General features: G+C 64.0%; 88 protein-coding genes and 3 pseudogenes (1 of these 91 cut by a window edge). 36 read left to right on the top strand and 55 right to left on the bottom strand.

Annotated features, from left to right (window positions below; genetic code table 11):
• Positions 1 to 10 precede the first annotated feature (10 nt).
• The 16 genes and pseudogenes from AC1DEK_RS23840 to AC1DEK_RS23765 form a co-directional block, all read right to left on the bottom strand.
• Positions 11 to 977 (bottom strand): annotated as a pseudogene (locus AC1DEK_RS23840) (IS30 family transposase).
• A 558-nt stretch (positions 978 to 1,535) separates the two neighbouring features.
• The gene (locus AC1DEK_RS23835) at positions 1,536 to 2,090 is read right to left on the bottom strand and encodes a hypothetical protein (protein WP_478127769.1); all 555 of its coding nucleotides are present in this window, start codon (positions 2,088 to 2,090) and stop codon (positions 1,536 to 1,538) included.
• 148 nt (positions 2,091 to 2,238) lie between these two features.
• Positions 2,239 to 2,484 carry a hypothetical protein gene (locus tag AC1DEK_RS23830; RefSeq protein ID WP_478127768.1) on the bottom strand — a complete coding sequence of 82 codons (246 nt, stop codon included), beginning with the start codon at positions 2,482 to 2,484 and terminating at the stop codon, positions 2,239 to 2,241.
• 25 nt (positions 2,485 to 2,509) lie between these two features.
• A complete protein-coding gene (locus AC1DEK_RS23825) occupies positions 2,510 to 2,638 on the bottom strand; it encodes a hypothetical protein (protein WP_478127767.1) in 129 nt (42 codons plus the stop codon).
• Positions 2,639 to 2,761: 123 nt separating this feature from the next.
• Complete coding sequence (locus tag AC1DEK_RS23820) at positions 2,762 to 4,198, bottom strand: DUF1254 domain-containing protein (RefSeq protein WP_478127766.1); 1,437 nt, start codon at positions 4,196 to 4,198, stop codon at positions 2,762 to 2,764.
• 263 nt (positions 4,199 to 4,461) lie between these two features.
• Positions 4,462 to 4,722: a hypothetical protein gene (locus AC1DEK_RS23815; RefSeq protein ID WP_478127765.1), complete on the bottom strand. Its 261-nt coding sequence runs from the start codon at positions 4,720 to 4,722 to the stop codon at positions 4,462 to 4,464.
• Positions 4,723 to 4,753: 31 nt separating this feature from the next.
• Entirely contained in the window at positions 4,754 to 5,353 is a 600-nt protein-coding gene (locus AC1DEK_RS23810) for a hypothetical protein (RefSeq protein ID WP_478127764.1), read from the bottom strand.
• Positions 5,354 to 5,365: 12 nt separating this feature from the next.
• On the bottom strand, positions 5,366 to 6,220 hold the full coding sequence (locus AC1DEK_RS23805) for a DUF2092 domain-containing protein (protein ID WP_478127763.1): 855 nt from the start codon (positions 6,218 to 6,220) through the stop codon (positions 5,366 to 5,368).
• Positions 6,221 to 6,303: 83 nt separating this feature from the next.
• A complete protein-coding gene (locus AC1DEK_RS23800; RefSeq protein WP_478127762.1) occupies positions 6,304 to 6,852 on the bottom strand; it encodes an OmpA/MotB family protein in 549 nt (182 codons plus the stop codon).
• 326 nt (positions 6,853 to 7,178) lie between these two features.
• A complete protein-coding gene (locus tag AC1DEK_RS23795) occupies positions 7,179 to 8,186 on the bottom strand; it encodes a YeiH family protein (protein ID WP_478127761.1) in 1,008 nt (335 codons plus the stop codon).
• Between the two features lie 7 nt (positions 8,187 to 8,193).
• A pseudogene (locus AC1DEK_RS23790) lies at positions 8,194 to 9,836 on the bottom strand (3-(methylthio)propionyl-CoA ligase).
• A gap of 14 nt (positions 9,837 to 9,850) precedes the next feature.
• Positions 9,851 to 9,985 (bottom strand): DUF1289 domain-containing protein, encoded by a 135-nt coding sequence (locus AC1DEK_RS23785; RefSeq protein ID WP_478127760.1) that lies wholly within the window; start codon positions 9,983 to 9,985, stop codon positions 9,851 to 9,853.
• A 91-nt stretch (positions 9,986 to 10,076) separates the two neighbouring features.
• The gene (locus tag AC1DEK_RS23780; protein WP_478127759.1) at positions 10,077 to 10,913 is read right to left on the bottom strand and encodes an SDR family NAD(P)-dependent oxidoreductase; all 837 of its coding nucleotides are present in this window, start codon (positions 10,911 to 10,913) and stop codon (positions 10,077 to 10,079) included.
• A gap of 27 nt (positions 10,914 to 10,940) precedes the next feature.
• Entirely contained in the window at positions 10,941 to 11,351 is a 411-nt protein-coding gene (locus AC1DEK_RS23775) for a carboxymuconolactone decarboxylase family protein (protein WP_478127758.1), read from the bottom strand.
• A gap of 55 nt (positions 11,352 to 11,406) precedes the next feature.
• On the bottom strand, positions 11,407 to 12,699 hold the full coding sequence (locus tag AC1DEK_RS23770; RefSeq protein WP_478127757.1) for an MFS transporter: 1,293 nt from the start codon (positions 12,697 to 12,699) through the stop codon (positions 11,407 to 11,409).
• 76 nt (positions 12,700 to 12,775) lie between these two features.
• Complete coding sequence (locus AC1DEK_RS23765; RefSeq protein ID WP_478127756.1) at positions 12,776 to 13,837, bottom strand: beta-keto acid cleavage family enzyme; 1,062 nt, start codon at positions 13,835 to 13,837, stop codon at positions 12,776 to 12,778.
• Positions 13,838 to 13,986: 149 nt separating this feature from the next.
• On the opposite strand from AC1DEK_RS23765, the gene AC1DEK_RS23760 reads away from it, so the two are divergent.
• The gene (locus tag AC1DEK_RS23760; protein ID WP_478127755.1) at positions 13,987 to 14,988 is read left to right on the top strand and encodes an AraC family transcriptional regulator; all 1,002 of its coding nucleotides are present in this window, start codon (positions 13,987 to 13,989) and stop codon (positions 14,986 to 14,988) included.
• Between the two features lie 268 nt (positions 14,989 to 15,256).
• On the opposite strand, the gene AC1DEK_RS23755 is transcribed toward AC1DEK_RS23760, so the two are convergent.
• From AC1DEK_RS23755 to AC1DEK_RS23715, 9 genes are all read right to left on the bottom strand, one after another.
• On the bottom strand, positions 15,257 to 15,379 hold the full coding sequence (locus AC1DEK_RS23755; RefSeq protein WP_478127754.1) for a hypothetical protein: 123 nt from the start codon (positions 15,377 to 15,379) through the stop codon (positions 15,257 to 15,259).
• Between the two features lie 166 nt (positions 15,380 to 15,545).
• Positions 15,546 to 15,857 (bottom strand): NIPSNAP family protein, encoded by a 312-nt coding sequence (locus AC1DEK_RS23750; RefSeq protein WP_478127753.1) that lies wholly within the window; start codon positions 15,855 to 15,857, stop codon positions 15,546 to 15,548.
• Between the two features lies 1 nt (position 15,858).
• Positions 15,859 to 16,587 (bottom strand): SDR family oxidoreductase, encoded by a 729-nt coding sequence (locus tag AC1DEK_RS23745; RefSeq protein ID WP_478127774.1) that lies wholly within the window; start codon positions 16,585 to 16,587, stop codon positions 15,859 to 15,861.
• Between the two features lie 28 nt (positions 16,588 to 16,615).
• Positions 16,616 to 17,545, bottom strand: coding sequence for a 3,5-dioxohexanoate:acetyl-CoA acetone transferase (gene kce / locus AC1DEK_RS23740; protein ID WP_478127752.1), 930 nt, complete (start codon positions 17,543 to 17,545; stop codon positions 16,616 to 16,618).
• A gap of 25 nt (positions 17,546 to 17,570) precedes the next feature.
• Positions 17,571 to 19,328 carry a CocE/NonD family hydrolase gene (locus AC1DEK_RS23735; protein ID WP_478127751.1) on the bottom strand — a complete coding sequence of 586 codons (1,758 nt, stop codon included), beginning with the start codon at positions 19,326 to 19,328 and terminating at the stop codon, positions 17,571 to 17,573.
• 33 nt (positions 19,329 to 19,361) lie between these two features.
• The gene (locus AC1DEK_RS23730) at positions 19,362 to 20,330 is read right to left on the bottom strand and encodes a Bug family tripartite tricarboxylate transporter substrate binding protein (protein ID WP_478127750.1); all 969 of its coding nucleotides are present in this window, start codon (positions 20,328 to 20,330) and stop codon (positions 19,362 to 19,364) included.
• A gap of 104 nt (positions 20,331 to 20,434) precedes the next feature.
• The gene (locus AC1DEK_RS23725) at positions 20,435 to 21,406 is read right to left on the bottom strand and encodes a LysR family transcriptional regulator (protein ID WP_478127749.1); all 972 of its coding nucleotides are present in this window, start codon (positions 21,404 to 21,406) and stop codon (positions 20,435 to 20,437) included.
• 145 nt (positions 21,407 to 21,551) lie between these two features.
• The gene (locus tag AC1DEK_RS23720) at positions 21,552 to 23,198 is read right to left on the bottom strand and encodes an acyl-CoA synthetase (protein ID WP_478127748.1); all 1,647 of its coding nucleotides are present in this window, start codon (positions 23,196 to 23,198) and stop codon (positions 21,552 to 21,554) included.
• A gap of 57 nt (positions 23,199 to 23,255) precedes the next feature.
• Positions 23,256 to 23,675: a DUF1330 domain-containing protein gene (locus tag AC1DEK_RS23715; RefSeq protein WP_478127747.1), complete on the bottom strand. Its 420-nt coding sequence runs from the start codon at positions 23,673 to 23,675 to the stop codon at positions 23,256 to 23,258.
• Positions 23,676 to 24,012: 337 nt separating this feature from the next.
• On the opposite strand from AC1DEK_RS23715, the gene AC1DEK_RS23710 reads away from it, so the two are divergent.
• Complete coding sequence (locus AC1DEK_RS23710; protein WP_478127776.1) at positions 24,013 to 24,405, top strand: hypothetical protein; 393 nt, start codon at positions 24,013 to 24,015, stop codon at positions 24,403 to 24,405.
• Positions 24,406 to 24,645: 240 nt separating this feature from the next.
• Here the strand turns inward: AC1DEK_RS23710 and AC1DEK_RS23705 are convergent, their stop codons facing one another.
• Genes AC1DEK_RS23705 through AC1DEK_RS23680 form a run of 6 tightly spaced genes read right to left on the bottom strand, consistent with a single transcriptional unit; the run spans position 24,646 to position 29,314 of the window.
• Complete coding sequence (locus AC1DEK_RS23705; protein WP_478127746.1) at positions 24,646 to 25,200, bottom strand: hypothetical protein; 555 nt, start codon at positions 25,198 to 25,200, stop codon at positions 24,646 to 24,648.
• Between the two features lie 28 nt (positions 25,201 to 25,228).
• A complete protein-coding gene (locus AC1DEK_RS23700; RefSeq protein WP_478127745.1) occupies positions 25,229 to 25,936 on the bottom strand; it encodes a DUF899 family protein in 708 nt (235 codons plus the stop codon).
• Between the two features lie 56 nt (positions 25,937 to 25,992).
• On the bottom strand, positions 25,993 to 27,243 hold the full coding sequence (locus AC1DEK_RS23695) for an NAD(P)/FAD-dependent oxidoreductase (RefSeq protein ID WP_478127744.1): 1,251 nt from the start codon (positions 27,241 to 27,243) through the stop codon (positions 25,993 to 25,995).
• Positions 27,240 to 27,557: a non-heme iron oxygenase ferredoxin subunit gene (locus AC1DEK_RS23690; RefSeq protein ID WP_478127743.1), complete on the bottom strand. Its 318-nt coding sequence runs from the start codon at positions 27,555 to 27,557 to the stop codon at positions 27,240 to 27,242. The genes AC1DEK_RS23695 and AC1DEK_RS23690 overlap by 4 nt, the downstream gene beginning before the upstream one ends.
• A 19-nt stretch (positions 27,558 to 27,576) precedes the next feature.
• Positions 27,577 to 28,047, bottom strand: a complete 471-nt coding sequence (locus AC1DEK_RS23685; RefSeq protein ID WP_478127742.1) for an aromatic-ring-hydroxylating dioxygenase subunit beta — start codon at positions 28,045 to 28,047, stop codon at positions 27,577 to 27,579.
• A 1-nt stretch (position 28,048) separates the two neighbouring features.
• On the bottom strand, positions 28,049 to 29,314 hold the full coding sequence (locus tag AC1DEK_RS23680; RefSeq protein ID WP_478127741.1) for an aromatic ring-hydroxylating dioxygenase subunit alpha: 1,266 nt from the start codon (positions 29,312 to 29,314) through the stop codon (positions 28,049 to 28,051).
• A gap of 127 nt (positions 29,315 to 29,441) precedes the next feature.
• On the opposite strand from AC1DEK_RS23680, the gene AC1DEK_RS23675 reads away from it, so the two are divergent.
• Positions 29,442 to 30,356 carry a LysR family transcriptional regulator gene (locus tag AC1DEK_RS23675; RefSeq protein ID WP_478127773.1) on the top strand — a complete coding sequence of 305 codons (915 nt, stop codon included), beginning with the start codon at positions 29,442 to 29,444 and terminating at the stop codon, positions 30,354 to 30,356.
• Positions 30,357 to 30,363: 7 nt separating this feature from the next.
• Here the strand turns inward: AC1DEK_RS23675 and AC1DEK_RS23670 are convergent, their stop codons facing one another.
• Both AC1DEK_RS23670 and AC1DEK_RS23665 read right to left on the bottom strand, forming a co-directional pair.
• Positions 30,364 to 31,473: an ABC transporter ATP-binding protein gene (locus tag AC1DEK_RS23670; RefSeq protein WP_478127740.1), complete on the bottom strand. Its 1,110-nt coding sequence runs from the start codon at positions 31,471 to 31,473 to the stop codon at positions 30,364 to 30,366.
• Positions 31,474 to 31,547: 74 nt separating this feature from the next.
• Complete coding sequence (locus AC1DEK_RS23665) at positions 31,548 to 32,300, bottom strand: FadR/GntR family transcriptional regulator (RefSeq protein WP_478127739.1); 753 nt, start codon at positions 32,298 to 32,300, stop codon at positions 31,548 to 31,550.
• Between the two features lie 148 nt (positions 32,301 to 32,448).
• On the opposite strand from AC1DEK_RS23665, the gene AC1DEK_RS23660 reads away from it, so the two are divergent.
• From AC1DEK_RS23660 to araD, 6 genes are read left to right on the top strand one after another with little or no spacing between them, the layout of a single operon-like run.
• The gene (locus AC1DEK_RS23660; protein WP_478127738.1) at positions 32,449 to 33,816 is read left to right on the top strand and encodes an ABC transporter substrate-binding protein; all 1,368 of its coding nucleotides are present in this window, start codon (positions 32,449 to 32,451) and stop codon (positions 33,814 to 33,816) included.
• A 16-nt stretch (positions 33,817 to 33,832) separates the two neighbouring features.
• On the top strand, positions 33,833 to 34,729 hold the full coding sequence (locus AC1DEK_RS23655) for a carbohydrate ABC transporter permease (RefSeq protein WP_478127737.1): 897 nt from the start codon (positions 33,833 to 33,835) through the stop codon (positions 34,727 to 34,729).
• On the top strand, positions 34,726 to 35,568 hold the full coding sequence (locus AC1DEK_RS23650; RefSeq protein WP_478127736.1) for a carbohydrate ABC transporter permease: 843 nt from the start codon (positions 34,726 to 34,728) through the stop codon (positions 35,566 to 35,568). Before AC1DEK_RS23655 ends, AC1DEK_RS23650 begins: the two co-directional genes overlap by 4 nt.
• Before the next feature lie 4 nt (positions 35,569 to 35,572).
• Complete coding sequence (locus tag AC1DEK_RS23645) at positions 35,573 to 36,373, top strand: shikimate dehydrogenase family protein (RefSeq protein ID WP_478127735.1); 801 nt, start codon at positions 35,573 to 35,575, stop codon at positions 36,371 to 36,373.
• A gap of 19 nt (positions 36,374 to 36,392) precedes the next feature.
• Positions 36,393 to 37,202 (top strand): HpcH/HpaI aldolase family protein, encoded by an 810-nt coding sequence (locus AC1DEK_RS23640; RefSeq protein WP_478127734.1) that lies wholly within the window; start codon positions 36,393 to 36,395, stop codon positions 37,200 to 37,202.
• Between the two features lie 24 nt (positions 37,203 to 37,226).
• Positions 37,227 to 38,990, top strand: coding sequence for an L-arabinonate dehydratase (araD, locus tag AC1DEK_RS23635; RefSeq protein ID WP_478127733.1), 1,764 nt, complete (start codon positions 37,227 to 37,229; stop codon positions 38,988 to 38,990).
• Between the two features lie 48 nt (positions 38,991 to 39,038).
• On the opposite strand, the gene AC1DEK_RS23630 is transcribed toward araD, so the two are convergent.
• Positions 39,039 to 40,208 (bottom strand): mandelate racemase/muconate lactonizing enzyme family protein, encoded by a 1,170-nt coding sequence (locus tag AC1DEK_RS23630; RefSeq protein WP_478127732.1) that lies wholly within the window; start codon positions 40,206 to 40,208, stop codon positions 39,039 to 39,041.
• A gap of 328 nt (positions 40,209 to 40,536) precedes the next feature.
• Here AC1DEK_RS23630 and AC1DEK_RS23625 point away from each other — a divergent pair, with 328 nt between their 5' ends.
• The 5 genes from AC1DEK_RS23625 (at position 40,537) to AC1DEK_RS23605 (ending at position 46,155) form a co-directional block, all read left to right on the top strand.
• Complete coding sequence (locus AC1DEK_RS23625; RefSeq protein WP_478127731.1) at positions 40,537 to 40,851, top strand: hypothetical protein; 315 nt, start codon at positions 40,537 to 40,539, stop codon at positions 40,849 to 40,851.
• Positions 40,852 to 41,444: 593 nt separating this feature from the next.
• Positions 41,445 to 42,092 (top strand): hypothetical protein, encoded by a 648-nt coding sequence (locus AC1DEK_RS23620; RefSeq protein WP_478127730.1) that lies wholly within the window; start codon positions 41,445 to 41,447, stop codon positions 42,090 to 42,092.
• A gap of 90 nt (positions 42,093 to 42,182) precedes the next feature.
• Positions 42,183 to 43,997, top strand: coding sequence for an L-lactate permease (locus AC1DEK_RS23615; RefSeq protein ID WP_478127729.1), 1,815 nt, complete (start codon positions 42,183 to 42,185; stop codon positions 43,995 to 43,997).
• Positions 43,998 to 44,227: 230 nt separating this feature from the next.
• Positions 44,228 to 44,824: an OmpA family protein gene (locus AC1DEK_RS23610; protein ID WP_478127728.1), complete on the top strand. Its 597-nt coding sequence runs from the start codon at positions 44,228 to 44,230 to the stop codon at positions 44,822 to 44,824.
• Positions 44,825 to 44,997: 173 nt separating this feature from the next.
• Complete coding sequence (locus tag AC1DEK_RS23605) at positions 44,998 to 46,155, top strand: serine hydrolase domain-containing protein (RefSeq protein WP_478127727.1); 1,158 nt, start codon at positions 44,998 to 45,000, stop codon at positions 46,153 to 46,155.
• A gap of 744 nt (positions 46,156 to 46,899) precedes the next feature.
• On the opposite strand, the gene AC1DEK_RS23600 is transcribed toward AC1DEK_RS23605, so the two are convergent.
• Entirely contained in the window at positions 46,900 to 47,181 is a 282-nt protein-coding gene (locus AC1DEK_RS23600) for a hypothetical protein (RefSeq protein ID WP_478127726.1), read from the bottom strand.
• 119 nt (positions 47,182 to 47,300) lie between these two features.
• A complete protein-coding gene (locus AC1DEK_RS23595; RefSeq protein ID WP_478127725.1) occupies positions 47,301 to 47,729 on the bottom strand; it encodes a hypothetical protein in 429 nt (142 codons plus the stop codon).
• Between the two features lie 177 nt (positions 47,730 to 47,906).
• Between AC1DEK_RS23595 and AC1DEK_RS23590 the strand changes: the two genes are divergently transcribed.
• Positions 47,907 to 49,061 (top strand): helix-turn-helix transcriptional regulator, encoded by a 1,155-nt coding sequence (locus AC1DEK_RS23590; RefSeq protein ID WP_478127724.1) that lies wholly within the window; start codon positions 47,907 to 47,909, stop codon positions 49,059 to 49,061.
• Positions 49,062 to 49,094: 33 nt separating this feature from the next.
• Here AC1DEK_RS23590 and AC1DEK_RS23585 read toward each other — a convergent pair whose 3' ends face one another.
• From AC1DEK_RS23585 to AC1DEK_RS23570, 4 genes are all read right to left on the bottom strand, one after another.
• Positions 49,095 to 49,901: a hypothetical protein gene (locus AC1DEK_RS23585; protein WP_478127723.1), complete on the bottom strand. Its 807-nt coding sequence runs from the start codon at positions 49,899 to 49,901 to the stop codon at positions 49,095 to 49,097.
• A 131-nt stretch (positions 49,902 to 50,032) separates the two neighbouring features.
• The gene (locus tag AC1DEK_RS23580; protein WP_478127722.1) at positions 50,033 to 50,494 is read right to left on the bottom strand and encodes a DUF2917 domain-containing protein; all 462 of its coding nucleotides are present in this window, start codon (positions 50,492 to 50,494) and stop codon (positions 50,033 to 50,035) included.
• An 85-nt stretch (positions 50,495 to 50,579) separates the two neighbouring features.
• The gene (locus tag AC1DEK_RS23575; RefSeq protein WP_478127721.1) at positions 50,580 to 50,780 is read right to left on the bottom strand and encodes a hypothetical protein; all 201 of its coding nucleotides are present in this window, start codon (positions 50,778 to 50,780) and stop codon (positions 50,580 to 50,582) included.
• A gap of 664 nt (positions 50,781 to 51,444) precedes the next feature.
• The gene (locus tag AC1DEK_RS23570; protein ID WP_478127720.1) at positions 51,445 to 52,158 is read right to left on the bottom strand and encodes a GntR family transcriptional regulator; all 714 of its coding nucleotides are present in this window, start codon (positions 52,156 to 52,158) and stop codon (positions 51,445 to 51,447) included.
• Between the two features lie 148 nt (positions 52,159 to 52,306).
• Between AC1DEK_RS23570 and AC1DEK_RS23565 the strand changes: the two genes are divergently transcribed.
• The 13 genes from AC1DEK_RS23565 to AC1DEK_RS23505 all read left to right on the top strand — a co-directional run bounded on the left by AC1DEK_RS23565 (position 52,307) and on the right by AC1DEK_RS23505 (position 63,171).
• Positions 52,307 to 53,155, top strand: coding sequence for an SDR family NAD(P)-dependent oxidoreductase (locus tag AC1DEK_RS23565; protein WP_478127719.1), 849 nt, complete (start codon positions 52,307 to 52,309; stop codon positions 53,153 to 53,155).
• 43 nt (positions 53,156 to 53,198) lie between these two features.
• Positions 53,199 to 54,407 (top strand): ABC transporter substrate-binding protein, encoded by a 1,209-nt coding sequence (locus tag AC1DEK_RS23560; protein WP_478127718.1) that lies wholly within the window; start codon positions 53,199 to 53,201, stop codon positions 54,405 to 54,407.
• Positions 54,408 to 54,458: 51 nt separating this feature from the next.
• A complete protein-coding gene (locus AC1DEK_RS23555) occupies positions 54,459 to 55,361 on the top strand; it encodes a branched-chain amino acid ABC transporter permease (RefSeq protein ID WP_478127717.1) in 903 nt (300 codons plus the stop codon).
• Positions 55,358 to 56,314, top strand: coding sequence for a branched-chain amino acid ABC transporter permease (locus AC1DEK_RS23550; RefSeq protein WP_478127716.1), 957 nt, complete (start codon positions 55,358 to 55,360; stop codon positions 56,312 to 56,314). The genes AC1DEK_RS23555 and AC1DEK_RS23550 overlap by 4 nt, the downstream gene beginning before the upstream one ends.
• On the top strand, positions 56,311 to 57,078 hold the full coding sequence (locus AC1DEK_RS23545) for an ABC transporter ATP-binding protein (protein ID WP_478127715.1): 768 nt from the start codon (positions 56,311 to 56,313) through the stop codon (positions 57,076 to 57,078). The genes AC1DEK_RS23550 and AC1DEK_RS23545 overlap by 4 nt, the downstream gene beginning before the upstream one ends.
• The gene (locus tag AC1DEK_RS23540) at positions 57,071 to 57,802 is read left to right on the top strand and encodes an ABC transporter ATP-binding protein (protein WP_478127714.1); all 732 of its coding nucleotides are present in this window, start codon (positions 57,071 to 57,073) and stop codon (positions 57,800 to 57,802) included. The genes AC1DEK_RS23545 and AC1DEK_RS23540 overlap by 8 nt, the downstream gene beginning before the upstream one ends.
• Positions 57,803 to 57,835: 33 nt before the next feature.
• A complete protein-coding gene (locus tag AC1DEK_RS23535; protein WP_478127713.1) occupies positions 57,836 to 58,588 on the top strand; it encodes an SDR family NAD(P)-dependent oxidoreductase in 753 nt (250 codons plus the stop codon).
• A gap of 16 nt (positions 58,589 to 58,604) precedes the next feature.
• Positions 58,605 to 59,342 carry an SDR family NAD(P)-dependent oxidoreductase gene (locus AC1DEK_RS23530; RefSeq protein WP_478127712.1) on the top strand — a complete coding sequence of 246 codons (738 nt, stop codon included), beginning with the start codon at positions 58,605 to 58,607 and terminating at the stop codon, positions 59,340 to 59,342.
• Positions 59,339 to 61,036, top strand: coding sequence for an FAD-dependent oxidoreductase (locus AC1DEK_RS23525; RefSeq protein ID WP_478127711.1), 1,698 nt, complete (start codon positions 59,339 to 59,341; stop codon positions 61,034 to 61,036). Before AC1DEK_RS23530 ends, AC1DEK_RS23525 begins: the two co-directional genes overlap by 4 nt.
• A gap of 28 nt (positions 61,037 to 61,064) precedes the next feature.
• Positions 61,065 to 61,673, top strand: a complete 609-nt coding sequence (locus AC1DEK_RS23520; RefSeq protein WP_478127710.1) for a glutathione S-transferase — start codon at positions 61,065 to 61,067, stop codon at positions 61,671 to 61,673.
• Positions 61,674 to 61,986: 313 nt separating this feature from the next.
• Complete coding sequence (locus AC1DEK_RS23515; RefSeq protein ID WP_478127709.1) at positions 61,987 to 62,454, top strand: low molecular weight phosphatase family protein; 468 nt, start codon at positions 61,987 to 61,989, stop codon at positions 62,452 to 62,454.
• A gap of 11 nt (positions 62,455 to 62,465) precedes the next feature.
• On the top strand, positions 62,466 to 62,741 hold the full coding sequence (locus tag AC1DEK_RS23510) for a DUF2164 domain-containing protein (RefSeq protein ID WP_478127708.1): 276 nt from the start codon (positions 62,466 to 62,468) through the stop codon (positions 62,739 to 62,741).
• Between the two features lie 22 nt (positions 62,742 to 62,763).
• A complete protein-coding gene (locus AC1DEK_RS23505; protein ID WP_478127772.1) occupies positions 62,764 to 63,171 on the top strand; it encodes a hypothetical protein in 408 nt (135 codons plus the stop codon).
• An 8-nt stretch (positions 63,172 to 63,179) separates the two neighbouring features.
• Here AC1DEK_RS23505 and AC1DEK_RS23500 read toward each other — a convergent pair whose 3' ends face one another.
• The 3 genes from AC1DEK_RS23500 to AC1DEK_RS23490 are packed head-to-tail and all read right to left on the bottom strand — an operon-like array spanning position 63,180 to position 66,750.
• Positions 63,180 to 64,523, bottom strand: a complete 1,344-nt coding sequence (locus AC1DEK_RS23500) for an NAD(P)/FAD-dependent oxidoreductase (protein WP_478127707.1) — start codon at positions 64,521 to 64,523, stop codon at positions 63,180 to 63,182.
• A gap of 27 nt (positions 64,524 to 64,550) precedes the next feature.
• The gene (locus AC1DEK_RS23495; RefSeq protein ID WP_478127706.1) at positions 64,551 to 65,792 is read right to left on the bottom strand and encodes a cation:proton antiporter domain-containing protein; all 1,242 of its coding nucleotides are present in this window, start codon (positions 65,790 to 65,792) and stop codon (positions 64,551 to 64,553) included.
• A gap of 58 nt (positions 65,793 to 65,850) precedes the next feature.
• Positions 65,851 to 66,750: a LysR family transcriptional regulator ArgP gene (locus AC1DEK_RS23490; protein WP_478127705.1), complete on the bottom strand. Its 900-nt coding sequence runs from the start codon at positions 66,748 to 66,750 to the stop codon at positions 65,851 to 65,853.
• 73 nt (positions 66,751 to 66,823) lie between these two features.
• Between AC1DEK_RS23490 and AC1DEK_RS23485 the strand changes: the two genes are divergently transcribed.
• From AC1DEK_RS23485 to AC1DEK_RS23475, 3 genes are all read left to right on the top strand, one after another.
• The gene (locus AC1DEK_RS23485; RefSeq protein ID WP_478127704.1) at positions 66,824 to 67,477 is read left to right on the top strand and encodes a LysE/ArgO family amino acid transporter; all 654 of its coding nucleotides are present in this window, start codon (positions 66,824 to 66,826) and stop codon (positions 67,475 to 67,477) included.
• 107 nt (positions 67,478 to 67,584) lie between these two features.
• On the top strand, positions 67,585 to 68,001 hold the full coding sequence (locus AC1DEK_RS23480) for a carboxypeptidase regulatory-like domain-containing protein (RefSeq protein WP_478127703.1): 417 nt from the start codon (positions 67,585 to 67,587) through the stop codon (positions 67,999 to 68,001).
• A 50-nt stretch (positions 68,002 to 68,051) separates the two neighbouring features.
• A complete protein-coding gene (locus AC1DEK_RS23475; RefSeq protein ID WP_478127702.1) occupies positions 68,052 to 68,363 on the top strand; it encodes a hypothetical protein in 312 nt (103 codons plus the stop codon).
• A gap of 34 nt (positions 68,364 to 68,397) precedes the next feature.
• Here AC1DEK_RS23475 and AC1DEK_RS23470 read toward each other — a convergent pair whose 3' ends face one another.
• Both AC1DEK_RS23470 and AC1DEK_RS23465 read right to left on the bottom strand, forming a co-directional pair.
• Positions 68,398 to 70,800, bottom strand: a complete 2,403-nt coding sequence (locus AC1DEK_RS23470; RefSeq protein WP_478127701.1) for a phosphocholine-specific phospholipase C — start codon at positions 70,798 to 70,800, stop codon at positions 68,398 to 68,400.
• A gap of 40 nt (positions 70,801 to 70,840) precedes the next feature.
• Positions 70,841 to 71,050, bottom strand: coding sequence for a hypothetical protein (locus AC1DEK_RS23465; RefSeq protein ID WP_478127700.1), 210 nt, complete (start codon positions 71,048 to 71,050; stop codon positions 70,841 to 70,843).
• Between the two features lie 221 nt (positions 71,051 to 71,271).
• Here AC1DEK_RS23465 and AC1DEK_RS23460 point away from each other — a divergent pair, with 221 nt between their 5' ends.
• Positions 71,272 to 72,831 (top strand): serine hydrolase domain-containing protein, encoded by a 1,560-nt coding sequence (locus AC1DEK_RS23460; protein WP_478127699.1) that lies wholly within the window; start codon positions 71,272 to 71,274, stop codon positions 72,829 to 72,831.
• A gap of 7 nt (positions 72,832 to 72,838) precedes the next feature.
• On the opposite strand, the gene AC1DEK_RS23455 is transcribed toward AC1DEK_RS23460, so the two are convergent.
• A complete protein-coding gene (locus tag AC1DEK_RS23455; protein ID WP_478127698.1) occupies positions 72,839 to 73,204 on the bottom strand; it encodes a hypothetical protein in 366 nt (121 codons plus the stop codon).
• A 251-nt stretch (positions 73,205 to 73,455) separates the two neighbouring features.
• Here AC1DEK_RS23455 and AC1DEK_RS23450 point away from each other — a divergent pair, with 251 nt between their 5' ends.
• Positions 73,456 to 73,833 (top strand): hypothetical protein, encoded by a 378-nt coding sequence (locus AC1DEK_RS23450; RefSeq protein ID WP_478127697.1) that lies wholly within the window; start codon positions 73,456 to 73,458, stop codon positions 73,831 to 73,833.
• A gap of 12 nt (positions 73,834 to 73,845) precedes the next feature.
• Here AC1DEK_RS23450 and AC1DEK_RS23445 read toward each other — a convergent pair whose 3' ends face one another.
• On the bottom strand, positions 73,846 to 74,331 hold the full coding sequence (locus AC1DEK_RS23445; RefSeq protein WP_478127696.1) for a hypothetical protein: 486 nt from the start codon (positions 74,329 to 74,331) through the stop codon (positions 73,846 to 73,848).
• 346 nt (positions 74,332 to 74,677) lie between these two features.
• Between AC1DEK_RS23445 and AC1DEK_RS23440 the strand changes: the two are divergent.
• Positions 74,678 to 74,767 (top strand): annotated as a pseudogene (locus AC1DEK_RS23440) (FAD-dependent monooxygenase); the annotation flags it as partial.
• Between the two features lie 83 nt (positions 74,768 to 74,850).
• On the opposite strand, the gene AC1DEK_RS23435 reads toward AC1DEK_RS23440, so the two are convergent.
• The 7 genes from AC1DEK_RS23435 to AC1DEK_RS23405 form a co-directional block, all read right to left on the bottom strand.
• A complete protein-coding gene (locus AC1DEK_RS23435) occupies positions 74,851 to 75,363 on the bottom strand; it encodes a tetratricopeptide repeat protein (protein WP_478127695.1) in 513 nt (170 codons plus the stop codon).
• Positions 75,364 to 75,391: 28 nt separating this feature from the next.
• Positions 75,392 to 76,558 (bottom strand): TIGR03118 family protein, encoded by a 1,167-nt coding sequence (locus AC1DEK_RS23430; RefSeq protein WP_478127694.1) that lies wholly within the window; start codon positions 76,556 to 76,558, stop codon positions 75,392 to 75,394.
• Between the two features lie 69 nt (positions 76,559 to 76,627).
• Entirely contained in the window at positions 76,628 to 77,320 is a 693-nt protein-coding gene (locus AC1DEK_RS23425; protein WP_478127693.1) for a TorF family putative porin, read from the bottom strand.
• A 1-nt stretch (position 77,321) separates the two neighbouring features.
• Positions 77,322 to 78,572 carry a S8 family peptidase gene (locus AC1DEK_RS23420; RefSeq protein ID WP_478127692.1) on the bottom strand — a complete coding sequence of 417 codons (1,251 nt, stop codon included), beginning with the start codon at positions 78,570 to 78,572 and terminating at the stop codon, positions 77,322 to 77,324.
• A complete protein-coding gene (locus AC1DEK_RS23415) occupies positions 78,569 to 79,261 on the bottom strand; it encodes an anti-sigma factor (RefSeq protein ID WP_478127691.1) in 693 nt (230 codons plus the stop codon). Before AC1DEK_RS23415 ends, AC1DEK_RS23420 begins: the two co-directional genes overlap by 4 nt.
• A complete protein-coding gene (locus AC1DEK_RS23410) occupies positions 79,258 to 79,863 on the bottom strand; it encodes an RNA polymerase sigma factor (RefSeq protein ID WP_478127690.1) in 606 nt (201 codons plus the stop codon). Before AC1DEK_RS23410 ends, AC1DEK_RS23415 begins: the two co-directional genes overlap by 4 nt.
• Before the next feature lie 165 nt (positions 79,864 to 80,028).
• Positions 80,029 to 81,822, bottom strand: coding sequence for a carboxylesterase/lipase family protein (locus tag AC1DEK_RS23405; RefSeq protein ID WP_478127689.1), 1,794 nt, complete (start codon positions 81,820 to 81,822; stop codon positions 80,029 to 80,031).
• Positions 81,823 to 81,992: 170 nt separating this feature from the next.
• Between AC1DEK_RS23405 and AC1DEK_RS23400 the strand changes: the two genes are divergently transcribed.
• Together AC1DEK_RS23400 and AC1DEK_RS23395 are read left to right on the top strand one after the other, a co-directional pair.
• Positions 81,993 to 84,776 carry an MGH1-like glycoside hydrolase domain-containing protein gene (locus AC1DEK_RS23400; RefSeq protein WP_478127688.1) on the top strand — a complete coding sequence of 928 codons (2,784 nt, stop codon included), beginning with the start codon at positions 81,993 to 81,995 and terminating at the stop codon, positions 84,774 to 84,776.
• Positions 84,777 to 84,780: 4 nt separating this feature from the next.
• Positions 84,781 to 86,262, top strand: a complete 1,482-nt coding sequence (locus AC1DEK_RS23395; protein WP_478127687.1) for an alpha-amylase family glycosyl hydrolase — start codon at positions 84,781 to 84,783, stop codon at positions 86,260 to 86,262.
• Positions 86,263 to 86,310: 48 nt separating this feature from the next.
• Here the strand turns inward: AC1DEK_RS23395 and AC1DEK_RS23390 are convergent, their stop codons facing one another.
• Positions 86,311 to 86,799, bottom strand: the 3' portion of a protein-coding gene (locus AC1DEK_RS23390) for a hypothetical protein (protein WP_478127686.1). It continues 180 nt past the right edge of the window; only the last 489 of its 669 coding nucleotides appear in the window; the start codon falls outside the window, past its right edge — the gene reads right to left on this strand; the stop codon is at positions 86,311 to 86,313.

Below are 86,799 nucleotides of genomic sequence, written 5' to 3'. Positions count from 1 at the left end.
GGCTGCGGATTCAACCGGTCGATGCAACACATTCGCTGAACATCTCAGCCGGTGTATGGAAACCGAGCGTCTTGCGCGGCCTCTCGTTCAATTGTCTCGCGATCGCGTTGAGTTGAAGCTGTGAGAACCCTGAGATGTCCATGCCCTTGGGCATGTACTGCCTGAGCAATCCATTCGTGTTCTCGTTGCTTCCGCGCTGCCATGGGTTCTGAGGATCGCAGAAGTACACCTGAATGTCGGTGGCCAACGTGAACTTCTTGTGAGCATGCATCTCCGTGCCTCTGTCCCAAGTCAGTGACTTGTAGAGTTCCTGGGGCAGTTTGCGGGCGTTCTTGACGAGCGCGTTGACGACAGTCTGAGAGTCCTTGCCATCCAGCTTGACCAACATCACATATCGCGTCTGACGCTCAACCAGCGTGGCGATCTGGCTGTTGGCGCTTCCAAAGAGCAAGTCGCCCTCCCAGTGGCCGGGAACTGCTCGATCTTCGACCGTGGCTGGCCGCTCGCTGATGGAGACGGCGTCGACGATTCTTCCGTGGACGTCTGTCTTCTGCGTGTACTGGCGTGAGCGGCGCATGCCCCGGGTGCGCCTGAGATGCTGCAGCAGCTCCTTCTTCAAGGCCCCGCGGGCTTGAATGAACAGGCTGCGGTAGATGGTCTCGTGGGACACGTGGGAGGTCTCGTCGCTCGGATAAGTATGCTTGAGCCAACCGGCAATCTGCTCCGGAGACCATTGCAGTCGAAGCTTCTCAGTGACGATGCGCGCCAGGTCCCGGTTCTCAACAAGTCTGCAGCGTTTGGGTCGACGAGCCCGATCCCAGGTCGCCTGATCGGCCTGGGTCGCTCGATAGCATCCCGGACCACCATTGCGCTTGATCTCACGGCTGATGCTGATGCAGGGTCCATCCCTGCCTCCATCGCTCCCACATCAATGCCTTCTGGCTGTCCGTGTAGTAGGTTCGCGTCCGGTAAGCCATCTGCAACACTCCTTCTGCCTACGGCAGTCATCAGTGGGTTGCATCGACCGGTTGAATCCGCAGCCAGAAGGATTCCTTCGCGAACGACTGCTCCCCGGCGGTCTGGTTGCATCAACAATTCGGCCGCAACAAGCTAAAGAGCTTCTCGCGGCAGCCTGTGAGCATGACCACGTTGCTGGCTGGAACAGCCCACGGCAGTGCACAGGACAACTGTTCAAGCAGCTCCCAGATGCTCTTAGAGGATCACTGCCCCGAGACCGATCAGCAGGATGCCGCCGACGGCCTCTGCCCAGCGACCTGCAAGGTGGCCGGGCAGACGTCCCACCATCCCACCCATCGTCACCATGCAAAGGGCGCCAAGCCGATCGCCCCCGCCACCGGCAGGATGTTTACGTCCAAGAAGGCCAAGACCACTCCCACTGCCCCACTCCCACCGCCATTGCCTATCCGCGTCCCTACGCGATGGAATCCACGCGGTACCTGATCGAAGCGGCCCTCAACCCGGCGTTGAGACCACCAGATCTTCGCGCGAGTTCGCGACCCTGAAACGGTCTCAACTCAATTCCTCAATCGCTGACTCCGCTCGAAGAGCAGCCGCAGTAGGCGTCCTTCCCCCAGCTCCCTGCTCACCTCGCGAAAGGCAAAAAACGGCACCAGAGACACGGACATGATGATCGCCAGCGAGACGATGCCCTTGAGGTGACCGCCCGCCAGTTCCGGGAAGCTCGCGGCCACCGTCTTGCCGGATGCGACACCGACGATGATGCTTTCAACGACGTGAAAAACTATTAACAGCAATGCGAAGGCAAGGCTCTTTTTGACGATAGTCGCGATTGGACGCGACTGCGGTCCTCCTTGCGCGAAGCGCAGGCCCTCGGCGAGCAGCATGATCTTGGAGAGAACCAACGCGTTGATGAGAGCGAACCCTTGCAAGCGAAAATTCTGATGCTCCTGTGCCAGGAGAATCGACTGGTGTAGCGCGAACAGACCGAACATGACCCAAAGGTAAACGAACATTGCCGTCCATTCTTGGAGTTCGTGCTTGACTTTCTGCTTGGCGATCTGCCTTCGCGAATCTGCAGGGCTACTTTTGGATCCCGATTCGTGTGCCATTGAGAGCTCCGGCAATATTTCTGAGACCATGGGCTAGTTCAAGTGGCGCGCCTCGATTTCTTCCGCAAAGATTGGCACGCCGAGATTGCACGCTTGCATGCACAACGCAGAGCTTCAACACCTCGGGACCTGCGGATTCGCGACGCGACTAGTAGCGCCTGCGAGCGACAGCAGCGCCGTTCGGTCCGACGCAACCGGCCCGAGCGACGCCGGCAGCGCAGGTGACATGTGGTTGCGCGGCCGGAACTGGCTTCTTGACGACTGCGGCGCCGTTGGGACCCGCGCAGCCGGCGCGATAGACACCGCGCACGCACTCCACGGCCATCGAACTCTGAGCTGCGAAACTCAGAAGGCCGGCCGCTGCAGTTGCGGCAAGAATGTGACGATTGATCATTGAAGGCTCCGATATGCGGATTGAACTAACCCGCTGAAATGCGCTGGTCGTGCCAGCACGAGAACCGTTTCTCCGCGAACCGCTGCGCAAGGGCGGACGACCACTTGTTGAAGGCGTCCTGCGAGTAGCTCCAGCTGGTGAAGGAGCTGTTCATCCAGGCTTCTGCCGCCGTGTTCGCACATCCATTCCCAAAGTCTTGTGCGGACACCGCGCAGGCGGCAGGCCCTTGGAGATGAGATAGCGCACCGGCCCTCGGTGAAGCGCAATGCGCGCTCTTCTAGCTGACCTTCTGGACCACCGGTGGCACCCATGTCTTGTTGAGGACGGAGGGTGCTCCGGATTTTGGCCAGTACATCCGCAGCATCGGAATGAACTCACCCTTCGGCGTGGGTAGCCAGTTGGCTTCCTTGTCTTTGCCGGGAGACTGGGTTTGGAAGTAGAGAGTCAGCGAGCCGTCCGGGTTGAAGGTGGGCTTGTCCCGCATGCTGGCCGTGAACTTGTTCAGCGGATTCGGCACGAACCACCAACCGCCATCGATCATGTACATCGTGATCGACCAGAAGCCGTTCACCGGCGGAGTTTGGCCCTTCGGGAAGGTGATCGTGTACTTGTTGTCACCCGTCAGCTTGTTGCCGTCGCCGTCAACGAAAGTGTAGGGGTAAACGGCGTCTTCCTGCAGGTTCGCCGGCCAGCCAAAGGCGGCCACGATGGCGCGCTTCAGGTAGTCGGTGCCGTAGACACCCAGCCCGGTCGTGATGGTCCAGCCATTGGCCTTGTGCCCCAGCTTATCCTGGTTCGCCTCGATCCGCGCGAAGCCTTGCTTGCCGGTGTCCTTGATCGCTGACTGCACCTCAGGGTCGAGCTTGCTCGTCTCGAAGGGCTTGCAGGGCTCGATCCCCAGCTTGGCCATCCGCGCCAGGATCGCCTTGTCTTGCGCAGCCGGCGGTGCGTCCTTGCACATCAGGGTAGCCATCCTGTTGAAGTAGGCCGAAGTGTCCATCGCATTGATGACTTCCTGCGGCTTGGCCTTCATGTCGTAGCCCGCGGTGGTGTCCACTGCAGGGGCTTGGTATGTGAAGGTCTTGCCCCACGCCGAAAGCGGCGTCAGCTTGTACTGCGCCTGCAGCTCGTTGACCGTCTTGTAGTCGGCATCGCTGCCATCGGCATAGGTGCGCCCGAGGATCACCATGTAGCGGGTCTCGGACTTGATCTGCTTCATGCCGGCTGGCACTGTGCCGTGCCAGCCAGGGCCGGTCAGCAGATAGTTGGCTGCCTTCTCGCCCGCATTGCGCGTGCCGGGGGTGTCGAAGTCCTTCATCCACAGGTCGGTCATCTCGAACAAGTAGAAGCGCTTGCCCATGTCGGGATGGCTGAACACCACCGGCTGGGAGACGTCGACCCAGGCGATTGAATACAAGGTGTCGGCGTTCGGTGCCGAGACGGCACGGTAGTCGGCCGGTGGGTAGCGTGGGACGTTGGTGAACTGCCCAAGCGGAGAGGTCAGGCCCTCAGCCTTGGGCACATTGCTCATCTGGATGCGCGTGACATCGGTCGTGAGCAGCGAATAGCCGTAAATGTAGGAATCCTGGGCGATCTGCTGGGCTTCCTTGACCGACATCTTCCCTGCGGCCTGCGCAGTGAAAGATGTCATGGTCAAGGCCGTCACGATGGCAACCCCTGTGCTCAACGACAAGGCGAGTGATTTCGACTTCATGGAACATCTCCTCTCAAGTGATAAAACGACCAACATATCGGGCCCGGAAGAGCCCGAGACTCATACTGTCTTCTCGGCGGCATGACGATCTCGCTATTTCGGGAACAAGAGCTGCGCCTGAAGACGCATCGCCCACCTCGGGGCGCACCGCTCCGACGCCCTAGATCCATTCGCCGGAATTCTTCGGCGAGAAGAAGGCGTTGTCTGGATATCCCCGAGGCCAAAAGTTGATCCTTCTCCGGGCGCAAAGGGCGGCTGCCAGATTAGCGGCGCGATGGTCGCGTGATGAGGTTCCAGTCCGAGTTGAGGCTGAAGGGCACCACGGGCTGGATGTTCAGCACGTTCTGCGTCTTCTCCTGCGGGCCGGTATCGAAGTTGGTGTTGAGTTGGAACGGCACGCTGATCAGGCTGGCGAGAGGGTTCTGCGCCGCCTTGGCGAGCTCCTCGTTGCTCGTCTGAGCGAACGTGGATGCAGAGGCTGCACAGGCCAGCGCGGCGACCAGCGCCATTCGATTGTTTTTCATTGCTGGTCATTCAAGGGCAGGGCACTCGTGCTCAAGGCGCGGGCACCACGCTGTAGTACACGCCGTTGGCGCCATAGGCCGGCCTGAACCAGGTGGTCCCGACCTGGTAGTAGCTGACGCCGTTTCGGTCGGCGATCACCGCCCCGGCCGGCAGCGTCGCGTAGCTGACACCGATCGGGTACGCCGCAGGCACGACGGGTCGTGCCGCCGCGGTGGCGATCGCTGCGCCCGCAGCCACACCGACGACGGCGCCCGTGGCTACCGCGCCCGCGCAGTTGTAGCAACCGGCGTGGTAATAGGGCACGGCCACCGGCGGGTGATAGGGCGCATAGCCTGCTTCGCCATAGGCGGGAGGCCGGTAGGCGCTGACGCCGCCGGCCGTGGTGTGCACCGCGCCCGCGCCGTAGGCGCCGGTGGTGGTACCGCCATACCGGTTGGTATGACTGGTTGCCCCGGCCCAGCTGTGCGTGGTGCTGCCGCCAAAGGCGTTTTCGTGGGTCGCGCCGCCAAAGCCGCCTTCGGAGTGGCCGCCGAAACGGTTGGCGCTGGCCCACGCGGCCGCCGGCGCGTGGAATCCCGCGGCCATCACGGCGAAGGCGAGGAGCGGGAGCAGGGTTTTTGTGATCTTCATGGCGAGCACTCCTTATTGCGCCACGGCGGCCTTGGCGGTATTGGCACGCGAGGCCTTGGCTTGTGCGGGTGCCTTCGGAGCGGCGAACTCGATGCGCCGGGCATTGGCCGCGTTGAGCGAGGCGAAGGCCTCGGAAGCGACCACCGGGTCCAGCTTCCAGTTGGATAGCTCCAGGTCATGGCGCAGGCCCAGCGGGTCGCCACGGAACACCGCGCGCATCCTGCGTGGCAGCTTATCGTCGGCGCCGATCCAGATCTGCATGAACATGCTGTCGTTTGCGACGGCCACGATGTCGGTGGTCGTGCCGCCGATCACCTTCGATTGGCCGACGTAGAAAGCTGTCGTAAGGTCCTGAGTGATGTTCTTGAAGGGATCCGCGCCGACCACATCGGCAAATGGAAAGTAAATTGCGGCGCTGTCGAAGGCGGACTTCAGCATGGCGTCGATGGTGGGGGGTGCGGGCGCGACGGCGACCAGGTTCTCGGCCGGCGCGAAGGCGGTCAGAGTCTTGCCGTCGTAGTAGTACTCCGCGGCGGGGCCGTCGCCGAGGGTGATGACGCGCAGCTTGTCGGGCCGCTGCACAAGCACCTCGGAGGACGTAGAGATCGCCAATGCGGGCCCGACGCTGCTTGGACTCTCGTAGGTGACGACGGCCGTGAAGGCCATCGACTTCGCAGCCGCCAAACTCACGCCCATCGCGCGCAGCAATTCCATCGCCTTGGGTTCCAATTGGGAAGCCGCTTGTGCATTGGCTGCGGACTTGGGAGATTTAGGAGCGCTGGCCTGCTGGGCGAACGACACCGCTGTAGCCAACGCCACTGCGGTCGCGAGAACGAGTTGGCCTGCTACGCATCGAAATCGATTCATTTGCTGACTCCTGTGTTGGACCGCCCCTAAGGCGGCCCTTGATCAAAGCTTGAGGCAGCGCCAGGCAGCAAGCCGCCGATTTGCTACGGCCGACTGGCTGCCGAGATCACGATCTCGACGCGGCGATTCTTCGCCTTGCCCTGCGCCGTGTCGTTGCTCGCCACCGGGCGAGCTTCTCCGAAGCCCTGGGCCGAGATCGTGGCGGGCGGCACGCCCTTGGAGGTGAGATAGCGCACCACGTTGTCCGCGCGCGCCGACGACAGTTCCAGATTGGAGGGGAAGCGCACCTTCAGCGTACCGCCGATCGGCACGTTGTCGGTGAAACCCTGCACGATGACCTGCTGGCCCGGCAGGTTCGACAGAGTCGGCGCGATCTTGCCCAGAGTCTCTTCGCCCGTCGCGTGGAGAGTCCAGCCTCCTTCGGGGAACAGGATGTCGTTCACCATCGTCACCTTGAGCTGGTTCTGCAACTGTGTGATCTGTGCCTGGTCGCTGCTCAGTTCGCTCGAGAGCTTGGTGTTGAGCGCCGCATAGGTGTCGGCCGTCTTCACTTCGGTGTTGTAAGACTGCTTGCTCACGCAACCCACCGCGAGCGTCGCGGCGCATAGCGCCAGAATGAATTTGGATGTCATTCCTTCCTCCGGGTCGAGCGCTCGCGCGGGATCACATACACCATGCGGCCCATCAGCCGTCGAGCAGGCTCTATTCTTGACACGACAACAACAAAAAACACATCCCGGCCGCCACTTAACTGCACGTACGTGGTCGCCCCGCGAAATTCATTTCTAGGCCGGGCCGCAAGGTGTCGTGGCCCGCAAGAATGCGAATGAAAGGGCTGCCCCGTTCGACGGCATGCCTCGATCTTCCGTGCTGACGACATGAGCCGCCGCCAAGCCGAGCATTGATTGCATTTGAGGGAAACCATTGTTGATCTGACGCGATCGAGCCGTCGATCGCGTCAAGACGCCCAGCGCAACATCGCGAGCACGAGCGCGATGAGAAACACAGTCTCGCCGACCATCAAGGCCACCGGCTTCAGCCCGACGGTGGCCAGGTCGCGCAGTTGCGTCTTCATGCCGATCGCCGCGATCGCCGTCACCAGGCACCATTGCGAAAGATCGCTGCCCAGCTTGGTCAGGCTTGCCGGAATCCAGCCGGTGCTGTTGATCGCGACCAGTGCCGCGAAGGCCACGGCAAACCAGGGCAACAACGGTGGCCGGGGGCCGCCGGCTCCCTTGCCGCGAGCGCGGGTGCACATCACCGCAAACACGATCACCGGCAGCAGCATCGCCACGCGCATGAGCTTGACAAGAGTCGCCACGTCGCCGGTTTCGCGCGACATGCTGTAGCCCGCGCCGACCACCTGCGCTACGTCGTGGATGGTGCCGCCGAGGAAAACACCCGCCGCACGCGGGTCGAGCTCAAGGAGGTGGGCCAGCATGGGGTAGACGATCATCGCCAGCGTCGACAGCGCCGACACGCCGACCACCGTGAACAGCGTGGCACGCTCCTTCCCCGGATGCGCGGGCAGTGCCGCTGCCAGCGCGAGCGCAGCCGATGCGCCGCAGATGGCCGTGGCGCCGCCGGTGAGCAGCCCGAACAGGCTCTGGAAGCCCATCAACTTCGCGACGACCATCGACACGGAGATCGTCACCACCACGGAGACCACCACCAGCAGCACCGGATGCCAGCCCAGGGCCGCGACCTGGCCAATGGTGATGCGAAGCCCGAGCAGCGCGACGCCGCACCGCAGCACCTCGCGCGCGGTGAACCCGATGCCGGCTCCGCAGGCACCGTCGCTCGACAGGAAGTTCATCGCCATGCCCAGGATCAGGGCGAACAACATGACGGGCGCGCCATAGTGCTGCGAGAGGAATGTCGCGGCGGCTGCCACTACCAGGCTGGCGAGTACGCCAGGGAAGAGCGTGCGGCCGCGCGTCGGCAACGCCGCGAGAGTCGAGATCATGGTGGGGTCAGGCCGCAGCCAGAAGGTGGTCCTGGAAAACGTCCCGAAGCTTGTTCTTCTGCACCTTGCCGGTCGGCCCGAGCGGAATGCTGTCCACGAAGACCACGTCATCCGGCGTCCACCACTTGGCGATCCTGCCGTCATAGAAAGCGAGAAGCTCCTCGCGCGTGAGTTCGCCACCCGGCTTGCGCACGACGATCAGCAGGGGGCGCTCGTCCCACTTGGGATGCTTCGCCGCGATGCACGCCGCCTGAGCGACCGCCGGATGGGCCAGCGCGATATTCTCCAGGTCGATCGAGCCTATCCACTCGCCCCCCGATTTGATCACGTCCTTGCTCCGATCGGTGATCTGCATGAATCCGTCCGCATCGATCGTCGCGACATCGCCGGTCGGGAACCAGCCATTGGCCTCGGCATCGATCTGCAGAGGATTGCCTTCTTCGTTCCTGAAGTAGTTGCGCACCACCCAGGGGCCGCGTACGAGCAGGTCGCCGGCGGTCGCTCCGTCCCAAGGCAACGCGCAGCCCTGCAAGTCGACGATCTTCATGTCGACACCGAACACCGCGCGGCCCTGCTTGGCTTGCACGGCGTGCCGGTCCTGCGGGGACATCGCCAGGTGCCTGGATTTCAAGGCGCCGACAGTCCCGAGCGGGCTCAGTTCGGTCATTCCCCAGGCGTGCAAGACGGCCACGCCATAGACGTCCTGGAACTTGCGCAGCATCGCGGGCGGGCAGGCCGCGCCGCCGATGATGGTGCGCTTCATGGTCGAGAATTCCAGGCCGTTCTGTTCGAGATGCGTCAGCAAGCCTTGCCATACCGTCGGGACCCCGGCGGAGAGCGTCACCCGTTCGGCTTCGAACAGGTCGTGCAGCGACTTGCCGTCCAGCCCGGGGCCCGGGAACACCAGCTTGGCGCCCACCATGCACGCGATGTACGGGATGCCCCATGCATTGACATGGAACATCGGCACCACGGGCAGGATCACGTCTCGCGCCGAGCAGTTCAGCGCATCGGGCAGGGCAGCGGCAAAGGTGTGCAGCAACGACGAGCGATGGGTGTACAGGACGCCCTTCGGGTTGCCGGTCGTGCCTGACGTGTAGCACAGCGTGCTCGCGGTGTCTTCGTCGAAGGTCGGCCACGCATAGGCGGTCGAACTCTGTTCGATCAAGTCTTCGTGGCACAGCAGGTTCGCAATGCCACTATCCTGCGGCATGTGCGCGCAGTCGGTCATGGCGACAAGGCCTTGACCGTCTTGCAGCGCCTGACAATGGCCTTGACCAGAGGCAGGAAGCTCAGGTCGAAGAAGATGTACTGGTCTTCCGCGTGATCGGCGATATAGACGACCTGGTCTTCGGGCAGGCGCGGATTGATGGTGTGCATCACTGCACCCATGCCGGAGATCCCGTAATACAGCTCCATGTGGCGATAGCCGTTCCATGCCAGCGTGCCGACGCGCTCGGACGCTTTCACACCCAGACTGGTGAGGACATTGGCCATCTGGCGCTCGCGGCGGTGACAGTCCCGGTAGGTGTAGCGATGGATGTCACCCTCGACCCGGCGCGACACGATCTCCGTATCGCCGTGATGCCGATCGGCGTGCACGATGAGTGAGGAGATCAGCAACTGCCTTTGCATCATCAAGCCGTTCATTGCTCGTTCCACTTTCAAGATGTTGGGTTGTTGGAGTCATGCCGTTGCGCCGGCTGGGTGCCGCGGCGGCGTTGGAGTTGTGTTGCGAGATCGATGCGCTGCGACACGCTCATCCGGTCCCAGTGGGCGATCTCGGTGAGCGTTCTCATGCACCCCTGGCAATACCGGGCGTTCAGGTCCATCCTGCAGATATTCACGCAGGGGTTCGCGGGAAGATCGTGATGCGCCACGGGGTCGCGCTCAGATCACCGCGCCGCCATTCGGGCTGATCACCTGGCCCACGAGGTAGTGATCGCCCGCCAGATAGGTCACCATCGACGCGTACTCCGCCATCGTGCCCAGGCGCCCGGCCGGCACGACCTGCCAGAACTGGTTGCGCTTTTCCTCACCGGCGGCCTGAAAGTATTTCGTAAGCTCGGGAGTCGCCACGCCGCCCGGCGCCATCGCGTTGACGAAGACATTGGCGCCCGCCACCTCGGCGGCGACCGACTTGGTGAAGGCGATGACCGCGCCCTTGGTGGCGCTGTAGTGCGGGCTGTGCGCGCTCATCGCCGAGATGCCGGCAATCGACGCGATGTTGACGATCTTTCCATCGCGCTGCGGCTCCATCAGTTTGAGCGCTTCGCGGGTGCAATAGAACACGCCGTGCACATTGACGTCCCAGTAGCGATGCCATTCTTCGTCGCTCATGGCGCTGGTGAAGCCGAGCGACTGACGCGGCACCGGCGTAGTGATGTGGGCGTAGTGCTTGTTGCGGCGCTCGGCGTCGGCGGGCCCGCTCGGCACCAGTGCGGCATTGTTGACCAGGATGTGCAGCGTGCCGAAGCACTCGACGATGCTGCTGAACAACTGGGCGACTTCGCCGCTGGACGACACGTCGCAACGCAGCGCCAGGCACTGTGCGCCGGCCGCTTCGACCGCCCGCCGTGTCTGCTCCAGTGCCGGAATGTCGATGTCGCAGATCGCCACCCGCGCGCCAGCCTTGGCGAGGTCGATGGCGATGGCGCCGCCCAGCCCGCGACCGGCACCGGTGACGAGGGCGACACGCCCAACGAGATGCTGGCTTTGTCTTTGCATCGTGAGAGGTACCTTGGCCTTGTGCGTTCAGCCGGCCGCCTGGGCGATGGCTGTCCTGGCCTGTTCGATGGCCGCCAGTTCTTCCAGCAGGATCGGTGCCCCCAGGCTGCTGCTATGGATGCCGAGCACGCTCACCGCCTGCAGCACGGCATTGACCTCTTGCATGGTGGCGCCCAGTTCGAGCGCCTTGCGGATGTGACGGCGCGTGCCCGGCGCGTACATATGGGTGCACGACGCATCGACCGCAATGGCGATGAATTCCAGCACCTTCGGCTCGAGCACGCCCGACATGATCGGATGCATGCCCATCGCCATGAATTTCTCGGCCCATGCCGGGTCGAGTTCCGCGAAGGCATCCCAGGCCGGATTCCAGTTCCCGGTCGCGCGCAATTGGTCGCAGATCGGCGTGGTGCTGCTGCGGTTTGTCTCGTTGTTCATTTCATCATTTCCTTCATGGTGTCGAATTGTCAGATCGTCGAACGGGGCGGCGCATTCAGTGCGCCAGCGTCGGGCGTGCCGACCGGTCGAGTTGCGCTCGGCCCAGGCGCACCTGGCGTGCGGCGAGCCAGAACAACAGCCCGGCGCTGATGGTCAGGATGTCGGTCGCGAGCAGCACCGTGGTCAATGCGTGGGGGCTGCCGGCCTCAACCAGCCGGTCGCTCACCAAACCGACCGCCACGGTGCCGATCGCGAGGGCAAACACATTGATCAGCAGCATCGTGACGCCCGCGATGGTCGAGCGCATCTGTGCCGGCACCAAGCCCTGAATCATGGTGTTGGCCGGCCCATAGAGCGCCAGCGGCAGGAAGAAGCCTGCGCACATGCCTGCATAAAACAGCGCCGAACCGGGCGGCGCGAAGCGGTAGGCGATCATCAACGGCGCGCACGGCATGATCACCAGCACCATGAAGCTTGCATGGCCGCCCGGAAGGCGCTTGGCGAAGCGGTCGCTCATCACGCCGCCGACCACCGCGCCGAGCACGCCGAACACGATCTGCAACGCGCCGATGGACTTCGCGATACCGGCCGCATCGAAGCCGCGCTCGCGCACCATCCACAGTTGGGCGAATGAGAAACCCGCGAACACCATGTGCACCAGCACGAAGCCGACGATGGCGAATTGCAGGGCACGGTTGTGCCCGACCACCCCAAGCACTGCGCGCACCTGGGCAACAAAGGGCTGGCCCCGCTGCGGACCGGAATTCTTTTCGCGCCCTTGTCCGCGCTCCTCGCGCAGGAAGGCCAACGGAAGGGCGATCGCCGCCCCGACGATGCCGAGCACTGTGAAGGTCGAACGCCACCCGAGGCTCGCCCCCACCGTGCCGGCCAACAGGAAGCTCAGTCCGATGCCCAGCGGGATGCCCACGAAGAAGACGCCCATCGCCGTGCCCCGCCGCTTCTCGGAGAACAGCTCGGCCAGCAAGGCCACGGCAGCCGGGACAAGGGCTGCTTCGCCGCTCGCGACGAAGAAGCGCGCAACAGCCATTTGCTCAAAGCTCTGGGCATGCCCGGATGCCCAGGTGCAGGCGCTCCAGATCAGCACGCCGGCCGCGATGACCCTCGTTCGGCTGAAACGATCCGCCAGCGTGCCCATGAACATGGCCATGAAACCGAAGCTGAGCACCCAGACAGAGCCGACGAGGAATCCGTACTGCGCATTGCTGAGCGCCAGATCCTTGATGACCTGCGGCGAAAAGCCCAACAGCATGTTGCGGTCGATGTGGGCGAGCACGTGAATGACCAGCAGCGATGCAAGGACCGCGTTGGGACTTTTCTTCCAGAACATCATGTGTCTCCTTGGGGGATTCCGACTGCCGCAGGGACGCCGCGATACGCTGCCGCGGCGATCCCTGCGTGCTGACTCAGGCGACCTTGCGCAGCGGAACGCGGCTGTGGGCGGTCGCTGGCGCGCGGTTGGGCGGCATGCCCAGGCACCTGAGGGTCTCGTGGGCTGTTGCCCACTGGGTGCCGATCTGATAGATGCGATGTGCGTCTTCGCCCGTCGCGATGTCGCGGTTGAGTTCGCGGGCAATGCGCACCATCTTCTCGATCTGCTGCACCGAGGTCGCGCGTTCGCCGTCGGGTCCGAAGAGCGTGTCCTCGATACCGACGCGCACATGCAGGCCCAGCGCGATGGCCAGGGTGTTCATCGGCACCACGTTGCGGTTCAGGGTTTCCAGCGTTAGCACGGCGCCTTCGGGCGTGCGACGGGCGAACTCGATCATGTCCGCTGGATTCAGTCCTGCCGCGCCGCCGCCGATGGCCACGTAGTTGAGGATCAGCGGGCCGGTGTAGGCGCCACGCCGGATCAAGCGTTCGACCGTTTCCAGTTGCGTGAGGTTGCCCAGCATGAAATGTGGCTGGATGCCGTTGGCGACCAGGCGCCGGATGTGTTCGACATGCCAGGACGGATTGGACGGCACGATCATGTCGCGGTAGGCCGCCTGCAGTGCCGGGTTGGTGAGCGAGGTGCCAGCCACATCGGCTTCGGTCATCAACTCCATCACGTTCATCTGGTTGGTGTTGATCGCGACGGTGACCTGATCGGGCCGCGGATTCAGTTCGGCCAGCATGTGGCGCGTGTCGTCGTTCAGCCACTTGGCAGCCTGGCCCTCGCTCTCCGGTGCGAAGGAGATCGAGCCGCCAACCTGAAGGACCATCTTCGGAACCGCTTCGCGCAGCCGGGCAATCATCTCGTTGAACTTGGACAGGCGCTTGCTGCCTTTGCCATCTTCTTCGCGCACATGCACGTGGAGCACAGTGGCGCCGGCGTTGTAGCAATCGACGGCCTTCTGGACCTGCTGGTCGAGCGTGACCGGAATATCGTCCGAGTCGCCGGGCGCCCATTGCGGGCCGTAGGGCGCGACCTGGATCACGAGTTTTTCCTGGTTTTCAGGCAGCAGGGAGTCGTCTAGGAAATGCATGGTTTGTCGTCCTGGTGGGTTGTCGGTTCAGAATGAATTTGCTCGGTGCATGGTTGCGGTTCGGGCCAGGGAAGTATCGAGATCGCATGGATTTCGGTTTGACAAATCGCGACAATGGTTTTGCATATCGCGACACCGCAGGAACTCGGATGGCCTACTTGCTACGCAGCGCGAGCCTGACCAATTACGTCGAAGTAGCGCGATCGGTCGGACTCGACCCCTACCGGCAGTTGAGTGCCGCGGGCATCAACAGGTCGGTGCTGCTGGATCCGGACACCAAGATTCCGGCCGAGGCGGTGGGGCGCCTGCTGGAAGCGTCGGCGCAGGCGGCGGGCATCGATGATTTCGGGCTTCGCATGGCCGAGACCCGCGAACTCTCCAACCTTGGACCCCTTGGCTTCGTGGCGCGCGAAGAGCCGACGCTGCGCAAGACGCTCGCATCGATCGCGCACTACCTTCGGCTGCAGAACGAGGCGGTATTCCTGAGGGTCGAGGAGACGGAAGGCCTGGCCATCATTCGCGAAGACATGCTGGGTGGCTTTCCCGGATCGGTGCGCCAGGCGACGCAACTCATGCTCGGCGTCCTGCACCGGATGCTGAGGATCATTGTCGGCGCGGAGTGGAGGCCGCGCCGGATCTGCTTCACGCACAATGCGCCGGCCAGCCTCGCCGTCCACACGCGGGTCTTCGGCTCGGCGATCGCATTCAACCAGGACTTCGACGGCATCGTGTGCCTGGCCTCGGACCTCGACGCCGCGATCCCGTCCTATGACCCGGTCATGGCGCATCAGACGCGCCAATACCTCGACGCGATGCTGGCGCAGTCCAATGCCAAGATGTCCGACCAGGTCAGGAAGCTGGTCCTGGCGCTGCTTCCATCGGGCGCGTGCTCGGTGGAACGGGTGGCGCAGCACCTGGGGGTGGAGGCGAGGACCGTGCAACGCCACCTCGCGCAATCCGGCGAAAGCTACTCGTCGATCCTCGATGCGGTGCGCTCGGAACTGGTAACGCGCTATGTGGAAAGCAGCGATCGCCCACTGTCCGAAGTCGCGACGCTGCTGGGTTTCTCGTCCTCAAGCGCGTTCTCCCGATGGTTCGGGAGCCGCTTCGGCTGTAGCGTCTCGAAGTGGCGTCGCAGGCCGCCGGACTGAGACTGAGCGTTGCATGAACAACGTGATCAAGTCGAATCCATTTGCCATCTTGCAGCGCGACCGCAAAGCACACACATGTCGCCGATTGCCCATTTCTGTGGCGGTCAAGTGGTCAAGTGTGTCATCACGGCATCGTAGCGAACGGTCGCTTCAGAGAAAACCGTACAGCCGGTTCGGGCCCAAACCGGGCTTACAGCAGCCGGCAATGGAGCCCAGAAGCGGCCGTTGGGAGCTCACTGCACCTGCGCCGGCGGAACTTTGAAACCCGTCAGGGACCGCGATAGTCGGGCTGATCGGGCACGTGCGGGAAGGGCTTGTCATAGGGCCGATTGGCGTGGCCGAGCGCGAGATAGAGCACGCCGCCGTCGCCGGCCGGGCGGCGATAGAGCATCGGGCGATCGGCTTCCTCGAACTGGATGCCGCCGAACGCTTCGCCGCCCCAGCGCGTGTGGAGCAGCAGCGAGCCGCAGCCGCGCGAAATCGAAGTCGTGGTTGCGGCGGGGGCTGCCGCACACCAGCGCGGCGACGAGCGGGCGCCGCATCGCGTCCTGCATCGGCTAGGCCTCGATGAAAGGAGCCGGCATCAGAAGTCTGCTCTCCTGCCGGATGAATAGAGGAGCGACCTCCGCGACATACGCTTGCCACGCAGGGAGGTTGGCGAGCGCGGCGCGCCGACGCATCCGGTCCTCGAACGAACTGAATCCCCAAATGAAGATCACTTGGTTTAGGTCCCCGACTTCGGTCGTGTAGCACCCGGCCAAGTGCCCGAGCACGTCACACTGAAGCGACTTGCCTTTCTCTGCGTAGATGGCGAGGTAGTCCTTCAGGCGTGAGGGCGGCAACTGGTAGGTCCGCATCTCGAAGAGCATCTTATCTTCCGCCCGAAATGTCGATGACAGCACCATGTACGTACGACGAGCGTTCCGACGTTAGCCAGAGCACAGCCTCAGCGACTTCGGCCGCAGTGCCCGGACGCCGCATCGGGATCGTCGGCGCAACGCTTTCGATGAGCTTTGCGCCTCCGAACTCATTGTGCATTTCGGTGACGATGACACCGGGTCGAAGGCTGTTCACCCGAACGCCGAGCGGCCCGAGCTCCTTGGCGAGCGCGATGGTCATGCCGTCCAACGCGGCTTTCGTGGACGCATAGTGCACAAGCTCGGGCATGCCGCCATGACGTGCCGCGGCCGACGAGACGTTCACGATCGAGCCGCCTTCGCCGCCGCTGGTGCGGCTCATGCGCCTGACAGCTTCGCGGGAACAGTAAAACGCGGAAAACACATTCGTCTCGAAGATCCGCCGCAGCCTATCCTCGTCGATTTCGGTGATCGGGCACCGGCTACCGGAGATGCCGGCGTTGTTCACCAGCGCGGAGACAGGGCCCAATTCCTGGTCGACTTCGGTGAAGAGCTTCGCGGCTCCCGCGCTGGTCGACACATCAGCGCAGATGGCCACGGCCCTGCCTCCTTGACGAGCGATATCTCGCACGAGCGCTTCCGCGGCATCGCGATCACTCCGGTAGTTCACTGCGACCCCGTAACCCTCCTTCGCACCAAGGAGCGCAATCGCGGCACCAATACCCCGGCTAGCGCCGGTCACAACAAGCACTTTCGACACGTTCGTTCCTTCAGAAGTTGACGCCTGTGGCGCCCTTTAGCTGCAGGCGCTCGCGCGCCTCCTCGGCAGACGCGATCTCCAGCCCCAATCCTTCAATCAGCTTTCGCACGGCCCGGACCTGGTCCGCATTCGACTCAGCCAGCTTGCCGGGGCGGAGCCAAATGGAGTCTTCCAGGCCGACGCGCACGTTTCCGCCCATCGTTGCCGCCTGCGTCGCCACTCGCAGCTGCGCGGCGCCTGCCCCGATCACTGACCAGTGGTACTGGTCCCCGAACAGCCGGTCGGCCGTCCGCTTCATGTGCACCACATCCTCCGGATGCGTCCCCGCTCCTCCAAGGATGCCGAGGACAGACTGGATGAAGAGAGGAGCCTTCAACATTCCGCGGTCCAGAAAATGCCGCAGGTTGTAGAGGTGCGCGGTGTCGTAGCACTCGAACTCGAAGCGGGTGCCCGTCTCGTACCCGACCCGCAAGACGTGTTCGATGTCTTTGAAAGTGTTCCTGAACACGAGGTCGCGGGTGCTCTCCAGGAACGGAGCCTCCCAATCGAACCTGAAATTGCTGAAGCGCTCCAGCATGGGGTACATGCCGAAGTTCATCGATCCCATGTTGAGCGAGGCGACTTCCGGCTTGAAGGCGATCACAGGTTGAATGCGCTCGCTTACCGTCATGCCGGGCGCACCGCCCGTGGTGATGTTGATCACCGCATCGCATCGCTCCTTGATCTTCGGCAAGAACTTGCCGAATGCGTCCGGCGACTGGTCCGGGCGCCCGGTGACGGGGTCTCGCGCGTGCAAGTGGATGATGGCGGCGCCAGCCTCGGCCGCACCCACGGCTGCGTCCGCAATCTCCTGGGGGGTGATCGGCAGGTGGGGCGTCATCGAGGGCGTATGGACACTGCCGGTCACGGCGCAGCTGATGATCACTCGGTGTTGCTTCACGAAAATGGTCTCCTGGAGGGATGAATCACGCTCGAGGCGGGATCACGGGAAGAAGGATGGAAGACGGATGCGCCGGACCGGTATGGATCGTGACCCGCCCACCGAACACCGACCGCGGACGGTCCCGCTCGTCGTCATGAACGAACGCCCCACAGCCTCGCATCTCGTGTGTGGGGTGCAACGCCATCACGGGTGGGCCGGCGTATTCGAAGTCCTTGCCACGGATGCTCAGGGCCAGTCGGTAGCCAGGCGGCACCACGATGCTCGTCGGCCAGATCTCCACGTCGACTGGATAGACCTCGCCGGGCACGAGCGGGATGATCTCGTCGTGCGCATGCCAGGGCCGCCAGGGCTTCGAGCGCCCTGCGTCCAGCTTCCGGTGCGACGCACGCAGCCACCCTTGCGCGATCGGCGTGTTCGGGTCGTTGGCGCCTTGGAAGGTGACTTCCTTCATGTCGGGCGTGAATAGGCGAACGGTAAGAAAGAGATCCGCGTCGGTGGTCTCGGAGGAAACGTAGAGACGGGCTGCCAAGGGCCCCGTCACCTCGAGTTCGCTGGTCGAGGGCGGCAGCATGAACACCAGGCCTGGCCCGAGGGCCTCGTAGGTGACCGATGCGTTGTCCACCGGGACGGAACTGTCGAGGCCCGCATGCCCTGGCTCCAGGTAGTAATGGGTCCAGCGCGTGTCCGGAATGGGCCATGCCTGCTCCTTGCGCGCAACGAACCTGTCCACGTGCCGGATCTGCAGGTTCACCGGAGGTTCGGCGTCCCAGCCGTTGTTCGCGCCCTTCAGGAAGTGATCGAAGAACCTTTTCTGCAGGGCGACCGAACTGGCGATGTAGAACGAAGACCAGTGATCGCCGCCATGCAACTCAAGCCACTTCTGCTTCGAACTCGCTTGCGTGAACCCTTCGATGTTGCCCCGCAGATGCAGGCCGAGCCCTCCCCAATTGCCCGCCGAGAGAAGCGGCACGTCGACGGAGTCCCATCGTGCCGCCCGAGCCTCGAAATACGGATCCGGGAGGGGCCGGCTCGTCATCTCGTGTTCAAGGTCCACCCGGTTGGACCGGAGAGCCTCGTCACCCAGGGTCTCAGGGCCTGCAACCAGCTCACCCGTCACGCGACTGCGCGCACCGCGGTCACCAGCGCCGTGCTGGACGGTCACGACTTGGGGTCCGAACCAGGCCTTCCACAACGACGTGCAAGGGATGCCACCATGGCGCACGGCGTCCCGATAGATGTCGGCGGCGCCTTCCCAGACACAGATCGCCGACAGCGCCGGAGGACGGCGCGATGCAGTAAACCACTGGTTCACGCCGTAGTAGGAGATCCCGTTCATGCCGACTTTGCCGCTGCTCCATGGCTGTGCTGCGGCCCAGGCAATTGCCTCGCAAATGTCGCTGATCTCTCGCTCCGACCAGGGATCCAGCAGCCCGGGCGAGCGGCCGGCGCCGCGGCTGTCGACGCGGATGCACACATAGCCATCGCACACCCATTTCTCAGGATCCACCGTTTCCCAGTTCTGGTAGCGACCGCTGGATCCCTCTGCCACATCGGGATGGCTGCGGATCATGCCTTCCCAAGCAGCCGGATAGCCGTCCTGAAAGGCCAATCCCTTGCCGTAAGGGCCATAGCTGAGGATCACGGGGTAGCGCCCCGTCTCCACCGGACGAAACACGTCGGCACGCAGAACCGTTCCGTCATCCATGGTGATGGGGACGTCCCAGTCCACAACGACGGCGTCAGCGATCGCGGCAACTTCAGACTCGTTCATTGGTTTCATTGCGTTGTCCTTTGGCTTGTCATGTCGCGACTTTCAAATCTGGACGTTCAACGACTTGATAAGCGGCCGCCACTGCGCCTCGTCCGCTGCGACCTGGCGCGCAAATTCCTGCGGCGTGCTCGGGGTCGGTTCTATGCCCCTCGCAAGCAACTTCGAACGCACGTCCGTGTCGCGGAGATAGTCGCTCGCGTACAGCGCCCACTGATCCAGCACCGGACGAGGCGTCCCTTTCGGCGCAAACAACCCGAGCCACACTCCGAGTACCAACTTGAGGCCAGTCTCGGTCAATGTCGGGACATCAGGCAATTGGGACAGGCGTTCGTTGGATGCCACTGCGAGCGGGCGGACCTTTCCGGCCTTGATGAGGCCGCCGGATGACGCCACACTGTCGGCGAGGAAGTCGATCTCTCCGGCGACCAGCGCCTGCACGGCCTGCGGCGTTCCCTTGTATGCGACAGGCGTCGCTGTCGCGCCAACGGTCCGCAGGTAGAGTTCGCCAATCAGGTGCGACATCGAGCCAGGACCGATCGTGCCGTAATTCAACGTGCCCGGATTGGCCTTGAGCGCCTCGGCAAGCTCCTGCGCGGTGCGGTACTTGGAATCGGCCGGCACGATCAGCACCCCGTCCATCCGTCCAATGCCTGTGACTGGCTCGAAGTCGGTTGTGCCGCTGTAGGGGGACTTCATGGTGACGGCGGGTCCTGTCACGATCGAGGTCGTGGAGCCGTACAGCAGCGTGTAACCGTCCGGTGCGGCACGCTGGGCGAGTTGCGTGCCGATGGTGCCGCTTGCGCCGGGGCGATAGTCAATGACGAGCGGCTGACCCGTGGCCTTTTGCATCGAGCTGCCAATTTCTCGTACTTCCGCATCGCCCGGCGAACCGGCTGGGAACGGAAAGATGAGCGTTACCGGGCGGTGTGGATAGTCGTTGCTACCCTGCGCGTGCAGTTGGGTTCCCAGCATCGACGCGATCGATCCGGCGATCATGTTTCGCCTGTTCATACGACTGTCTCCTCTAGTAGTAATGTGACTTGAGGAGAGGTTAGCAACCGGGGCGATAGCGGCGGAAATGCTTTCTCGGCATGGAGCCCATGCCGATGCGGGTGTCACGTCAAAGGTGGCGGACCGCGCCCGTCCTCTGACGGCATGAACCCCTTCAGCCTGGCAAGTGGCCAGCGACCGGTGGACATCTGCTCGTGTGCAACTTGACGAAGCATGAGTTGCATGCGCTGGCCTGCAACGGACAATCCCTGTTCGCGACCTTTGATCAAGAGCCAGGAGATCACCAGGCCCTTGATGGGTGCCATGGAGATGGCGCCCCGCTCGAGCAAGTCGCTCCCGGAACACAGGGGCAGGGTTGTGAAGCCCAACCCTGATTCCACCGCCTTCAGCACCAGTTGCCGAGTGTTGACCTCCATCGCAACGTTGAGGCGCAAATTGCGCTCGGCCATCGCACTTTCAACGATCATGCGTCCCACATTGGGGCGGCTCATCGCGACCATCGGCCGATTGACGAGATCTTCCAGGGTCAATGGCTTGTCCATGGCAAGACCTGATTCGGGTGGGCCGAGCAGACACATTGGCTCTTCGATGAACGGGTAGGCTTCGAGACTGGCGAGCGGTTCGCCGGAGGAGACCACCGCCAAGTCGGCCTTGCCCTGTGCAACCATCGACCACGCGTCGAGGACTCCGCTTGAGCCTTCGAACACCCTCAGCAAGACATTGGGGTAGCTGGTCCTGAACCGCTGTATGACCGGAAATGCGAGAAGCTCCGACATGGACGGAGGCAACGCGATCGTTAGCACACCGCTAGGATCGCCAGACCGATCTCGAACCTCCGAGCGCACCCGATCGAAGTGCCGCAGCAGTTCGACGGCGCTCTCGCGAAGGCATTCGCCGGCCTCCGTGAGCGTGATGCCGCGTTCGGAACGGTGTAACAGCGTCGCGTCGAGGTCTTCTTCGAGCGAGCGCATCTGGCGCGACAGCGCCGGCTGGGCGATGTGCAGGACCTCCGCCGCGCGCGTCACGCTGCCGAGTTCGGCGATTTGGAGAAAGTAGCGCAGCTGCCTGACGTTCATGGCTTCCCAAAAGCCGTGCCTCGGTGGCGCCGAAGTGGCGACATTGCGCTCCGATGGCGCGATCTGAGACGGGGCCAGCAGCAGTCTACTCTGCAGCAGCTATGGCGGACCGGGGTAGGCCCCACCGTCCATCGACGTTACAGGCTCAGATGTCGATTGCCGCAGCCGAACCGGCCCGCTTGCGCAGCTCGAACTTCTGGATCTTGCCGGTCGAGGTCTTGGGCAGCTCGCCGAACACCACCGCCCTGGGCACCTTGAAGCCCGCCAGGTGCTTCTTGCAATGCGCCACGATATCCGCCGCCGTCACCTGGGCACCGGCCTTCAGTTCAACGAAGGCGCAGGGGGTTTCGCCCCACTTGGCGTCCGGCTTGGCGACAACGGCGGCGGCCAGCACGTCCTGGTGGCGGTACAGCACGTCCTCCACCTCGATGGAGGAGATGTTTTCGCCGCCCGAGATGATCACGTCTTTGCTGCGGTCCTTGATCTTGATGTAGCCGTCCGGATACTGCACGGCCAGGTCGCCCGTGTGGTACCAACCGCCGGCAAACGTTTCAGCCGTGGCCCGTTGGTTCTTCAGGTAGCCCTTCATGGTGATGTTGCCCTGGAACATGATTTCGCCCATGGTCTCGCCATCCATCGGCACCGGCTTCATGGTCTGCGGGTCCAGCACGCGGGCCGAGCGCTGCAGGTGGTAGCGCACGCCCTGGCGGGCGTTCAGGCGCGCGCGTTCGCCAATGTCCAGCGCGTCCCAGGCCGCGTGCTTGGCGCAGACAGTGGCCGGTCCATAGACCTCGGTGAGCCCGTACACGTGGGTCAGGTCGAAGCCCAGCCGCTCCATGCCTTCGATCATCGAAGCAGGCGGCGCCGCGCCGGCGACCATGGCCTTCACGCCCTGAGGCAGGCCCTTCTTCATCTCGTCAGGCGCATTCACCAGCATGCCGTGCACGATCGGCGCGCCGCAGTAATGGGTCACGCCATGGCGCTTGATCGCGTCGATGATCGCGCCGGCCTCCACCTTGCGCAGACAGACGTTGACGCCCGCGCGCGCGGCGATGGTCCACGGAAAGCACCAGCCGTTGCAATGGAACATGGGCAGCGTCCACAGGTACACCGCATGCTTTGGAAGGTCCCACTCCAGGATGTTGCTGATGGCGTTGATGGCCGCGCCGCGGTGGTGGTAGACCACGCCCTTGGGATTGCCCGTGGTGCCGCTGGTGTAGTTCAGCGCGATGGCGTCCCACTCGTCTCCGGGCAGCTGCCAGGCGAACTGCGGGTCGCCCTGCGCCACGAACGCCTCATAACTGGTGCTGCCGATGCGCTCCGCCGCGCCCGTGAAAAGCGTGTCTTCCGCGTCGATCACCAGCAGCGGCCGCTGTTCCTTGCGCAACACCAGCGCTTTCTTCACCATGCCCGCGAACTCGGCATCGACGATCAGCGCCTTGGCCTCGCCGTGGTCCAGCATGAAGGCGACGGTCTCCGCATCCAGCCGCGTGTTCAGCGCATTGAGCACCGCGCCTGCCATCGGGATGCCGAAGTGCGCCTCGACCATGGGCGGCGTATTGGGCAGCATCACGGCCACGGTGTCGCCCTTGCCAATGCCGCTATTGGCCAGCTTACCGGCCAGCTGGCGGCAGCGTGTGTATAGCTCGCTCCATGTGCGCCGCAAGTCGCCATGGATGACCGCGGGCCGGTCCGGGTACACCTCGGCTGCCCGTTCAATGAACGACAGCGGCGACAACGGCGCGTGATTGGCTTCGTTGCGCGGCAGGTCCTGGTCGAAGATGCCGGTCATGTCTTGTCTCCTGGTGCGATCCGGTTTTCCGGTGTGGCTGTAGCGTAGTCCTGGGCTTCAAGAAGTAAAGCCTTCCACGAACACGAGTTCCGAGCGCGCGCCCCCGTGTCGACCTCGGACGATCGCCTGATACTCCGGAGACCGATACCAGGCTTGCAAATCGTCCATCGAAGGGAATTCGATGACGACGAGCCTCGCGGGCTGCCAGGACCCTTCGACGACCTCGGTGGCGCCGCCACGGACAAGGAACCGTCCCCCGAACTTCGGCAACGTCCCGGCCGTATGACGTCGATAGGACTCGTAAATGTCAGGCGTGTGGACTTCGATATTCGCGATGCAGTAGGCGGGCATGGTGTCTCGGTGCAAATGCCCGGGAGCATAAAAGCCGTTGCCGTCGGCGCGGAAATGCCGCCTCGGCATGACGGCGATGCCGTCTCGTTTGCCAACCGCGGCATGTCCGTCATCCCGCGACTGCATTTCCTGGACTGCGAGGTCCTTTCTATGCTCAGTTCGCTGGCAACCACCTAAACCAGCATCATGCGCCTGGGGATCGCTGCAGGTGCGTCGTATCGCATCGGTTTGCAGCGGCGCATTCCTGCTGGCCGCAGCGAGGCTGCTCGACGGCAAGAAGGTCGCAGCCCACAGAACTCGGCAAAGGCCACTTGAGGGCGCTCACGCCCCCATCAATCTCATCGCCTTCATCGCCAGAGCAGCAAGCGGTGCGCAGCCAGTGGCGCGCGAGGCCGCATTAATCGATTGGCAAGACGCTGAGGCCGGCCTACATTGGTCTTCCACTCACCAAGGAGATCGCAACATGCCCATTCGCATCGCATCGATGACTCACCGCATCGCGAAGAACGGCGCGATGCTTCACAAGGCCACGATGGACCGTGTCCACTCGCTGGGGGCGGACCACGAGCCGTCCGAAGCCGAACAAAAGCTGGCCGAGGAGCGCCGCCTGCTCAAGGAGGAGCGTGCGAAGCGCCAAGCGCAGGCGCTGCTGCCGAGGGCGAAGGCCATCGACAAGTTGGTGAGAACGCATCACCCGGAGGCCAAAGAGAAGCCGAAGGAAAGAAAGGAGCCTAAGGAAGCCAAGAATTCCAAGGCTGGCAAGGCGCACAGGCCCTCGCGGGGCGAGAAGCACGCCGCGCAGGCGGCGGCGCTGCAGGCCGCGAGTAGGGCGCCGAAAAAGACGACGAAGACATGAAGACGCGCTTTGGCGCCCCCGGCTATTCGATCCCGCTCAGGCAAGCAGACGGCAGCGAGGTGTTCGAGGAGGTAAGCCGCAGCGACACGAGAAAGAAGGAGCCGTCGACAAGGGCCGCGGCGCGAGCATTTCGACAGTCGCAAGCGCCAAGACCCGACGCGCAAGACACTCGGCCGGCTCATCTTGCGTCCGCCAGCAAGGCACATGCCATCCGCCTGCGCCGGGCTGCTCACGCCCCGGCTATGCGCGCCGACGCCACGAAACGATGCGCCGGACTCGCCGGAGCCAGGACGGCCAGCCGTTGGTCCGACCGATGGCGACCGCCCGAAAGATGGCGCGATGCTCTTCCAGGGCCATGTTGAGTGCGTGCAGGTTGCGCTCGTTGTAGGCCCAGGTGCCGGAGACGACGATGAGCCCCGATTGCGCCGGCGTGACCTGGACATTCGTCGCACCGATGCGCTCGACGGCCGCCACGCGGGACGCCGCCTGAAACGCCGGATCTCCAACGCCCGGCATCGGGCGCGAAGACGCGAAACGGATGACCTGGACCTGCGGGTAATGGCGAGTGATATAGGCGCAGGCTTCGTAGAACAGCAACGCGCCGACGTTTCGCGGCTCGCCCTGCGTCACGGACGTGGGTGCGAAGCTTCCGAAGTACACCTCCGTGCCGCCATTGCCGAAGCGCACCGGATCGACGCGACCCAGAAACAGGCGGCCGGCGAACATCAGCATCGGCTGGCCCAGTTGATAGGGAGCGCCGCCGGGTCCGATGATCTGTATCAGCTGAGATGCCATGAAGCCGAAGCTTGCCTTATTGGGCCTCCTAATACTGGAGCTTCGGATACCAGTCGGTCCCGCGTCCGCCGGGCGTCAGGTCCAGGATCAACCAGAGCGGGGCGATGTCTGGCGCGCCGCGCGGATCCTGGCCGGGGTCGGACATCTCGCCGGTCATTTCAGACGCCCAGAACAGCCGGACCTTGTCGCCGTCGCGCTTGAACACGATCAACGCCGGGTATTCGCTTCCGTCCGGCTGCAGCACGCCGATGTCCTTGGCATAGTCGTCGCCGACCGTCTGCACGAAATTCAGGTCACGCCAGCCCCGCTCCTGTGCGAAAGCGTACTGCCGCCCGACGGGCGAACGCCCGAGCACCTTGAGCGCGACACGCTGCTTGATGTCGGCTGCGTTGCCGTTCAGTGCCCCGAGCAGGTTGGTACACATCGGGCACGGCCGCTCGCGCTGCGGTCCATACATCCAGAAGTAGGTGACGAGCGTGTCCTTGTCGCCGAAGAGATCGATCAGCCCCGCCTCGAATCCCTGTTCGTCCTTGAAGCGGTAGTCCTTGTCGATGACCGGCCCCGGCGGCAACGCCTGGCGCTGCTCGACCATGCGCGTCATGTGACGACGAAACTCGATCTCTTCGGCCAGCAGCGCTTCTCGCGCAGCATCGTATTCGGCGGACGAGCCCGGGAACGGTCTCTTTGCCTTCTTCGCCAGAACGGCGGCGGGGATCAGTGTCTGCGTCTCTTGCATGCCTTTGCTCCTTGTCTGCAAACAGGAGTATGGAAAAGAACGCTGATTCCAACAAGTCAGTGTGCCTGGACCTTTGTGAGTGGCACGCCAGGGTTCGCCAGTCGGCTCGCATCGACACTTGCGCGAAGCTCGATCAGGCGTCGCGCAAACCGCAAGTCCTTTGCCGAATTGGGGCCCATCGCCGCAACGACCCTGTCTCCATCGAGAAAGAACATGACGAAGCTTTTGGAGTCCCGGTCGCCTCTCACCACGACCTCGTGAGCGGGCGAGGGCACACCAAAGATCTGCAGATTGATGTCGTACTGATCGGACCAGAACCAGGGCAAGGGCTGGTGATTCACTTCAATGCCCAGCGCTGACCTCGCGGCAGCAATCCCTTGCTCCTGCGCGTTTTGCCACGACTCGAGCCGCATCCGTCGCCCGGCCCAATCGCAGTGCCAGTTCGCTACGTCGCCCGCGGCGAAGATGTCGGCATGCGACGAGCGGCACTGCGCGTCGACCACGATGCCGCCGTCGCAGTCCAGTCCTGCTTCGCGCGCGAGTTCGTCGTTGGCGATCAAGCCCACGCCAATCAGCACGGCATCGCATGCGAGCCGGCGACCATCGACCAAAGCGGCCATCAAGCCACCTTGCGGCGCGGGCATCAACTGCTCGACGCCGGTGCCGAGCTCGATGTGGACACCGTGCGAAGCATGCAGTTGGTGCAGATAGCCCGACATCTCCGGCGGGACCGTGCGTTCGCACAGGCGGCCCGTCGCTTCAACCACCGTCACATGCATGCCTTTGTTCTTCGAAGTCGCGGCGACTTCGAGACCGATCCAGCCACCGCCAACGACGAGCAAGCGCTTGCCTGGAGACAGAGCGGCACCCAACGCCTTTGCATCCTCGATGCTCCGCAGAGTGAAGACGCCGGGCAGATCCGCGCCGGGAATGCTCAGTCGCCGCGCGCGACCGCCATTGCACAAGATGAGCTTGTCGTATCCGACGGAATATGGGATGGAATCTCCCCGCGACAGGTGAAGCCGCTTGGCGGCCTTGTCGATGAAAGTCGCGCTGACGTTCGGCCGCCAGTCGATGTCCAATGCGTCGAATGCCTCGGTCTTCATCAGATAGGTGCTCTCCGCGGCTGCTTCGCCCGAGAGCACGGCCTTGGACAAAGGTGGACGCTCGTACGGCCGATGCGGCTCGTCGCCGATCAGGACCACGCGGCCTTTGAAGCCCTCGGCACGCAAGGTCCGCGCAGCCCATCCGCCAGCCTGTCCGGCGCCGACGATGGCGATGGTCTCCGCGACAGTCTCGGCGGTCATGTCAGCGAAAGGAACACCCGGCCGGCTTCGATCCTGACCGGGTACGAACGGATCGCCTCGGTGACGGGCGCGCAGGTGGGTTGCCCATTGCGCACGTCGAACTTGCCCTGGTGCAAGGGGCATTCGATCTCATTCCCCTCGAGGAAGCCTTCGCACAGCCGTGCATGGCCGTGGGTGCAGATGTTGTCGGTCGCGAAGATCTCGCCATCCACGCTGTAGAGCGCGATGTCACGCCCGTCCACCACGATGCCAATGACATCGTCGACCGGCACATCGTCCACGGGTGCGGCATCGGTCCAAAGCTGCTCGTTCATGTCTGCTCTCGTTATGTTCTTAGAGTGGATAGATGACGGAGTTCGGGATCATCTCGCTGTCGTAGATGACGAGTCGCGACTCGAACTTGAGGCCCTGTTCGGTGCGCACGACGATGTCGACATATCGCCCGACATTGAAGACCGACGATAGCTCCGAAAGCTTGGTGCGAAACACGGCGTAGTTGGCCTCGCATTCGAACCGGCCGGGCTCCGACTTGCGCACGACCGGCGCACCAACAACGTGGCGCTGGTAGTAAGGGTCGTGGAACAGCGTCTCCCGAATGCCATAGACGCGGTCCTTGAGCATTCCCTTGCTCTCGAAAGACAGCGTCGCAAGTGGAAAGCCTCTCTCGAAGTTCTCTCGCGGCTGCAGTCGATAGGTGCAGTCTTCAGTAAAGAACTCGGGCCAGAGTTCCCAATGGCCGGAACTGACGGCGCTTGCGTAGTCGGCATAGAGCTGGTTCAGCTCGAAGTAGTCTCTGAAGTCCATCTCATGCCTCCATGACTTTGCGCCAGTACTCGTACATGCCGCGAATCAATGTCTCGGTGACCATGTGGTCGGTATCGCCGACCTCACGCCCGCCCAGTTCGGCCAGGGTTCGATGAAATGGCTTCTGCTCGAAGCCCTTCTGCGAAAGCTCGATCACTTCGCCGTCATCCGCCGAGACGAATCCCGCGGGCCCGAAAAGATTGGCCTGGCGAAGGCGGCGCTTGGTCATCACTTCGTCGTCATCCTCGAACCCGAAGTGCGTCCAGACGAAGTCGAAGCTGCCGGGCCCGCTCGGCTGGATGTGCCGCGTCGAGACACTGTTGACCTGCTGCTGCAGGATCACGCTCGGGAACAGCGTCATCATGACCGCGGTCGGGCCGCCCCACCAGGGCTCGGGCACGATGTCGAGAAAGCGGTCGTCGTTGAGCTGCATGCTTTCCTTGAAGCTCGATACCTGCGTGACCTGGTCCGCCTTGCCGCTCGCGCCGCGCGTCGAGATCATCGCAGCGTGCCGGTGGTGCGCGTCCATCTTCAGCTCCGACTTGTTGTCCGCGCGCCAGAGCCCGAAAGTCACGAACCAGGTGTGGAGCAGTCCTGGGTGGTAGGGGTCCTTGATGTTCTCCTGCATCAACTTCCAGTTGCCTGGAATGCGCTGGCGGTTGTAGCCGAGCAGCTTCAGCTTGCGGCCATTGAACAGCCGGTCGAAGTAGCCGAGGATTGCCGGACCCATGAAGTCTTCGAGCGATTCGACATCGTGATCGAAAGAAGCGAAGACGACACCGCCACGGGTTGCGACTTTCAGCTTGTTGAGCCCGTGTTCCGCGGGCTTGAAGTCGGCCGGCATGCCGCCGTTGACCTTACCGTCCTGCTTGACCCCGCGCCGGAAAGGCACGCCCTGCAAGTCGCCCTTGAGCGTGTAGTTCCACTGGTGGTAGGGGCAGGTGAATCCGCCATCTTTCTTGTTGCCGTGCCGCTCGCGGCAAAACTGCATGCCGCGATGCGCGCACACGTTCTCGATCACATTGATGGCGCCTTCGGCGTCGCGGACCATGATGACGGAGCGCTCGCCGATCACCGTGCGCGTGAAATCACCCGCGTTCGGGATCTCCGCTTCCAGGCCCACGTAGCACCAGTGGCCCCGATAGAAGAACCGTTCGAGTTCGCGCCGATGCTGGTCGGCCTCGGTGTAGGCCATGAAGGGGATGCGGCTCGTGCCTTGGTCTTCCCAGTGGATCTTCTGGGGGAAGACGGCCGATGTGTCGTCCATGCGTGTCTCCTTGTGTCGTGCGGCTTGTCGCGCGGTTCAATGATCGTCAAGGCATCGTCATCGTTCAATAGAATACGGCGAATAGTCTTTATTGATTTGGCGAATGTGAATGTGGATGTGAATGATCATGGAGCTCAAGGACATCGATCTCAACCTCCTGGTGGTTTTCAATCAATTGCTCATTGACCGCCGCGTCTCCAAGGTTGCGACCAGCCTTGGGCTTTCGCAGCCCGGAGTGAGCAATGCGCTGGCGCGGCTGCGCAAGCTCACCGACGACCCGCTCTTTCTGCGCACGCCCAAGGGCATGGAGCCCACGCCTTTTGCCCAACAGCTCGCGGAGCCCACGGCGCGTGCGCTGCAGGTGATTCACGCGGCCATCAATCAGCGCGCGAGCTTCGACCCCGCCACTTCGACGCGCGCTTTCACGGTCGGCATGACCGACATCGGAGAGATCTACTTTCTCCCCAAGCTGATGAAGGAGCTGTCGCGCGTGGCGCCGGGCGTCTCGCTGAGCACCGTGCGCAACGCGGCAGTGAACTTGCAGGACGAGATGGAAGCAGGGCACGTCAGCCTCGCGATCGGATTGCTGCCGCAACTCAGGGCCGGCTACTTCCAGCGTCGGCTGTTCAAGCAGCACTATGTCTGCATGTTCCGGCGCGGTCACGCGCTCGACAAGCGCTCCATTTCCCTCGGCGAATTTTCAGCGGCCGATCATGTCGTGGTGATCTCGGAAGGGACCGGCCATGGGCAGGCCGACGAACTCCTGAGGCGCAGGAACATCGCACGCAAGGTCGTGCTCACGGTGCCGCATTACGTCGCGGTCGGGCACATCCTGCATGACTCCGACCTGGTTGCGACGGTGCCCGAACGCCTCGCGCAGGCGCTGGTGGAGCCCTTCGGCCTGTCATACGTCCGCAATCCCGCCAAGCTGCCGGAGATTGCGATCAGCTTGTTCTGGCATGGCCGTTATCACAAGGACCCAGCCATCACATGGCTGCGGTCGCTGATCGTCCGGCTGCACGGCGAAAGCCCGCCGGCTTGAGTGGCGTTCAGGCCATGGCCATGGCCATTGCCGGTGCGGCACGCTTCAGTGCGGCTTCGTTCGCATCGAAGAAATGCAGCGCTTCCGGCGCTAGCGCGAGATGCAGGGTGCGGGGCAGTTCGGTATCGGCGCCGGGCGTCAGTAGCACGAGTTCGCCGATCGGCGACCGCAAGTAGCAGAAGGCGCGATCGCCCAGTTGTTCCACCGCCAGTGTTTCGCAATCAGCGAGTTCGAGCGCGACCTGGCCAGGCAGCGGCGTACCGATGCGCACCTGCTCGGCCCTGAAGCCGAACGTGCTGACGTCGCCCTGAAGCCGCTGCGGGACGCGAAGGGTCATGTCGCCGATCCGCAGGCGCGTGCCTTCGCTGTCGGTCTCCGTTGCATCGACGTTGAAGAGATTCATGCGCGGCGTGCCAATGAAGCCCGCCACGAAGAGATTGGCCGGCGAGCGATAGAGCGCAAGCGGAGAGCCCACCTGTTCGATGTGGCCCTTGCGCAGCACCACGATCTGGTCGGCGAGCGTCATCGCTTCCGTCTGGTCGTGCGTCACATACACCGCGGTGGCTTTGAGCGAGCGCTGCATGCGCGCAATCTCCAGCCGCAGTTTCACGCGCAATTCGAGGTCGAGGTTCGACAGCGGCTCGTCGTAGAGAAAGACTTCGGGCTGGCGGATCATCGCGCGGCCCATGGCGACACGCTGGCGCTGGCCGCCGGACAGTTGGCGCGGGTAGCGGTCGAGCAGCGCCGTGAGTTCGAGCGTGCGGGCGATTTCATCGACGCTCTGCTGCTGCCGCGCGGCGTCGACCTTGGCCATGCGCAACGGAAACGCAAGGTTCTGTCGCACCGTCTTGTGCGGATAGAGCGCGTAGTTCTGGAACACCAGCGCGCAGCCGCGTTCGGCGGGCGGCACGTCGTTCATCACGCGACCGCCAATGATCACTTCACCGCCACTGGGTGTTTCGAGCCCCGCGATCATCCGCAGCAACGTGGACTTGCCGCAGCCCGATGGGCCGAGCAGCACCGTCACCTGCCCGTCGGGCATCGTGAGATCGAGGCCCGGAATGACTTCGACGTCGCCGAAGCGCTTGCTGATGGATTTCAGTTGAATGTCTGCCATGTGGGGCGTCCCTGGAGGTCGGAGGTCAAAGATTGGAGATTGGAGATTGGAGATTGGAGATTGGAGATCGGAAGTCAGGTCGATGGCGCGGCGGCGGATTTCGCCACGCCGCGCTGGATGTTCGTTTCAGTGAGACCGAGCAGCTCTTCCATCGCGCGGCGGGCGGCGGCCGGCTTGCGCGCCCAGATCTGGTCGAGCACCTCGCGATGCAGCGGCAAGCTCTTGCGAGGCGCGCCGGGCTGGCGTGTGGAGAGCTCGAACGAGGTTCGCAGCGCGGCCTGGATGGTTGCACCGAAGGCGACGAGGAACGGATTGCCAGTCGCCGCCAGGATCGCGTGATGAAACTCGAGGTCTGGGCCGGCATAGGCGACCGCGTCCATGCCGGCCGCGTCCATCATGCGGTAGGCGCGCTCTATGGCGGCAATGGCCGAATCGGGCGCCGATGCCGCTGCGATCTCGCAGGCCGCCGGCTCGACGATGCGCCGCAGTTGCATCAGGTGCTGCGCCATCTGCACGCGGTCGTTGCCGGACCACGCCCAGCGCAGCACGTCTTCATCGAGCATGTTCCATTGCGTGCGCGGCAGCACGCGCGTGCCGGCCTTCTGGCGCGACGCGATCAGGCCCTTGGCCTTGAGACGGGTGAGCGCCTCGCGTACCGACGTGCGCGCGACGCCGAGCTCATCGGCCAGCTCCATCTCGGTCGGCAGCGGTGATCCGTCTCCCCATTCGCCGGCGATGACGCGACTCGCGAGGGTCTCGGTCACAGCCATCGGGCCGCGCCGCAGGGCAGCGCTCGGCGCTTCATGTTTTTGTTTATCGTCGGACATATTGTTTTCAAAAATAAGGTTATCCGACCTGAAACAGCCCTAACTGCCGGGTTTACCATGAGAAAGATCAATTTATTTGTCTGTCATATTCTCCATCAGCCGACCACACAGCCGACACACGGATGAACCGGAAGAAAGAGAAACGACCATGAGCCTCCCGCACTCTCTCGACATCGACCCGAAACGCCGCAGCCTCCTGAAGGCCGCGGCCGCCAGTGCGGCGGTCGGCGCAGGCAGCCTGCTGGCGTTTCCGGCCATCGCGCAGGCCAAGCCCTTTGCCGGCGTCAAGCTGCGCGGTGCGGCCTACCAGCACGGCTTCTTCAACATCCTGCGCAAGTACATCCCCGAATTCGAGCAGCAGACGGGCATGACGGTCGATCTGCAGTTGTCGGCCTTCCCGGTCTACAACCAGCAGGCCGACCTGGAGCTGTCGTCGGGCGGCAACGCCTGGGATTTCTGCAACGTCACCTTCATCCTGGCCGCACGCTGGGTTGCCGCGGGCCTGCTCGCCAACCTGAGCGACTTCGCCACGGACCCCAAGCACACGCCGGCGAACTGGAACCCTGACGACTTCGTGAAAGGCGCGCAGCTGCCGTATCTCGACAAGGCCGGCAAGGCCTACGGTTTCGCGTGGGAGGGCGGGGCGATGCTGATGGGCGTCAGCCGCACTGACCTCATGAAGAAGCGCGGCGTGGAAGCACCTCGCACTTTCGACGAACTCATGAAGGTGGCCGAAGCCATCAACGGTCAGGACGGCGTCACAGGCTTCGTCAGCTCGAATCTGCATCACTGGTTCCTGCCGCCGTACATCCAGGGCTACGGCGGCGACCTTTTCGTCAAACCACCAACCGACATCACGCCCGCGCTCGACTCGGCCGCCTCCATCCAGGCGACGGAGTTCTATTCGAAGCTGCTGTCCAAATACAGTCCGCAGGGCGTGCTCGGCTACACCGAAGACCAAGCGCGTGCGGCGCTGATCAGCGGGCGCTCGAACATCTTCATCCATTCGAGTTCATGGGTGAGCGCGATGCTGACTGCGCCCGACAGCAAGGTGAAGGACACGGCGCGCGTCATGCGCATGCCCGCCGGCCCCAAGGGCGACTACCCCGCATCGAACAGCCAGGGCCTCGGCATTCCGAAGAACGCGAAGAACAAGGAAGCCGCCTGGGAGTTCATCAAGTGGACGTTGAGCCCCGAGCTCACCGCCCGCATCGTGAAGGACACCGGCCATCCTTCCGTCTGCCGCCGCTCGATCATCGAGAGCGCGGAGTACAAGCGCATCAACACCATCAACGGGCAAGACCTCGGCAAGCTCTATCTCGAAGTGCTGGAGCAGCCGGGCAAGACGCACAACTACATGGCCTATCGCACGGTCAAGGAATTCCCGCTCGTCGGCGATGTGGTCAACAAGGCGGTCGAACGCGTGGTCTCGGGGCAGCAGAGTGCGGCCGACTCGATGAAGGCGGCGCAGGAATCCGCCGTCTCGGCGCTGCGTCGCTCGGGCGCGAAGGTGTGAACGCCGGCTTGATCACATGATCGGGCAGTCTTACGACCTGCAGCGCCGCCGCTTCACGCGGATGGCGATTGCGCCCAGCCTCATCTTTCTGTTGATCGTGGCGGGGCTGCCGACGCTGTTCCTGCTCGTCACGAGTCTCACGCCGGGCGCGCTGGTCAATCCCGGCTCGCTTGGCGATTTCTCGGACCCGCTGCGCAACTACAAACTGCTGGGCGGCGACGAGCGCTTCGTCGGCTCGCTGGCCGTGCAGGCGCGGTTGTCGCTCTACACGGTGGTCTTGCAGGTGCTGCTGGGCACCGGGCTCGCGCTGCTGGTGCATTCGGGCCAGGAACGCTGGAAATCGCTGCGGCATCTTTTCGTGATCCCGATGGTGCTGCCTCCGATCGTGGTGGCGGTGATCTGGAAGCTGGTCTACACGCCCGACATCAGCCCGATCTATCAAGCCGCGCACGCGCTCGGCATCGCCTTGCCCGCGCTCACCACGCACGTCGACTTCGCGCTGTGGTCGATCGTCATTGCCGACACATGGGAATGGGCGCCCTTTACCTTCCTGATGGTGCTGGCCGCACTGCAGACGCTGCCCGCTGAATACGTCGAAGCGGCGCGCATGGATGGCGCCGACGCCTGGCGGGTGTTCGGCCACATCGTGTTGCCCTACATCGCGCCGGTGCTGCTGGTGTGCACGCTCTTCCGGCTCATCGACAGCATCAAGGCGTTTCCCCTGATCTTTCTGTTGACCGGCGGCGGACCGGGCTCGGTGACCGAGGTGACCAACTACTACGCGTATCTCGTGGCATTCAATTTCGGCGAACTCGGGTATTCGAGTGCCATCACCGTGGTGCTGCTGGCCGCGACGGTGCTGATCAGCTGGGGTGCGATGCGCCTGAGCCGCAATGCGGGGGCGGCGGAATGACGACGACTTCATTGCACAAATCGCCCTGGCGCAAACGCTGGCCCGTCGCGCGCTGGGCCGTGCCGCTGATCCTGTTTGTCATGCTGCTGCCTTTCCTGTGGCTGCTGCAGATGTCGTTCAAGCCGACGCCGATGATCCTGGAGTTTCCGCCGCGCGTGATCTTCATGCCGACGCTCGAACACTACGTGGGACTCTGGCAGGCGGGATTTCCGGAATCTTTCGTCAACAGCCTGATCACGAGCATCGTTTCGACACTGCTTGCGCTGATCTTCGGCATACCGGCGGCCTATGCGCTCTCTCGCTGGACCGGGCGCGGACGCTTCGGGCTCGGGCTGGGCATCCTGCTCACGCGCATGGCGCCGCCGATCGCTTTCACGATCCCGTTCTTCCTTGCCTATCGCTGGTTGGGGCTGCTGGACACGCGCACGGGGCTGATCATGATCTACATGACCTTCAACCTGCCGCTGGTCATCTGGATGATGCAACCCTTCTTCGACGCCGTGCCCGCATCGCTCGAAGAGGCGGCGTTGATGGACGGCGCGGGCTTCGGCACCGTGTTCCTCGAAATCGTGATGCCGATGGCCACGGCGGGCATTGCGGCCACGGCCATCCTGTGCTTCCTGTATGCCTGGAACGACTTCTTCTTCGCGCTCATCCTCACGCGAACCGACGCGCGCACCGCGCCCGTCGCGGTCGTGAACTTCATGAACTACGAAGGATGGGAGTGGGGAAAGATCGCGGCAGGCGGGTCGCTGGTCATGGCGCCTGTGCTCGTCTTCTCGATGCTGGTGCGGCGCTACCTCGTGAGCGGCTTGACGGCCGGCGCTGTGAAGGGTTGACGCCATGGTTCCCGCATCGCTCAGCGGCGCGACGCGCCTCGTTCCGATCCTTGCGCATCCGGTCGACCATGTGCGCGCACCGCGCATCTACAACCCGGCCTTTGCGGCGGCGGGGCTCGATTGGTGCCTCGTGCCGATGGGCGTGCATCCGGATGACTTCGCAGCCACGGTGGCGCAACTTGCGCGCGTCGGCAATCTCCAGGGGCTCAATCTCACGATTCCGCACAAGGCCGCAGCGCATGCATTGTGCGTACGGCACGGGCCGGAGGCCCGGCGCACGGGCGTGGTCAACACCATGCGGATCGACGCCGACGGCCAATGGTCGGGCGAGAGTTTCGACGGCGTCGGCTTCGTCGAGGCCGCGCGTGCCAACGGCATCCTGTGGACGGATCGGCCCGCGGTGCTGGTCGGCGCGGGCGGTGCCGGGACGGCCATTGCATTTGCATTGGCGGCAGCCGGTGTGCGAGAACTGCATGTGATCAATCGAGAGCCCGAGCGCGCGGAGCATCTCGCTTCCGAAGTGCGGAAGGCCTTTCCGGATGTCCGCATCGACACACGTGCCGAGAGCCTGAGCAGCGCGGGCCTTGCAGTCAACGCGACCTCTCTGGGCCTGCATGCGGGCGACCCGATGCCGTTCGACCCGACGCTGCTGCCCGCGGATGCGGCGCTGTTCGACATCATCGCCGCGCGCGACACCGAACTCATGGCCGCATGCAGTGCGCGCGGGCTGCAAGTCGTCGGCGGCAAGCCCATGATCGATCACCAGGTCGCCGCGCAGATCGCCTTCTGGCGCGGCAGCCAATGAACAACCCGAATTGAAGTCCATGCCCACACGCAACGCATTCAAGCACGCCCTTGCGGCGAACATCCCTCAGATCGGCATCTGGTCGACGCTGCCGGACCCCTACATCTCCGAACTGCTCGCGGGTGCCGGCTTCGATTGGATCCTGCTGGACGCCGAACACACGCCCGGCGATCCGACGACCATGCTGCGGCAGTTGCAGGCAGTGCAGGCCGAGCGCGACCGGCCGACTTCGGCGGTCGTGCGGCCGCCGTGGAATGACCCGGTCCTGATCAAGCAATACCTCGACATCGGCGCGCAGACGCTGCTGCTTCCTTTCGTGCAGAACCGCGCCGAAGCCGAGGCGGCAGTGGCTGCAACGCGCTATCCGCCCAGCGGCATCCGCGGCATGGGCGGCACGGTGCGCGCGTCGAAGTTCGGCCGCGACGCGGGCTACGTCGCCAACGCCGCGAACGAGCTTTGCGTGCTGGTGCAGGTCGAGACGGCCGAAGCGCTCGAGCATCTGGAAGACATTGCGAATGTCGATGGTGTCGATGGCGTGTTCATCGGCCCGGGCGACCTGTCGGCGAGCATGGGCGTCGCGGGGCAGGTCAACCACCCGACTGTGCGCGCAGCCATCGACAAGGCCATCGCGCGCATCCTGGCGTGCGGAAAGGCGCCGGGTATTCTCATGAACGACGAGCCGCGCGCGCAGGAGTTGCTTAATTTGGGCGCACTGTTCGTGGCCGTCGCCAACGACCAGGTGCTGCTGCGCAAGAGCGCGGACGACGTGGCCGCGCGATTCAAGCAGCGCAGCGCACCGAATGCCGCGCCAGCGCCCGCAACCTACTGAAGCAACCCCCAGAGAACACAACGCATGTCGACCGAAGCCACCCGCGCGAAGACCCTCCAGGACCTGCGCAGCCAACGCTGGTTCGCGAGCGACGATATTCGCGGATTCGCACACCGCCAGCGCATGCAGCAGCAAGGGCTCGCGCGCGAGGAGTTCATGGGGCGGCCGGTCATCGGCATCATCAACACCTGGAGCGAACTCTCGCCATGCCATGCGCACTTGCGCGAGCGTGCCGAGGCCGTCAAGCGCGGCGTGTTGCAGGCCGGCGGCTATCCGCTCGAACTGCCGGCCTTGAGCCTGGGCGAAGTGATGGTCAAGCCGACCACGATGATCTATCGCAACCTGCTTGCCATCGAGTGCGAAGAGCTGCTGCGCAGCTTGCCGATCGATGGCGCGGTGCTCATGGGCGGCTGCGACAAGACCACGCCGGGGCTCATCATGGGTGCGCTGTCGATGGATATCCCCGCCATTTTCCTGCCCGCCGGGCCGATGATGAACGACCGTTACAAGGGCCAGGCGGTGGGTGCGGGCACCCATACCAAGAAGTTCTGGGCTGAATACACCATCGGCAACGTTGGCAAGGAAGAGTGGGTGAACCTGGAAGCGCGCATGACGCGCACGCCGGGCACCTGCAACACCATGGGCACGGCCAGCACCATGACGGCCATCGCCGAAGCCTTGGGCCTGACCTTGCCGGGTGCAATGAGCATCCCGGCCGTCGATTCGGAGCACAGCCGCATGTCGTGGCGTTGCGGAGAGCGCATCGTCGCCATGGTATGGGAAGACCTCAAGCCTTCGCGCATCGTGAGCAAGGCTTCGTTCCTCAATGCAGTGGCGGCCTACATGGCACTCGGCGGGTCGACCAACGCCGCGGTGCATCTGCCGGCGATGGCGGGGCGCGCGGGCATCCACCTGGGCATCGACGAACTAGACGCCATCGCGCGGCGCGTTCCGGTCATTGCCAACCTCTATCCGTCGGGCGAAAAGCTGATGGAAGACTTTCATTACGCAGGCGGTCTGCCCGCGGTGCTCAACAAGATCGCTGCGCATCTCGATCTCTCGGCGCGCACCGTCACCGGCCGCACGCTCGGGGAAGACATCGCCGGTTGGCCTTCGAACGACGATGGAACCATCCTCGACCCGGCGACGCCCCTCAAGCAGGGCACGCCCGAGTGCCCCGAAGCCGGGATCGCACTTGCCGTGCTTCGTGGCAACCTGTGCCCGGATGGCGCGGTCATCAAGCCTTCTGCCGCGACGCCCGAGTTGCTGCGGCACACGGGTCGCGCGCTGGTGTTCGACTCCAACGCCGAGATGCTGGCGGCGATGGCCGACGAGAACATCGACGCCGATGCGTCGACCGTGCTCGTGCTGCGCAATGGCGGTCCGGTGGGCGGCCCAGGCATGCCAGAGTGGGGCAACCTGCCGATCCCGAAGAAGCTGCTTCGCGAAGGCGTGCGCGACATGGTGCGCATCTCGGATTCGCGCATGAGCGGTACGCACTACGGCACTTGCGTGCTGCATGTGTCGCCCGAGTCCGCGATCGGCGGGCCGCTGGCTTTGCTGAAGACCGGCGACATGGTGCGTCTGGACATCGGTGCCCGCAGCCTCGACATGCTGGTGTCCGATGAAGAATTGGCCGAGCGGCGCATGCAATGGAAGCCGCCCGCGCCAGCCTATGTGCGCGGCTACACGAAGATCTTCCAGCACGAGGTGACGCAGGCGCACCTGGGTTGCGACTTCCTGAGTCTCGCAGGCAACGCACCGACGCCGGAGCCTCCGATCTATTGATGGCCCGGCAGCCGTCCCATTCTCAATCCCGACTCAAACTCGACGACCCTACAAACCGACGAGCGGCAGTTCGACCAGGAAGTCCCTGCATGCCGCGAGGTCCGGCACGACGCCCAGCCCGGGTTCGTTCGACAGTTGCACCCAGCCGTCGTTGACCGTGAAGTTGGGGACCGCGAGCAGTTCCCGCAGCGGGTTCGGATTCGAATCGACTTCGACATAGCCTGGCCCGCCGACAGCAGTCTTCAGATGCATCGACGCGACAAGCCCGATGCCGCCGCCCAGCCAGTGCGGGCAGTACCACTTCTCGGCGGCGAGAGTGAGCTTCGCCACTTCGAGGCAGCCGCTGAAGCCGCCCCATTTGCCCAGATCGGGCTGGATGATCGCCATGCCTTCGGCCGCGATGAATTCGCGGAACTGCGCGAAGCCGGCGAGGTTCTCGCCGCCCGCCAGGGTGAGCGACTGGCGCTCGGCCAGCTCTTTCCAGCGATGGGCGGGCTGGTCGGCACGCAGCGGCTCTTCGAGCCACAGCAGGTCGAAATCTTCCATGCGCTCGCCGGCCTTGCACGCTTCGTCGAAATCCCACGCCTGATTGGCATCGACCATCAGCGTCGCATCGTCGCCCAGCGCGTCCCGCAGCGTGCGCAGGTTGGCGAGATCGCGCTCGGCGCCAAATCCGACCTTGAGCTTGAATGCCCGATAGCCTTCTTCGCGCTTCTGCAGAGCGAGCAATTCGGGATCGGTGGGATTGAGGCCGGAGGCATAGACCTGCACCGGCTGGGGCTCGACGCCGCCGAGCACCTGCCACAGCGGTCTGCCCTTGCGGCGTGCGTAGAGGTCCCACAGCGCGGTGTCGACGCCCGCGACGATCTGGTTGAGCGTGCCGTGTTCGCCGGTCTGCAATGCCAGTACGGCGAAGCGGCGCGTCAGTTCGTCGAAGCATTCGCGCGGATGCGACCACGCGCGGCCCATCACTGCCGGGCGGCAATACGCGAGCGCCATGCGCGCCCGATGCTCCGCGCCCACGGTCGGAAAGTTGCACCAGATCTCACCCCAGCCCTCGGCGCCCTCGGTGTCGGTCAGGCGCACCAGCACCGCGGGACGATCGCGCATCACTCCAAAAGAGGTCTGCACCGGCGGGTCGGCTGGTGCCCGGAACACGAAAACGTCGAAACGCTCGATGGTGAAGGTGGAGGTGCTGTCCGCTGCGGTCGAAGTCATGTGCGGATTGTCTCTCGCAGTACAACTGCCCGCCATTGGCAGTGACGCTAAGCCATCACGCCGGCCCCGCCTGTCGTGCGACACAGTAGTTCCATGTAACGCGTGAAGCCTGCTGCTCGCAGGATGACCAGCTTGGCCCGTTGTTACCGCGACGCATGCTCTGGTATCGGCCACGCGCAACCGAAACTGCCGCGCGGCGGGGGAGGGCTTGAAAGGCCGTCCCCCCGGGAGGCAACCAGGAGTGCAGCGCCGCAGGCGCGCAGAGGCGTCAGCAACGGAGCCCGAGAAGGTCGTCTACCTCTTTCGGTCCGCGAAGAAGGTAAACCGGTTGGTCAAGGAGAGCGACATTCTCTACATTGGTCAAACGGGTACAACTTTCCAGCGTCGTTATGAACAGTGGGCTGGGAAGCACGCCACCATCAAACGCAACGCCCACGCGATCGAACTGTATGGACCCATTCGCCTCTCCGTTTGTAATGACTACTCAGTCTTCGGAAAAACGTTGCTCGAGGCAGAAAATCAACTGCTCTGGTGGTACTACGAAAACCATTTTGAATATCCGCCGTTTAACTACACAAGGGCAAAAGATCCGAAGAAGAAACTCTCTGCCGAGCTCACCGCTCCGGCCGCGTTTGTTCCGTAGGACGTTTCATGCGCGACCCCGCTCGAATCCCTGAAATGCTCGAATTGCTTGGCGAGCTCTGGAAACGCTTTCCGGATCAGCGTCTTGGGCAGCTTGTTTCCAACGCGGCTCGGACTCAATATCCCGCCATCGATGATGTCGGTCGCAGACAGAGAGGGCGGCTCGTTTGAACGCTTGTTCGCACTGCTGATGGCAGAGCGACTCGACATCGACGAGCCATTTGCACCTCGGGTCGGCGGGCAGAATGCGCCAGAACCGGTCATTGAACCGCGCCGTCCAGTTGAGGACCGGCAACCGAAGTTCGCAGCTTGGCCGCCACGCAACTCCGCGTAGGTAGCGCCCGGCCGGGCATGCTTCCCTTTCAATCTGCAGGCCATGATCGCCGGAATTGCGAATCGGAAAATGCACCACTGACGTGATGGGAGAGGGCCGCCGGCTGGCGCCGTCAGTCACTGGTCAGCTTCGAACCGGCGCCGTCGGAACACGCGCGCGACGAATTGATGGCGTTCAGAAAAAAGTAGCATTTTGATAGATTGCCTATCTATACTGAAAGTCTCGCCCCTCTGGACAATCAGAACAATTCGAGGCCCAGCGTGTCATCCGTCGACCTCCCTTTCGAGGAGCAGTTGTTGGTGTTCACGGCGTGCCTGGCACAGCGGGGTCTTTCGGCGGCGCTCGAACTTCTGAACGATCGAACGCAGTTCCGGTACACGGCCATGCATGCGATCGTCAATCGCAGGCTGCGTCCCGTCTGCGTGTTTGATCGTGTCAGGGAAAACCGTGCCTATTTGCGAAGTGCCTATGTCCTTGAAGCCATTGGCGTGCTTGCGGCTGTCCACGGCGAATTCATCACGGTGGATTGCCGCAAGGACGGTCGCCTGAGGGCGCTCGACGGGCCCATCGTGGCGTACTGTGGATTGGCCGTGGGCTTGTTGGCCGGGAGTACGCGGGCTAGTTTTTATCGAGGGAGCGGTAGCACTACTTGGAGGACCCTGGCGATGACCAACTCTGCAGTGCATCGGTTCGAGTACGACGGCTGGAATGTCTTGGTTGAGCTCAACGGTTCGACTCTTGACGGGGTCATCTCGGGGCACGCGGATCTTCGGTGGAAGGGCGATCACAAATGCCGGATCGCCCTGAGCGGGGAGCACGAGGACGGTGGGAGCGCAATCGCATCGCTTTCCGGCCGCTCACGCGCTTTCATTGACCTGGCGCACGAAACGCCTCAACGGCGGTTCTGACTTTGTCGATATCTAGGGCCTCGTCGGCGCCTGTTCCGACGTCCGAAGCTCAAATACCTTCACGGAGCGCCTGAGAGAAGAGGGGAAGCCATGTTCCAGCAGACCTATGACCCATTGGGAAATGCGTTCCTTTCCACAGTCGTAGCGGCCGTCCCGATCCTGACGCTGCTCTACTTCATTGCCTTGCACCGCCACCGCGATGCGCAGGGCAATGTGCACCTGGGCATCTCCGCGCCCTACGCGGCATTTTTTGGCGTCATCGCCGCGTTCCTTGTGTCCTGCCTGGTCTTCAGGATGCCGGTCACGTCGGCCGTATCGGCCTTCGCGCTCGGCTCCCTCTCGGGGTTCCTGGGAATCATCTGGATCGTTCTGGCCGCGATGTTCCTGTACACGATGAGCGTCGTTGCCGGCCAATTTGAAATCGTGAAGGAATCGATCGTCCACATCTCGTTCGACCGGCGGCTGCAGTGCGTGCTGATCGCCTTCTCGTTCGGCGCGATCATCGAGGGCACCTCCGGATTTGGGACGCCGGTAGCAATCGCCGGCGCCGTGATGGTGGGCCTGGGCTTCAAGCCGTTCCAGTCCGCCGTGCTGAACCTGCTCGCCAATACCGCGCCGGTCGCATGGGGCGCGATCGGCACGCCGATCATCACGCTGGCGGCCGTGAGTGGCCTCGATCAGCTCACACTGTCCTCGATGGCGGGCCACCAGCTGCCATTCGTCTCGGTCCTGGTGCCCTTCTGGCTGGTCGCGACGTTCGTGAAGATGGAAGGCGGGACCTGGAGGGAAGTCTTCGAAGTCTGGCCGGCGACGTTGTGCGCCGGCGGATCGTTCGCGCTGATGCAGTTCTACGCATCCGGGACCAACGCGCTGCACCTGATGACCGACGTGGTGTCGGGCGTGTTCTCGGTGATCTGCACAGCGCTGTTCCTGCGCTTCGTCTGGCACCCGAAGACGCGCTTCCTGCTCAGATCCGAGCGCGAGGCGCTGGCCCAGGCCGGCAAGAACATCGCGACTGCGACGACGGACAGCACCGAATGGAAATACAAGTACACGGCCGCCGAAACCGCCTATGCGTGGCTGCCGTGGGTGATCCTGATCGCCTGTTGCGCGCTGTGGGGCATACCGGAGTTCAAGACGTTCCTCAATAACCTGTTCTCCGGGATCACATTCACCACGACGCTGCTCGGCTCGACGTTCGGCGGTACCCTGTCGCTGCCCGTCTGGGACATGCCCTCGCTGCACAATCTGGTCCAGCGGATGCCGCCGGTGGCGCCGGTCAACGCGAAGCCCGAAGCAGCGCGATTCACGATCAATTGGCTGTCCGCCGCAGGCACGGGCGTTTTCGTGGCGGCACTCCTTTCCGGGCTCGTCCTCAAGCTGAATGCAACCCAGTGGAAGGACGCCTTCCTGCAGACCATGCACCGGATGAAGATCCCGGTGCTGGTCATCGCCCAGGTGCTGGGCCTCGGCTTCTTGACCCGCTACTCAGGCACCGACGCGGTCCTCGGCCTCGCGTTCACCGGCGCCGGATTCTTCTACCCATTCTTTGCCGCGTACCTGGGCTGGCTCGGTGTCTTCCTGACGGGCTCTGACACGGCGTCCAACGCGCTGTTCGGCAGCTTGCAGCGCATCACCGCGCAGCAACTCAACCTCAATCCGATCCTGATCGTGGCCACGAACTCGACCGGCGGCGTGATGGGCAAGATGATCGACGCTCAATCCATCATGGTGGCGTGCGCCGCCTGCTATGACGACCCGAAGGAGCGGTCGTACGCGCTGGGCCCGATCTTCCGGACTGTGCTCTGGCATTCGATTGCCGGGGCCGCGGTGATCGGGGTGATCGCCATGTTGCAGGCGTATGTCTTCCCAGGGATGATTCCGATACCGCCTCTCGGCAAATGAGGCATGAAGCGCTGTTGTGCCAAGAAAGACTCAAACACCGCCTCCGAGGCACACCCCGAATGACCGTCATGGCCCTGGCCAGATAAAGTCGGCCAACTGCCTTAGCCGGCCAGGAGCAGACCTTCGTCGTCGGCTCACAACGAAGCCATCGTGAGCGTGTGCGCACTGACCGACCGGCGGTCAACAATCCGCAACCAATCGCGGACCTTCCCATCTACGGCTCAGCGCGAATGAAATTAACCTGCCTGCCTAGGTTTCACCGGGATTACGACGTGTCAGCCGAAAGCCGTCCATGCTCGACAAAGTGTGTGCCCATACCGTCGACAACGGGCCGGGCCATGGTGCTCAATGCGCCGCGCCGACAAGGCGGCCGATGGGCCGCAATTGCCATCTTTCTTGCAGCACACCACTTGACGTGCGCATCAATGTCAACCTACGCGGACAGCACACTTCAACTCGATTTCGAACGGCACGCAGTTGCTCTGGATGCTGAGTCTCGAAGCCGACTCGCGGCCGCCGTCGACCTGGCCCGTTCCTGGTGCGGCTTTGAGTTTGCCTTTGTCACCGGTCATGCGGACCCATCCGAAGGAGACTCTTCCCGAGCGCGGCTTGAGCTCTCAGAAGCTCGCGCTGCTTATGTGCGGCAGCTACTGCGCCAACTTGGGGTTCCAGAAGGTCGCGCTGTTAGCGAGGCCAAGGGGGCGACTCAACCATATTTCCCGTGGGCAGGACGCGTGGAGGTCTATCTCAAGGCGGAAGGCCCTGACCGCAAAGACCGTTACCGAAATGGCAAGGACGAGTGCCGCGATGGCTGGTCACGGAGTTGAGCGTGCGCAGCTATCCGTGGCCCATCCGCAGCGCGTTGCCTGTCGCAGAATGCTTTGTAGTTCAAGCGAGGCCCGCATTGCCACTGCCTTCTGACGGCCAGAAGCAGTCACTCAGCGCTGAGGCAGAATCCGGCCCAATAGCCGACATTCGTGAACGCATCCAGGGAACGACCTTGAGACGACGCAGGTTCACCTCGCTCCTCGGAGGCACGGTACTGGGGCCACTCGCCGGGTCCGCCGCCTCCATATCGGGTTGCGCAACGCAGCAGACCCGCGACGACGGCTGGGCGGTGCCGGCCGCCGATGGCGACAGGCTGGTCGATAGCGGTGCCTTGCGGACGATGACGGACCAGCTCGTGGGATCGGGCGCCAACATCCATTCCGTCCTCGTCGTTCATCGCGGTAGCCTGGTGTTCGAGCGCTACTTCGCGGGCAAGGACGAAGTCCCGCTCAGCTTTTTTGGCACCCGAGTCGCGAACGTCGCTTTCGACGCCTACACGCTCCACGCGCAGAAATCAGTCTCGAAGAGCGTCGCGTCGCTGGCCGTCGGCATCGCGATCGACCGGGGCCTGATACACGGCGTCGACGAGCCGATCCTCGGTTTCTTTCCAGAGTTGGCAGACATGCGCACGCCGGAGAGGGATAGCCTCCTCCTGCGCCATGCGCTCGGCATGACGATGGGTCTCCAATGGATCGAAGCGACACCGGCGACCGGCACCGCCAACGACGAGATGCGCATGTACCTTTCGGGTGATGCCTGCCGCTACGTGCTCAGCCGCCCGGCCGTCGCCCCGCCCGGGCAGCAGTTCTTCTACAGCACCGGGGCGCTGGCCCTCGTCTCGGCGATCATGCACAAGGCGACCGGGCAGCCACTCGATGAATTCGCACGGGCGACCCTCCTTGCACCACTCGGCATCGCGGGCGAGCAGTGGGACCGCTTCGGCCGCGACACCGACGCCGGCGGCGGGCTGCGCCTGCGCCCGCGCGACATGGCCCGGATCGGGCAGCTCGTCCTCGATGGCGGGCGGTGGAATGGTCGCCAGATCGTGTCCAAAGCGTGGATCGATGGTTCGACCGCGCCCCTGGTTCAAGCGACGGATGACCAGGGCTATGGCTATCTGTGGTGGACTGGCCGCTCGGCAGCGCATGGGCGCACCGTAGGTTGGATCGGTGCGCTCGGCCGGGGTGGCCAGGCGATCCGCATCGTCCCCGAACTCGATTTGGTAGTCGTCGTCACGGCGGGCTACTACCAAGACTACAGCCCGCGGGCCTTCCGTACGCAATACAGCGTGTTCGCGGACGTCTTGAAGGCGACATCCTTTCCTGCCTGAGCTGGGGTTGGGGATCGCACAACAACGTTCACGAGTGACTGGCACAGAGCGGGCAACTTCCGCTTGTGGCTCAGGCGAACGTCTGTTCAGGGCCCATTGCGGGCTTACAGCGGACGTCGAACCTGACCGGAAGCCGTCGTTGAATGTCAGATCCCAACGGCCAAAAACTTTGAAAAAGCGGGCCGCACAACTTTGAAAGGGGCGCTCACAACCTGTTGATTTTCCTGGGTAACCAAGTGCGACAACCTTGGAGGACTCAATGAGTTCGTTCAAAGTTAGGCCGGATTTCCATCAAATTTAAGGCCTAACTTTGACGACGGCGCGCGCAAGTTGTTGATTCGGCTCCACCGAGTTCCTCGAGCATGGCCCCGAAGTCACCAAAAAGAGCAGGGCGGGCAGGGCAGAGCAGGGCGCCTCGGTCAGGCACGGGGCAGCACTGATCACTCGCTAGACCACAATGGGCAGACAGCCGCCTCCGGCCCAGGACCGGCCATTCCAGGATGAAGCCCAAATGTTCACTTGAATAGGCACTTCAAAGTAGCGATGGCTTTGAGGTTCAAAGCATCGACCGGCTAGCGCGAAGGCTCGCAGGTTGTGAAGGTCTACGTCGAACACGAAGGCGACGGGATGATGGGGATCGAGAAGGAGGCTTTCAGCCGCTGGGACAGACGAGTCCCGGTTGTTGCCAGAAAAATGCTGAGCTTGGTCCAGCCCGCGGCCCGCTGATTTCTTCATGCGCGGCGACTAGCCCTTGTCCGCTGAGCACTTGTCGAGAGTGATCGTCGTGAAGCCGCTTGGCAAGGCGTTGAAGTCGACGACCTTGGCGGTCACATGGCGTCCAGTCCGAAATTCGCGGTCCTCGTCGCGGCATCCGAAGCTGATCTCATGCGCCTCGTCGACGTAGTAGCCGGCGGTCGTACCGAACCGCCTGAGATCGAGCACCACCCGGTGTCCGAGCAGGTCGGCCAGCTGATCCGGCTCGTAAGCGATCGAGTGGACCGTATCCATCACGTTGTCGTAGGTCATCGGGTCCTCATTCGGCAGCGAGCACGCCTTGATTCCCGTTGTCAACACCGACACCAGAAGTGCCCTGGGCGGAAGCGCCGCCAAGCGCTTAGACAGCGGGATGCGGCGCAGGGGCGCGATCATTCCCCCAAAGCACAGATCCGGTGCCAACGAATGACGCGCTGCCCGCAGTATTGCGCGATAACGCGCGCAGCCAACTCCGCCTCGCCGGAGTTGTCCCACCGCCGATCGACCCAAACCATGGCCTCGTAGAGGTCATCCGAGTTGCCAGTCAGGTCGTACCTGTCCAGCAAGGCGCCGGCGAGTTTGCGGTTGGAGCGCTCGTCTCCGCTCGCCGCTTCGTTGCGCAGGGAATCGAATCTCGAGGGGTCTGCGGGAGTGGATGCGGCGGTCCCTCTCGCCGGCGCAGGCTTCATTGCCGCCTGGACATGCCCGGCGGGACTGTTCCAGATGAACGCCAGAGGAATGCAGGCGATCAGCGTCACGTAAAAGCGCACGGACGCTGTCTTTGCGCCTGCGTACAGCCATCGGACAGTGCGGTCGAACATCGGTGACACCTTCCTTCGGGACAATCCGGTGCGCGAGACTAGGCGTTTGCCCTCGACGCGGCGTCATCTGAAGAGATGATGAAAGGGCTTGCCATCTCTGGCGGACATCGCCTTGTGCTGATACCGTCCAGGCTCTTTCACACGATAAAGCGGCCTTCTCATGGACAGGAATTCGAAGTGATCGGCCTGGAGGGCATCCCCGCTCAACAACTTTCCGACCTGATCGGCGCGATCTACGACTGCGCGCTTGACCCTGAGCGCTGGCCGGCCACCTGCCGAAGCATCGCGGACCTCTGCGCAAGCACGGCGGGCGGAATCTGCGTTCATGATCTAAAGCAGGTGCAGAACGACCAGTTGTTCGTGTTCGGATACCAGCCTGAATTCCTGGAGAAGCTGGGCAGCCAGTTCTCTGAAAGCCCGATGGCGGTCGCAGACATCGTCTCGAATGTCGGCGATGTCAGCGCCCTCTCGACCGAGTCCCAACAATTGCTTGAAAGCCGGTTCTATCGCGACGTGCTGGAGCCGTTCGGACTGGTGGACATGATCTGGTTTCCGGCGCTGCGAACCGGCGGCCGCATGGCCTCCCTGCATGCCTCGCGTAGCGAGAAGGGGCCGCACTACCAGCAGCATGACGTGCGGCTGTTCAAGCTTCTATCTCCGCATGTGTGCCGGGCGCTCGCGATCTCCGATGTGCTCGACATCCGAGCCCTGAGGTCGGAGATGCTCGAGAAGACACTGGACGGACTTGCCACCGGTGTCTTCCTCACAGCCCGTGATGGTCACGTCGTCTACATGAATGCTGCAGCCGAACGTCACGTCAGGGCCGGCCATTCGATTCGCCTCGTCCACAACCGGCTTTTTGCCGTCGACCCCGCAGCCCGGGCGGCACTCGCGAGGAACATCGACGCAGCGACGCGCGACGACGCCGGGCCACCCTGGAGCGAACACTCCGTGGCAATTCCGGATGGTGTCGGAGGCGGCTACGTTGCGACCTTGCTGCCGATCGAGAGCGGTCAGCGCGGCGGCATCCTTGCACCCTTCGCCGCCTCGGTCGCCGTGTTCATGCAGGACCCCGTCCAGGCATCACTCATGCCGGGCGAGGCCTTTGCCAGGCTGCACGGGCTGACCGGCGGCGAGCTGCGCGTGTTGCTGGCGCTTTCGCAAGGGCTGGGCGGGATCGAGTCGGCAGAGATGCTTGGCATCAGCGAGCCGACCATTCGCACCCACCTGCAGCGCATCTTCTCCAAGACCGGAACGTCAAAGCAGGCCGAGCTGCTGAGTCTCCTGCATCGCTCGACGCCACCAATTCGAGCGGACACCCAGGTGCATTGAAGCAGGCGATGCACCGATTCGTCCGGCGGCGCATCAAGGCGGTGGCGCGTCGATATTGAATAGCCAGGTGTCCAGGAGTGCTGTGCCGTCGTTGGGGTTCACATGTAGCGCCCGGCCTTTTCCGGTCCGCGGATTGAGCGTGTAGACCCACAGCACCGATCTGCTTCTTGCCGTCGCGAACACCGATTCGCCGTCCAACGCAGCCAACTCGAGTTGGCTGCCGAGGCCTGAGCAGCTCACGCCTACACCGACAGCGAATCCGCAGTCGGGCTGCTCGCGGCCACCGAGCAGCATCAGCGTCGTCGCGGGCTGCTCGGCCGACCAGCGAGTCACTTGATCGAGCCGGCCTCGTATGCAGACCTGGTCGGCGCCATTCATGACGCCAGCGAGCCCTTGACGCGGAAACTCATATTTCCGCACCAGCACGATGCCCTTCTTCGTCGATGGGTTGACCATCAGCACGAGCCAGGCCGCATCCGCGTAGTTGCGCTTCAGACTCGCATACAGCCGTTGCCGAGCCTGGGCGACGAATTGCTCCTCACCGCCGGAATCGATGACGCCGTTGGCAACCGCCTGTTCGGCGAACGTCCCGGCGTCGAGCGAGACCTCAACCATCCGCTCGAGCTCCTTCCGGACACGCGACGCGCCTGCGCTGCGCGTCGCGATCCGGTTGGAGGATCTGTCCTCGTTGGCAATCTCGTTCGCATAGAGAAAGCGGGCGTAGCCGGCTTCCGAGCTTTCCTTGACGACCTGCTTGAGCGGGCGGCACTCGCCATCGGCTCGGGCCGGACCGACAATCACGACGCCGGCCAGCAACAGGGCTGCCCCCAACCAGTTCATGTCTCGCTCCGCGCCGCACGCCTCGTTTCAGTCCCCGAACGGCGTTGGCTCCGGGTCGGACGCGGCGAACGCAATGCAGACAAACATCCCGCGCGAGTTGCGCTGATTGACTTCATGGCGATCTCCCAGAGCTACAGTCGAACGGGTTGTGGCCGGTGCTCGCGCTGCCCGACTTCACCGCGTTGGCCTTGATGGCGGCCGCGGTGGTTTGCATTCATGGGTGCGAAGAGCCGGCGCAGGCGCTCAATCAGCTTCGGCTCGATGGCGACCGACGGCTCAAGCATCACCAGCGTCAACGGGGTGTATTGGCATGCGTTCACCAGCGTCCGGCCGCTGCGAGTGATGCAGAACGACTCGCCGGCGCTCAGACTGACGTCTTCGCTGCCACCATCTTGAGTGACCCACACCAGTCCGCGCATGACCCGCAGATTCATGCCGCGCACGTTGTCGAGGCAGATCATTCCTCCACGCGGCACCGTGATGTTCGGCGGTTCCGTGCAGTCGATGAGATCCAGGTTGGCAAGCATGGTCGATTCCTTCGTGGCGGACAGGTGGTTCAGCGAGACTTGCCATCGGACGGTGCGCTCTTCCATAGGGGCTCCTCGCGCAGACTGAGCTGCTGCATGAGATTAGGTGTGTCGCGTGGCCGACGCGTCATCGGAAGCGATGACGCGTCAGTCAATGTCCGCTTGGGATCTCGCGACCGGCCATCACGGCAAGACGCGCGACCGACGGGAGTTGGCCGGGACTGCCTGTTCGCCAAACTCGCCGATAGCAGGCCTTGGCCAACCGGGCGATCACGCCGAAGGTCGCCTCCCAGGCACGGCCGACGAACTGGTGCTCGCGGTCCAGAAGCCGTCGTTCAAGACGAGCACTCAACCGGTATTCACGGCTTGAGAAGCGGAAGTCGCCTTCAGCGCAACGCCCAGCGCCATCTCCGCGGCCTGACACATGGCCTCGGGGTCATTGAGGACCAAGCGCGGACGTGTCTCGGCCAGGCCCTCGTGCGCATCGCCATTGCGAAGGGTCCAGTTTCGGGCCTTCGTGACGGGCACCAGTGTCAGTGTGGACGGCGGCTATTCGGCCTGATCATCGTGGCAGTCCGAACTTCTTCGAACCGGTGCTTGAACTTGCAGCCGTCAATTCCTGGGGCACGTTCGTGAAGTCGGCCAAATGTGTGGAGGTCGACACGAGCAACGACGCAGTCGCTACGTTGATTCCGACGAGGCCTTGGGCTCCGCAGTCGTTGCCGCACTCGCGGTGTCAGCGTAGGAGGTTCGGGGCGCTGTCTTGGGCATTGCGTCGTGTGGCACAGTTCGGCGATGTGCGGTCGTTGAAGGCGAGGCGCTGAGAGGCAACTTTGAGACTGATCGCGGTTGTTCCGACCTTGTCATCAAATGTCGGCGAGCCCGCGGCCGGACCCGGGTGAACCGAACTGCGTGCCGCGAAGTTCGAAACTTGGAATCGCTCAATCTGCAACTCCTACCTGCCTTTAGGCTGTTGATACCGGAAAGTCTTTGCTCGTGATCGCCGCGGATGATTTTCAAGCTTCACTGCGCCTGGGTGGCTTCGCTCCGGGTGCATCGGCGCCTTGGCTCAGCAATTTCTCATAGTTGCGCCGCAGGATCAGCCCGGCGTAGTAAACATGCTCGCGCATCAACTGCTCGGCACGAACCGAATCACGAGCCATGATCGCCTCAACGATGCGATGGTGATCAACATGAGAACGCAGGATGATCGCATGGTCATCCCAGAGAATGATCCGATCCGAGGCGAACGGAATGTTTTGCGCTTGCTCTGCGAAGCGGGTGACCCAAGGATTGCCGGCCGCCTCAACTAACGTATCGTGGATGGTCACATTCATTTGTTGATAGGGCTCATGGTCTTCCGGACGAAGTTCGCCGCACGCCAAGATGCGATCGCCGTCCGCCAGAGCGCTGAGTAATCGCTTCGATTGCTCATCGTTCAAGCCGTGACTGGCTGCGTTGCGGCAGGCTAGACCCTCCAGTACGGCTCGAACGTCGTACGCGGCCGCGATCTCCTCCATGTCGAAGCCCCGAACCTGATAGCCGCGCTTAGGTTGGTGGTCGATCAAACCTTCGCCGGTCAACGTGCTTAGTGCACTCCGTACCGGCGTTCGCGACACACCCAACTTCTCCGCCAATGGAATTTCTTCCAGGCGCTCTCCTGCGTGCATCTGTCCCTGAAGGATCCAGTTGCGAAGAGTTTCAGTCACGTCTTGCGCCAACGTTCTCATGTTCGTGTCTCCTGTGCCGTGTAACAAGTATACATAGTGGACCCAAAATGACCAGTATCAGGGTATTCACCAAGTCTTTTTGCCATTCATGTATACATACTCGCTGCTCACGAGATAGCGGTCCATTTCAAGAAAGGCAGAGTGTGCAATGGCAAAGGCGCATCAAGAGGCAGGTGGTAGCTGGCTGGGTTTGACAAATCAGGTCTGCGTTGTCACGGGCGCCGGCGGCGGCATCGGCTCGGAACTGGCGTTGCAACTCCTGGGCGCAGGCGCCCGCGTGGCGTTGCTTGACCGGGATGCGCATCGACTAGCGGAGTTGGCCGCTGGCTTGGACGAATACACAGGCCGGGTCCTGACGATCACCTGCGATGTGACCAGTGCAGAAAATGTGCAGGCCGCTGCAACGCAGGTCGAGCGAGCTTGGGGGGCAGCCGCGCTGCTGGTCAACAACGCGGCTTCTCTGTACGCCGACGCGCTGATGGACATTGCGGTCGACAAGTGGAACCTGCTGCTCTCGGTCAACCTCACGGGCTACCTGGTGTGCGCGCAGGCCTTCGGCCGTCAGATGATCGCCGCTGGCGGCGGCTCGATGGTTCACATCGCCTCGATCTCCGCCACCATTCCCCAGCCTTACAGCGGCGCCTACAGCGTGAGCAAGGCAGGCGTGAAGATGCTGTCGCAACTGCTGGCTGTGGAGTTGGGCGAGCACGGCGTGCGCAGCAACGTCGTCAGCCCCGCCATGATCCGCACGCCGATGAGCGAAGGCATCTACCAAGACCCAGCTGTGCGCCGCCGCCGCGAACAGATCGTGCCAGCGGGCCGCATCAGCACGCCGTCGGACATCGTGGGTGCCATCCTGTTCCTGGCCAGCGATCGTGCCAGCTATATCAGCGGCCAGGAAATCCTCGTCGACGGCGGCCTGACACAAGCCTGGCTCAGCCTTATCCCTCGTCCCGGCTTCGAGAAGAGCGACGCGGCTGCCCAGCCAGTGTCCTGAACCGTTCCCCCCGTACCCACCCGCAATTCAAAAGGAGACTCCCTTGAAACCCGTCAAGTCCTTTCTCGTGGCCGTTACGGCCGCTCTGTCTACTCTATGCGCGCACGCGCAGAGCGATCCCGGTCTGACCGACAAAACTATCAAGCTCGGCTTGTTTGGCCCGCTGTCGGGCAACTCGATGGCCTACGGCTTCGACGTGATGAACGCGGCGAAGATGTACTACGACAAGATCAACAAGGAAGGCGGCATCCACGGACGCAAGATCGAGTTGGTGGTCGAAGACGACCGCTGCAACGCCAACGATCTTCTTGCTGCGGTGAAGAAGCTCACCGAGCAGGACAAGGTGTTCGCCCTCAACGGAGGCTCGTGCTCGGCCGCCGTGGTCGGCGCGCGTGAATACGTCGAGCGCTCGCAAATTCCGCTGGTGATGCTCAACGCCTCGGGCGACGGCGCGCTCTACCCGCCGTCCAAGTACATCTACGGGGCGTTCTCCATCTCGCAGCGCGCAGTCGGCGGCTCGATGGTGCAGTTCGCGGCCGAACACCTCAAGGCTAAGAAGATCGGCTACATCAACCACGACGATGCCTACGGCGGCTGGAACCTCGAAGCGGCCGAGTTTCAGGCTAAGAAGCTCGGCGTGGACCTGCAAGTGCAATCGGTGGCACCGAATCTGACCGACGTCACCGCACCAATGCTCAAGATCCGCGCGGCCAACCCCGACGTGCTTTTGATCACGACCTACGCCCGTCCTGTGAGTTTGCTGGTCAAGAAGGCTCAGGAGTTGGGCTGGAACAAGCCGATCGTCATCGCCGTCAACGGCACGGCCGACTTGAAGCAACTGGTCGAGAACGTGGGCAGCAAGGATGCATTCAAGAATGTGTACCTGCAGGAAGTCATGGCCGACGTGGCGGGGGGCCCCAAGCTCAAGTGGGTGTACGACATGTACAAGAGCTACTACCCCGAACTGGCCGCCAAACCTGGCTACCCCCAGACCTACATGCCCTACGGCATCCCTTCAGCGATGACCGTGGTCAACGCACTGAAGGCTGCAGGCCCACAGCTCACGCGTGAGAAGTTCCTCACCGCCCTGTCGCAGACCAAGTTTGACTCGACCGTGATGGCAGGCCCGATCGAGCTGACCCCCACAGACCACGCCGGCCAGAAGTCGGCCATCTACTTGAAGTTCGATGGCACCGACATGGCCGCAGTGCCCGGCGCCTACCGCAGCCTCTGGACGTACCAGCCCAAGTAACCAACGAGGACGAGAGGACGGCCCGCGAGAGCGAGCGCTCCCGGCAACGCTATGAACACTAGTGACATCTGGCTGTTTCTGCAGCAGGGCCTTCTTTCGGGGCTGGTGACCGGCAGCGTCTATGCGCTTCTGGCCATCGCCATCGTGGCCATCTTCAAAACCACCGACGTGCCGAATTTCGCGCAGGGCGAGATCTTCATGATCGCCGGCTATGTGGCGTTGTCCCTGCTGCTGATCGCCGGCTGGTCGTACGCCCTGGTGATTCCAGTCACCGTGGTCGCCGTGGCCGTAGGCGCGGCACTCTTTCAGCGCGTGGTGATGGAGCGCGTGACGCACTCCAAGGGCGTCGGGCCGCAGCTCGTGATCGCGACCTTGGGTCTGGCCTATACGCTCAAGGGGCTGGTGCGCCAGACGGGCCTGGGCGACACGCCGCGCTCGCTGCCGTCGCTCGTGTCCAACGACCCCGTGATCATCGGCGACGCCTTCCTCACGCGGCTGGACGTGGCGATCTTCGCCGCGTCGCTCGTCGCGATGGTCCTCATCTACCTGTTGTTCAGCCACACGCGCATCGGCAAGGCAATGCGCGCCGTGGGCATGAACCCGCGTGCGGCGCAGATCGTTGGCATCCGCCTGTCGCGCATCCGGATGATGGTGTGGGCCATGGCCGGCGTGATCTCCGCGCTCGCTGCCCTGCTCATCACGCCCAAGATCCTCATCACGCCCGACATAGCGCACATCGCGATCTTGGCCTACGCCGCTGCGATCGTCGGCGGCTTCACGAGCCTGCCCGGCGCCGTGCTGGGGGGGCTGATCATCGGCATCGTGGAGAACCTCGTGGGCCTGTTCATCTCGACCAACGCCATCGTGGTCGCGCCCTTCCTCGCGATCCTCGTCACGCTGATCCTGCGGCCGCAGGGCATCCTGGGCGGCAAGCCTCAAGTCAAGAAAGTATGAAAACCATGACCCGCGACCACTGGGCCCTGGTGGCCGCTGCCGTCCTTTTGCTGATCCTGCCGTTCACGGTGTCGGGCTACGTGCTGTACGTGGTCAACCTGCTGATGGTCTTCGTCGTGCTGGCCTTGGGCATGCACGTGGTGATCGGTGAGTCAGGGCAGTTCGCCCTCGCACACGCTGCCTTCTTCGGCATCGGCATCTACACGGCCGGCATCATTAACACGGCCTGGCACCCGCCCTTCTTCATCTCGATCATTGCGGGGGGCTTCCTGTCGGCGGTGCTGGGCTACCTCATCGGCTACCTCGCACTACGCATGCGCGACATCTACCTGGCCCTGGCCACCTTCGCCTTCGGCGAGGCGATGCAATGGGGCTTCCTGAGCTGGGAAAAGGTCACTGGCGGCTCCAACGGCATGAAGATGGACCCGGCCGAACTCTTTGGCTACAAGCTCACCAACGACTTGCAGGCATACCCCTTCGTGATCGTGCTGACCGGCCTGATGCTGTGGCTCACGGTGGCCCTGGCGCGTTCGCAGTACGGCTCGTCCATGCGGGCCGTGCGCGAGAGCGACGTGGCGGCCATGGCCATGGGCATCAATGTCAAGGCCACGAAGCAAAGTGCCTTCGCGATCTCGGCGGCGTTCGCCGGCATCGCGGGCGGCATGTACACGCTGTTCACGTCCTTCATCCACCCCGAAAGCCTCGGCTTCCAGACCACCATTCTCGTGCTCACGATGGTCGTGGTGGGCGGCATAGGCTCGGTACGAGGCGCTGTGGCAGGCGCCATCGCCTTCGGCCTCATTTCGGAGTTGCTGCGCCAGCTCATGTCGGTGCAGGAAATCATCTACGGCGTGATCCTCATGGGCTTCATGATGTTCAAGCCGAAGGGACTGTTCGCCGACCGCAACCGCCGAGCGGCGCGCGAAGTGCTGCACAAGGAGATGCAGGCATGAACGATGCACGTCCCTTCCTGGAGGTCTCCGGCATCACAGTGCGCTTCGGCGGACTGGTGGCCGTCAACAGCCTCTCGTTCGAGGTCGCGCGTGGTTCCATCCACGCGCTCATCGGACCCAACGGCGCCGGTAAGTCCACCACCTTCAACTGCATCTCGCGCTACTACCAGCCGACCGCCGGCCGCATTGTGGTCGACGGTGAGGACGTGACGCACCATGCGCCCACACGCATGGCCGGCATGGGCATCGCGCGCACCTTCCAGAACCTGGAGCTCTTCGGCGACCTCAGCGTGTACGAGAACGTACTCCTGGGCTGCCATTCGCACAGCGCCAACACGCTGGGTCGCCTGATGCGCCGCCCGAGCGGCGAGATCCGCGATCTGGTCGACAGCCTCATCGAGCGCGTAGGCCTGACCCACGACCGAGAAACTCGTGCCAAGGAGCTGGACTTCGGCCACCAGAAGTTGCTGGAGATCGCCCGCGCCCTGGCCCTCAAGCCGCGCCTGCTGCTGCTCGACGAGCCAGCCGCGGGCCTTCGCAACCGAGACATCGAAAACCTCGATCGTCTGCTGACCGAGTTGGCTGAGAAGGACGGCATCACGGTGTTGCTGGTCGAGCACGTGATGCAGCTGGTGATGTCGATCTCCGACCGCATCACCGTCATGTCCTTCGGCCAGAAGATCGCCGAGGGAACCCCGAAGGAGATCAGTGAGAACCCCATGGTGATTGAAGCCTATCTGGGCAAGGGAGCCGCGCATGCCTGAACAGACGAAAAGCCCCTTGCTCGAAGTGCGCGGCATCAGCGCGTCGTACGGCGCGATCCAGGCGCTGTCGGATGTAAGCCTGTCCGTGCCGGAGGGCGCCATCGTTGCGCTGCTGGGCAGCAACGGCGCGGGCAAGAGCAGCACGCTGAACGCGATCTCGCACCTCATCAACCCCACGGCCGGTGAGGTGCGTTTCGCGGGCGAGACCATCCACCGCCTGCCCTCCGACGAGATCGTTCGCCGCGGCCTGGTACAGGTGCCTGAAGGCCGTGAGGTCTTCAAGGAGATGAGCGTGCGGGAGAACCTGGAACTTGGTGCCTTCCTGCGGCGTGACCGCGCCGCGATGGCCGAAGACCTGGACAAGGTCTACATCATGTTCCCGCGTCTGAAGGAGCGCTCAGAGCAGCGTGCCGCCACACTGTCCGGGGGCGAGCAGCAGATGCTGGCCATCGGCCGCGCGCTGATGTCGCGCCCGCGGCTGATCATGTTCGATGAGCCGTCGATGGGGCTCTCGCCCTTGCTGGTCGAGCAGATTTTCGAGGCGATCCAGCGCCTGAACCGCGAACAGGGTCTGACGATCCTGCTGGTGGAGCAGGACGTACGTCTGGCGCTCACGGTGGCCAGCCACGCCTACATCCTGGAAAACGGCGAACTCACGCTGCAGGGCGCATCGGCCCGACTCATGAACGACCCGGCCGTTCGCCGGGCCTACCTCGGCGTCTAGAAGGCGCCCCATTTCCTAGTCAGGAGTATTCGAATGGATCTGTTGAAGGACAAGCTCGCGCTGGTGACCGGCGCAGGCGGCGGGCTGGGTTCCGCCATCTCGCTGGGTTTCTCGAGAGAAGGCGCACGCGTGGTCGTGGCCGATGTGGATGCGGAGCGCGCCGAAGCCACTGTGGCGAAGATCACCGCCGCAGGCGGCGAGGCCTGGAGCGTTGCGCTGGACGTGTGCGATCGCGCCGCGGTGCAGGCCTGCGCGGCTGAGCTCGAAGGCCGACTGGGACCGATCGACATCCTCATCAACAACGCCGGCATCTCGGGCCGCGCCCGCATCGACGATCCGCAGGCGACCGAGGTCTGGGACCGCCTGATCGAGGTCAACCTGCAGGGCCTGTTCAATGTCACGCACGCTTTCGTGCCGGCGTTGAAGAAGACCCGCGGCTGCATCGTCAACCTGTCGTCGATCGTGGCCTTCGTGAGCGGCATCTCGTCGGCAGGCTATGTGGCATCAAAGGGGGCCGTGCGCTCGCTCACCCAGGTGCTGGCCCGCGACCTCGCGGCCTTCGGGGTGCGTACCAATGCCATCGCGCCCGGCCTGATGTTGACCGAAATGGTCGCCCCTCAACTGGCCGTGGCCGGCGGCACCGATTGGTACATGAAGCGCGCACCGATGGCGCGTGGCGGCGAGGTCGAGGAGATCGTCGGGCCCGTGGTCTTTCTCTGCTCGCCCATGGCGAGCTATGTGAATGGTGTCGTGCTGCCGGTCGATGGCGGCTTCCTCTCGGCCTGATTGGAGCTTCGGAAAAATGACCGACAACAGCAAACCGATCGCGCTCGTCACCGGCGGTGCCGGCGGCATGGGCCTGGCCACCGTAGAACGCCTCGCGCGCGACGGCTACGCGGTGGTGATGGTGGACCGCGACGAAGCGCTGGCCACGCGTGAGACCGAACGCCTGAAAGCCCTGGGCCTTGACGTGCAGTGCCGCGTGCTCGACCTCACCGACGAAGTCGCCGTGCGCGGTCTGGTGCAGTCGCTTCCGCCTGTGAGCGCGCTGGTCAACAACGCAGGCATCTTCGACGAACGCAAGTTCATGGATGTCACCAATGCCGACTTTCGGCGCGCCTACGAGGTCAATCTGATCGCCGTAGCAACGCTCACGCAGGAGGTAGCCAAGACGATGCCGGACGGCGGCCGAATCGTGAACATCGCCTCGCGCGCCTACCTTGGCGCGAAGAACCACCCACACTATGTCGCTTCCAAGGCGGCGGTGGTGGGCTACACGCGCGCCAGCGCGATGGAACTTGCGTATCGGGGCATCCTCGTCAACGCCATTGCACCAGGTCTCATCGACACGCCGATCTTGCGCGCGCTGACACCCGAACGCTTGGCGGCGCAGTTGGCGCTGCAGCCCACCGGCAAGGCTGGTCGGCCGCAGGACATTGCCCAGGCAGTTTCCTTCCTCGTGTCGCCGCAGACGGGCTTCATCACCGGGCAGGTGCTCTTTGTCGACGGTGGCAAATCGCTGGGAGGCTCGGGTTCATGACGAGTTCTGCCTGGGACGCCGAGTACGACGTGGTCGTGATCGGCGCAGGTGCCGGGGGCATGGCCGCCGCGCTCACCGCGAAGATCGAGGGCTGCAGCGTCTTGCTGGTTGAAAAGACCGACAAGGTCGGTGGCTCAACCGCTGTATCAGGTGGAGCGGTCTGGGCGCCGCTCAACGCCCAATCGGCCAAAGTTGGTCACCCCGACACCTTCGAGAAGGTGTGGACGTACATGCGCAACACGGTGGGCGACGCCGCCCCGGCCGCGCTGCAGCAGGCCTTCGTGCGCGAGTGCGCCGGTATGGTGGACTACTTCGAGAAGCACACGGCCGTGCGCCTGGTCGCGCGCAGTTTCTCGCCCGATTACTACCCCGACCGCGATGGCGCCGCCATGGGTGGCCGCTCGCTGGACCCCGCGATGTTCGACGGCCGCGAACTCGGCTCGAAGTTCAAGGAACTCCGCGACCCGCTGCCCGAGTTCATGGTGCTCGGCGGCATGATGATCAACATGACGGACGCCAATCACCTGCTGGCGGTCACGCGGTCGTTCACCTCTTGGCGCGAGGGCATGAAGCTTGTGCTGCGTTTTGGTTCCGACCGGCTGCGCGGCTACCACCGCGGCACCCGTCTCGTGCTGGGCAACGCCTTGGCGGCGCGGCTCTTCAAGAGCGTGCTCGACCGCAAGATCGACTATTGGCTCAGCACCCCGCTGCAGAAGCTCGAACTCACCGACGGCGCTGTCAACGGCGTCACGGTGGTGCGCGAGGGCCGACCCACGCGGATCAGGGCACGACATGGCGTCGTCGTCGCGACCGGCGGGTTCCCGTGGGGCGAAGCGCTGCGCGGGACGCACTACCCGAAGCCGAGCGGCCCCTGGTCAATGTCGCCCCAGGACAACCGCGGCGAAGGCATCGCTGTGGCCCGGGATGCCGGCGCCGTGCTCGGTCACGGCCACACCAACCCGGCTTTCTGGGCGCCCGTGTCCGTGCTGCAGCGGGCGGACGGCAGTGTGACCCGCTACCCGCACCTAGTGTGGGACCGCGCCAAGCCAGGCCTGATGGCGGTGAACGGCGCCGCGCAGCGCTTCGTGAACGAATCGACGTCGTATCACGAGTTCGTACGAGCCATGTACCGCTCGCACGAGACCGTGCCGACGGTGCCCGCGTACCTGGTGTGCGATCACGACTTCATGGAGAAGTGGGGAATGGGCTTGGCCCTGCCGGGTGGCCGCCCGCGCGAACACCTGGTGAAGGCTGGCTACCTGCATAAGGGGCAGACGCTGCGTGCACTGGGCGAATCGTTGGGCCTCGACGGTGCGGCGCTCGAGGCAACGGCCGCGCGCTTCAACGCGCTTGCCGAAAAGGGCCGGGACGACGACTTCGGCAAGGGCAGCACCGAGTACAACCGCTACCTCGGCGATGGCGAGCACAAGCCGAATCCCTGCCTAGGGCCGCTGCGCCAAGGGCCGTTCTACGCGGTCAAGGTGGTGGCTGGCGACATCGGCACCGCGATGGGCATCGCCTGCAACGAACACGCCCAGGCGCTCGATGCGGCCGGCCGGCCGATCCCGGGCCTGTACATGGCGGGCAACGACATGCACTCGGTGATGGGCGGCGAATACCCGGCACCCGGCATCACGCTCGGCCCGGCTCTGACTTTCGGCTGGATCGCCGGGCGCCAACTGGCGCATGCATAAGCCAACAAACTATGAATAGGTGAAATTCATGCAACTCTACTTCTCCCCCTTCTCCCCCTACGTGCGCAAGTGCCTGGTCGTGGCACATGAACTGGGCCTTGCCGACCGCGTGCAATTGCTTCCGTCGAACGCCAATCCGGTCGCGCGCGATCAAGACATCATCGCGAAGAACCCGCTGGGAAAGGTGCCGACCTTCATCACCGACGACGGTGCCGTGCTCTATGACAGCCGAGTGATCTGCGAATACCTTGACATGCTTGGCAACGGCGCGCTGTTTCCGCGCAGTGGCGATGCGCGTTGGAACGCGCTCACGCTGCAGGCCCTAGGCGATGGCATCCTTGACGGCGCATTGATCGCCCGCTATGAGGACGTAGCCCGACCTGAGCCTCTACGCTGGCGCGAGTGGCGCGCCGCCCAGCTTGACAAGGCCGAGACCTCATTGGCCCACCTGTCGGCCAACCCCACGCTCATCGCGCCGCAACGCGTGGACATCGGTACCCTGACGGTGGCCTGCGCCCTGTGGTACCTGGACCTTCGCTTCGGTGACGTTGGCTGGCGCGATCGCCATCCTGTCGTCGCGAGTTGGTACGCCGAGCACTCGAAGCGGCCCTCCCTGCAAGCAACCTGGTCCCTGTAAGCGGAGATGGGGCGGCCACCGAAGAACTTGGCGCGCCAAAGCAGCCGCTGCCTCTCGTTATCGGTCGTCATGCCAACCCAAGGGCGTCGGGGCAGAAATAGTGACGCAGACCGGAGGCTGATTACGAAATGGTGTCGCGAAGGCCGATCCCGTGCGACATCTCGAAGTGGAGGAGGGCTTTGTGGCGAGTGACACGCCAATGCAAGGGGCGGCATGCAGCGCCCTTGCGCTGAGTGCATCGTCGGCTCTACGCTACGTGCTGTCGTGGTCGCACAGGGTTTCAATGATCGCAAAGCGCTTTGAGGTGATATTCGTGTCGCGCCGCAATTCGTTGCGGAGCATCCTGGCGCAAGCGTGCCTCATGCAGCTGGGTGGTGATCGCTTCACGGCGCTGTCCTGCGGCCAGCCGGGCCAGGTGAGCAGAGAGCTGCATCCGGCCGCGCTCGGGGCCCTCGCCAGCGCGGGGATGCCGGTCCCGCCGGTTCACCCTCGCGGTTGGGACGAACTGGCGCGGGCGAGCTCGCACCGGGCCGATTTCGTGATCACGCTCGATGAGGCGACGCTCGCCTATCAGCCGCGCTGGCCGGGGCAGCCGGCCGCCGCCTTGTGGGCATTTCCGGACATTGCGGCGCTGGACAACGCCGAAGAAGCCGCGCACGCGGCCATCCAGATGCTGCACGCCCTGCGCCGACGCCTCGAATTGCTGGTCAGCCTTCCGCTGCATGGCGCCGACGCGGCGGCGATGCGTTCGGACGTGCGCGATCTTGCGCATCTGCAGTAGGAAAAACCATCATGACCATCGAGCTGGACAAGGAAGCCCGCAAGGAAGCCATCGTGTCCATCGAGAGGTACTTCCGCGAAAACATGGAAGAACCCATCGGCAACATCGCCGCCGGTGCTCTCCTGGGCTTCTTTCTTGAAGAAGTCGGCCCGGTCATCTACAACCGGGCCGTGGCCGACGTTCAGGAGCGCCTGCAGGCGAGGATCTCCGAACTGGACATCGAAGTCCATGAAGACGAATTCCAGTATTGGCGCAAGTTCGAGCGCAAGGCGCGGGAGAAGAAGTGACCCAAGCGACCGGAGACGAATGATGTCCGTCAGTTGGAAGCTGCGCTTCAGGCTGTTCGTCCAGCGCTTCTGGCAGCCGACCAGCGCCTGCATGACCTGCATGCCGGGCAGCTGGGGCAACCTGATGAGCCTCGCGCATTGGGCGACCGCGCTGCAGACCGGCTTGGCCACTGGAATACTCGCCTTGCTGTTGACGTTCACGCCGGCGGCCAGGCTTTATTCGAACCGGTACGGCAATGCGGTGGTGGTCGGCTGCCTCACGATGCTGGGCGATGCCTACTCGCACGCCAATCACTACGACATTCCCTTTGCCGAGGCGATCGTGACGGGCGTCATCTCGGGACTGATCACGCTCGCCGGCTCGTTCCTCTTCGAAGACCGGGCCAGGCGGCTGCGCGCGGCCTGGGCCAGGATCTCGGGGCAGGCCTGATCCGCCGTTCAGTCCGCTTTCTGGATGGTCTCGCCGCGCAGGAGCCCCAGGTCGCGGACATTGAAGTGGTGCCGCTTCCATCCTTGGTACGTCCGGCGCCAGTTGATCAGAGAGACGAAGTAATAGACCGCCCTGAACATCCACAACGAACGACGGTAGCCACGCCCCTGATGAATGTCCGCGGCGAGCAGCGACATGAGCCCCTGCTTGACGTTGAACATGTTTCGCGGGTGCATGAACATGTCGCGAATGGTCGGGTTCGTGGCGCGATAGATGAACCACGAATAATCGCTCGGGCCGACGCGCATCCGTTTCTCCATCTCCTCGCGCGCCCTCGGTAGATTCGCCGGCCTGTCGAGCGCTGTCTGCACCAGCTGGGCGCCGTCGAAGGCGCTTTGCATCGCCAGGAAAACACCCGACGAGAACATCGGGTCGATGAAGGTGAAGGCGTCCCCCACCATCAGGTAGCGGTCGCCGGCGGCATGCGTGCTCGAGTACGAGAAGTTGCCCGTCGCGTGAACCTGGTCGTCCACGAGCGTCGCGTCCTTCAGGCGGTCGTGCAGTTCAGGGCACATGGCGATGGTGTCGAAGAAGTAGTCCTTCAGCGGCTTGTCGCGCGCCTTCAGGTAATAGGCCCAGCACACTGCGCCGACGCTCGTGGTGCCATCGGCCAGCGGAATGAACCAGAACCAGCCGTGGTCGAACCAGCAGATGCTGATGTTGCCTTCGCGCTTGCCCTCGAGCCGCCGTGCATTGCGAAAGTGCCCGAAGAGCGCCGTGCTGTTGTGCTTGGGATTCTTTTTCTTGGACTTGAACTTGTTGGCCAGCACCGTGTCGCGGCCGCTGGCATCGACGACGAAGCGTGCGCGCCAGGTGCGCTTTCCGCCGTCGTCGAGCACTGCCTGTACGGTCGCGCCGCTGTCGTCGAAATCCACTTCGCGCACCCTGGCGCCTTCCATCGTCAGCGCGCCTTCCTTGGCGGCATTGCGGAAGAGCAACTCGTCGAGCTCCGAACGGCGGACCTGCCATGCCGAATCCTTGGACGGGTCCCAGCCTTCGGAAAAATCGACGTAGCTGCAGTAGTCGAGGTCCGGCGACACGAATTCAATGCCGAACTTGGGCATGCCGATCTTCTCTACCTCGGCGCGCACGCCCAGCTTGTCGAACAGGTCGACGTTGCCCGGCAACAGCGATTCGCCGATGTGGAAACGCGGGTGATGCTCCTTCTCCAGCAGCACCACGCGCCGTCCTTCGCGCGCGAGAAGTGCGGCGATGGTCGAACCCCCTGGTCCTCCGCCGATGACGAGAACATCGCAGTCCTGAGTGCGTTCCTGTTCCTGGTTTGCCTGCATGAGCGAAGTCTCCTTCTCTTTTCTCTTTCAATTCGTGGTGCCCACGGGGGCGTGGCTGCGTCTGGCAATGAGCGTGAGCAAGGGACCGGTCGCGGCGGTCGTCACCAGCGCCATCACCAGCAGCATCGTGAAAAGCTCGGCGCCGATCAAGCCCGCGTCCAGACCGACCTTGATGACGATCAGCTCCATCAGCCCGCGAGAGTTCATCAGCGTGCCGGTCGCGAGGCTTTCGCGCCAGCCATAGCCGCACACTTTAGCGCCGGCCGCGCCCCCTGCGATCTTGCCGGACATCGCCGCCAGCAGGATCAGCGCCAGCGCTCCCAGGCCCGCGCCGGCGAACGCGCCCGGGGTGGTCCCCAAGCCCGCCAACGCGAAGAAGATGGGCATCAGCACGACGACCGACAGAGGCTCGAGCCGGTCGACCAGATGCTTCAGCAGACGATCGTCGCGTGGAAGGCTCACGCCGAACAGGAAAGCGCCGAACACCGCGTGCAGGTGCAGCCACTCCGTGACCATCGCGCAGATGAACAGCCCGATCATGAGGATCGCCAGCATCATCGGAGACGACTCGCCTTCGGGCGCATGCAGGCGCAGTGCCCTCGCCAGCAGGGGTTTGACGACCACGAACATTGTCAGAACCAGTCCGACGAGGCCAAGGCTGATCCGGACGAAGCCCTCCAAACCGCTGTGCGAACTCGCAAAAGCGACCACGAGCGCCAACAGCACCCAGGCCAGGGAGTCGACCACGGCCGCCGCACCCAGTGCCAATTGCCCGATCCGCGTCTGCGTCATGTTCCGGTCTTTCAGGATGCGCGCCAGCACCGGAAAGGCCGTGATCGACAGCGACACCCCAAGGAAAAGCGCGAACGGCCAGAAAGGCAACCCGCTTGGCGCCAGTGAAGGATGCAGCACCGGGGCGATCGACAAGCCCAGAACCATGGGCAACAGCATGCTGCAGACGCCGACCCACCCCGCCGCCTTCACTTGCGCGGCGACGCCCACTGGCGCACGAAGCTCCACACCGACCACGAACATGAAAAGCACGACACCCAGCGATGCCAGGGAAGACAAACCCTGCAGCGAGGCGGGCGGAAACAGCTGCGCATGCCATTGCGGAAAGAGCGCACCCAGCACCACCGGCCCCAGAAGCACGCCCGCCGTCATTTCGCCGATGACCATCGGCTGCCCGAAGGCACGGAGCAAGAGGCCGCATCCGCGGGCGACGATCAGGATGACGGTGAGTTGCAGGAGCAGCAGCGCGAGTGACATGGGCGAAAGCGAAAAATGCGAGCCGAAGTATGTCGCATGACTCCCGCCGGAGACTCGCTCACTGGTGCGGCAAGAGGGCGCGCTGCGCGGCCGCGACCAGTTGGCGCGTGAGTCCATCGAGAAGGGCGGACGCTGCGCGGGCCTGCTGCCAGTGCAAGGGGACGTCGAGCGGGGTTTTGGGGACGAGCTCCACGAGCGAGCCGTTCTTGAGGTGCGGCGCAATCAACGCCCGAGGGTGCAGGCCCCAACCCATGCCGCCCAGCGTCGCGGTCACGAAAGCCTGCGTGGACGGCAAGGTATGACGGGGCAGTTCGACATGGCGATGGCAAAGGCGGCGCGCCCACTGTGCTTGCAGTTCGTCCTTGGCATTGAACACCAGGCTGGGCGCGCGCGCGAGGCTGCCGGCTCCCACGCCATCCGCGAAATGACGACCCATAAAGGCAGGGGTGGCGGCAGCCACGTACCGCATCGATCCCAATGGACGGCTGTCGCAGCCGACCGCAGGGCGCGCGGTGCCGGTCACGGCTGCCAGCACGGTGCCGCTGCGCAGCCATTCGGCCGTGTGGTCCTGGTCGTCGATGGCGATTTCCATGAGCACCGGCGCTTCGGCGGCGAAGGCGGCCACGGCAGGAGCGAACCAGGTCGCCAGGCTGTCGGCATTCACCGCCACCGGCAGCGGCACCCGAGTGACTCCCTCCGGCGCCAGTGCCGCGACGGCGCCTTCGAGTTCCTGCTCCATCAGGCGGACGCGATCGACGTGCTGGCACAGGCGCCGACCCGTTTCCGTGGCGCGGCAGGGCTGATCACGCACCACCAGGGCGCAACCGACGCGCTCTTCCAGCAGCCGGATGCGTTGCGACACGGCCGATGGCGTCACGTGCAGCGCGCGGGCCGCGCGTTCGAAGCTGCCTTCGCGTACGACGGCAGCGAGTGCCGAAAGCGCTGAATAGTCCAGCATGAAATTAGCAATCCTAAATTGACGTTAGTAAAGATAGTTTGTCTTCATTGATGCATGGAGGCAAGATTCCCTGATGTTGAACTTTTCCGACTCCGCTTCGCTTGCGTCCTCGGCTTTCGCGCAAGGTCTCTTCCTGAGCCTGGGACTCATCGTTGCCATCGGCGCGCAAAACGCTTTCGTCTTGCGCCAGGGACTGCGGCGCGAGCATGTGGGCAGCATCGTGTTGTTCTGTGCATTGGCCGACGGCGTACTGATCGTCGCCGGGGTTTCGGGCATGGCGCGCGCGCTGGGTGACCACCCCGGGCTGACTCGGGCACTGGCATTGGCCGGCGCCGCCTTCCTTGCCGTTTACGGCCTGCAGGCATTGCGCCGCGCGCGACACGCGCACGCGTTGTTGCCATCCGAAGGGGGCGTGCGCCTCGGGCGGGCTGCCGCGATGGCGCAGGCCGCCGCATTCACGTTGCTGAACCCACACGTCTACCTGGACACGATGCTGCTGGTGGGCAGCATCGGAGCCCAGCAGCCGGCATCGATGCGCGGCTGGTTTGTGGCCGGCGCGAGCGTGGCCAGTCTGTCGTGGTTCGGGCTCCTGGGCTACGGGGCGCGCTGGCTGGCTCCGCTGTTCACGCGAGCCAAGGCATGGCAAGTGCTGGACGCGCTCGTCGGCCTGACCATGGCCGCCATGGCGGCGTTGCTGGTTCGCGGCGTCTATGTGGGCCTCGGGTGATTGCCACGTACGTGCGGCTAGGTGGGCGCCGGGATGGCGCAACTGGCCCCGCTTTTTGAGAATCTACGCAGCGGTCCGACACCCCACCTCAATTCAAGGAGACTGGCATGCGTCTTTCATTCTTGACCCTTCCCATTGCCGCTGTTGTCTTGACCTGTGCGTCAGTCACCGTGCCGGCGCAGGATGCGCCTGCAATACCGCCCCTCCAAACACAAGGCGCTGCGAGCTTCACATGTGGCGGCATCGGACTGGGATCTTCCAAGGCGATGCTTGCTGCGCGGAAGGACTATCCGCTGTCGCTGCTTTTTGCATCGTCCAATGGCGAATACATGGCTTCCGTCAATCTGACGATCAAGGATGCCAAGGGTGCCAGCGTCCTGAGTGTTCCTTCGACCGGACCCATCTGCCTGGTCAAGCTGCCGAACGGCAGCTTCACCGTCGAAGGACAAGCGCTGGGCAAGACCAAGTCGCAGCGCGTGGCGATCGATGGCGCACCGAAGGCCGTCGACTTCACCTTCCAGTGAGCCATCGGCAAACCATTCCGCCGGAGCGGCCGGCATACCAAGGAGTCAGCATGTGGGTTCGCAGTCGTTCATCACTGGCGGTCATCGCCTTCATCACAGTTGCGAGCGGTTGCGCCAACTACAAACCCCTGCCGCCTCTCGTCGGCGGCTTCATGTCGCCCTTGGTGTCACGCACGAGTTGCATCGACGCCGTGTCCCGCGAGTACAAGGTGCCCAAGGAAAGCGTGACCCCCATCACCGATGCACAGACCATGAACGATGGGTTCTACGTCGTGACGCTCGGCATCGGCCCTGGCAAGCCCAACGTGAATTGCACCGTCAACGAGAACGGCGTCGTCTCCGACGTCATTCGGGCACGCTGAGCTGCAACCACGAGGGGCGTAGCGGCATCGCCGCTCAGAAGCGGTCTGCGAGCCCCATGGCCGGATCGCTCACCAGGTGGCGCCCGGTTTCGACGCGACCCGCGAAGCGCCGGTAGAAGCTGGCGTCCGCATCGCAGGTCACCACGAAGTCATACCACTGGCCGCTGTCGTCCAGGCTCCAGCGCATGCCGGCGTCATCGCCGCCCTTGACTCGAACGCTCCATGAACCGTCGGGGTTGGTGCCGATTCCGCCGTGGTTACCGTGATCGTCGTGGTCGTCGTGGTCGTCATGATTGTTGTGCCCGTGGCCCTTGTTGTCGTGACGGTCGCCGCGGTCGTCCCTGCCGCCGCCGGGGCCCAGGACCTGTGGCCGGGCATAGGCCTTGTTCGGCTTGACGGTAAAGCGGCAATCGCGCCGGCCATCATTGCGCAGCTGCAGGTGGATGTTGCCGCTTCGCGTGTCGTAGCCCACGCGGATCTCGGGCGCCGGCGCGCCTGCCGCGCGCAGTGCATTCAAGTCGCCCTTGAACTCGCGATGGAAACCGTTGGGACCGAGCACCCACAGGTCGTACAGGCCCGCGTTGTCGGTCATTGCGCTCCAGTAGTCGTTGAGTTGCTTGCCGGCTTCGACGGCGTAGCGGCGCGGCAGGCGGTCCGACAGGTGCAGCTTGTCGTACACATGGAAGACGGCGGCGGCACGCCCGCTGTTGGCAAAGAGCAATTGGATGCGGCCGTTGGCCGAATCGCTGCGCGCGCTGGTGTGCAGCTCATAGGGCAGCGCACGCGAAGGACGCACGCCGCTGGCCTGCACCGGCAACGTGGGATCGGCCGGTGGCACGATCTTCGGCAGTGCTTGCTGTTCGGCAGTCAGCGCATCGGCTTCTTCCTTGGTCTTGCGTCCGGCCAGCGTGGGCAGCGGCTCGTCGTTGGGCCGTTCGAAGTTGAAGGCGCTGGTGAGATCGCCGCAGATCGCGCGGCGATAGTTGCTGATCTGCGGCTCGACCACGCCGAAGCACTTCTCGAGAAAGAGCAGCGTCGAAGTGTGATCCGAGACTTGCGAGTTGACCCAGCCGCCGCGGCTCCAGGGCGAGACCACCCACATCGGCACGCGCGGCCCTGGACCATAGGGCCGTCCGTCGGCTGCGGGCTGGCTCGTGGTCGCTGGCGCGAAGTCGTGATATTCGACCGCCACGTCCGCCTCCGCGAACGTGTGCGCGCCGGACAAGGAACCATCGGCATTGCGCGAGGGCACCGCAGGCGAGGGCAGGTGGTCGAAGAAGCCGTCGTTCTCGTCGAAGTTGACCAGCAGCACGGTCTTGCTCCAGACCTCCGGATTGGCGGTCAGTGCGTCCAGCACTTGCTGCACGTACCAGCCGCCCTTTGCCGGACTCGACGGTCCGGGATGTTCGCTGTAGGCGGAAGGTGAAATGATCCAGGACACCGCCGGCAGCGTGCCGTTCTTGATGTCTTCGCGAAAGGTTTCGAGAAAGCCATACGGCATGGTGTTGCCGAAACCCTTGGCGAGCGGGCTGAGCGCGTCGTCGACCACCGGGTCGTAAAACGGGCCGGCCGCGGTGACGGGCTGCGTGATGTCCGTTGCCGCGACGTAAACCGGACGGCGCGTCGGCGGCATCTGCTCGATGGCGGCGCGCCAATGGCGAAAGCCCATCATCTCGTTGCAGCCGTAGTTGTCGATCAGGCTCTGGTAGACCTTCCAGCTCACGCCGGCCTTCTCCAGGCGATCGGCATAGGTGGTCCACGTCCAGCCGGCCGTCGAGGCGCCGATGTCGTTGCCACCGTTGAACTGGTTATTCAACCCGGCGACGCGGACCTTGCTGCCATCGATCGGGCTGATGCCGTTGGGGCCATTGGTGCCGCTCCAGTAGAAGAGCCGGTTCGCGATCGTGCCGGTGTGCATGCCGCAGTGGTAGTGGTCGCACAGCGTGAAGGCATCCGCCAGCGCACGCTGGAAGGGGACTTCCGCAGTCTCGTAGAAGCCCATGGCCAATTGGCCCTTGGCATCGGGCCATTTGTACATGCGGCCGTGGTCCCATGCCGCCTGCGAGTCGGACCAGGAGTGCGGCGTGCTGCCGGCGCGCTGTGCATTGCCTTTGCTCGCATCGAGGTGATAGGGCACGAAGGTGCTGGGCGGCGTCGTCTTCGTATAGGTCTGCGAAAAGACGTTCTTGCCGTTGGGCGACGGGACTGCAAAGCGGTCGCCGAAGCCGCGCACGCCCTTGAAGGTGCCGAAGTAGCTGTCGAAGGACCGGTTCTCCTGCATCAGCAGCACGACGTGCTTCACATCCTTGACGGTGCCCGTCTCGTGGTGTGCAGGGATGGCCAACGCGCGGCGGATGCTGGGCGGAAAGGTCGCCAAGGTAGCGGCGGCAATGCCGGTGCCAGTGGTGCTTTGCAGGAACTTTCGTCGTGTCGTCATGTGTTTGACTTGGATTTCTTTGGGAGTGATGGCGCGAGGGTCAGGGGGCGTAGCTGACGTTCGGCTGGCTGGTGTCGGATGAGGAAGCGGCGGAATCGGTCTTGCTCGGCGTGCTGCTGCTGGCGGTGGTGCCGGTCGCAGCGGTTGCTCCGCCAAGGGCGCTGCCGCCGCCATCGCCGCCACAAGCGGTCAGGGCGCACGCCAGGATCGAAAGCGCGACAGGTGCGCGCAGGACAAACCACGGGTTCATAGTGGGGTACTCCATAACTTGGGCGTGCCAAGACTAGGCGCGGACCGTGACGCCGCGATGTAAGCACGATGACACGCCCCCGTCTCAGAAGGCGCTGAACGAGCCCCGGTGCGGGCGTGTTGCTCAAGGGCCCTGCCCGCGAGGGCAAACCCTGAGTCCTCCGCTGAAGCAATGTCCCGGTTGTCGTGGAGACTCACGGTCGAAACAAAAAGGAGAAGCTCATGAAAAGGCCGGTGCGCATCGCACTCGCGGCGATGGCAGGGGCGCTGATGGCGCTGGCGTTGGTTTCGTGCGGAGGTGGTGGTGGAGGAGGAGGCGGCGGGCTCGCTGGCGCGGGATCCGCCGGGTCAGGAGCGACCGCTTCCCAACTGCCCGCGCGCGACGCGTTGATCGCACGCGCCCGGAGTTTCGAGATCGACACGCCCTACGTTCCGCCGCCGGGCGATCCGCTGGAGCACAACACCGCCGGGTTCGCCAAGACGGTGTGTTCCAACGTCTTCATCACCGGCATGGATCCGGATGTGGCTGCCGAAGCCACCGGGTATTTCACCGGGCCTTATGCGCAGCGCAGCAAGGTGGGAAAGCCGGTGGTCGACCGCGCCAACAAGGAAGTGCGCATCACCATGCCCAACGGCAAGACGCTGACCGCCAGGTATTACGGCTCGCAGGGATGCGTGACGCTGGCGCCGGGCGCGAGGGAGGTGTCCTTCAAGCCCGAGACCGTGACCAGCGCGCTGCCCGATCCCGCCACGCAGCCGTGGCCGATGGGCGACGTGCTGCCGACCGACCGCGCCACGGGCATCGACACGGCGAAGGTCGATCAGGCGATGGCCGCGCCCTTCGAGGCGTCGGGCGCATACACCACCGCTTTCGTCGTGACCTATAAGGGACGCATCATCGGCGAGCGCTACGCGAACGGCGCGACTGCGACGACGCCGCTCGAATCCTGGTCGATGGGCAAGAGCGTCACGGCCACTCTGATGGGCATTCTCATTAAGCAGGGGGTCTATACGCTGGACCAGCCCGCGCCCATTCCCGAATGGCAAGCCCCCGGCGACAAGCGCCAGCAGATCCGCATCTCGGACCTGCTGCACATGTCGAGCGGCCTGCGCATCAAGGCGCCCAACGATCCGGACTTCGACCCGAACGGCACCTACCCCGATCACATCTATTTCTACACGGGCCGCATTGACGCCTTCAACTACGCGGCAACTCGACCGCAGCAATGGCCGCCCAACACCATCGGCCGCTATCGCAACACCGATCCTGTGCTGGCCAACTACCTGATCCGGCTTGCTGTCGAAGCGCGCGGCGAGGACTACCTGTCATTTCCGCAACGCGCGCTCTTCGACAAGATCGGCGTGCGCTCGATGAGCATTGAACCCGACCCCTACGGCAATTTCCTCACGCAAGGCCACGACTTCATGTCCGCACGCGATTGGGCGCGCCTGGGCAATCTGTATCTGCAGGACGGCGTGTGGAACGGCGAGCGCATCCTGCCCGAAGGATTCGTCAAGTTCGTGAGCACCGTCGCGCCGGCGTGGGCGGCCGACAAGCGGCCCATCTACGGCGGCTTCTTCTGGATCAACGGAATGGGGCAGTGGCCCGTGCCCGCGTCGGCCTACTACATGCTCGGAGCAGGCGGGCAGGTGGTGATCATCGTTCCCTCGCATGACCTCGTGGTCGTGCGGCTGGGCTACGACAAGGGCGAAGCGCTGTCTTCGCAGGGCGTGCAGAAGGCGCTGTCACTGCTGATGCAAGGCATTGCGCCCTCACAGTAGGTCGTTGTCAGCGCGGCGGCGTTGGCGAAGGCGCCTTGTCCGGATGCGTGATCGGTTCAGGGTCGGAGGGGCCGGGTTCCTTGGGCTCGGCATGGGCCGGATCGTACGGTTGGCGCGCGGCACGTTGCGCGTTGGCTGCTGCAGCCGGACTCGGATGGGTTTCCAATGCCGGCGCCTTTGGCGCCGCCGCGTCCTTGGCCCGCTGCGGGGCCGGAGCAGGCGATTCCTTCGAGATCTCGGCGGGCTGCGATGGCGCTCCCGGCGCGGGCGGTTGCTGGGCGAACGCCAGCGTCATGGCGAAGAACAATGGCGCGAACGCCAGTCCGTTCTGGTTTTGAAGATGTTTTTGAAGATGTGCGAAGCTGATGGTCATCACAGTGCTCTTCCATTGGATTGCAACACTTTTCAACAGCAATAGCGCATCGAGCCGCCAACGGGCGTGAGCCCTCGACCCGCATCGGCGTAGGCGCCTCGCGCGCCGTGCGCGGAGGCCGGCCCATGCACATCCAAGCGAGCCGGCGCCTACACGGGCAGGGCATGACGGCTGATCAATCAGCGGCGCTAACGAAGCGATACACAACCGTGCACGACCGCCGCTCACACACTCACAACCAGGACGACATCATGGAAAGCAATTCATCGAACACGCGCTCAGAGACCATGGGGACCACGGGCGCAGCCGGTACTCAAGAGGACCCCGTTCGCCGGGCAACGGAAGACGCCGACAGCATGGGCCGCAAGGCCGCGGACGCGGCTCAGGGCTACTTGCAAGATGCCCAGGCCAAGGCGAGCGCGGCAGCTCAAGCCGGCAAGGCCTATGCGAAGGACGCCGTCAACGCGGCCGGCAAGAAGATCGACAGCATGAAGGGGCAGGCGGTCGACCTGAAACAGCGCGGCATGCAGTTCGCCTCCGACGAGCCGATGAAGGCCGTGGTCTATGCCGCAGCCGGCAGCGCGGTCCTGACGGCGCTATTGCTGTCGCTGATGCGCGGGCGCCGCTAGCGGCCGGGGCCGCTACTGCTTGCGCCAGCGCGCGACGAGACGCTTGATCGCGCGCGCGCTGCCCTCCGGATCGGTGCCGATCGGCCGATCGCGGTACAGCCCACGCAGCTCCGCAAGTACCTCGTTCAGGGCCGCCAGGTTGCGCTCGCTGTAGTGCCAGGTGCCGCTGACCACGAAGTGCCCAGGGATGGCACATGGCTTCGGCGAGACCTGAACGTTCTCGATGCCGATGCGGTGCATGGTCTCCACGCGATCCGCCGAAGGGTTCGACAGAAGCCCCGCCGGGCGCGAGAACGCAAAAGACACCGCCTGCACCTGCTGGACCTGTTCGGCGACGAAGGCGCAGATTTCGAGAAAGATGAGCCGGCTGAGATGCCGGCTTTCTTCCAGGCTGAACAAGGGCGGCGTGAAATGCTCGACCCATATCTCGTTGCCGGACGAACTGACTGGCACCGGGTCGACAGTGCAAACCAGGACCTCCCCGTCCAGGACCAGCATCGGGTCGCCCAGGCAGTACCGAGCCCCTCCAGGGCCAGTGATTCGAAGCTTATTCACTGTCTGTGGCGATCGCGCCCGGCCCTGTTCTCCGGTTTCCGCGTCGCCGCCTCCTCACTCGTGTCGTTGGCCGCGAATTTAATCCTGCCACGGACGATACGCCTTCGCCTGCGTGACAGGATGCTCTCGCTAACCCGAAGCTGGCCCGAACGAGTGCCGGGGTTGCGGATGGCTGGGGTAAACCCTCAAGCCGAGCAAGCTGTCTGCGCCTCAAGCAAGTACATGCAATGAACCCTCAGGTCCTCATCATCGGCGCGGGGCAGCCCGCTGGTGTTCTTCCCGATCGGACATGGTCGCTTTCGCGTCGTTGCATGTGCACAGTCCGGCCGGTGGTCAAGGCATGAACACCGGCATGCAGGACGCGATGAACGCCGCCGCAGCGACTGCACGAGGTCCTCGGCACCGGCAAGTTTGCGGTCTTGTCCGTCGGTACCCCGACTGTCGCCGTGAGCAGTGGAAGCATCACGTCCCGGTCTTCGCCGCGCGCTGGCTCCGGTACTTCGCGATCTCGCCCTTCAGGTCAGTGAACTCTTCGCACGGGAGAAAGCAGAGCTTGTCGAGCACCTTGAGTTCCTGCTCGGCCCGTGCGAGGTCACCCATCTGTAGATAGGCCTCGCCGAGGTATTCGTGCGCGCCCCTGTGCTTCGGGTTGATCTTCAGCGCCTTGTCGTAGGAACTCAGCGCGCCCTCGGTATTGCCCAGCTTGCGTTGCGCATGGCCCAGCTCGTTCCACGCGTCGGCGTCGCCGGGACTGCGCGCGACGTAGGCGGTCATGTGGGTCTGGACCTGCTGCCAGTCCTCCTTGCCGACCGCCGCCATTCCTGCACGGAAGTCCGGGTCCGGGTTGACGTTGACGGCTTCGCTGCCCCCACCACCACCGCCTCCTCCGCCGCCGCCACCACCACCGGCCGCCAGCGCGGAAAGGCTGAAGGCCAAGGACAGGCTGGAAATCAACATCACGACTGCATGTTTCATGGTGAGTTTCTCCTTCACAACACGAGATTCAACGGTTGTCGATGCGGCCATAGACGCCATGGCTTCCTCCGCCGGGGCCTGCGGCAAAGAATAGTGTGTTCGTGGGCTGGTTGTCGATGCCATTGCCGAAGGCAATGCCTTTCAAGCCATCAACGACGACAGGGCTTCCTGCCGCTGTCGAGAGCGTCCCCATGAACGCACCGTTGGTCGCGTTGAACGCATTGATCGTCCCGTCACCGGCATTGGCAACGAGCAAAGCGTTGCTGAAGGGACCGAAGTCGGCCGGCGCCATCGCCATGCCCCATGGCGCGTTGACCGGGCCGCCCGGCGGAACGAGGCGGCTGACGAGCCGGCCGGCAGTGTCGAAGACGTCGATGGCTCCAAGACCGGCTCCCGCGATGGGGTTGGCCGCTTGCGCGTCCTGCATGGCATAGCTCACGTAGATCAGGCTATTGATCGCCTGGACGCCGAATGGCGCGTAACCGGCCGGCAATGCCGGGTCGACGAAGGTGCCCGCGACGCGGGTCTGCTTGAAGGTCGAATCGAACATGTCGACTCTCGCGTGGCGGAAATCCGCTGCGTACAGAAAGTCCGCGGAGCCTTGGCTGGCGATGGCCAGGCCCGTGTAGACCGCGCCCGCGGGTCCGCTGTCGAAAACCGTGACCGCGTGAGTCATATCGACACTGGGCGACCAGCCGGACAAGGTGCCGCCTTGTCCCGCGAAGATAAAGGCGCTCGCGCCGGTGACGCCGTTTTGCGTGACCATGAAGTTCTGGTGGCCGTTGAAGACAATGCCGGTCGGCATCGCATTGCCGGCAGCGCCTGGCGGTATCGATACGACCAGCGATTGCGCAACGCCGTTGCCGTCGTAGAGGGTGGAGGTCGATGAGCCATTGTTCGCGACCCAGGCGAATCCCTTGGGGTTGAAGGCCACGCCCCATGCGTTGACAAGGCGTGCATCGCTGCTCGAGCTGCCGTACAGGTTGTTGGCCGCGGAGAGATCGGACACGAGGTTGGTCGCGGCATAGCTCATGCCGGTGGTTGGGCCCATGCCGGTTGCGGTGCCGGTGCCCATCCCTGATCCGGCGCCTGGCACGAACGGGCTGCCAGAGTAGCCACCACCGCCTCCGCAGGCGGCCAGCAGGAACGCGCTCGCACAGGCGAGACCGTACAACTTCAGGCGATTGGCTCTCATTGCGCATCTCCTTTGGGACGGGGCTCGGTGTATTCCGGGCCGGCGCCGAAAGGTTCATGCCGCCATCGTTCAAAAGGCGAGCGAAGCGCTCAGCACCAGCGCACCGCGCGATGCGCGTCCATAGGCAGTCGGGTAGACGGCGCTGCGGCCGCCTGCCACCCAGGCGAGCTGCACTTCCCACGCGTCGCGCGCGACGGCGGCCCCCAGGCTTGCATCGAAGCTCGCGTTGGCGTCTTCGGTGCGGGTGCCGCCGACTCGCATCAGCGCGCCGACGTGCGCCGTTGCGCGCATCAGGGCTGAAAGAGGCACGCCCACGTTGAATTCGCCATACACCGTACGCGCGCCGCTGCCGAAATAGTCGGGCGAGTAGTGCGCCCGCATGTTCCATCTCTCGCCATTCAGCCCAGCGAACACCTCGTAGTAGTCGTAGCGCGAGTCGGTGCCGAAGTGAACGCCGGTCACACCCGCTTCCCAGCCGAAGCGATCCGAAAGCCGGCTCGCGTACCCCGCATAGCCGAGCGCCTGCACTTGCCAGCGCGGCCGATACAGCATCACTTCAGTCAGCGACCCGCCGCCGAACCAGCCGCCCGGATCGTCATAGGCGGCGCTCAGGAGAAGGGTCGGCCGCTCGTCGCTGAGCGAAATGCCGCGATAGCGATAGTCGGAGAGGAGCGCGACGCTTGCACCGACCTGTGCGAAAGCGACGCCGCAGGCGAGGAAGAGCGAGGGGCAGAGCGCGGCACGCAGACCGGCGGTCGGCATGTCACTGACGCATGTTGAAGGGTGTCGTGGATCGCGTCACGGTGCGGACGCAGGCAGCATCGCCTGCGACGCGTGCCAGTGTGGCACAAGCGTCGATGTCTCCGCCGGGGAAGGCGACGACGCTGGCGAAGGAAGGCGCCGCTGCCGGTGCCGGCGATCGTTCGCGCATCAGGGCGAACAAGCCCGTCACGTGGGCTGCGGCATACGATGAACCGGACACGAGATTCCAGCGGCCACCCGGCAGGGTGGTTGGCACGTCGCGACCGGGGGCGACCAGCGTGCCGCGCAGTGCAGGCTCGCCGGTGTCGTCGGCGACTGCCACGACGCCCGCGTGCGATGCCGGAAATCCGCCGTCGGGCAACTTCCGGTCGAAGGCGCCGATCACGCTGATGCTGCGCGAGAGCGCGACATCGAGCAGCCTGTCGAGCAGGCGATCGCGCGGCCCGCTGAGGCTCAGGTTGATGACCGAGGCATCGTGCGTGATGGCGAAGTGAAGCGCCATCGCGAGGCTCAGGCTCGTACACAAGGTGCTGTCGCTGCTTTGCTGCCAGCATGCGCGCAAGGCAAGCAGACGTGCGTTCGGCGCGATGCCGACGATGCCGACGCCGTTGTCTGCGCGCGCGGCGATGATGCCCGCCACCGCCGTTCCATGGTCCTCGGCGACGTCACGGCGGCCGACGACGAAGTTCTCTCTGAGCACCACCTGGCCGACCAGGTCGGGGTGCAGTTCGTCGACGCCGCTGTCGACCACGGCGATGCGCACTTGTCGGCCGGTGGAGATCTCGTGCAGGTCTTGAAGGTGCCAGGCTTGCGCTACCGGTTGAAGCGGGTACAGCGGGTCGTCGTGGCCCGCCTGTGCCTGGAAGACGTTCATCGGCTGCGCCCAGGCCACGCGTGGATCGCGCGACAAGTCCTGCGCGACGCGTTCGGGCGATTGGCCGTCCGGCACGGCGATCACGAAGCAGTCCACACCCAGCAGCGGCATCGCCCAGTCGGTGATCAGTGTCAGGCCATGTTCGCGTGCGAGCGCTGCAGCCACGCGGCGCCGCGCACCGTGCGCCGGGCCGTCGCCGTAGCCGCCTGAATAGGCGCTCTCGGGCCGATAGTGCTCCGGCGGAAGGCGCAACAGCAGCAACACTTGCTGATCGGGAGCGGGCGTCGTGACGGTCGGCTCGGTCGGCGCGGCTACCGCGAGCGGCTGGACTGCGGCGAGGGAAAGCAGCCATGCCAGCACCACGAGAAGGCGCTTCATGGCGGCGCCCGGCCATCGAGCGACTCGACGAGCATCACCGTGCTTTCCTTGCGCATACGGTTGACCGCCGCTGTTTCGAGGCCGGCCGGCACCGCCAGCAGGTAGGCATCGGTGGCGGTCGGCCCATAGACCAACCGGGCTTCGCTTTCGCGCAGCACGCGTCGCATTTGCTGCTCCGTGGCCTCGGGTCGGAAGCGCACGATCAGGTTGCCATGAGTGGCGGCGCCACGCGGCGCGGGTCCGCCGAGTGCCCGGAAGCGCTGTTCCGGGACCACGGCCATCACGAGCACGCCGCTCAACGCCGCGACAAGCGCGCATTGACCGGCAAGCGCCCAACGAGTCAACACGGGAGTGTCCCGCCAGTGCGCCTTCAGGCGCGCCAGCAGTCCCTGGCGTCGTGGTGGCGATGCATCGGCGGCGATGCGCTCGCGCAATAGCGCGAATCCGTGGTCGGCGTTGCCGATGGGCGGAGGTTCCGAACTGGCGCAGGCGGCCTGAATCTCCCTTTCCCAGGCCAGTTCGGCCTGGCAGCGCGCGCATTCGGCGACGTGCGCTTCGACGCAGGCGCGTTCGTCCCTGGCTTGTCGATCTTCTTCGCCGGGGCTTGCGCCGGTGCGGACATACCACGGCAGCAGCGCCTGCACCTTCTGATGCACGTCCGTGCCGAGGGGAACGACGCGCCCGCTCACAGCCAATCCTCCAATCGACCGACGAGCAGGTTCTTCAATCTGCGACGGGCATGGAACATGCGCGTCTTCACGGTGTCCACGGGGCAGTCGACGATCTCGCTGATTTCGCGGCAACCGATGCCGTGGAAGTAGGTCAGGTGGACGACCGCGCGCTGCTCGAACGAGAGCTGGTCCATGGCCTGTGCCAGCACTTCGCGAATCTGCGACTGCGCGGCGCGGTACTCGGGATTGGCCTCCGCCGGCGCCGGCTGATCGTCGTCGCCTTCTTCCGAAATGGGCTCATCCAGCCGGCTCAACGCTTTCATGGCCTTGCGATAGCCGATCGCAAAGATCCAGGTCGACACCTTGCTGCGGCCGTTGTAGGTCGCGGCGCGGTTCCAGACCACCAGCATCGTGTCGTTGAGGACTTCTTCGACGAGGCCGGGGCGGCGCGTCAGGCGATCGAGAAAGCGCGTGAGGCGCGGGTGATAGGCGCGATAAAGCTGCTCGAAAGCCTGCAGGTCGCCCCTGGTCGTTCGGGCAAGCAAGCCCACCTCCGCGCGCTCGGCCAAGGACGCTTCCTCGGCCTGCGTGCGGATGGCATCGAGGGGCATGCTCGGCATCGGAAGCTCATGAGAGAGGGGCTCCAGCGCACTGTACTCCTCGTGCTCCGGGACGGGGCAGCCTGCCTTCGTGGGACGTGTTCGTGGGCCCATGCGCTTCTCGTGGGTTGGAACGGTTCATTCCAGCCCACGAGGAAACGGTTCAATGGACCCTGGGCCCCTGCGCTACTGTACGGAAATCGCCTTGCTGGTCGCCGTCGCGTCGAAGAGAAGCATCGAAGGCCACGGTTGCCAGGTGACGCCCAGCACCTGCGCGTTCGGGTCGCCTCGGCGGGCGAAGGCGCCCAGGCTTTTCATCATTGCTTCGGACAGTTGCAGCCGCCCCGGTTTGTTCGCGGTCGAGTTCGCGATGTTCGAGAAGAGCGAGGGCCCGAAAGTGCCGAAGATGAACGGCAAGTCAAAAGCGTGCGCCGCGCCATAGATGTCGTTCCAGGGCGCCGGCTCCTGGTCCCAGTCGAAGCGGTAATACCAGACCTCGTGCTGCTGCGCTTTCAGCGTGTTGAGCATGTTGTCGCGGCTGGCGATGAAGAAGATCTGGTTCAGCAAGTCCGTCTTTGCGTTGAAGCCCGTGACGGGCGTCGTCACCGGAAGGTATTGCGCCGGAATCCACTGGCCGATGCTCACCGCGGGCGGTGCGTCGGGGTTGTAGCTGAACTGGGTCGAGAACAAAGTTGCATCGCTCACGAGCCGGCCGCTGACGCCGCCGAGCGCGGGGGACAGCGCAAGGAAGGTCGGGAACAGCTTCGCCTCGTCGCGAGTGTTGCCCGCGAGCACGGGCACCCGCAGATAGTTCCCGGCGCGAATGGCGGCGATGGGATCGACGGGCAGGACGGCGCCGTCGGGGATGGGGCCGGAGCCTGCGAGCCCGAGCGGCGCGAGCTTGGTGAGCAGCGTGCCGAACAGCGTCGCGGGGCTCTTGGAGCGCAGATAGGCTGCGATCTGCGCGGGCGGTTGGCTGGCCACATAGGCGGCGGCGGAGGCGGCGTCGCTGGCGAGCCCGTCGGCAATAAGCTGGTTCGTGAGCAGGGCATTGCCCTGGGCGAGATACACCGGCTCTGGGCTCAGCGTCGGGATACTGCCGGGAGGCAGGTCCGTGGCAAGCGACAGTCCGCCGCTGAGCGGCACCGCGCGGTGGAAGAGCTTGTGGCGCGCGTTCGTGACCACGGGCGAAGCCAGGAGCGCATAGACGTTGATGGCCCCCGCTGACTGTCCCATCAATGTGACGTTGCGTGGATCACCGCCGAATTCATCGATGTCGCTTCGAATGAATTCAAGCGCCTTGACGATGTCGAGCAAGGCGAAGTTGCCAGAGTCTTCCTCCGGCTGGGTGCCCGACTTGAGTTGCGGCACGTCGAGGAAGCCGAAGATGCCGAGCCGGTAGTTCACCGTGACGACGACCGCCTGCGCCGCCTTGGCGAGCGCAGCGCCGTCGTAGACCGGGTCGGCCGTATAGCCCGACACGTCGCTTCCGCCGTGGACGAAGACGATGACGGGCAAGTCGTCCCGGTCATTCGCCGGACGCCAGATGTTGAGGTAGAGGCAATCCTCGTTGCCCACGGCCTGGTTCAGCGTGGTGCCGATGGTCGCGTCGTAGCGGTTGTTGACGCCCGGGCCGTAGATGCGGCCGTATTGCGCGCACGCATTGGCAAACTGCTGGGTCGCCTTGGGCTTCTTCCATGGATCGGGATCGACCGGAGCCTTCCAGCGCAGGTCGCCCACTGGCGGCTTGGCAAAGGGCACGCCCTTCCATGCGAGCGTCCCGGTGTTGCTGGAGTCGTCCACGCCAACGATCTTGCCGAAGTGGGTGCGCCGGGCAATGTCGGCACGGTCCGGGCGATTGCCGTGATCGCCGTGATCGCTGCGATCGTCGTGGTCGTCCCGACCCCAGGACGGCGTCTGCGCGAGAAGCGCGGCACACGCGGCTACAAAGCAGGCACTACGTATCGCATTGCGCATCATGGGCTTGTCTCCTCCAGGTTGGCTGGCAACGGTAAAAGCCACTACACGGGCGCGCCTACGGGATAAACCCGACTTCGCTTGTTTCACCTTGTTCCGGTGCTTCCATGTTTGTCTTGATCAAACATGCGGGGATGAGGCCCAATCGTGGTCGTTCCTCCAGGAGACCTCCCATGAGCACTGAACCTGCGGAAAAGCGACGGCTCGATGACGCGCATGCCAAGCGTGCGCCCTGGAAGAAGTGGGGTCCCTATCTCAGCGAGCGGCAATGGGGAACGGTGCGCGAGGACTACAGCGACAACGGCGACGCCTGGAACTACTTCACCCATGACCAGGCCCGCTCGCGCGCCTACCGCTGGGGTGAAGACGGCCTTGGAGGCATCAGCGACGACCATCAGATCCTGTGCTTTGCGCTGGCGTTGTGGAACGGGCGCGATCCGATCCTGAAGGAGCGAGCCTTCGGACTTGCCAACAGCGAGGGCAACCATGGCGAGGACGTCAAGGAGTACTACTTCTATCTCGACTCGACGCCGACGCACTCGTACATGAAGTACTTGTACAAGTACCCGCAGGCGGCCTACCCGTACAACGACCTGGTTTCCACCAACCGTGGGCGCGGCAAGCAGGAGGCTGAATACGAACTGCTGGATACAGGCGTGTTCGATGACAACCGCTATTTCGATGTCTTCGTCGAATATGCGAAGGCGGCGCCCGACGATGTCCTGGTGCGCATCACTGCGTTCAATCGCGGACCTGAAGCGGCGCCCCTTCATCTCTTGCCGACACTGTGGTTCCGCAACACGTGGACGCAGTCGGGTGGCGGCTCCAAACCGGTCCTGGAGCGTGTTGCCTCAAGCAGGATTGCGACGGTTCATGCGCGCCATACCGATCCGCTCTTTCTTGAATCGCTGGACGAGTACTACCTCTATTGCGATGGTGATGGCAACGCCGAAGTCCCGCTGCTCTTTACCGAGAACGAAACCAACAACGCGCGCCTCTTCGGCGGAACCAATGCCTCGGCCTATGTGAAAGACGCCTTTCACCGTTTCGTCGTCAACGCAGACTCGGATGCAGTCAATTTGGCAGGGCAGGGGACCAAGGTCGCGTCCCACTACAAACTCAGCGTGGCTGCGGGCCAATCGAAGTCGGTCCGGCTGCGGTTGACCACGCGAGGGCCCGAGGCGTTGCCGGCGCCCTTCGGCGACTTCGACGTCATCTTTGCGAATCGGCTGAAGGAAGCGGACGATTTCTACGCGTCGCTGACGCCTCCTACCGTTCAGGATGATCCTGACCGGGCGAACGTCATGCGGCAGGCGCTGGCCGGCATGCTGTGGACCAAACAGTACTTCTACTACGACCTCGATCTCTGGCTGGACGAGCACGGCGCCGGCAGCCAGCTGCCGCAATCGGAGCGCCGCAAAGTGCGCAACGTCGATTGGTCGCACATGTTCAACGACGACATCATCTCGATGCCGGACAAGTGGGAGTACCCGTGGTATGCCGCCTGGGACTTGGCTTTCCACATGATTCCGCTCGGCATGGTCGACCCGGACTTCGCGAAGCAGCAGCTCGACTTGATGCTGCGCAACGACTACCTGCATCCGAACGGTCAGCTTCCGGCCTACGAATGGAACTTCGGCGACGTCAATCCGCCGGTGCATGCGTGGGCGACGATGCAGCTCTTTCTGGTCGACAAGGAACGCCGCGGAGACAGCGGTGACATCGAGTTCCTGAAGTACGCCTTCTCCAAGCTGCTGGCCAACTTCACCTGGTGGGTCAACAGAAAGGACCGCACCGGCGCCAATGTGTTCGAGGGTGGTTTTCTGGGGCTGGACAACATCGGCGTGTTCGATCGCTCGGCGCCGCTGCCCACGGGTGGTTATCTCGATCAGGCAGACGGCACCGCCTGGATGGTGTTCTTCAGCCAGCAGATGCTTCGCATCTCCGTCGAACTGGCACTCAGCGAGCCTCTTTACGAGGAGTTCGTCGAGAAGTTCTTTCAGCACACACTCTTCATTGCCGGAGCGATGGACAGGGTGGGAGACCGCCAGGACGAGATGTGGGACGAAGAGGATGGCTTCTTCTATGACGTGCTGCGAATGCCCGACGGCAGCGCCACGCGCCTGAAGGTGCGCTCCATCGTCGGCCTTTTGCCGCTCGCAGCAGTCGCGGTGTTCGAGGAAAACATCGTCGAGAAGATGCCGAGGTTTCGCGAACGTGCGCGCATGTTCCTGATGCGCCATCCCGAGCTTGCGGCCAATGTGCATCTGCCGCAGGAGCCCGGCGTCGCAAATCGCCGGATGCTGTCGATCGTCAATGAAGAGAAGCTTCGCCGCATCCTCGCTCGCATGCTGGACGAGGACGAATTCTTCAGCCCCTACGGCATTCGCGCGCTGTCGCGGGTCCATCGCGATCACCCTTATGTCTTCGAGCACTCGGGCCAGTCGTATCGGGTCGCGTATGTGCCGGGGGATTCCGACTCGGGAATGTTCGGCGGCAATTCGAACTGGCGCGGCCCGGTGTGGATGCCCATCAACTTCCTGCTCTACACATCGTTGCTGCGCCTGTATGCCTATTTCGGCGAAGACTTCAAGGTCGAGTGCCCTACGGGCTCGGGGCGGATGATGACGCTGCTCGAAGTCGCCAAGGAACTGGGCGAGCGCCTGAGCCGGATCTTCGTGCGAGACAGCGAAGGCGAGCGGCCTGCGCACGGCAGCGCCCAGAGGTTCCGCGACGATCCGCATTGGCGCGATCTGGTGCTGTTCTACGAATACTTTCATGGAGACACGGGAGCGGGCATCGGTGCAAGTCACCAGACCGGCTGGACGGGTTGTGTTGCGCGCATCATTCAGACGAACGCCGTGCTGACGAAAGACCTGCTGCTGATGCCCGGTGCTGAAGCCGCGGCGGCGCGGGCGCTTCGAGGCAAGGCGGGGCCAGAGAATTCAGCGCGGTGATGCGGTGGCCAACCCTCGCTACCCGGCCCTCTATCAGATCAACACGCGCGTCACGCTGACGGGGTTGTCCGCCTCTTTGGGGCGCGCGGCGACGCTGGACGATATCGCGGACGCCGAACTCGATCGCTGGGCGCAGATGGGGTTCGACTGGATCTGGCTGTTGAGCGTCTGGCAGACGGGCGCTGCCGCTCAACGCATCTCGCGGAGCAACCCGCAATGGCGCCGCGAATTCGAGCAGACCTTGCCCGACCTTCGCGAGGAAGACATCGCAGGCTCTGGCTTTGCCATCACCGGCTATACCGTGCACCAGGGCCTCGGGGGTGATGCCGCACTCGCGAGATTGCGCGCGCGCATGCGCCAGCGAGGATTGCGCCTGATGCTTGACTTCGTGCCCAATCACATGGCACCGGACCACCCGTGGGTGGATGAACATCCCGATTACTTTGTCCATGGCAGCGAAGCCGATCTGGCGCGCGCTCCGCAGAACTACTGCCGCTTGACCACGAAGAGCGGGGAGGCGGTATTCGCCTATGGCCGTGATCCGTACTTCGATGGATGGCCTGACACGCTGCAGCTGAACTATGGCAACGCGGAGTTGCAGGCGGCGATGGTCATCGAGCTGGAGCGAATCTCGAGTCAATGCGACGGCGTGCGCTGCGATATGGCGATGCTCGTGCTGCCGGAGGTCTTCGAGCGCACCTGGGGCATTCGCGCCGCGCCGTTCTGGCGGCACGCGATCGATTCGGTGCGCGCTCGAAGTCCTGCGTTTCTCTTCATCGCGGAAGCTTATTGGGATATGGAGTGGACGCTGCAGCGGGAGGGATTCGACGACGCCTATGACAAGCGCCTGTATGACCGTTTGCGCGAGCAGCATGCGCGGCCTGTCCGAGAGCATCTGCTGGCGGGGCTGGACTATCAGGACAAGCTGGCGCGCTTTCTGGAGAACCATGACGAGCCTCGCGCGGCCTCGGCCTTTGCGCCTGAAGTTCACAAGGCTGCGGCAGTGGTGACCTTCATGTCGCCCGGGATGAGGTTCTTTCACCAAGGGCAATTGGAGGGGCGGCGCGCACGCATTTCGCCGCATCTGGTCCGCGCGCCGGTCGAGGCGGTGGACGAAGACATCGCGCAGTTCTACGCCCGGCTCCTCGAGATCCTGCATCGGCCGCTTCTTCGGGATGGCAACTGGAGCTTGCTGGAATGCGTTCCGACGTGGGCCGGGAATCCGACGTGGGACAGCTTCATCGCCTTTCGCTGGAACCTCTCATCGGGCGAGTGGTTGCTGGGCGTGGTGAACTACTCGCCTCAGCAGTGCCAGTGCTTCGTGAGCCTTCCCTTGTCGCAGCTTGCTGGTCGTATGTGGAGGTTGAAGGATCTGCTCGGGCAGGCTGTGTATGACCGGCCCGGGGATGATTTGCTCGACCGGGGGCTGTTTCTTGACGTGGCGGCATGGGGCTGTCATGTTTTTGAGGTGCAGTGGCTTGCCTGAAAGCGGGGTCGTGAGATCGAGGGGTTGAAGGGCTGCCTCGGGCAGTGTTCAACGGTCAACGGCCTGGTCCGCCGCCGGGCCCACCGCCTCCCGGGCCGCCGCCGGGACCGCCACCGCCTGGGCCACCGCCACCGCCGGGTCCACCGCCACCGCCACCGGGGCCTCCGCCGCCGGGACCACCGCCGCCACCGGGACCTCCGCCTCCAGGGCCGCCGCCGCCGGGACCGCCACCGCCGGGCCCACCGCCTCCGCCACCGGGACCTCCGCCGCCACCTGCGCCTGCGCCACCACCTCCGGCACCAGCGCCTGCGCCACCACCTCCGGCACCAGCGCCAGCGCCACCACCTCCGGCACCAGCACCAGCGCCGCCACCTCCGGCACCAGCACCTGCGCCACCACCTCCGGCACCAGCGCCAGCACCACCACCTCCGGCACCAGCGCCAGCGCCACCACCTCCCGCACCAGCGCCAGCGCCACCACCTCCCGCACCAGCGCCAGCGCCACCACCTCCCGCACCAGCGCCAGCGCCACCACCTC

This window comes from Variovorax sp. 10N420, assembly GCF_056394705.1.
Note: the sequence above shows the minus strand (reverse complement) of the source record. Positions and strands in the feature narration are given on the sequence as shown.

Coding starts and splice junctions, on each gene's coding strand:
- AC1DEK_RS23835 (WP_478127769.1), bottom strand. CDS start 2,090: ATGGCACACGAATCGGGATCCAAAAGTAGCCCTGCAGATTCGCGAAGG.
- AC1DEK_RS23830 (WP_478127768.1), bottom strand. CDS start 2,484: ATGATCAATCGTCACATTCTTGCCGCAACTGCAGCGGCCGGCCTTCTG.
- AC1DEK_RS23825 (WP_478127767.1), bottom strand. CDS start 2,638: ATGAACAGCTCCTTCACCAGCTGGAGCTACTCGCAGGACGCCTTCAAC.
- AC1DEK_RS23820 (WP_478127766.1), bottom strand. CDS start 4,198: ATGAAGTCGAAATCACTCGCCTTGTCGTTGAGCACAGGGGTTGCCATC.
- AC1DEK_RS23815 (WP_478127765.1), bottom strand. CDS start 4,722: ATGAAAAACAATCGAATGGCGCTGGTCGCCGCGCTGGCCTGTGCAGCC.
- AC1DEK_RS23810 (WP_478127764.1), bottom strand. CDS start 5,353: ATGAAGATCACAAAAACCCTGCTCCCGCTCCTCGCCTTCGCCGTGATG.
- AC1DEK_RS23805 (WP_478127763.1), bottom strand. CDS start 6,220: ATGAATCGATTTCGATGCGTAGCAGGCCAACTCGTTCTCGCGACCGCA.
- AC1DEK_RS23800 (WP_478127762.1), bottom strand. CDS start 6,852: ATGACATCCAAATTCATTCTGGCGCTATGCGCCGCGACGCTCGCGGTG.
- AC1DEK_RS23795 (WP_478127761.1), bottom strand. CDS start 8,186: ATGATCTCGACTCTCGCGGCGTTGCCGACGCGCGGCCGCACGCTCTTC.
- AC1DEK_RS23785 (WP_478127760.1), bottom strand. CDS start 9,985: ATGAGAACGCTCACCGAGATCGCCCACTGGGACCGGATGAGCGTGTCG.
- AC1DEK_RS23780 (WP_478127759.1), bottom strand. CDS start 10,913: ATGCAAAGACAAAGCCAGCATCTCGTTGGGCGTGTCGCCCTCGTCACC.
- AC1DEK_RS23775 (WP_478127758.1), bottom strand. CDS start 11,351: ATGAACAACGAGACAAACCGCAGCAGCACCACGCCGATCTGCGACCAA.
- AC1DEK_RS23770 (WP_478127757.1), bottom strand. CDS start 12,699: ATGTTCTGGAAGAAAAGTCCCAACGCGGTCCTTGCATCGCTGCTGGTC.
- AC1DEK_RS23765 (WP_478127756.1), bottom strand. CDS start 13,837: ATGCATTTCCTAGACGACTCCCTGCTGCCTGAAAACCAGGAAAAACTC.
- AC1DEK_RS23760 (WP_478127755.1), top strand. CDS start 13,987: ATGGCCTACTTGCTACGCAGCGCGAGCCTGACCAATTACGTCGAAGTA.
- AC1DEK_RS23755 (WP_478127754.1), bottom strand. CDS start 15,379: ATGCTCTATCGCCGCCCGGCCGGCGACGGCGGCGTGCTCTATCTCGCG.
- AC1DEK_RS23750 (WP_478127753.1), bottom strand. CDS start 15,857: ATGCTCTTCGAGATGCGGACCTACCAGTTGCCGCCCTCACGCCTGAAG.
- AC1DEK_RS23735 (WP_478127751.1), bottom strand. CDS start 19,328: ATGAAACCAATGAACGAGTCTGAAGTTGCCGCGATCGCTGACGCCGTC.
- AC1DEK_RS23730 (WP_478127750.1), bottom strand. CDS start 20,330: ATGAACAGGCGAAACATGATCGCCGGATCGATCGCGTCGATGCTGGGA.
- AC1DEK_RS23725 (WP_478127749.1), bottom strand. CDS start 21,406: ATGAACGTCAGGCAGCTGCGCTACTTTCTCCAAATCGCCGAACTCGGC.
- AC1DEK_RS23720 (WP_478127748.1), bottom strand. CDS start 23,198: ATGACCGGCATCTTCGACCAGGACCTGCCGCGCAACGAAGCCAATCAC.
- AC1DEK_RS23715 (WP_478127747.1), bottom strand. CDS start 23,675: ATGCAGTCGCGGGATGACGGACATGCCGCGGTTGGCAAACGAGACGGC.
- AC1DEK_RS23710 (WP_478127776.1), top strand. CDS start 24,013: ATGCCCATTCGCATCGCATCGATGACTCACCGCATCGCGAAGAACGGC.
- AC1DEK_RS23705 (WP_478127746.1), bottom strand. CDS start 25,200: ATGGCATCTCAGCTGATACAGATCATCGGACCCGGCGGCGCTCCCTAT.
- AC1DEK_RS23700 (WP_478127745.1), bottom strand. CDS start 25,936: ATGCAAGAGACGCAGACACTGATCCCCGCCGCCGTTCTGGCGAAGAAG.
- AC1DEK_RS23695 (WP_478127744.1), bottom strand. CDS start 27,243: ATGACCGCCGAGACTGTCGCGGAGACCATCGCCATCGTCGGCGCCGGA.
- AC1DEK_RS23690 (WP_478127743.1), bottom strand. CDS start 27,557: ATGAACGAGCAGCTTTGGACCGATGCCGCACCCGTGGACGATGTGCCG.
- AC1DEK_RS23685 (WP_478127742.1), bottom strand. CDS start 28,047: ATGGACTTCAGAGACTACTTCGAGCTGAACCAGCTCTATGCCGACTAC.
- AC1DEK_RS23680 (WP_478127741.1), bottom strand. CDS start 29,314: ATGGACGACACATCGGCCGTCTTCCCCCAGAAGATCCACTGGGAAGAC.
- AC1DEK_RS23675 (WP_478127773.1), top strand. CDS start 29,442: ATGGAGCTCAAGGACATCGATCTCAACCTCCTGGTGGTTTTCAATCAA.
- AC1DEK_RS23670 (WP_478127740.1), bottom strand. CDS start 31,473: ATGGCAGACATTCAACTGAAATCCATCAGCAAGCGCTTCGGCGACGTC.
- AC1DEK_RS23665 (WP_478127739.1), bottom strand. CDS start 32,300: ATGTCCGACGATAAACAAAAACATGAAGCGCCGAGCGCTGCCCTGCGG.
- AC1DEK_RS23660 (WP_478127738.1), top strand. CDS start 32,449: ATGAGCCTCCCGCACTCTCTCGACATCGACCCGAAACGCCGCAGCCTC.
- AC1DEK_RS23655 (WP_478127737.1), top strand. CDS start 33,833: ATGATCGGGCAGTCTTACGACCTGCAGCGCCGCCGCTTCACGCGGATG.
- AC1DEK_RS23650 (WP_478127736.1), top strand. CDS start 34,726: ATGACGACGACTTCATTGCACAAATCGCCCTGGCGCAAACGCTGGCCC.
- AC1DEK_RS23645 (WP_478127735.1), top strand. CDS start 35,573: ATGGTTCCCGCATCGCTCAGCGGCGCGACGCGCCTCGTTCCGATCCTT.
- AC1DEK_RS23640 (WP_478127734.1), top strand. CDS start 36,393: ATGCCCACACGCAACGCATTCAAGCACGCCCTTGCGGCGAACATCCCT.
- araD (WP_478127733.1), top strand. CDS start 37,227: ATGTCGACCGAAGCCACCCGCGCGAAGACCCTCCAGGACCTGCGCAGC.
- AC1DEK_RS23630 (WP_478127732.1), bottom strand. CDS start 40,208: ATGACTTCGACCGCAGCGGACAGCACCTCCACCTTCACCATCGAGCGT.
- AC1DEK_RS23615 (WP_478127729.1), top strand. CDS start 42,183: ATGTTCCAGCAGACCTATGACCCATTGGGAAATGCGTTCCTTTCCACA.
- AC1DEK_RS23610 (WP_478127728.1), top strand. CDS start 44,228: ATGAAATTAACCTGCCTGCCTAGGTTTCACCGGGATTACGACGTGTCA.
- AC1DEK_RS23600 (WP_478127726.1), bottom strand. CDS start 47,181: ATGACCTACGACAACGTGATGGATACGGTCCACTCGATCGCTTACGAG.
- AC1DEK_RS23595 (WP_478127725.1), bottom strand. CDS start 47,729: ATGTTCGACCGCACTGTCCGATGGCTGTACGCAGGCGCAAAGACAGCG.
- AC1DEK_RS23585 (WP_478127723.1), bottom strand. CDS start 49,901: ATGAACTGGTTGGGGGCAGCCCTGTTGCTGGCCGGCGTCGTGATTGTC.
- AC1DEK_RS23580 (WP_478127722.1), bottom strand. CDS start 50,494: ATGGAAGAGCGCACCGTCCGATGGCAAGTCTCGCTGAACCACCTGTCC.
- AC1DEK_RS23570 (WP_478127720.1), bottom strand. CDS start 52,158: ATGAGAACGTTGGCGCAAGACGTGACTGAAACTCTTCGCAACTGGATC.
- AC1DEK_RS23565 (WP_478127719.1), top strand. CDS start 52,307: ATGGCAAAGGCGCATCAAGAGGCAGGTGGTAGCTGGCTGGGTTTGACA.
- AC1DEK_RS23555 (WP_478127717.1), top strand. CDS start 54,459: ATGAACACTAGTGACATCTGGCTGTTTCTGCAGCAGGGCCTTCTTTCG.
- AC1DEK_RS23550 (WP_478127716.1), top strand. CDS start 55,358: ATGAAAACCATGACCCGCGACCACTGGGCCCTGGTGGCCGCTGCCGTC.
- AC1DEK_RS23545 (WP_478127715.1), top strand. CDS start 56,311: ATGAACGATGCACGTCCCTTCCTGGAGGTCTCCGGCATCACAGTGCGC.
- AC1DEK_RS23540 (WP_478127714.1), top strand. CDS start 57,071: ATGCCTGAACAGACGAAAAGCCCCTTGCTCGAAGTGCGCGGCATCAGC.
- AC1DEK_RS23535 (WP_478127713.1), top strand. CDS start 57,836: ATGGATCTGTTGAAGGACAAGCTCGCGCTGGTGACCGGCGCAGGCGGC.
- AC1DEK_RS23530 (WP_478127712.1), top strand. CDS start 58,605: ATGACCGACAACAGCAAACCGATCGCGCTCGTCACCGGCGGTGCCGGC.
- AC1DEK_RS23525 (WP_478127711.1), top strand. CDS start 59,339: ATGACGAGTTCTGCCTGGGACGCCGAGTACGACGTGGTCGTGATCGGC.
- AC1DEK_RS23520 (WP_478127710.1), top strand. CDS start 61,065: ATGCAACTCTACTTCTCCCCCTTCTCCCCCTACGTGCGCAAGTGCCTG.
- AC1DEK_RS23510 (WP_478127708.1), top strand. CDS start 62,466: ATGACCATCGAGCTGGACAAGGAAGCCCGCAAGGAAGCCATCGTGTCC.
- AC1DEK_RS23505 (WP_478127772.1), top strand. CDS start 62,764: ATGTCCGTCAGTTGGAAGCTGCGCTTCAGGCTGTTCGTCCAGCGCTTC.
- AC1DEK_RS23500 (WP_478127707.1), bottom strand. CDS start 64,523: ATGCAGGCAAACCAGGAACAGGAACGCACTCAGGACTGCGATGTTCTC.
- AC1DEK_RS23495 (WP_478127706.1), bottom strand. CDS start 65,792: ATGTCACTCGCGCTGCTGCTCCTGCAACTCACCGTCATCCTGATCGTC.
- AC1DEK_RS23490 (WP_478127705.1), bottom strand. CDS start 66,750: ATGCTGGACTATTCAGCGCTTTCGGCACTCGCTGCCGTCGTACGCGAA.
- AC1DEK_RS23485 (WP_478127704.1), top strand. CDS start 66,824: ATGTTGAACTTTTCCGACTCCGCTTCGCTTGCGTCCTCGGCTTTCGCG.
- AC1DEK_RS23480 (WP_478127703.1), top strand. CDS start 67,585: ATGCGTCTTTCATTCTTGACCCTTCCCATTGCCGCTGTTGTCTTGACC.
- AC1DEK_RS23475 (WP_478127702.1), top strand. CDS start 68,052: ATGTGGGTTCGCAGTCGTTCATCACTGGCGGTCATCGCCTTCATCACA.
- AC1DEK_RS23470 (WP_478127701.1), bottom strand. CDS start 70,800: ATGACGACACGACGAAAGTTCCTGCAAAGCACCACTGGCACCGGCATT.
- AC1DEK_RS23465 (WP_478127700.1), bottom strand. CDS start 71,050: ATGAACCCGTGGTTTGTCCTGCGCGCACCTGTCGCGCTTTCGATCCTG.
- AC1DEK_RS23460 (WP_478127699.1), top strand. CDS start 71,272: ATGAAAAGGCCGGTGCGCATCGCACTCGCGGCGATGGCAGGGGCGCTG.
- AC1DEK_RS23455 (WP_478127698.1), bottom strand. CDS start 73,204: ATGACCATCAGCTTCGCACATCTTCAAAAACATCTTCAAAACCAGAAC.
- AC1DEK_RS23450 (WP_478127697.1), top strand. CDS start 73,456: ATGGAAAGCAATTCATCGAACACGCGCTCAGAGACCATGGGGACCACG.
- AC1DEK_RS23445 (WP_478127696.1), bottom strand. CDS start 74,331: ATGCTGGTCCTGGACGGGGAGGTCCTGGTTTGCACTGTCGACCCGGTG.
- AC1DEK_RS23435 (WP_478127695.1), bottom strand. CDS start 75,363: ATGAAACATGCAGTCGTGATGTTGATTTCCAGCCTGTCCTTGGCCTTC.
- AC1DEK_RS23430 (WP_478127694.1), bottom strand. CDS start 76,558: ATGAGAGCCAATCGCCTGAAGTTGTACGGTCTCGCCTGTGCGAGCGCG.
- AC1DEK_RS23425 (WP_478127693.1), bottom strand. CDS start 77,320: ATGCCGACCGCCGGTCTGCGTGCCGCGCTCTGCCCCTCGCTCTTCCTC.
- AC1DEK_RS23420 (WP_478127692.1), bottom strand. CDS start 78,572: ATGAAGCGCCTTCTCGTGGTGCTGGCATGGCTGCTTTCCCTCGCCGCA.
- AC1DEK_RS23410 (WP_478127690.1), bottom strand. CDS start 79,863: ATGCCGAGCATGCCCCTCGATGCCATCCGCACGCAGGCCGAGGAAGCG.
- AC1DEK_RS23405 (WP_478127689.1), bottom strand. CDS start 81,822: ATGATGCGCAATGCGATACGTAGTGCCTGCTTTGTAGCCGCGTGTGCC.
- AC1DEK_RS23400 (WP_478127688.1), top strand. CDS start 81,993: ATGAGCACTGAACCTGCGGAAAAGCGACGGCTCGATGACGCGCATGCC.